119 protein-coding genes, 1 tRNA gene and 8 pseudogenes (2 of these 128 only partly in view) are annotated in these 115343 nt (G+C 37.5%); 36 read left to right on the forward strand and 92 right to left on the reverse strand.

Annotated elements, in window-relative coordinates:
• The 3 genes from sspA to rplM all read right to left on the reverse strand — a co-directional run.
• A protein-coding gene (sspA, locus tag AT683_RS07360) for a stringent starvation protein SspA (protein ID WP_005656607.1) crosses the window boundary here: on the reverse strand, nt 1-462 show its 5' portion. 177 nt of this gene lie to the left of the window's left edge; the window shows 462 of its 639 coding nt (coding positions 1-462); the start codon lies at nt 460-462; the stop codon falls past the left edge of the window.
• Nucleotides 463-642: 180 nt separating this feature from the next.
• Nucleotides 643-1035: a 30S ribosomal protein S9 gene (rpsI, locus tag AT683_RS07365; protein ID WP_005631594.1), complete on the reverse strand. Its 393-nt coding sequence runs from the start codon at nt 1033-1035 to the stop codon at nt 643-645.
• Between the two features lie 16 nt (nt 1036-1051).
• Nucleotides 1052-1480, reverse strand: coding sequence for a 50S ribosomal protein L13 (gene rplM / locus AT683_RS07370; protein ID WP_005628896.1), 429 nt, complete (start codon nt 1478-1480; stop codon nt 1052-1054).
• Between the two features lie 462 nt (nt 1481-1942).
• On the opposite strand from rplM, the gene metF reads away from it, so the two are divergent.
• Complete coding sequence (gene metF / locus AT683_RS07375) at nt 1943-2821, forward strand: methylenetetrahydrofolate reductase (protein ID WP_005650448.1); 879 nt, start codon at nt 1943-1945, stop codon at nt 2819-2821.
• A gap of 87 nt (nt 2822-2908) precedes the next feature.
• Here metF and bioD (AT683_RS07380) read toward each other — a convergent pair whose 3' ends face one another.
• The 3 genes from bioD (AT683_RS07380) to folE all read right to left on the reverse strand — a co-directional run bounded on the left by bioD (AT683_RS07380) (nt 2909) and on the right by folE (nt 4722).
• Entirely contained in the window at nt 2909-3637 is a 729-nt protein-coding gene (gene bioD / locus AT683_RS07380) for a dethiobiotin synthase (protein ID WP_038441242.1), read from the reverse strand.
• 101 nt (nt 3638-3738) lie between these two features.
• Nucleotides 3739-4005 (reverse strand): YcgL domain-containing protein, encoded by a 267-nt coding sequence (locus AT683_RS07385; RefSeq protein WP_038441463.1) that lies wholly within the window; start codon nt 4003-4005, stop codon nt 3739-3741.
• A 60-nt stretch (nt 4006-4065) separates the two neighbouring features.
• Nucleotides 4066-4722 carry a GTP cyclohydrolase I FolE gene (gene folE, locus AT683_RS07390; protein ID WP_038441464.1) on the reverse strand — a complete coding sequence of 219 codons (657 nt, stop codon included), beginning with the start codon at nt 4720-4722 and terminating at the stop codon, nt 4066-4068.
• A 136-nt stretch (nt 4723-4858) separates the two neighbouring features.
• On the opposite strand from folE, the gene moeA reads away from it, so the two are divergent.
• The 3 genes from moeA to AT683_RS07405 all read left to right on the forward strand — a co-directional run bounded on the left by moeA (nt 4859) and on the right by AT683_RS07405 (nt 7197).
• A complete protein-coding gene (gene moeA / locus AT683_RS07395; protein ID WP_038441244.1) occupies nt 4859-6073 on the forward strand; it encodes a molybdopterin molybdotransferase MoeA in 1215 nt (404 codons plus the stop codon).
• 3 nt (nt 6074-6076) lie between these two features.
• Nucleotides 6077-6808 (forward strand): molybdopterin-synthase adenylyltransferase MoeB, encoded by a 732-nt coding sequence (moeB, locus tag AT683_RS07400; RefSeq protein ID WP_038441246.1) that lies wholly within the window; start codon nt 6077-6079, stop codon nt 6806-6808.
• Nucleotides 6809-6873: 65 nt separating this feature from the next.
• Nucleotides 6874-7197, forward strand: a complete 324-nt coding sequence (locus tag AT683_RS07405) for an HI1450 family dsDNA-mimic protein (protein WP_005628170.1) — start codon at nt 6874-6876, stop codon at nt 7195-7197.
• Between the two features lie 66 nt (nt 7198-7263).
• On the opposite strand, the gene AT683_RS09715 is transcribed toward AT683_RS07405, so the two are convergent.
• The 4 genes from AT683_RS09715 to msrAB all read right to left on the reverse strand — a co-directional run bounded on the left by AT683_RS09715 (nt 7264) and on the right by msrAB (nt 10649).
• Nucleotides 7264-8181: a LysO family transporter gene (locus AT683_RS09715; protein ID WP_038441250.1), complete on the reverse strand. Its 918-nt coding sequence runs from the start codon at nt 8179-8181 to the stop codon at nt 7264-7266.
• Between the two features lie 240 nt (nt 8182-8421).
• Nucleotides 8422-8892 (reverse strand): redoxin family protein, encoded by a 471-nt coding sequence (locus AT683_RS07415; protein WP_038441252.1) that lies wholly within the window; start codon nt 8890-8892, stop codon nt 8422-8424.
• 42 nt (nt 8893-8934) lie between these two features.
• Nucleotides 8935-9576 (reverse strand): cytochrome c biogenesis protein CcdA, encoded by a 642-nt coding sequence (locus AT683_RS07420; protein WP_005656594.1) that lies wholly within the window; start codon nt 9574-9576, stop codon nt 8935-8937.
• Nucleotides 9577-9587: 11 nt separating this feature from the next.
• Nucleotides 9588-10649: a bifunctional peptide-methionine (S)-S-oxide reductase MsrA/peptide-methionine (R)-S-oxide reductase MsrB gene (msrAB, locus tag AT683_RS07425; protein ID WP_005656593.1), complete on the reverse strand. Its 1062-nt coding sequence runs from the start codon at nt 10647-10649 to the stop codon at nt 9588-9590.
• 174 nt (nt 10650-10823) lie between these two features.
• On the opposite strand from msrAB, the gene AT683_RS07430 reads away from it, so the two are divergent.
• A complete protein-coding gene (locus AT683_RS07430) occupies nt 10824-11687 on the forward strand; it encodes a DMT family transporter (RefSeq protein WP_005656592.1) in 864 nt (287 codons plus the stop codon).
• Between the two features lie 94 nt (nt 11688-11781).
• Here AT683_RS07430 and AT683_RS07435 read toward each other — a convergent pair whose 3' ends face one another.
• The 4 genes from AT683_RS07435 to AT683_RS09620 form a co-directional block, all read right to left on the reverse strand.
• The gene (locus tag AT683_RS07435) at nt 11782-11955 is read right to left on the reverse strand and encodes a zf-HC2 domain-containing protein (RefSeq protein WP_005650423.1); all 174 of its coding nucleotides are present in this window, start codon (nt 11953-11955) and stop codon (nt 11782-11784) included.
• 8 nt (nt 11956-11963) lie between these two features.
• Nucleotides 11964-12509: a sigma-70 family RNA polymerase sigma factor gene (locus AT683_RS07440; RefSeq protein WP_005650421.1), complete on the reverse strand. Its 546-nt coding sequence runs from the start codon at nt 12507-12509 to the stop codon at nt 11964-11966.
• A 257-nt stretch (nt 12510-12766) separates the two neighbouring features.
• Nucleotides 12767-13138 carry a YadA C-terminal domain-containing protein gene (locus tag AT683_RS09935; protein ID WP_038441254.1) on the reverse strand — a complete coding sequence of 124 codons (372 nt, stop codon included), beginning with the start codon at nt 13136-13138 and terminating at the stop codon, nt 12767-12769.
• Nucleotides 13139-13366, reverse strand: a complete 228-nt coding sequence (locus AT683_RS09620) for a hypothetical protein (protein WP_080316036.1) — start codon at nt 13364-13366, stop codon at nt 13139-13141.
• A 529-nt stretch (nt 13367-13895) separates the two neighbouring features.
• Between AT683_RS09620 and tdeA the strand changes: the two genes are divergently transcribed.
• On the forward strand, nt 13896-15260 hold the full coding sequence (gene tdeA, locus AT683_RS07450; protein ID WP_005656589.1) for a toxin/drug exporter TdeA: 1365 nt from the start codon (nt 13896-13898) through the stop codon (nt 15258-15260).
• 77 nt (nt 15261-15337) lie between these two features.
• On the opposite strand, the gene AT683_RS07455 is transcribed toward tdeA, so the two are convergent.
• The 6 genes from AT683_RS07455 to rlmE form a co-directional block, all read right to left on the reverse strand.
• Nucleotides 15338-15868: a histone gene (locus AT683_RS07455; protein ID WP_038441256.1), complete on the reverse strand. Its 531-nt coding sequence runs from the start codon at nt 15866-15868 to the stop codon at nt 15338-15340.
• A gap of 213 nt (nt 15869-16081) precedes the next feature.
• Nucleotides 16082-16576 (reverse strand): phosphohistidine phosphatase SixA, encoded by a 495-nt coding sequence (sixA, locus tag AT683_RS07460; protein WP_005652786.1) that lies wholly within the window; start codon nt 16574-16576, stop codon nt 16082-16084.
• 58 nt (nt 16577-16634) lie between these two features.
• Complete coding sequence (glmM, locus tag AT683_RS07465; protein ID WP_005656587.1) at nt 16635-17972, reverse strand: phosphoglucosamine mutase; 1338 nt, start codon at nt 17970-17972, stop codon at nt 16635-16637.
• 37 nt (nt 17973-18009) lie between these two features.
• Nucleotides 18010-18837 carry a dihydropteroate synthase gene (folP, locus tag AT683_RS07470; protein ID WP_042594530.1) on the reverse strand — a complete coding sequence of 276 codons (828 nt, stop codon included), beginning with the start codon at nt 18835-18837 and terminating at the stop codon, nt 18010-18012.
• A 111-nt stretch (nt 18838-18948) separates the two neighbouring features.
• Entirely contained in the window at nt 18949-20856 is a 1908-nt protein-coding gene (gene ftsH, locus AT683_RS07475; protein ID WP_011962130.1) for an ATP-dependent zinc metalloprotease FtsH, read from the reverse strand.
• Nucleotides 20857-20946: 90 nt separating this feature from the next.
• On the reverse strand, nt 20947-21576 hold the full coding sequence (gene rlmE, locus AT683_RS07480; protein ID WP_013525847.1) for a 23S rRNA (uridine(2552)-2'-O)-methyltransferase RlmE: 630 nt from the start codon (nt 21574-21576) through the stop codon (nt 20947-20949).
• A gap of 126 nt (nt 21577-21702) precedes the next feature.
• Between rlmE and yhbY the strand changes: the two genes are divergently transcribed.
• The gene (gene yhbY, locus AT683_RS07485) at nt 21703-22002 is read left to right on the forward strand and encodes a ribosome assembly RNA-binding protein YhbY (protein WP_005650404.1); all 300 of its coding nucleotides are present in this window, start codon (nt 21703-21705) and stop codon (nt 22000-22002) included.
• A gap of 38 nt (nt 22003-22040) precedes the next feature.
• Here the strand turns inward: yhbY and greA are convergent, their stop codons facing one another.
• The gene (gene greA / locus AT683_RS07490) at nt 22041-22517 is read right to left on the reverse strand and encodes a transcription elongation factor GreA (RefSeq protein ID WP_005650402.1); all 477 of its coding nucleotides are present in this window, start codon (nt 22515-22517) and stop codon (nt 22041-22043) included.
• Between the two features lie 163 nt (nt 22518-22680).
• On the opposite strand from greA, the gene dacB reads away from it, so the two are divergent.
• Together dacB and AT683_RS09505 are read left to right on the forward strand one after the other, a co-directional pair.
• The gene (dacB, locus tag AT683_RS07495) at nt 22681-24120 is read left to right on the forward strand and encodes a serine-type D-Ala-D-Ala carboxypeptidase (protein ID WP_005662415.1); all 1440 of its coding nucleotides are present in this window, start codon (nt 22681-22683) and stop codon (nt 24118-24120) included.
• 93 nt (nt 24121-24213) lie between these two features.
• Nucleotides 24214-24822 (forward strand): annotated as a pseudogene (locus tag AT683_RS09505) (IS1595 family transposase).
• A gap of 70 nt (nt 24823-24892) precedes the next feature.
• Here AT683_RS09505 and rpsO read toward each other — a convergent pair.
• The 5 genes from rpsO to AT683_RS07530 all read right to left on the reverse strand — a co-directional run bounded on the left by rpsO (nt 24893) and on the right by AT683_RS07530 (nt 28871).
• A complete protein-coding gene (gene rpsO, locus AT683_RS07510) occupies nt 24893-25162 on the reverse strand; it encodes a 30S ribosomal protein S15 (protein WP_005652821.1) in 270 nt (89 codons plus the stop codon).
• 135 nt (nt 25163-25297) lie between these two features.
• Nucleotides 25298-25432 (reverse strand): hypothetical protein, encoded by a 135-nt coding sequence (locus AT683_RS09985; RefSeq protein ID WP_005657378.1) that lies wholly within the window; start codon nt 25430-25432, stop codon nt 25298-25300.
• A complete protein-coding gene (locus tag AT683_RS07520) occupies nt 25432-26160 on the reverse strand; it encodes a BUD32 family EKC/KEOPS complex subunit (RefSeq protein WP_005662421.1) in 729 nt (242 codons plus the stop codon). The genes AT683_RS09985 and AT683_RS07520 overlap by 1 nt, the downstream gene beginning before the upstream one ends.
• A 233-nt stretch (nt 26161-26393) precedes the next feature.
• Nucleotides 26394-26927 (reverse strand): bifunctional 3-hydroxydecanoyl-ACP dehydratase/trans-2-decenoyl-ACP isomerase, encoded by a 534-nt coding sequence (gene fabA, locus AT683_RS07525; RefSeq protein ID WP_005650386.1) that lies wholly within the window; start codon nt 26925-26927, stop codon nt 26394-26396.
• A 168-nt stretch (nt 26928-27095) separates the two neighbouring features.
• Nucleotides 27096-28871 (reverse strand): AAA family ATPase, encoded by a 1776-nt coding sequence (locus tag AT683_RS07530; protein ID WP_005662423.1) that lies wholly within the window; start codon nt 28869-28871, stop codon nt 27096-27098.
• Nucleotides 28872-28997: 126 nt separating this feature from the next.
• Here AT683_RS07530 and matP point away from each other — a divergent pair, with 126 nt between their 5' ends.
• Entirely contained in the window at nt 28998-29444 is a 447-nt protein-coding gene (matP, locus tag AT683_RS07535) for a macrodomain Ter protein MatP (protein WP_005662425.1), read from the forward strand.
• 68 nt (nt 29445-29512) lie between these two features.
• On the opposite strand, the gene recD is transcribed toward matP, so the two are convergent.
• From recD to AT683_RS07595, 12 genes and pseudogenes are all read right to left on the reverse strand, one after another.
• Nucleotides 29513-31435, reverse strand: coding sequence for an exodeoxyribonuclease V subunit alpha (gene recD, locus AT683_RS07540; RefSeq protein ID WP_005688199.1), 1923 nt, complete (start codon nt 31433-31435; stop codon nt 29513-29515).
• Nucleotides 31435-35070, reverse strand: coding sequence for an exodeoxyribonuclease V subunit beta (gene recB, locus AT683_RS07545; RefSeq protein ID WP_038441267.1), 3636 nt, complete (start codon nt 35068-35070; stop codon nt 31435-31437). Before recB ends, recD begins: the two co-directional genes overlap by 1 nt.
• 112 nt (nt 35071-35182) lie before the next feature.
• On the reverse strand, nt 35183-35536 hold the full coding sequence (rplT, locus tag AT683_RS07550) for a 50S ribosomal protein L20 (RefSeq protein ID WP_005596075.1): 354 nt from the start codon (nt 35534-35536) through the stop codon (nt 35183-35185).
• Between the two features lie 65 nt (nt 35537-35601).
• Nucleotides 35602-35799, reverse strand: a complete 198-nt coding sequence (rpmI, locus tag AT683_RS07555; protein ID WP_005596065.1) for a 50S ribosomal protein L35 — start codon at nt 35797-35799, stop codon at nt 35602-35604.
• Between the two features lie 210 nt (nt 35800-36009).
• Entirely contained in the window at nt 36010-36555 is a 546-nt protein-coding gene (gene infC, locus AT683_RS07560; RefSeq protein ID WP_425287131.1) for a translation initiation factor IF-3, read from the reverse strand.
• Nucleotides 36556-36684: 129 nt separating this feature from the next.
• Complete coding sequence (locus AT683_RS07565; protein WP_058222222.1) at nt 36685-37500, reverse strand: D-hexose-6-phosphate mutarotase; 816 nt, start codon at nt 37498-37500, stop codon at nt 36685-36687.
• 81 nt (nt 37501-37581) lie between these two features.
• Nucleotides 37582-38031 (reverse strand): annotated as a pseudogene (locus AT683_RS07570) (sulfatase/phosphatase domain-containing protein); the annotation flags it as partial.
• Nucleotides 38032-38038: 7 nt separating this feature from the next.
• Entirely contained in the window at nt 38039-40090 is a 2052-nt protein-coding gene (locus AT683_RS07575; protein WP_050845825.1) for an AAA family ATPase, read from the reverse strand.
• Between the two features lie 76 nt (nt 40091-40166).
• Nucleotides 40167-41141, reverse strand: coding sequence for a restriction endonuclease (locus AT683_RS07580; RefSeq protein ID WP_011272575.1), 975 nt, complete (start codon nt 41139-41141; stop codon nt 40167-40169).
• 77 nt (nt 41142-41218) lie between these two features.
• Nucleotides 41219-41980, reverse strand: a complete 762-nt coding sequence (locus tag AT683_RS07585) for a PP2C family protein-serine/threonine phosphatase (protein ID WP_011961976.1) — start codon at nt 41978-41980, stop codon at nt 41219-41221.
• Complete coding sequence (locus AT683_RS07590) at nt 41980-42825, reverse strand: SIR2 family NAD-dependent protein deacylase (protein ID WP_011272573.1); 846 nt, start codon at nt 42823-42825, stop codon at nt 41980-41982. Before AT683_RS07590 ends, AT683_RS07585 begins: the two co-directional genes overlap by 1 nt.
• Entirely contained in the window at nt 42822-43022 is a 201-nt protein-coding gene (locus tag AT683_RS07595; RefSeq protein ID WP_005657409.1) for a DNA translocase FtsK, read from the reverse strand. The genes AT683_RS07590 and AT683_RS07595 overlap by 4 nt, the downstream gene beginning before the upstream one ends.
• A gap of 218 nt (nt 43023-43240) precedes the next feature.
• Between AT683_RS07595 and AT683_RS07600 the strand changes: the two genes are divergently transcribed.
• Nucleotides 43241-44239: a virulence RhuM family protein/type II toxin-antitoxin system death-on-curing family toxin gene (locus AT683_RS07600; RefSeq protein ID WP_038441270.1), complete on the forward strand. Its 999-nt coding sequence runs from the start codon at nt 43241-43243 to the stop codon at nt 44237-44239.
• 48 nt (nt 44240-44287) lie between these two features.
• Here AT683_RS07600 and AT683_RS07605 read toward each other — a convergent pair whose 3' ends face one another.
• The 8 genes and pseudogenes from AT683_RS07605 to AT683_RS07640 all read right to left on the reverse strand — a co-directional run bounded on the left by AT683_RS07605 (nt 44288) and on the right by AT683_RS07640 (nt 51644).
• Nucleotides 44288-44998 (reverse strand): SIR2 family NAD-dependent protein deacylase, encoded by a 711-nt coding sequence (locus AT683_RS07605; RefSeq protein ID WP_011272571.1) that lies wholly within the window; start codon nt 44996-44998, stop codon nt 44288-44290.
• A 16-nt stretch (nt 44999-45014) separates the two neighbouring features.
• Nucleotides 45015-45437, reverse strand: a pseudogene (locus AT683_RS07610) (5' nucleotidase, NT5C type); the annotation flags it as partial.
• 58 nt (nt 45438-45495) lie between these two features.
• On the reverse strand, nt 45496-46449 hold the full coding sequence (locus AT683_RS07615; protein WP_005650362.1) for a helix-turn-helix transcriptional regulator: 954 nt from the start codon (nt 46447-46449) through the stop codon (nt 45496-45498).
• 65 nt (nt 46450-46514) lie between these two features.
• The gene (locus tag AT683_RS07620) at nt 46515-47000 is read right to left on the reverse strand and encodes an NlpC/P60 family protein (protein WP_011272569.1); all 486 of its coding nucleotides are present in this window, start codon (nt 46998-47000) and stop codon (nt 46515-46517) included.
• 52 nt (nt 47001-47052) lie between these two features.
• Nucleotides 47053-47343: an integration host factor subunit alpha gene (locus AT683_RS07625; RefSeq protein WP_005652847.1), complete on the reverse strand. Its 291-nt coding sequence runs from the start codon at nt 47341-47343 to the stop codon at nt 47053-47055.
• Between the two features lies 1 nt (nt 47344).
• The gene (pheT, locus tag AT683_RS07630) at nt 47345-49732 is read right to left on the reverse strand and encodes a phenylalanine--tRNA ligase subunit beta (RefSeq protein WP_011272568.1); all 2388 of its coding nucleotides are present in this window, start codon (nt 49730-49732) and stop codon (nt 47345-47347) included.
• Between the two features lie 33 nt (nt 49733-49765).
• A complete protein-coding gene (pheS, locus tag AT683_RS07635; protein WP_011272567.1) occupies nt 49766-50755 on the reverse strand; it encodes a phenylalanine--tRNA ligase subunit alpha in 990 nt (329 codons plus the stop codon).
• A 148-nt stretch (nt 50756-50903) separates the two neighbouring features.
• Complete coding sequence (locus tag AT683_RS07640; protein ID WP_011272566.1) at nt 50904-51644, reverse strand: hypothetical protein; 741 nt, start codon at nt 51642-51644, stop codon at nt 50904-50906.
• 45 nt (nt 51645-51689) lie between these two features.
• Here AT683_RS07640 and yfaE point away from each other — a divergent pair, with 45 nt between their 5' ends.
• Nucleotides 51690-51938 (forward strand): class I ribonucleotide reductase maintenance protein YfaE, encoded by a 249-nt coding sequence (yfaE, locus tag AT683_RS07645; RefSeq protein WP_005662492.1) that lies wholly within the window; start codon nt 51690-51692, stop codon nt 51936-51938.
• Here yfaE and dapB read toward each other — a convergent pair.
• The 6 genes from dapB to ribH form a co-directional block, all read right to left on the reverse strand.
• The gene (dapB, locus tag AT683_RS07650) at nt 51933-52745 is read right to left on the reverse strand and encodes a 4-hydroxy-tetrahydrodipicolinate reductase (protein WP_011272565.1); all 813 of its coding nucleotides are present in this window, start codon (nt 52743-52745) and stop codon (nt 51933-51935) included. The genes yfaE and dapB overlap by 6 nt on opposite strands.
• Before the next feature lie 16 nt (nt 52746-52761).
• Nucleotides 52762-53391, reverse strand: coding sequence for a LysE family transporter (locus AT683_RS07655; protein WP_011272564.1), 630 nt, complete (start codon nt 53389-53391; stop codon nt 52762-52764).
• The gene (locus tag AT683_RS07660) at nt 53391-53882 is read right to left on the reverse strand and encodes a phosphatidylglycerophosphatase A family protein (protein WP_005650347.1); all 492 of its coding nucleotides are present in this window, start codon (nt 53880-53882) and stop codon (nt 53391-53393) included. Before AT683_RS07660 ends, AT683_RS07655 begins: the two co-directional genes overlap by 1 nt.
• A complete protein-coding gene (gene thiL / locus AT683_RS07665) occupies nt 53879-54865 on the reverse strand; it encodes a thiamine-phosphate kinase (RefSeq protein WP_011272563.1) in 987 nt (328 codons plus the stop codon). Before thiL ends, AT683_RS07660 begins: the two co-directional genes overlap by 4 nt.
• Before the next feature lie 66 nt (nt 54866-54931).
• Nucleotides 54932-55366: a transcription antitermination factor NusB gene (gene nusB / locus AT683_RS07670; protein ID WP_011272562.1), complete on the reverse strand. Its 435-nt coding sequence runs from the start codon at nt 55364-55366 to the stop codon at nt 54932-54934.
• 3 nt (nt 55367-55369) lie between these two features.
• Complete coding sequence (gene ribH / locus AT683_RS07675) at nt 55370-55843, reverse strand: 6,7-dimethyl-8-ribityllumazine synthase (protein WP_011272561.1); 474 nt, start codon at nt 55841-55843, stop codon at nt 55370-55372.
• A 226-nt stretch (nt 55844-56069) separates the two neighbouring features.
• Here ribH and asnS point away from each other — a divergent pair, with 226 nt between their 5' ends.
• A complete protein-coding gene (asnS, locus tag AT683_RS07680; RefSeq protein WP_011272560.1) occupies nt 56070-57473 on the forward strand; it encodes an asparagine--tRNA ligase in 1404 nt (467 codons plus the stop codon).
• A 75-nt stretch (nt 57474-57548) separates the two neighbouring features.
• A complete protein-coding gene (gene can / locus AT683_RS07685; protein ID WP_005631770.1) occupies nt 57549-58238 on the forward strand; it encodes a carbonate dehydratase in 690 nt (229 codons plus the stop codon).
• Nucleotides 58239-58265: 27 nt separating this feature from the next.
• On the opposite strand, the pseudogene AT683_RS09940 reads toward can, so the two are convergent.
• Nucleotides 58266-59337: pseudogene (locus AT683_RS09940) on the reverse strand (ATP-binding cassette domain-containing protein); the annotation flags it as partial.
• Here AT683_RS09940 and AT683_RS07700 point away from each other — a divergent pair.
• The gene (locus AT683_RS07700) at nt 59338-59694 is read left to right on the forward strand and encodes an abortive infection family protein (protein ID WP_005667009.1); all 357 of its coding nucleotides are present in this window, start codon (nt 59338-59340) and stop codon (nt 59692-59694) included.
• A 211-nt stretch (nt 59695-59905) separates the two neighbouring features.
• Nucleotides 59906-59998 (forward strand): annotated as a pseudogene (locus AT683_RS10060) (type I restriction endonuclease); the annotation flags it as partial.
• A 12-nt stretch (nt 59999-60010) separates the two neighbouring features.
• Here the strand turns inward: AT683_RS10060 and AT683_RS09515 are convergent.
• Together AT683_RS09515 and hldE are read right to left on the reverse strand one after the other, a co-directional pair.
• Nucleotides 60011-60172: a DNA cytosine methyltransferase gene (locus AT683_RS09515; RefSeq protein ID WP_223877544.1), complete on the reverse strand. Its 162-nt coding sequence runs from the start codon at nt 60170-60172 to the stop codon at nt 60011-60013.
• A 192-nt stretch (nt 60173-60364) separates the two neighbouring features.
• A complete protein-coding gene (gene hldE, locus AT683_RS07710) occupies nt 60365-61795 on the reverse strand; it encodes a bifunctional D-glycero-beta-D-manno-heptose-7-phosphate kinase/D-glycero-beta-D-manno-heptose 1-phosphate adenylyltransferase HldE (protein WP_005656815.1) in 1431 nt (476 codons plus the stop codon).
• Between the two features lie 96 nt (nt 61796-61891).
• Between hldE and htrB the strand changes: the two genes are divergently transcribed.
• The 4 genes from htrB (at nt 61892) to gltS (ending at nt 68365) form a co-directional block, all read left to right on the forward strand.
• Nucleotides 61892-62827 carry a lipid A biosynthesis lauroyl acyltransferase HtrB gene (gene htrB / locus AT683_RS07715; protein ID WP_005656817.1) on the forward strand — a complete coding sequence of 312 codons (936 nt, stop codon included), beginning with the start codon at nt 61892-61894 and terminating at the stop codon, nt 62825-62827.
• Nucleotides 62828-62900: 73 nt separating this feature from the next.
• Nucleotides 62901-64799 (forward strand): DNA topoisomerase IV subunit B, encoded by a 1899-nt coding sequence (parE, locus tag AT683_RS07720; protein ID WP_005656818.1) that lies wholly within the window; start codon nt 62901-62903, stop codon nt 64797-64799.
• A 66-nt stretch (nt 64800-64865) separates the two neighbouring features.
• A complete protein-coding gene (parC, locus tag AT683_RS07725) occupies nt 64866-67109 on the forward strand; it encodes a DNA topoisomerase IV subunit A (RefSeq protein WP_005656820.1) in 2244 nt (747 codons plus the stop codon).
• Between the two features lie 41 nt (nt 67110-67150).
• The gene (gene gltS / locus AT683_RS07730; RefSeq protein ID WP_005656822.1) at nt 67151-68365 is read left to right on the forward strand and encodes a sodium/glutamate symporter; all 1215 of its coding nucleotides are present in this window, start codon (nt 67151-67153) and stop codon (nt 68363-68365) included.
• A gap of 38 nt (nt 68366-68403) precedes the next feature.
• On the opposite strand, the gene AT683_RS07735 is transcribed toward gltS, so the two are convergent.
• On the reverse strand, nt 68404-69312 hold the full coding sequence (locus AT683_RS07735; protein ID WP_032821915.1) for a RimK family alpha-L-glutamate ligase: 909 nt from the start codon (nt 69310-69312) through the stop codon (nt 68404-68406).
• A gap of 114 nt (nt 69313-69426) precedes the next feature.
• Here AT683_RS07735 and AT683_RS07740 point away from each other — a divergent pair, with 114 nt between their 5' ends.
• Entirely contained in the window at nt 69427-69690 is a 264-nt protein-coding gene (locus tag AT683_RS07740) for a GrxA family glutaredoxin (protein ID WP_005628952.1), read from the forward strand.
• Between the two features lie 66 nt (nt 69691-69756).
• Here AT683_RS07740 and fabB read toward each other — a convergent pair whose 3' ends face one another.
• Nucleotides 69757-70977 carry a beta-ketoacyl-ACP synthase I gene (gene fabB, locus AT683_RS07745; RefSeq protein ID WP_005655138.1) on the reverse strand — a complete coding sequence of 407 codons (1221 nt, stop codon included), beginning with the start codon at nt 70975-70977 and terminating at the stop codon, nt 69757-69759.
• 148 nt (nt 70978-71125) lie between these two features.
• Here fabB and mnmC point away from each other — a divergent pair, with 148 nt between their 5' ends.
• The 5 genes from mnmC to licD all read left to right on the forward strand — a co-directional run bounded on the left by mnmC (nt 71126) and on the right by licD (nt 76610).
• On the forward strand, nt 71126-73138 hold the full coding sequence (gene mnmC / locus AT683_RS07750) for a bifunctional tRNA (5-methylaminomethyl-2-thiouridine)(34)-methyltransferase MnmC2/FAD-dependent 5-carboxymethylaminomethyl-2-thiouridine(34) oxidoreductase MnmC1 (RefSeq protein ID WP_038441283.1): 2013 nt from the start codon (nt 71126-71128) through the stop codon (nt 73136-73138).
• 82 nt (nt 73139-73220) lie between these two features.
• Nucleotides 73221-74237, forward strand: a complete 1017-nt coding sequence (licA, locus tag AT683_RS07755; RefSeq protein ID WP_058222223.1) for a phosphorylcholine kinase LicA — start codon at nt 73221-73223, stop codon at nt 74235-74237.
• Nucleotides 74237-75115 carry a choline transport protein LicB gene (gene licB / locus AT683_RS07760; RefSeq protein ID WP_011272552.1) on the forward strand — a complete coding sequence of 293 codons (879 nt, stop codon included), beginning with the start codon at nt 74237-74239 and terminating at the stop codon, nt 75113-75115. Before licA ends, licB begins: the two co-directional genes overlap by 1 nt.
• Complete coding sequence (locus AT683_RS07765) at nt 75112-75813, forward strand: NTP transferase domain-containing protein (protein WP_011272551.1); 702 nt, start codon at nt 75112-75114, stop codon at nt 75811-75813. The genes licB and AT683_RS07765 overlap by 4 nt, the downstream gene beginning before the upstream one ends.
• A complete protein-coding gene (licD, locus tag AT683_RS07770; protein WP_011272550.1) occupies nt 75813-76610 on the forward strand; it encodes a lipopolysaccharide cholinephosphotransferase LicD in 798 nt (265 codons plus the stop codon). Before AT683_RS07765 ends, licD begins: the two co-directional genes overlap by 1 nt.
• A gap of 37 nt (nt 76611-76647) precedes the next feature.
• On the opposite strand, the gene sppA is transcribed toward licD, so the two are convergent.
• Entirely contained in the window at nt 76648-78495 is a 1848-nt protein-coding gene (gene sppA / locus AT683_RS07775) for a signal peptide peptidase SppA (protein WP_011272549.1), read from the reverse strand.
• 97 nt (nt 78496-78592) lie between these two features.
• Between sppA and AT683_RS07780 the strand changes: the two genes are divergently transcribed.
• On the forward strand, nt 78593-79147 hold the full coding sequence (locus AT683_RS07780; protein WP_011272548.1) for an NAD(P)H nitroreductase: 555 nt from the start codon (nt 78593-78595) through the stop codon (nt 79145-79147).
• 46 nt (nt 79148-79193) lie between these two features.
• On the opposite strand, the gene AT683_RS07785 is transcribed toward AT683_RS07780, so the two are convergent.
• From AT683_RS07785 to sstT, 3 genes are all read right to left on the reverse strand, one after another.
• A complete protein-coding gene (locus AT683_RS07785; protein WP_011272547.1) occupies nt 79194-79748 on the reverse strand; it encodes a TorD/DmsD family molecular chaperone in 555 nt (184 codons plus the stop codon).
• Nucleotides 79748-80356, reverse strand: coding sequence for an NAD(P)H-dependent oxidoreductase (locus tag AT683_RS07790; RefSeq protein WP_005687782.1), 609 nt, complete (start codon nt 80354-80356; stop codon nt 79748-79750). Before AT683_RS07790 ends, AT683_RS07785 begins: the two co-directional genes overlap by 1 nt.
• A gap of 121 nt (nt 80357-80477) precedes the next feature.
• Nucleotides 80478-81722, reverse strand: a complete 1245-nt coding sequence (sstT, locus tag AT683_RS07795; RefSeq protein WP_011272546.1) for a serine/threonine transporter SstT — start codon at nt 81720-81722, stop codon at nt 80478-80480.
• A gap of 284 nt (nt 81723-82006) precedes the next feature.
• Between sstT and AT683_RS07800 the strand changes: the two genes are divergently transcribed.
• Nucleotides 82007-82447: a LexA family protein gene (locus AT683_RS07800; protein ID WP_005667050.1), complete on the forward strand. Its 441-nt coding sequence runs from the start codon at nt 82007-82009 to the stop codon at nt 82445-82447.
• A 69-nt stretch (nt 82448-82516) separates the two neighbouring features.
• Here the strand turns inward: AT683_RS07800 and aroG are convergent, their stop codons facing one another.
• The 23 genes and pseudogenes from aroG to AT683_RS07905 all read right to left on the reverse strand — a co-directional run.
• Entirely contained in the window at nt 82517-83605 is a 1089-nt protein-coding gene (gene aroG / locus AT683_RS07805; protein ID WP_005687779.1) for a 3-deoxy-7-phosphoheptulonate synthase AroG, read from the reverse strand.
• A 218-nt stretch (nt 83606-83823) separates the two neighbouring features.
• Nucleotides 83824-85074, reverse strand: coding sequence for a lipoprotein-releasing ABC transporter permease subunit LolE (lolE, locus tag AT683_RS07810; RefSeq protein WP_011272545.1), 1251 nt, complete (start codon nt 85072-85074; stop codon nt 83824-83826).
• Nucleotides 85074-85757, reverse strand: a complete 684-nt coding sequence (gene lolD / locus AT683_RS07815) for a lipoprotein-releasing ABC transporter ATP-binding protein LolD (RefSeq protein ID WP_005693575.1) — start codon at nt 85755-85757, stop codon at nt 85074-85076. Before lolD ends, lolE begins: the two co-directional genes overlap by 1 nt.
• Nucleotides 85758-85838: 81 nt before the next feature.
• Entirely contained in the window at nt 85839-86480 is a 642-nt protein-coding gene (gene bioD, locus AT683_RS07820) for a dethiobiotin synthase (RefSeq protein WP_038441295.1), read from the reverse strand.
• Between the two features lie 9 nt (nt 86481-86489).
• Nucleotides 86490-87272 (reverse strand): malonyl-ACP O-methyltransferase BioC, encoded by a 783-nt coding sequence (gene bioC, locus AT683_RS07825; protein WP_058222224.1) that lies wholly within the window; start codon nt 87270-87272, stop codon nt 86490-86492.
• Nucleotides 87260-87907 (reverse strand): DUF452 family protein, encoded by a 648-nt coding sequence (locus AT683_RS07830; RefSeq protein ID WP_011272542.1) that lies wholly within the window; start codon nt 87905-87907, stop codon nt 87260-87262. Before AT683_RS07830 ends, bioC begins: the two co-directional genes overlap by 13 nt.
• Before the next feature lie 9 nt (nt 87908-87916).
• Nucleotides 87917-89056 (reverse strand): 8-amino-7-oxononanoate synthase, encoded by a 1140-nt coding sequence (bioF, locus tag AT683_RS07835; protein WP_011272541.1) that lies wholly within the window; start codon nt 89054-89056, stop codon nt 87917-87919.
• Nucleotides 89057-89064: 8 nt separating this feature from the next.
• On the reverse strand, nt 89065-90354 hold the full coding sequence (gene bioA / locus AT683_RS07840; RefSeq protein WP_038441465.1) for an adenosylmethionine--8-amino-7-oxononanoate transaminase: 1290 nt from the start codon (nt 90352-90354) through the stop codon (nt 89065-89067).
• Between the two features lie 14 nt (nt 90355-90368).
• Nucleotides 90369-91550, reverse strand: a complete 1182-nt coding sequence (locus tag AT683_RS07845) for a lipoprotein-releasing ABC transporter permease subunit (RefSeq protein ID WP_005654778.1) — start codon at nt 91548-91550, stop codon at nt 90369-90371.
• Nucleotides 91550-92497: a 2-hydroxyacid dehydrogenase gene (locus AT683_RS07850; protein WP_005654781.1), complete on the reverse strand. Its 948-nt coding sequence runs from the start codon at nt 92495-92497 to the stop codon at nt 91550-91552. The genes AT683_RS07845 and AT683_RS07850 overlap by 1 nt, the downstream gene beginning before the upstream one ends.
• A gap of 59 nt (nt 92498-92556) precedes the next feature.
• On the reverse strand, nt 92557-93411 hold the full coding sequence (gene kdsA, locus AT683_RS07855) for a 3-deoxy-8-phosphooctulonate synthase (protein ID WP_005654784.1): 855 nt from the start codon (nt 93409-93411) through the stop codon (nt 92557-92559).
• Between the two features lie 14 nt (nt 93412-93425).
• The gene (locus AT683_RS07860) at nt 93426-94229 is read right to left on the reverse strand and encodes a SirB1 family protein (RefSeq protein ID WP_005654786.1); all 804 of its coding nucleotides are present in this window, start codon (nt 94227-94229) and stop codon (nt 93426-93428) included.
• On the reverse strand, nt 94229-95107 hold the full coding sequence (gene prmC / locus AT683_RS07865; protein WP_005654788.1) for a peptide chain release factor N(5)-glutamine methyltransferase: 879 nt from the start codon (nt 95105-95107) through the stop codon (nt 94229-94231). Before prmC ends, AT683_RS07860 begins: the two co-directional genes overlap by 1 nt.
• A complete protein-coding gene (locus AT683_RS07870) occupies nt 95107-95547 on the reverse strand; it encodes an RDD family protein (protein ID WP_005654790.1) in 441 nt (146 codons plus the stop codon). Before AT683_RS07870 ends, prmC begins: the two co-directional genes overlap by 1 nt.
• A 52-nt stretch (nt 95548-95599) precedes the next feature.
• Nucleotides 95600-96682 carry a peptide chain release factor 1 gene (gene prfA, locus AT683_RS07875; RefSeq protein WP_038441466.1) on the reverse strand — a complete coding sequence of 361 codons (1083 nt, stop codon included), beginning with the start codon at nt 96680-96682 and terminating at the stop codon, nt 95600-95602.
• 278 nt (nt 96683-96960) lie between these two features.
• Nucleotides 96961-97512: a tetratricopeptide repeat protein gene (locus tag AT683_RS07880; RefSeq protein ID WP_011272537.1), complete on the reverse strand. Its 552-nt coding sequence runs from the start codon at nt 97510-97512 to the stop codon at nt 96961-96963.
• A 12-nt stretch (nt 97513-97524) separates the two neighbouring features.
• Nucleotides 97525-97701 (reverse strand): hypothetical protein, encoded by a 177-nt coding sequence (locus AT683_RS09720; RefSeq protein WP_011272536.1) that lies wholly within the window; start codon nt 97699-97701, stop codon nt 97525-97527.
• Complete coding sequence (locus AT683_RS07885; RefSeq protein WP_011272535.1) at nt 97701-98255, reverse strand: tetratricopeptide repeat protein; 555 nt, start codon at nt 98253-98255, stop codon at nt 97701-97703. The genes AT683_RS09720 and AT683_RS07885 overlap by 1 nt, the downstream gene beginning before the upstream one ends.
• A gap of 12 nt (nt 98256-98267) precedes the next feature.
• The gene (locus AT683_RS09725; protein WP_005668661.1) at nt 98268-98444 is read right to left on the reverse strand and encodes a hypothetical protein; all 177 of its coding nucleotides are present in this window, start codon (nt 98442-98444) and stop codon (nt 98268-98270) included.
• The gene (locus AT683_RS07890) at nt 98444-98890 is read right to left on the reverse strand and encodes a tetratricopeptide repeat protein (RefSeq protein ID WP_011272533.1); all 447 of its coding nucleotides are present in this window, start codon (nt 98888-98890) and stop codon (nt 98444-98446) included. The genes AT683_RS09725 and AT683_RS07890 overlap by 1 nt, the downstream gene beginning before the upstream one ends.
• Nucleotides 98891-99090: 200 nt before the next feature.
• Complete coding sequence (locus AT683_RS07895; RefSeq protein ID WP_005651005.1) at nt 99091-99627, reverse strand: elongation factor P hydroxylase; 537 nt, start codon at nt 99625-99627, stop codon at nt 99091-99093.
• A 280-nt stretch (nt 99628-99907) separates the two neighbouring features.
• On the reverse strand, nt 99908-100624 hold the full coding sequence (locus AT683_RS07900; RefSeq protein ID WP_041174764.1) for a PBECR3 domain-containing polyvalent protein: 717 nt from the start codon (nt 100622-100624) through the stop codon (nt 99908-99910).
• A 14-nt stretch (nt 100625-100638) separates the two neighbouring features.
• Nucleotides 100639-100860 (reverse strand): annotated as a pseudogene (locus tag AT683_RS07905) (phage portal protein family protein); the annotation flags it as partial.
• Between AT683_RS07905 and AT683_RS10000 the strand changes: the two are divergent.
• Nucleotides 100857-101311: pseudogene (locus AT683_RS10000) on the forward strand (replication endonuclease); the annotation flags it as partial. The pseudogenes AT683_RS07905 and AT683_RS10000 overlap by 4 nt on opposite strands.
• Here the strand turns inward: AT683_RS10000 and AT683_RS10065 are convergent.
• The 3 genes from AT683_RS10065 to AT683_RS07925 all read right to left on the reverse strand — a co-directional run bounded on the left by AT683_RS10065 (nt 101213) and on the right by AT683_RS07925 (nt 102615).
• The gene (locus tag AT683_RS10065) at nt 101213-101929 is read right to left on the reverse strand and encodes a site-specific integrase (protein WP_042593971.1); all 717 of its coding nucleotides are present in this window, start codon (nt 101927-101929) and stop codon (nt 101213-101215) included. The pseudogene AT683_RS10000 and the gene AT683_RS10065 overlap by 99 nt on opposite strands.
• Before the next feature lie 66 nt (nt 101930-101995).
• Nucleotides 101996-102313, reverse strand: a complete 318-nt coding sequence (locus tag AT683_RS10070; RefSeq protein ID WP_038441298.1) for a hypothetical protein — start codon at nt 102311-102313, stop codon at nt 101996-101998.
• A gap of 225 nt (nt 102314-102538) precedes the next feature.
• Nucleotides 102539-102615: transfer RNA gene (locus AT683_RS07925), tRNA-Val, on the reverse strand.
• Between the two features lie 230 nt (nt 102616-102845).
• Between AT683_RS07925 and pyk the strand changes: the two genes are divergently transcribed.
• The 6 genes and pseudogenes from pyk (at nt 102846) to AT683_RS07955 (ending at nt 110290) form a co-directional block, all read left to right on the forward strand.
• Nucleotides 102846-104282: a pyruvate kinase gene (gene pyk / locus AT683_RS07930; RefSeq protein WP_005653307.1), complete on the forward strand. Its 1437-nt coding sequence runs from the start codon at nt 102846-102848 to the stop codon at nt 104280-104282.
• A gap of 132 nt (nt 104283-104414) precedes the next feature.
• Nucleotides 104415-105830, forward strand: coding sequence for a replicative DNA helicase (locus AT683_RS07935; protein ID WP_257003674.1), 1416 nt, complete (start codon nt 104415-104417; stop codon nt 105828-105830).
• Nucleotides 105831-105839: 9 nt separating this feature from the next.
• A complete protein-coding gene (alr, locus tag AT683_RS07940; RefSeq protein WP_005653301.1) occupies nt 105840-106922 on the forward strand; it encodes an alanine racemase in 1083 nt (360 codons plus the stop codon).
• Between the two features lie 96 nt (nt 106923-107018).
• A complete protein-coding gene (pgi, locus tag AT683_RS07945; RefSeq protein WP_038441300.1) occupies nt 107019-108668 on the forward strand; it encodes a glucose-6-phosphate isomerase in 1650 nt (549 codons plus the stop codon).
• Between the two features lie 73 nt (nt 108669-108741).
• A pseudogene (locus AT683_RS09535) lies at nt 108742-109228 on the forward strand (transposase).
• Nucleotides 109229-109318: 90 nt separating this feature from the next.
• Nucleotides 109319-110290, forward strand: a complete 972-nt coding sequence (locus AT683_RS07955) for a glycosyltransferase family 2 protein (protein WP_005661490.1) — start codon at nt 109319-109321, stop codon at nt 110288-110290.
• 186 nt (nt 110291-110476) lie between these two features.
• On the opposite strand, the gene AT683_RS07960 is transcribed toward AT683_RS07955, so the two are convergent.
• The 3 genes from AT683_RS07960 to AT683_RS07970 are packed head-to-tail and all read right to left on the reverse strand — an operon-like array spanning nt 110477 to nt 111837.
• Nucleotides 110477-110941, reverse strand: a complete 465-nt coding sequence (locus AT683_RS07960; protein ID WP_005647222.1) for an outer membrane lipoprotein — start codon at nt 110939-110941, stop codon at nt 110477-110479.
• Between the two features lie 25 nt (nt 110942-110966).
• The gene (locus tag AT683_RS07965) at nt 110967-111218 is read right to left on the reverse strand and encodes a hypothetical protein (protein ID WP_005653291.1); all 252 of its coding nucleotides are present in this window, start codon (nt 111216-111218) and stop codon (nt 110967-110969) included.
• A 49-nt stretch (nt 111219-111267) separates the two neighbouring features.
• On the reverse strand, nt 111268-111837 hold the full coding sequence (locus AT683_RS07970; RefSeq protein ID WP_005647225.1) for a VOC family protein: 570 nt from the start codon (nt 111835-111837) through the stop codon (nt 111268-111270).
• A gap of 79 nt (nt 111838-111916) precedes the next feature.
• Here AT683_RS07970 and argS point away from each other — a divergent pair, with 79 nt between their 5' ends.
• Entirely contained in the window at nt 111917-113650 is a 1734-nt protein-coding gene (argS, locus tag AT683_RS07975; protein ID WP_044365043.1) for an arginine--tRNA ligase, read from the forward strand.
• Nucleotides 113651-113936: 286 nt separating this feature from the next.
• On the opposite strand, the gene ilvN is transcribed toward argS, so the two are convergent.
• Both ilvN and AT683_RS07985 read right to left on the reverse strand, forming a co-directional pair.
• Nucleotides 113937-114428: an acetolactate synthase small subunit gene (ilvN, locus tag AT683_RS07980; protein ID WP_005647229.1), complete on the reverse strand. Its 492-nt coding sequence runs from the start codon at nt 114426-114428 to the stop codon at nt 113937-113939.
• A protein-coding gene (locus AT683_RS07985) for an acetolactate synthase 3 large subunit (protein WP_005656914.1) crosses the window boundary here: on the reverse strand, nt 114428-115343 show its 3' portion. The gene runs 806 nt beyond the window's last position; only the last 916 of its 1722 coding nucleotides appear in the window; its start codon lies off the right edge, out of view — the gene reads right to left on this strand; it ends in the stop codon at nt 114428-114430. The genes ilvN and AT683_RS07985 overlap by 1 nt, the downstream gene beginning before the upstream one ends.

Here is a 115343-nt window from a genome sequence, read left to right on the forward strand (position 1 = left end):
AAATTCTTCATTCATAAAATAAGGCATCTGTTGAAAAATTGGTGCAATCCCTAATAGTTCTTCTTTTAACTGTTTTAATGCTGAAGTTTTTTCTTTTTCTGTGCCATTTTCTGCTTTTGCAAGGGTTGGATACCAATCTTGTTCAATACGTAACATTAAAAGTCGATCTTTAGCACGAGAAACAGGATACACTTGCATTAATGGAGGATGTGGAAAACGCTCATCAAGATATTCCATTATGATGCGTGAATTAAATAATACGAGATCACGATCAACCAACGTAGGCACAGTGCCGTATGGATTTAATTCCATTAAATCTTCTGGTAGAGCTTGCAAATCAACCTCTGCGTTTTCATAAAGCACACCTTTTTCTGCCAAAACAATTTTTACCTGATGGCAATAAATATCATCTTTATTTGAAAAAAGGGTCATTACTGAACGTTTACTTGATGTGCTGGACATTTATTCCTCCGAAGATCCAAAAATATTCTAGGTTTTTAAGGGGCAACATTTTACCATAAAGCATTACCTATTTGCCAACATAATCTTTTTTATTGTTTTATAATCAATAAGTTAGAGTAACTCAAATAATAAAAAAGCAGAGATTTCTCTCTGCTTTTCTTTTGGAAACGAAAATAAAAATTAACGTTTTGAGTATTGTGGACGACGACGTGCTTTGTGTAAACCCACTTTTTTACGTTCAACGCGACGTGCGTCACGAGTAACGAAACCAGCTGCACGAAGTGCTGGGCGTAATGTTTCATCGTATTCCATCAATGCACGAGTGATACCGTGACGGATTGCACCCGCTTGACCAGAAATACCACCACCTTTAACAGTGATGTATAGGTCTAATTTATCAGTTAATTCAACCAACTCTAATGGCTGACGTACTACCATACGTGCTGTTTCGCGACCAAAGTAAACATCTAATTCACGTTGATTGATAGTGATTTTACCACTGCCCGGTTTGATAAATACACGAGCTGAAGAGCTTTTGCGGCGGCCTGTGCCGTAGTTTTGATTCTCTGCCATTTTCTAAACCTCGTGATTAAATATCTAATACTTGTGGTTGTTGTGCAGCGTGTTGGTGTTCAGCACCTGCATACACTTTTAATTTACGGAACATTGCACGGCCTAATGGACCTTTTGGCAACATACCTTTAACCGCAATTTCAATCACTGCTTCAGGACGGCGAGCGATCATTTCTTTGAAAGTCGCTTGTTTAATACCACCTACATAGCCAGTGTGCCAGTAGTAAAGTTTATCTGTTTCTTTACGACCAGTTACTGCCACTTTGTCTGCGTTGATAACGATGATGTAATCACCAGTATCTACGTGTGGAGTGTACTCAGCCTTGTGTTTACCACGAAGACGACGTGCTAATTCAGTCGCTAAACGACCTAAAGTTTTACCTGTCGCATCTACTACGTACCAGTCGCGTTTAACCGTTTCTGGTTTTGCTACAAAAGTTTTCATTAATTAATTACCAAAAATTAGTTTGATACCCAGTGTTCTTATGAACACAACCATTAATCTTAATCATCACCCCTTCGAGTGTGATCTCGATAAAATAATGTACGATGGGAATTCGCACATTTACAGGGTCGGCGTATTATACTCGTTTTTTCATAAAATGCTAATTTTTTGCACTAAAAAATAAATCTATTGTATTTATTTAACACGCATTTATCTTTCTATAAAAATATACAAAAAAATTACCGCACTTTTTTTCATTGTAAAATAGGATAAATCATTGCTAACAAAAGTGCGGTAGTTTTGGGTACGTTTTGATCTAAAAATTAATTATTATTGAACAATCATTATCCATTTATTGAATTATTAATAATAATCATACTTTTAATGAATAAATTGAAATTGACTCATATTAAAACCTATTTTATTGTACAAATACTATTTTAGAATCCTAAAGGAAGCCTTATGAGCTACGCGAAAGAAATTGATACATTAAATCAACATATTGCAGATTTTAATAAAAAAATTAATGTCTCTTTTGAATTTTTTCCTCCTAAAAACGAAAAAATGGAAACCCTTCTATGGGATTCCATTCATCGTTTAAAAGTCTTAAAGCCTAAATTTGTGTCAGTCACTTACGGCGCAAATTCGGGAGAACGTGACCGCACTCACGGCATTGTGAAAGCCATTAAACAAGAAACGGGCTTAGAAGCCGCACCACATTTAACTGGAATTGATGCCACACCTGAAGAATTAAAACAAATTGCGAGAGATTATTGGGATAGTGGTATTCGCCGTATTGTTGCGTTACGCGGTGACGAACCTAAAGGTTACGCGAAAAAACCATTTTATGCGTCAGATCTTGTTGAATTACTCCGTTCTGTCGCTGATTTTGATATTTCTGTAGCCGCTTATCCTGAAGTTCATCCAGAAGCAAAATCCGCACAAGCAGACTTGATTAATTTAAAACGTAAAATTGATGCAGGTGCAAATCACGTGATTACGCAATTTTTCTTTGATATTGAAAACTACCTGCGTTTTCGTGATCGTTGTGCATCAATTGGTATTGATACTGAAATCGTACCCGGTATTTTACCTGTTACTAATTTTAAACAACTCCAAAAAATGGCATCATTCACTAATGTGAAAATTCCAGCGTGGTTAGTTAAAGCCTATGATGGTTTGGATGATGATCCAACTACACGTAATCTTGTAGCAGCAAGTGTTGCAATGGATATGGTAAAAATTTTATCTCGCGAAGGCGTGAATGACTTCCACTTTTATACGTTAAATCGTAGTGAATTAACTTATGCTATCTGTCATATGTTAGGTGTAAGACCTTAATTATCACAATAATATATTTCTTTTCAACACAAAATAAGGGCGATATTTCGCCCTTATACAAAACTAAAAAAATTCAACCGCACTTCGTTATTTTACTAATTCAGTTTGCATATACATTAATCGATCTATATTCGTTAAATAATGCCCTAATTCTTGTTCTTCGGGTTTATGTAAATAAGGAATTTTACCTAAAAGCGGCGCATCAATATGTTCAACAAGTAAATCAACAATTTCTGCATAATGGCTTAATAATGGATTAATTCGATTTGCTATCCAACCTAATAATGGCACACCCAACTGTTGGATAACCTTTACCGTTAATAAAGCGTGATTTACACAACCATCTTTAATTCCAACTACAAGTACTACTGGCATTTTTCGTTGAGTAATCCAATCTGCAAAACTTTTTCCTTCTGCCATTGGTGTCATTAAACCAAAAGATCCTTCCACCACAACAGATTGATAAGTTTGATTCAAACGCGTTAAATCACAATTAATTTTATCTAATTTAATTCGCATTTTATCTTGCGTGAGCATTGGTGCACAGTGACTAAAAGTATAGCTATTAATATCCTGATAAGACACATTTTCCTTTGTTGAATGCATCAGCGTTAATACATCAGCATTTACGAAATTATCATAATCAGATGTATTTTCAGACTGCGCAACAGGATAAATACTCTCTTCTCCACAACAAGCAATGGGTTTATAGCCGACAACTTGCACTCCCTGCCCTTGCAAGGCTTGAATCATTGCGCGTGCTGCTGTTGTTTTCCCCACATTCGTATCTGTCCCAGCGACAAAAAAGCTACTCATTTTTTTCTCCTTTAAAAAGTGCGGTGGATTTTAAAGGAATTTTTTATTTAATAATTTGAGATAACGCAAATTTTCACTTTTTTATCTTAGAAATAGACAAATTATTTGATCTCACTCAAGCTATTAAATAAACCATCATCTTGTTTTGCTATTTGTAAATAAAATCCTTGGTGTTTAATTGTTTCCAATACTTCATTACAATCTACATTGTGTAATGCTTTACGCCCAAGCAGATTAAACATCATTACTAATTCTGGTTTACCAAAATGTTCGAGTAAAACGCTGGGAACTGAAGAAAAATCCTCTCTATCGGCAACATAAAGGTAGCTTCCTAACTTCTTTTTACTTTTATAAATGGCACATAACATATTTAATTTCCCGAAATAAAAATCCGCACATTTTACGTGCGGATTACAATTTATCATTTCCTATTTTTGAACTGTGGCTAAAAATTCTTTACGAGTATCTCTATCTTCTAAAAATACGCCACCATAAGCAGATGTGACAGTATAACTATTTGTATCTCTAATACCACGCGCTTTCACACAGAAATGGGTCGCTTTCACATATACCGCGACATCATCGGTTTCAAGAATGGTTTGAAATGCCGTCAAAAGTTGCTCGGTTAAGCGTTCTTGAACCTGTGGACGTTGAGCAAAAAACGAGACAATTCGATTAATTTTAGAAAGACCAATTACCCAATCTTTTGGATAGTACGCCACACAAACTTTACCATCAATCGTCACAAAATGATGTTCACAAGTGCTTGTTAGCGTGATGTCATTCACTTGCACCATTTCACTGACTTTCATTTGATTTTTTATTTTCGTCATTTTAGGAAAATTGGCATAATCCATTCCACTGAAAATCTCATCAATAAACATTTTAGCTAAACGATTTGGCGTTTCTTCCAAACTATCATCTCGCAAATCTAATCCAATCAGTTTCATTACTTCATTCATATGTTTTGCAATGCTTTCTCGGCGTTCATTTTTAGCCTGCGTTGGATCAATCATGGGTGTTTCAATGCCTTTCTCAATCAAGGCATTTCTTACATTCTGCGCATCCAGTGAAATTTTATTCATCATCGTCTTTCCTGAAAAAATAATCGGCTATTCTAACAAAGGATAATAGGATGGTAAAATGATAAAAATTGCAAATTTGAATGAATAAGTCTTTAGAGATAAAATACCGACTTATTTTATTAAATAAGGATTTTCTATGCTTACATTGGATCAAGCTCGCTCGAAAATGCTCGAACAGATTCCCTTCCCAACTCAAACTGAAAGCTTAAATTTACAAGAAGCCGCCAATCGAATTTGTGCAGAAGATATTATTTCGCCTATCAATGTTCCCTCTTTCGATAATTCAGCAATGGATGGCTATGCTGTACGTTTATCGGATTTACAACAATCTTTAACGCTTTCGATAGCAGGAAAATCTTTTGCAGGTAATCCATTCCAAGAGGAATGGCAATCACTAAGTGCGGTCAGAATTATGACTGGCGCGATGATTCCTGAAGGCGCAGATGCAGTGATAATGCAAGAGCTAGTGACACTCAATGAAGACGGCACCATCACTTTTAGTGAATTACCTAAACCAAATCAAAACATCCGTCGTATTGGCGAAGATGTAAAAAAAGGCGATGTGGTATTAGAACAAGGCGCACCGCTTACTCCTGTTTCCTTGCCATTATTAGCCTCTCTAGGCATTGCAGAAGTAAAATGCTATCGCCAATTAAAAGTCGGCGTACTCTCAACTGGCGATGAACTTGTGGAAGTCGGCAAGCCATTACAAAGTGGACAAATCTATGATACCAACCGTTTCACTGTAAAATTATTACTTGAAAAACTTAACTGTGAAGTCATTGATTTAGGGCTATTACCTGATAACGAAGCTGAATTTGAAAAAGCATTTATTGCCGCACAAAGCCAAGCCGATTTAGTGATTACCAGTGGCGGTGTTTCCGTTGGAGAAGCGGATTTCACTAAAGCGGTATTGGAAAAAGTCGGCAAAGTAAATTTTTGGAAAATCGCAATCAAACCGGGCAAACCATTCGCTTTTGGTAAATTAGAAAACGCTTGGTTCTGTGGTTTACCCGGTAATCCTGTTTCTGCATTAGTGACATTTTATCAACTTGTACAGCCATTAATCGCTAAACTGCAAGGGCAAAAACAATGGAAAAATCCACCGCACTTTTCAGCCATTGCCACAATGAATTTGAAAAAAGCAGTGGGACGTTTAGACTTCCAACGAGGTTTTTATCACATCAATGAACAAGGTCAAATTGAAGTACAATCAGTGGGATTTCAAGGCTCTCATCTCTTTAGTGCTTTTGTAAAAAGCAATTGTTTTATCGTGTTAGAACAAGAACGTGGCAATGTTTCTGCGGGCGAAACAGTGATAATTGAGCCTTTCAATCATTTATTAGGATAACAAATGATCGAACTTAGTCACGAAGAAGAATTGCGTTATAACCGTCAAATTATTCTTAAAAGCGTAGATTTTGACGGGCAAGAAAAACTTAAAGCAAGCAAAATGCTGATCGTTGGGCTTGGCGGTTTAGGTTGTGCAGCCAGCCAATATCTCGCAGCAGCAGGCGTTGGGAATTTAACACTGTTGGATTTCGACACAGTTTCTCTTTCGAATCTTCAACGACAAGTCTTGCACTGCGATGCTCGCTTGAATATGCCCAAAGTAGAATCAGCTAAAATTGCACTGGAACAAATCAATCCACATATAAACATTGAGACGATTAATGCTAAGTTAGACGAAAAAAAACTCGCAGAAATCATTCCGCACTTTGATATTGTTTTAGATTGTACAGACAATGTGGAAATCCGTAATCAATTGGATCGCCAATGTAATCATGCAAAAATTCCATTGATTTCAGGTGCGGCGATTCGAATGGAAGGTCAGGTTTCCGTTTTCACTTATGAACCGAATACGCCTACTTATCGTGATCTCAGTAAATTATTTGGACAAAATGTATTAAGCTGTGTAGAAGCTGGCGTGCTTGCACCAATCGTCGGCATTGTGGGCACCATTCAAGCCTTAGAAGCAATTAAAGTGCGGTTAAAAATCGGTAAGAATTTATGTGGCCGCTTATTGATGATTGATGGTTTTTCGATGAATATCCGAGAAATTAAACTTCCAACCAATGTGGAATAAAACCCTTAAAAAGAGAAAAATTTTAACCGCACTTTTTATTAATCATAACCTTTACGACAAACATTATGACAACAGAAATTAAAAAACTTGATCCCGATACAGCCATTGATATTGCTTACGATATTTTCTTAGAAATGGCTGGAGAAAATTTAGATCCTGCCGACATTCTTTTATTCAACCTACAATTTGAAGAACGCGGTGGTGTGGAATTTGTTGAAACTGCCGATGATTGGGAAGAAGAAATTGGTGTACTGATTGATCCTGAAGAATACGCTGAAGTGTGGGTGGGATTAGTCAATGAGCAAGATGAAATGGATGATGTATTTGCTAAATTCTTAATTTCTCACCGAGAAGAAGATCGTGAATTTCACGTTATTTGGAAAAAGTAACGATAATGTAAAAATAAGGGAAATCATCTGATTTCCCTTATTCTTTTCGCTTAAAATTAACGCACATTAAATTGGAAAACTCGAGAAAAAGACTAATAACAGCGGTGGTAATAAATTTGTGACCATACCAAAAGAAATGGCGATAGGCGTTACTTCAATTCCGCCTGATTTTTGAATAATCGGCAATGTACAATCTAATGCTGTTGCGCCTGTAATCCCAATAGCTGTAGAGCGATAATGTTGCATAAACAGTGGAATTAAAAATAAACTCAAAATTTCACGCGATAAATCATTAAAAAAGGCAATACTCCCCTGCATCGGCCCCCAAGCATTTGTCAGCACGACGCTTGATAAAGAATACCAACCAAATCCCGATGAAAAGGCTAAACCTTGAGTAATCGGAATACTTAGAAAAAATGCCGAAATAACACCACCAACTAAAGAACTTAGGGTAAAAATCGCTCCCATCATTAAACCTTGCTTATTTAGCAAGACTTCTTTCAAGGAAATGCCATTGTTACGAAGTTGAATTCCCACAAAAAAGATCAAAGCAATAAGCACGTAAAGATTGGAACCATGTGGGAAATGCAACCAATCATTACACAGCCAACCTAAAACGATGCCAATAATCACCGCACTTAATAATTTAATTGAGTCTATTAACGAATGCCAACGAGATGGCAATTCTCCCTGTAAATAATTAACAGGCTTAGGCAAAGTGCTGTCATAAATAGCCAAACCTAGGATATTACAAGTCAGAATGATAGCCGATAGCCCTAAAGCGGTCATACCAATAATTGGCAATTTTTGTTCTAAATGCTCTAGCTGACCAAGCATAAACCCCATCATAAATAAAATAATGTACAGTAATAACATCACTATTTTATTTATGAATGCCAAGGTATTTTGATTCTGTATTTTGACTAAATACCCCAACATCATCGGCACAAGTACGATAAGCAATCCGTTAATAATTTCTTCCATTATTTTCCTTTTTGTAGATCACTGCACTTTATTTAATTTTCAAAGATAATTTGAATAAATATTGCAGTAAAAATAAAAATTACTTATACAAGCAATAAAATCATACCGCTTATAATATATATTTTTTATCAATCTACCAAACGCTCAATGAACAAACTTTCTATGTAGGATATTTTATCTCTTTATTATGTAAAAACGAGGATATAAAAAAGCGGCTAAAAAATAAGCCGCTTTTCATCATTATTTCCCTGCAAAAACTTTAATTTGCTCTGCACCTAAATGCCCTGGTACGGTTTTTTTCAGGTTTAGATCGCTATCTAAAAAGAGATTGAACGGATAGCCACGCACTCTTGCTTTGTCAATGATTTCGCCTTTTTCATCTAAAAGCACCGTGATATTTTTATATTCTAATCCTTTGTACCATTCAATAAAATCAGCGGTGTCTTTTTCGCCTTTGTGATCGGGCGAAACAATGGTTATGACTTCAAATCCACGATCTTTTTCTGCACTTAAATCATCAATTTCAGCTAAGCCAGCCAAGCAAATTGGACACCAAGATGCCCACATTTTTACATACACAGGTTTGCCTTTATATTGGCTTAAAGTAACTGGCTGATTGTTTAAGTCTTTGAGTTGCACATCCGCCAAATTAGTTTGTGCAAAAGTGTTTAGGCTGAATGCCATTAGAAATATTGATAATAGTTTTTTCATTGCTTTTTTCCTTTTATAAATTTCTTTTGTTGAGGTTATGTTTTACGAAAAATTATTCGTAATTAATAAAATACCCATCACGATAATTAAAATTCCGCCACCGATTTTAAATTTGTCTAAGTGTTTATTTAACCCTTTGGCACGTTTGAGCAAGCTGTCAGATAAGAACGAAAACAGTACAAACGGGGTCGCAAGCCCTAAGACATAAACAAACATCATTGATGCACCGTAAAGTGCAGAGCCTTCATCGCCTGATAAAGCTAACACGGAAGCCAGAATCGGGCCAATACAAGGTGTCCAACCAAGACTAAACGTTAAACCAAGAACAAATGCCTCAAGTGCGGTTGATTTTCCTGATGTTTTTATTTCCACCAATTTCGTGCGTTCCAACAAACCAATTTTGAAAATGCCAAGTTGATGAATACCCAAAATAATCACGATAACGCCAGCGATAATGCGGGTAGTGTTACTAAATAAAATATTCCCTAAAAAACCAAAACTAAAGCCTAAACTGACAAATGTAAGGGAAAGCCCTAAAATAAATAAAAAAGTATTTAAGACTTTTTTACCGCCTTTACTCAAAATACCAAAATAAATTGGAATAATCGGGAAAATACAAGGCGAAAGAAAAGAAGCAAGCCCAGCTAAAAATACAGTTCCAATAAGGAGTTGCTGATCTAACATCCTACATCTCCTTATTTTTTAATGGATTGAATCAAATATCCGTATCCTGCCTTTTCCATTTCAGCTAACGGAATAAATTTAATTGATGCACTGTTAATGCAATAACGTAAACCACCTTTATCTTTCGGGCCGTCGTCAAAAACGTGTCCTAAATGGGCATTGCCCGCACGACTTAACACTTCGGTACGTTGCATATTGAAGCTATTGTCGGTTTCATAATGCACTACATCTTTAATGATCGGTTTCGTAAAGCTTGGCCAGCCACAACCTGATTCAAATTTATCATTTGAAGAGAAAACAGGCTCGCCTGTAGTGACATCAACATAAATACCGGGTTGGAAGTTATCCCAATATTCGTTACTAAAAGAGCGTTCAGTATGTTTATTTTGAGTAACGGAATATTGCAACGGTGTCAATTTCGCTTTGAGTTCTGCATCACTCGGTTTCGGATAATCTTTTTCGTCAATCACAGGTTCATCTGCTTTGGTAATATCAATATGGCAATAACCATTTGGATTTTTCTTCAAATAATCCTGATGATATTCTTCTGCTACGATGTAATTTTTAATCGGCTGCACCTCAATTTGTACTGGTTTTTTATATTTGGTTTGAAGCTGGGCGAGAGCTTGTTCGATCACTGCTTTATCTGCCCCATCTTGATAATAAATCCCTGTGCGATATTGTCTACCACGGTCGTTACCTTGTTTGTTTACACTCGTTGGATCAATCACTTTAAAATAATATTTAAGCAATTTATCTAACGAAATTTGGTTTGCATCGTAAGTGACTTTTACCGTTTCTGCGTGATCGGTTAGCCCAATCATATGATAACTGGTTTTCCCCGTATTACCATTGGCATAGCCAGAAATCGCATCTTTCACACCGTGAATACGCTCCATATATGCTTCCATACCCCAGAAACAACCACCAGCAAGATAAATTTCTCGGATGTTTTGCGTATTTTCCATTACCATTTTTTGTTCTCCAGATGATGATGTTGAATTTTGTATTGCTAAAGTTGGTGCTGCACAGCAAAGTGCGGTAATAAATAGAAATGTTTTTGATAGTTTCATTGCTTTTCCTTATGAAGTAAAAATTAACGTTACATAAGGTTAGACGGCGGATAATTCGATTTCTTACAGATTTTTGCAAAATTTTTAAAGAAATTGATTAAAATCCATTGTTATAACCAATAATAAAGCGTTAAGATGCCCAATCTCCCCCTCTTTTCTAAGGTAAAAATCTATATGCAATCACATTCCATTCCTTCACTTTATCACAAAGCGATTAGTTTTATGGTATCAGCGTACTTTTCCATTACCTTGATGAATGTATTTGTCAAAACCGCTTCTCAAACAATCCCTGCAAGTGAAACCTTATTTTCACGCTTTTTAATCGGCTTGCTTTTCTTACTTCCTTTTGTGATTAAAGATCGCGATTTTAAAGTGGATACTCGTCAATGGAAATTTTTAATCCTGCGTAATGCCGCGGGTGTATCGAATATGTTGATTAACTTTTATGTCGTGAAGTTCTTACCGCTTTCCATCGCTGTCTTATTGATGAATACCTCTGCCCTATTTATCCCGATTTTATTGCTTTTTTTCCATCAAAAAACACCGCTTAATGTGCTTTTATGTAGCTTAATCGGTTTTCTTGGCGTTTCCATTATTTTACTCACCAATCACAATGGCAATGTTGATCCTATTTATGTGCTGATTGGATTATCTGGTGCTGTATTAGCGGGAATGGCATTTATTGGCTTACAAGAATTAAACAAATACAACACACCAAAAAATATCGTATTTTATTTTCATCTGATTGGTACGTTCATGTTACCAGTCTTCTTTATTAACCAATGGAAAATCCCTAATTTATACGAGCTTGGCTTATTACTATTGGTGGGCGGTTTCGGATTGATTTTCCAATTATTACTCACGCGCGCTTTTAAATACGCACCCGCCAATATCATTACTCCTTTTGCTTTCACTGGCGTGGTTTTCTCTAGCGTTTTCGACTGGCTCTTTTGGCATCATACGCCTAACCTCTATTTTTGGCTCGGTGCAGTTATAATTGTGGGCGCAGTGAGTTTATTGGCGAAGCTGAAGAAATAAAACCTTTGAGATTACAAAATGCCGTATGGATAAGTTAGAAATACCGCTATAAAGTGCGGTCAAAATAGCGGATTTTTTAATACTTTCATCACTCTTAATGTGAATCTTTAAATTTCTTCATCATCATACTTAAGGTTTTGCAATTTCTTTGAAAACGACGACAACGCGAGCACATAGCTAAATGCACTTTTAGCCCTACTTTTTCTTGTATATCTAATGAACGTTCGTGCGATTCGGAAATCATTCGAGTGGCTTGGCGACAACGCATAATCTCTCCTAAAGTTTTTTTGAAAGACAGTTTTGCAACTGTAAACGAGCCCGATAAAGGGTGGTATGTAAATTAGACGAAGTTAAATGCGTTTCTTGACAAATTTCTTCAGATGAAAGATCTAAAAACTCTCGCATCATAAAAATTTTTGCCTGTTTGGCGGGTAAACAAGTCAAACAAGTTTCAAAAATCAGCCAAAATTCATCGGAATAAACCGTTTCTTCTTCGCCTTGTAATTCACTCGGGTAATGTTCTGGTTTCCAATACCCCTTTTCATCAAAAAATGAATTATTGGTATCTTCATCTTCAAGTTCACTTTCTAAAACAAACCGCCCTTTCTGACGTAAATAATCAATAATCTTATTTTTAAGAATCGCAAAAATCCAAGTTTTAAATGCAGATTGATGCTTAAAATTATCAAGATTTTTGAATGCACTTAAAAAAGCTTCTTGTACTAAATCTTCAGCAAGATCGGCTTGATTTACTTGCAATTGTGCAAATGTCAGCATTTGAGTGCGAATTTGCTGAAGCTCAAGATCAGAAATAACATTCATTTTAACTCCTTTAAAACTTATGTAAGAAATGAAACCCACTTCCTTTAATAAACTAAGGTAGCTATTTTTACACTCAAAAAAGGAAATTTAAAATGAAAAATTTTACATTAAATCTGTTTCGCAAAGTTAAGAAAAATCTGGTGTTTAAGAAAAAAATAATTAAGACAAAAAACGAGCATTTTCGATTTAGATTAATACTAAACAAAAAATGCTCTTTTTAGATGCTAATTTATCCAATTAGATTAGTTGTGTTAGCCTTACCAAACCCAACCAGCTCCCATTTGATAGGAAATTTTACTGTTTTTGCCTGCATTTACGGCGATACCGCTTTTTAATGTAATATTCGCTTTTGGTGTGTAGCCTACACCAATCGCCACCGCATTACGGCTGCCATAACCGCCCACCGCAGCAGAAAAACTCGCTTTTCCGACCACTTGTGGCAAGACTAAACCAGAAAGTGCGTTAGCCGCCGCTAAACCACGTTCTAATTTGCTGTCTAATTTTCCTAATTTGCCATTTAGCTCGTTAAAATCTGATTGGAAATTATGCACTTGCGTTTGCAACGTGCCTAATTTGAGATCGGTATATTGATTTGCAGTTTGTAAAGTTTGTGTATCGCCATCATCCATTTATTTTTTATTTACTGCGTCAGTGTCTTTTTCGGCTGCTTTTACATTAGCAATGTATCTTTCTGTACCTTCTCTACCAAAAGAAACTTCATTTTCTCTTGTAGTTTCTGAACTATATCCTACAGCAATAGAGTTGTTATATTTAGCTTTTGCTTTGTTACCTAGAGCAATAGCATTTTCTACTTTATTAGTACCAGTTTCATTTTTAGCTTCACTTTCATAACCTATAGCATGTTATATGAACCTTCAACCTTATTTGACACCCCCAATACTGTATTATATATACCATCTTTGTAAGTCCTAAAGTCTTCGGCTTTTTTACTATTAATTGTATTATTCTTTAAATTACCAATGATCAGGCTATACGCCCCAAACTCTTTAATGCCGTAATTCGTACTAATTGAATTGTCACTCGCCGCAAAGGCTTGAGAAGAGATTAGCAAACTGCTGATAAGTTAAGCTGTCGTGGTTAGCTTGACAGATGAAAAGAAAAGATTAGCATTGCTTGCTTTCAGAATTGTAATAAAACATATTATATCCTCCTAGGATAAAACAAAAAAGAAGCGCGACTTTACGTTAAATAAATTGATATGTAAAGGAAATACAAATTTTTTCGTGCAAATTCCAATATTTAACTTTAAAATACTTGCCTCTGAACAAATATTCATTATAAATAAAAGTCACAATATTTATTTTATAAATAAAAAAGTGCGGTTAAAATCATCCGCACTTTTTAGTTCGTAGAAAGGAAAATTCAATGTTTAAAATGAAAAATATCACGCTTGCTTTGTTGATGTCTAGTGCATTAGTGGGATGTGCCAATATTGGCGATTCTTATCAAGCTAGCCTTGAAGATTACAAGCAATATGAAGAAATTACCAAGCAATATAATGTAAAAGAAAATTGGTGGTCGTTATATGATGATGCACAATTAAATCGCGTAGTAGAACAAGCATTAATAAACAACAAAGATTTAGCTAAAGCAGCCGTGGCGGTAAACCGTGCGCTTTACAGTGCAAATTTAGTGGGCGCAAATTTAGTGCCTGCATTTAATGGTTCAACTTCATCAGCAGCACAACGCCGAGTTGATATCAGTACAAACTCTGCCATTTCACACAAAGGTTCTTTAAATGTGAGCTATACATTAGATCTGTGGCAACGTTTGGCCAATACTGTTGATGCGGCGGAATGGTCGCACAAAGCAACTGCAGAAGATATGGAATCGGCTCGTTTATCATTAATCAATTCTGTAGTAACAACTTATTATCAAATTGCTTATTTAAATGATGCAATTAGCACAACCAACGAAACGATCAAATATTACACGGATATTGGCAATATTATGCAAACGCGTTTAGCGCAAGGCGTGGCTGATGCAGCCAGCGTTGATCAAGCACAACAAGCCATATTAACGGCACGTAATAACAAATTAAATTTTGAAACCCAACGCAAAACAGCAGAACAAACACTGCGTAATCTTCTCAACCTAAAACCAAATGAAGCATTAAATATCACGTTCCCACATATTATGAATGTGAAAACGGCAGGCGTAAACTTAAACGTGCCTGTGTCTGTAATTGCAAATCGTCCTGATGTAAAAGCAGCACAATTCCGTTTAAGCAGTGCATTCAAAAATGCCAAAGCAACTCAAAAAAGTTGGTTCCCAGAGGTTAATTTAGGTGCAAGCCTTTCTTCAACAGCAAGCACGGTTGGTACGGCGTTACATAACCCTGTGGCTGCTGGTACAGTAGGAATTAGCCTACCGTTCTTAAATTGGAACACCGTAAAATGGAACGTTAAAATTTCTGAAGCTGACTATGAAACAGCACGTTTAAATTACGAACAACGTATTACCACCGCTCTCAATAATGTGGATACCAACTATTTTGCCTTTACCCAAGCGCAAAGTACATTAAGTAATTTACAGCAAACCCATAGTTACAATCAGCGTATCACACAATATTATCGAAACCGCTATAATGCGGGCGTATCCGAATTGCGCGAATGGTTAGTTGCAGCCAATACGGAAAAATCATCACAACTTGCGATTTTGAATGCAAAATATCAAGTGCTACAAAGTGAAAATGCGGTATATAGCTCAATGGCGGGATATTATTTGTAAAAATCAAATTGGATTAATCTATAAAAAATCCCTGTTAAATTTCTTTAACAGGGATTTTGTTATTTAAATTAAACCTATTATTTTGTCGCTTCTTTCACTGCATCTACTGCTTGAGTTGCTTTTTCTGAAACCGCCTCTTTCATTTCAGTTGCTTTTTCTTTCATTTCGCCTACTTTTTCTGATGCAGCTTCTTTCATCTCACTTGCTTTTTCTGATGCTGCTTCTTTCATTTCGCCTACTTTTTCTGATGCAGCTTCTTTCATTTCACTTGCTTTTTCTGATGCTGCTTCTTTCATCTCACTTGCTTTTTCTGAAACCGCCTCTTTTATTTCAGTTGCTTTTTCTGATGCTGTTTCTGTTGCTGATTTAATTACTTCTTTCGCATCTTCCACTTTCTCTGCTACTTTATTTTTCACGTCTGTAGAAAGCTGCTGTGCTTTTTCCTTTACTTCAGTCATTGTATTAGCTGCAGCATCTTTTGTTTCTGATGCGACTGATGCTACAGTTTGTTTCGTATCCTCAACTTTTTGTTTTGCTTCTTGCTTATCAAAACAACCTGTCACGGCTAAAGCTGAACCTAAAACCAATGCTAATGTTAATTTTTTCATTATTTTCTCCATAGAATAATTTGATTATTACAAAGCCCTATTACTTTGATGCAGTTTAGTTTACGGGAATTTTCATAAAAAGAAAAACAGTAATAGTAAAATTTTACCTTTCTTTAAAAAGATTACTTTATAAAACAACATCTAAGATATTGATTTTTAATAGATTATATAAAAAACCAATAAAAATTTTATTTTTTGTAAAAAAAGAATAGTTTATTTTAAATAAATTACAGGAGATGCTTGATGCATCAATATTTCTGATTTATTACCATCCCATAATAATTGAGCAATAGTTGCAGGATAAAATGATATTGGATTTCGTTTTCCATACAGTTCAGCAACAATTTCTCCCACTAAGGGCAAATGGGAAACAATCAATACAGATTTAACGCCCTCGTCTTTTAGCACTTCTAAATAATCAATTACGGAATGCGCATGGCCATAAGGCGTAATCCCCTCCCAAATTTCAAATTTATTTTCTAATTCCAAATCAAACGCTTGATTAACTTGATGAAAGGTTTCTTGAGCTCTGACATAAGGGCTCACTAAAATACGGTCTAGTGAATTAATTACTAGCGTGCTTAAATGCTGTTTTAACCACTGCCCTTGTAAAAAAGCCTGTTTAGAACCATAAACAGTTAAATGGCGAGCTTTATCACTATTAGCCATTACTTCCGCTTCGCCGTGACGCATAATAAAAATGTTCATTTTGCTTTCCTAAAAACTTTATAAAAATAAACCGCACTTTACTAAGTGCGGTCAAAAATTAATTAATTTTTTTCACGGCTTCTGCAATTTCTTCTGCACATTGTTGTGCAAGTTCAGCATCTTGGCATTCCACCATAACGCGAATAAGTGGTTCCGTACCCGATTTACGCAATAAAATACGACCTTTACCTTCTAAGCGTTTTTCAACCTCTGCGGCAACAGATTTTACAGCGTCACTTTCAAGTGGATTATCCCCACCCGTAAAACGTACATTGATTAACACTTGTGGGAATAATTTAACCGCACTTGCTAATTCATTTAATGATAATTTATGCTGCGCCATCGCTGCCAATACAGCCAATGACGCAACAATGCCATCGCCAGTTGTATTCTTATCCGCAATGATAATATGTCCTGAATTCTCCCCCCCAAGCGTCCAATCATTTTCAAGCATTTTTTCCAATACATAACGGTCTCCCACGTTTGCACGTAAGAAAGGAACGCCAAGCATTTTCAACGCAATCTCTAAGCTCATATTACTCATTAAGGTGCCAACGACACCGCCTTTTAATTGACCTGATCGCAATGCTTCACGCGCAATAATAAAGAGAATTTGGTCGCCATCGACTTTATTTCCTAAATGATCGACCATCATAATGCGGTCGCCATCGCCATCATAAGCTAAGCCAACATCAGCTTTCATTTCAACTACTTTAGCTTGCAATGCAGTTACATCAGTTGCACCACATTTTTCATTAATATTCAAACCATTTGGATCCGTACCAATTTCAATGACTTCCGCACCTAGCTCTCTAAACACGTTAGGCGCAATATGGTAGGTTGCACCATTTGCACAATCTACCACGATTTTATAACCCTCCAAGCCTAAGTGTGCTGGGAATGTCCCTTTACAAAACTCAATATAGCGTCCTGCTGCATCATTAATACGGCTTGCTTTACCTAATTCGGCAGATTCCACACAATCTATCGGTTGCTCTAACATTGCTTCAATGGCTTCTTCAATTTCATCAGGTAATTTTGTTCCTTTTGCTGAAAAGAATTTAATGCCATTATCATAATAAGGATTATGAGAGGCTGAGATCACAATACCTGCTTCAGCACGGAAAGTTCTGGTTAAATAAGCAATAGCAGGTGTCGGCATAGGGCCGGTAAATGCAGCGGATAACCCCGCAGCGGCTAAACCTGCTTCAAGGGCTGATTCCAACATATATCCAGAAATTCGGGTATCTTTACCGATTAAAACCATTTTCGAACCTTGAGAAGCCAACACTTTTCCCGCAGCCCAACCTAATTTTAATGCGAAATCTGGTGTAATTGGGTAAGCACCTACTTTTCCACGTACACCATCTGTTCCAAAATATTTACGATTTGCCATAATAAAATTCCTTTAATTTTTTATCGTTATAAAACCATCAGGCATTTTCTGTTGCCTGCCAAACTTTGAGCATATCTGATGTTGCAGCAACATCATGTACGCGTAAAATTTTTGCGCCTTTTTGCACTGCAATAAGCGCGCCTGCCGCACTGCCAATTATTCTTTGATCAACAGGTTTATCAAGCACTGCGCCAATCATTGATTTGCGAGATAATCCCGCTAATACTGGATAGCCATTCTTACAAAATTCATTCAGATTTTGTAATAATTGATAATTATGCTGTACAGATTTACCAAAGCCAAAGCCCATATCCCAAATTAAATTTTCTTTTTTAATGCCAGCAGAAAGGCATTCATTAGTACGTTTTTGTAAAAAAGCCAATACATCTTGCACGACATTTTCATAATAAGGATTTGCTTGCATCGTGCGAGGTTGCCCTTGCATATGCATAATACAAACAGGTAAAGCCAGTTTTACCGCCGTTTCTAACGCATTCGGCTCTTGCAAAGCACGAATATCATTAATCAAATCCATTCCAACATTTGCCGCTTCACGCATCACAACAGCTTTTGAGGAATCAACAGAAATCCAGCAATCAAAACGGTTTCGCACCGCCTCCACTACTGGCACAACACGATGCAATTCCTCTTGTTCAGAGACTTCATCCGCATTCGGACGAGTGGATTCTCCACCAATATCAATAATTGTCGCCCCCTCTTCTAGCATTTTTTCAACTTGAAAAAGTGCTTTATCTAGACTAAAAAACTGTCCGCTATCAGAAAAAGAATCAGGCGTAAAATTAAGAATCCCCATAATTTGAGGCACGCTTAAATCAAGACATTTATTATTTGCGTAAAGTTTCATAAAGTGCGGTTAATTTTTAGAGTGATTTTGGTGGGCGATTATAGCGAAATACATCCAAGAACAAAATCATTAGGAAAAAATAAAGCCTTTCCGAAGAAAGGCTTTGATGAGTTAAACATTAAAATTGTCGGTATTTTCTACCGCACTTTCGGGCTTTGTATCATTCGTTGTTGAATTTGCATAAGCAGCCTGCTGAGTTTTCGGCTCTCCCCAACCTGATGGCGGTGTGACAGGTTCGCGATTCATCAATTGTTTAATTTGCTCTTCTTCAATGGTTTCATATTTGACTAACGCATCTTTCATCGCATGAAGAATATCCATATTGTCGATCAAAATCTCTCTTGCTCTCGCATAGTTACGATTTACAATTGCACGCACTTCTTCATCAATCGAATGTGCAGTTTCATCTGACATATGTTTCGCTTTCGCCATTGAACGACCTAAGAAAACCTCGCCCTCATCTTCTGTATAAAGAATCGGACCTAACTTTTCAGAGAATCCCCATTGCGTCACCATATTACGCGCAATATTAGTTGCGACTTTAATATCATTTGATGCACCTGTTGAGATATTTTCTTCGCCGTAAATCAAATCTTCTGCTAAACGCCCTGCATACAAGGTAGAAAGCTTACTTTCTAATTGTTTTTGGCTAATACTAATTTGATCGCCCTCAGGTAAGAAGAATGTCACACCCAAGGCACGTCCTCGAGGAATAATGGTCACTTTGTGAACAGGATCGTGTTCAGGCACTAAATAACCCACAATGGCGTGACCAGCTTCATGATAAGCAGTGGATTCTTTTTGCTTATCCGTCATAATCATAGTGCGACGCTCTGGCCCCATATTGATTTTATCTTTCGCTTTTTCAAACTCAAGCATGGTTACCGTACGTTTATTCACTCGAGCAGCAAACAAAGCCGCCTCATTGACTAAATTTGCTAAATCTGCACCAGAATAGCCCGGCGTACCACGCGCTAACGTCATTGCATCAACATCTTGCGCAACAGACACTTTACGCATATGCACTTTTAAGATTTGCTCACGACCTTTCACATCAGGTAAGCCAACAACTACTTGCCGGTCAAAACGGCCTGGACGAGTTAAAGCTGGATCAAGCACATCTGGACGGTTAGTTGCGGCAATAACAATTACACCGTCATTACCGCTAAAGCCATCCATTTCAACTAGCATTTGGTTTAAGGTTTGTTCACGCTCATCGTGTCCGCCGCCTAAGCCCGCACCACGTTGGCGACCCACTGCATCGATTTCATCAATGAAGATTAAGCAAGGTGCATTTTTCTTAGCCTGTTCAAACATATCACGTACACGTGATGCGCCAACACCTACAAACATTTCTACGAAATCAGAGCCAGAAATAGTGAAGAATGGAACTTTTGCCTCTCCCGCAATCGCACGAGCAAGTAAAGTTTTACCAGTACCTGGAGGCCCTACCATCAAAATACCTTTTGGAATTTTACCGCCCAAATTTTGGAATTTATTCGGATCACGCAAGAAATCAACGATTTCGCCCACTTCTTCTTTTGCTTCATCGCAACCAGCCACATCCGCAAAAGTCACCTTAATCTGATCTTGATTCAACATTTTGGCTCGGCTTTTACCAAAGCTCATCGCTTTGCCGCCACCGCCTTGCATCTGACGCATAAAGAATACCCATACACCAACAAGGAATAACATTGGGAACCAAGAAATTAAAATTTGGGATAAGAAACCACGTCTTTCAAATGGCGTGCCTTCCACTTTCACTTTTTTGCTTAATAAATCATCAAGCAATTTTTTATCTTCAAGTGGTGGCATTACGGTTGAATATTTAGAACCATCGGTTTTCGTTACCGTAATTTCATTGGCATCAAAACGTGCCGCTGTCACTTGTCCGTTGCTTACATCGTAAACAAAGGTTGTATAATCAGTAGAATTTTCTACCGAAGATGAATTGAAACTTTGGTATGCTGTCATCATAATGACTGCCACTACCACCCAAAGCACTAGATTTTTGACCATATCGTTCAAAGTCTAACCTACCTTTCCTAAGTTAAAAAATTTCGTCACAAGATACTACACATCATTAGCAATGAAAAGCTATCAAAGCAATTAACCTTTATAGCCTGTTGCCACAATATATACTTCACGAGATCGTCCACGTGATGCTTCAGGCTTACGCACTTTCACCACATTAAATAAAGAACGAATTTCTCTTAAATATTCATCAAAGCCTTCCCCTTGGAAAACTTTAACAACAAAACTTCCTTTGCTTGCCAAGACTTGTTTACACATATCTAAAGCAAGCTCGACCAAATACATTGCACGTGGAATATCCACTGATGGCATTCCACTAAAATTTGGTGCCATATCAGACATCACAACATCAACTTTATCTTCACCTACGCATGCTAATAAAGCATTCAAAACATTTTCATCACGGAAATCACCTTGTAGAAAATCAACGCCTACAATGGGATCCATTTCCAAAATATCACAAGCAATCACACGACCTTTGCCACCAATTTGGCTTACTACGTATTGTGACCAACCGCCTGGTGCTGCGCCGAGATCGACCACGGTCATTCCCTGTTTAAATAATTTATCCGTTTGCTGAATTTCATCAATCTTAAAATAAGCGCGTGATCGCAACTTTTGCTTATGTGCTTTTTGCACAAATTGATCACTAAAATGTTCATTCAGCCAACGAGAAGAACTCGCTGAACGTTTTTTCTTTCCCATAATCTTCTATTTTTTGTAGTCGTTTCGCCTATATTTGGGTACAATCTGTCAAATTCAAGTCGAGGCTGATTGAAATCAATGAAAAACATTGAGAAAATCAACCGCTCTTTTTTATTAGGAATCCTTATGACAACCTTATCAACCAAACAAAAACAATTTTTAAAAGGTCTTGCACACCATCTTAACCCAGTCGTTATGCTTGGTGGAAATGGCTTAACCGAAGGCGTACTTGCTGAAATTGAAAATGCACTTAATCATCACGAACTCATTAAAGTAAAAGTTGCTGGTGCAGATCGTGAAACAAAACAACTTATTATCAATGCGATTGTGCGTGAAACTAAAGCAGCACAAGTACAAACTATCGGGCATATTTTGGTGCTTTATCGCCCAAGCGAAGAAGCAAAAATTCAGCTTCCACGCAAATAACAACAAAAGTGCGGTCATTTTTAACCGCACTTTTTTATTTAAATATAATTCACTTCAATAATATCAAACTCAACGACACCACCAGGCGTTGTAATATTAACGGTATCATCTAATTCTTTACCAATTAAACCTCGTGCAATGGGCGAGTTTACCGAAATTAAACCAGATTTAATGTCCGCTTCATCATCGCCTACAATGCGATAAGTGACTTCTTCATCAGTATTTGTATTTACAAGCACAACTGTTGCACCAAAAATCACTTTACCATTATTTGGCATTTTTGTGACATCAATAATTTGAGCATTACCAAGTTTACCTTCAATCTCTTGAATACGCCCCTCACAAAAACCTTGTTGCTCACGCGCTGCGTGATATTCTGCATTTTCTTTTAAATCTCCGTGCTCGCGGGCTTCTGCTATGGCTTTAATAATTTCTGGACGACGTACATTTTTTAAGAAATCCAATTCTTCTCGTAATTGTTCTGCGCCACGCACAGTCATTGGAATTTGTTGCATTGTTTTTCCTTTTACTAAATAAAACAAAAACCACAGTAAAATTCTAAAATCTTACTGCAGTATTATCAAAAATAAACTTGAAATGAGAAAATGATTTACTCAATTTCATTCGGGGCTTATTATTGTTCGTCTAAAAAAAAATAGCAACCATAACAAACCTAATATGAAAAAATTATCTTCAATTTCTACCGCACTTGGTTCCTTTTTACTTTCAGTGAGTTTTAGCCTTCCAACCTTCGCCAATATTAATGTTTCAGATTTAACACAAAAACTGCCTGAAGGCTCTAACGTAGGTTTCATCGCCAAAAATATAAATCAAAACCAAATTATTGCTGATTATAATGGCTCAACCTTTATGCTTTCTGCAAGCACACAAAAAGTTTTTACAGCCGTTGCCGCTAAACTTGCATTAGGCGATCAATTCCAATTTGAGACCGCACTTTTGAGTAATGGGAAAATTCAAAGTGGGAATTTAGATGGTCACTTAATCGTGCGTTTCACAGGCGATCCTGATCTCACAAGAGGTCAGCTTTATAGCTTACTTGCCGAATTAAAAAAACAAGGCATCAAAAAAATTAATGGCGATTTAGTATTAGATACCTCTGTTTTTTCTAGTCACGACCGAGGATTAGGTTGGATTTGGAACGATCTCACAATGTGTTTCAACTCTCCACCAGCAGCTGCAAATATTGATAACAACTGTTTTTATGCGGAACTAGATGCGAATAAAAATCCAGGTGAAATAGTAAAAATTAATGTGCCTGCACAATTTCCAATTCAAGTGTTCGGACAAGTTTATGTAGCGGATAGCAATGAAGCACCTTATTGTCAGCTCGATGTTGTTGTACACGACAATAATCGCTATCAAGTAAAAGGATGTTTAGCCCGTCAATATAAACCTTTTGGCTTAAGTTTTGCCGTGCAAAATACGGATGCTTATGCTGCCGCGATTATTCAACGTCAATTAAGACAATTAGGTATTGAGTTCAATGGCAAAGTCTTGTTACCCCAAAAACCACAACAAGGTCAGCTATTAGCGAAACATTTATCAAAACCATTACCAGATTTATTGAAAAAAATGATGAAAAAATCCGATAACCAAATTGCCGATTCATTATTCCGAGCGGTGGCATTCAATTACTATAAACGCCCCGCCTCCTTTCAATTAGGCACATTAGCGGTTAAATCCATATTGCAAAAACAAGGAATTCGTTTTGGTAATAGCATTTTAGCCGATGGTTCGGGTCTATCTCGCCATAATCTTGTGGCACCTAAAACGATGCTATCCGTTTTAGAATACATCGCCAAAAACGAAGATAAACTACATTTAATGGAAACTTTCCCCATCGCAGGTGTAGATGGCACGATCAGTGGGCGAGGTGGATTAATTAGCCCGCCATTAGTGAAAAACGTGATTGCTAAAACTGGTTCTTTGAAAGGCGTTTATAACCTAGCTGGCTTTATGACAAATGCGCGAGGGGAAAAAGTGGCATTTGTACAATTTATTAATGGCTACTCAACTGGCGATTTGGAAAGCAAAACAAAACGTGCCCCATTAGTACAATTCGAGCGTAATTTATATAACGAACTCTATAAATATTAAGGTGCTGTAGTAGATAACAACTAAAAATCCTATTTAAGTTAGAATAAACCAATGAGAAAAAGTCACTTAAGCCAGCATAAATAAAATAAACTCATTGAACTGTTTGCCGTAGGTGTCACAGCAAGAACAGCCAGTAAATTGGTTAATGTAAACAAAAATACAGCCACTTATTACTTTCATCGATTACGCTTACTCATTTATCAAACAAGCCCACATTTGGAAATGTTTGAAGGCGAAATTGAAGCCGATGAAAGCTATTTCGGTAGTACTCGAAAAGGCAAACGTGGGCGCAGTGTTGCAGGGAAAGTCGCGGTATTCGGGCTTCTCAAATGAAATGGCAAGGTTTATACCGTCGTTGTCCCTAATGCGCAATCAGAGACATTATTGCCAATTATCCGAGAGAAAGTTAAGCCTGATAGCATTGTGTATACGGATACCTTTCGTGGTTATGATGTGCTTGATGTCAGTGAATTTAGCCATTTTCGCATCAATCACAGCACGCATTTTGCTGAAAATCACAACTACATAAACGGAATTGGGAATTTTTGGAATCACGCAAAACGCCATTTACAGAAGTTTAATGGCATTCCCAAAGAGCATTTTGAGCTGTATTTAAAAGAATGTGAATGGCGTTTTAACAACAGTGAAATAAAATCTCAAATTTCCATTTTAAAACAATTAGTTAAGGGGAGTTTGGTCTAGTGATCTAGTACAGCCCCATAAAAAAGCCCTCGATATTCGAGGGCTTGATTTTTTACTATCGTAATAAAAATTAGCGACGTAAACCTAAACGAGCGATAGTGCTTTGGTATAAAGCAAGATCAGTACGTTTTAAGTAGTCTAAAAGTTTACGACGACGAGAAACCATACGTAATAAACCACGACGACCATGGTGGTCTTTTTTGTGCTCTGCAAAGTGAGTTTGTAAGTGGTTGATTTGTGCAGTTAATAATGCGATTTGAACTTCAGAAGAACCGGTATCTTTCGCATCACGACCAAATTCAGCAACGATTGCTGCTTTTTTTTCAGTACTTAGAGACATTTTTTACTCCTAAAAGGTAGTGTTGTTAATACATCATTCGCCGATCTCTAACTCAGCGATGACAAGGAAATCGCATTCTAACGATGAATAAGTTCAAATGCAAGATAAAGATTAAAGTTACCACACTTTTCATTATTAGAAGCGAATACCAGATCCAATCCCCACACCTAATCCTACACCATTACTTCCACCACCAGCACTAACACCACCACCCACAGTACAAGCAGCTAATATGCCTGATAATGCAAAAATAAAAAATATTTTCTTCATCATTTTTTCTTTATCAAGAAAATTTCAAATAAGCGATAAATCGAAATTAAATCTGTCTTTGCAATAGGTTTAAAAGGCAATAAAAGATAATAAACCCAGCTAAAACGTTGCAAAAATACGATCATATTTTGCCAATTTTTCGCTTCACAATGTGTTTGATAATACAACGCTACTTTTTGAATAAAAGTGTCCGAAATATCTTCTTCTCGACATAAACTATCAAAGAAAAATAACATATCCCGAATAACTACCCAATTTTGATTTCGGCTATTTGAACGAGATTCAAAATCAAGAAAAGTAACTTTCCCTTTATCCCAAGTAATATCTCGAATAGCAGGACGACCATGCACCAAATTTTTAGCATGCAAATCAATCAAAGCGAGACAAGCATCATAAATAATTAAAAATTTCTGTTGTTCATCTATATTTTTATTACATAGCCATTGTGATACGGTAAGTCCCACATTCTCTAAAACAAAAAAATGATCACTATAATAAGAGACTTTTGGCACTGGCGCATTTTGTTCAGCAAGCTTCAATAAAGTATATAATTCATTTTTAAAAGATTTTTTAGGATGGGGTTTTAATAATAGCCAAATACCTTTCAATTTTTCAGGTTGCTTCAACCAATATTTTTTTCCTTCATATTGAAAAGGATAAATTCGTTCATCTCGATGTTTTGTTACCAGTTGCTTCACATATTCTTGAAAATCATCATTTACCATCATATTCCCACTACTTTAGTATATTATTTATAATTTAAATAGAAATTAATTTAATATTTTCTATAATAACGTTTATTAAAAACTTTAAAATAAACTTTATTTACCACTAATAAAATTAAAAAATAACAAGAATATTATAGATATTTTAAAAATTTATTACAATTTAATAAGTAAAAGTGCGGTGAAAATCTAAGAAAAACTTTCACCGCACTTTTGTATGAATTAATAAAGAAAAATTAAAATGTTGAGGTATCTTGGAATAGTCCCACTTTTAAATCTGTCGCGGTATAAATAACACGACCATCTACTTCAACTTCACCATCAGCCATTCCCATAACTAGTTTACGATTAATAACTCGTTTCATATGGATTCGGTACACCACTTTTTTAGCTGTTGGCAAAATTTGTCCTGTGAATTTAACTTCTCCAACGCCTAATGCTCGCCCTTTTCCTTTGCCACCAATCCAGCCTAAATAAAACCCAACAAGCTGCCACATCGCATCCAATCCTAAACAACCTGGCATTACTGGATCGCCAATGAAATGGCAACCAAAGAACGGCAATTCAGGTTTAATATCAAGTTCGGCTTCAATGTATCCTTTACCGAAAGCACCTGTTTCTTCATTCATTTCAATAATACGATCCATCATCAACATTGTTGGCGCGGGTAATTGCGGGCCTTCTTTACCAAATAATTCGCCGCGACCTGACGCGAGCAAATCATCATAAGAATAGCTACTTTTTTTATTAAGTGTACAAGCGTTTTGCATTTCAGATTCCTTTATATATGATAAATCCAGTTTATAACTGATATATCTATTTTAAAATGAACGCAGTAAACTGTAAATAGCTAACACTTGTTCGCAAAACTTGTCGGAGCAGTCACTCTTAGAAATTATAGAAAAAAAGAAAAGCGAAAAAATGCTCGCTTTTCTCTATTAGGAGCGGAAAAAATGCCAAAAACTTTTTCGTTCAGAATCGGCACGTCCCTCAATACGACGTTGAATAAGACGAGATAAAGGCTCAGTTTTTTCTGTATAATCTTTGTTTTCATCTAACAAATCACGCCCAAATAACAATTCACAAGCCTGATAAATATCTTCCACAGGATAAATAAAAAACTCGCCATTTTTTACCGCACTTTTCACTTCATTAGACAAACTCAGTTGCTGAATAGTCGTCATTGGAATGATTACACCTTGTTTTCCAGTCAAACCGCGACGTTGGCAAATAGTAAAAAAGCCTTCAATTTTATCATTTACACCACCAACAGAATGAACAAGTCCAAATTGATCAATCGATCCTGTAATTGCGATATGTTGAGGCAAAGGCAAATCAGCTAAAGCGCTTGCTAGCACACAGAAAATCGCCAAAGATGCACTATCACCATCAATTTCACCATAAGACTGTTCAAACACTAATGAGGCAGAAAATGGCAATTGCGAGGGCAAATCTAAGATATTGGAAAGGCAAGCTTGCGCAATCATCATGCCTTTACCGTGAATATTTCCCGCTAGTTCATTTTTTCTTTCAACATCAATCACTTCCCCATCGCCAAATTGCACAATACAACTAATACGCGAAGGTTCGCCGAAACATACTGGCGTACCAGGATATTCAATTACCGAAAGCCCATTAATTTGTCCAACAATTTCGCCTTGCGTTTCGACATAAACTTGCTCGTTTAAAATATCGGCATAAGTTTGTTCTTTTAAGAAACCATATTGTGCTAATTTTTGTTGAAAAATACCCTCAAAATCCACCGCACTTAATGCAGTTTTTTCAGCAAAAGTTGAAGCATCCTGTAATATTTCTTTTAATTTGAGAGGAGATGCATTAATTAAAAAGCGATTTTCACTTTCACGAACTAATAATTGATAGAGTTTATTTAAAGCAAGAAAATCTAGCTCAATATTTTGCTCTTGAGCCATTTGTTGTACATAACTCGCCCAAGTTTTTTGTTCCTCCACTTCAGCTACAGAAATATAACTTTCAATTTCAGCATAATCGGCGAAAGAATAAAGATTTTCTTCTAACTCAGCCAAAGTGGCTAATTCAGTACGATTACCAAGTACAATCACTTTTAAGTTCAGCGCATAGCTTGGTATATCACAAGGTAAATTTTTAAATGGATGGGCTGAATACCAGTCAAAAGTCTGGGTTTGCAGAATTTGTTTTAATCGCCCCCATAAATCAAATTGAGATAACAATGTTGCCGCACTTAAAATCAAAACGCCACCATTAGCCTTATGCACCAATCCCGGCACTAATTGAATATCTTGTGAACTTGGATGAATCCGAAAACTACCGAAAAGCTGGAATTGATCGCAATACAATGCACTTAACGCCTCTCCTTGACTAGCAAAATTATCATCTAAAGATTTTGCTGGCTCAGTATAAACATGAGGAAAAGAAAAAGAGTCGCCCTGCTCTATCACATAATTTACACCAAAAATTGACCGCACTTTATGATGATTTTGCGATATAAAATTTTGTAATAACTCCGCATATTCAACAGGTTCGCCCACTTTCATCATTAGTAAGGAACGTGTCGGATGACGTAAAAATAAATCGATACCCTGTGTAGCATTCGGTTGTAACGCCCAGAAATCCACTGGTTCTAAAGGAAAATCTTGAATTACCAAATCAGGTTGTAATGCCTGCCAATTTAAAGATTGCTCAATAGCTTGTTGTTGAGAAAATAATGAACTCACGGCTGGTCTCTTTCTAGAAAAATTGACCACATTATCGCATATTTAATAGCCTTGTGAAAATCCACTAGAAAATCGGCATAAAAACACGTATATTAATGCAGTTACCACGTCACTCAATGATAAAAAATGAAATACCAAAAACTCGAAAATCAAGAATCAAATTGGAAATGGATTTACCTAATTCGTAAACATCGCGAAGGGGAAAATATTACTCGCTACGAAGAACGTAGTTTGCAAGAAGCTAAAGCCCAAGAATTATTAGAATCCCAAAATTATCCTTCACAAATTGAAGAATGGATTAAAAATCATCTTTCTCCAGCCTTACCAATTAAGCTTGATCAAGCCATTCGTGCCCGCCGTAAACGCTTTTTTAATGGAGAAAAACAACATACCAAGAAAAAATCCATTGATTTGGAATATGCTGTTTGGCTACGTCTTTCTAAATATTCTCGAAAAATGAAGATGACACTTTCGGAAACAATTACCTATATGATTGACGAAAGAGAAAGCAAGGCACAATTTGAAAATCAAATGGCAGCAATGAAAACCAGTTTGAAGAATTTATTAAAATAATCTTCCCCAAAAGTTATTTTAAATGGAGATTATCTGATTGATTTATCTTCCAAATTTACCGCCTTTTACTAATTTAAATCTTCCAATAATTTTCCCAATCCGCTCTGGCGTTTGACGGTCTGACGAATCGCTGTTTTCCATATTTTTTCATCGGCAAATACAGTGAGTTCTTTTTTCGCACGAGTGACGCCCGTGAAAACTAATTCTCGCGACAGTACTGGATTTACTTCTGTTGGAAGCACCATGACAGTGTGTTCAAATTCGGAACCTTGAGATTTATGAATCGTCATCATAAAAGCGGGTTCGTGCGCTGGAATTCGGTTTGTCAGCACTTCTCGATTGCCAAACCATACTTTGCCATTTGCCAAGCATAGTCCAATATCGCCGTTATAAAGGCGAACGTTATGATCATTTTCAGTAATCATAATTGGCTTGCCGATATACCAATCTTGTTCATTACGGAACCAAAGCAATTTTTGCTCTCGCAACGCTAACGCAATTTCTTTATTGAGATTTTCGACACCTAAATTGTTATTACGAAGTGCGGTTAAAAATCTCACAGAATTAAATTGCGCTTGAATGGCTTCGGCATAGGAAATGCCTTGTTCATTTTTAGCGTTAGGATCAATTTTTTGTTTACGTAAATCGTCCAACATTTTTAAGAAAGTGCGGTAATTTTCCACCGCACTTTTCACCACTTGATTGACCGCATCGCTTTCATCATTTAGGGCATTAAAGTGCAATTCTTGCGGATAATGGTCAAATAACTCAAGGCTATCGTCTGCTTTGCCTTTTTGAATGAATTCAGCCAATTTTCCAATGCCTGAATCTTTATCAAAACGGCGACTTTCTGTTAGATGGCATAAGCAATCACGTATTGGATTTGAACAATCGGAACCTTCTACTTTGTAGCCTGTTGTTGCTAGTAAGTATGCGACTTGTTCATGACTATAAGGTTGAGTAACAAATTGAGCTAATTCCCCCAATACAGCCCCAGCCTCAACAGAGGCTAATTGTGCCTGATCGCCTAATAAAATTAATCGGGTTTCGGGCTTTAACGCATTGATAAGTTTTACCATCATCGGCAAATCAATCATTGATGTTTCATCGACAACTAACACATCTAATTGCAAAGGGTTATGGCTGTTATAGCGCGTGTAATCATTAAAGGCGTTCACGCCCAGTAAACTATGCAAGGTGCTGGCTTTTTGTGGAATCGCATTGAAAAGTGAATGGGATACATTCATTTTTTCTTGCATAAAACCTAACGCATTTTTAATCGACTCTTCCAAACGGGAGGCGGCTTTGCCAGTCGGTGCAACCAATTTGATGTGTAATTTACAATCAAATAATTCTTGTAGAACGAGCAATAAACGCGTAACTGTCGTGGTTTTTCCTGTTCCTGGGCCACCCGTAATAATCGAAAATGGACTTTTAATCGCTGTCGCCACTGCCACTTTTTGCCAATCTGTTTTTTCCTGTTTTTCAGGGAAATATTTCTCTAATTTTTGATGAATTTCATCATAAGAAAAGGCTAAAGTGCGGTGTTTTTTTAAAGTGTTTTTTATATATTGCGCGATACGATATTCATCTTGCCAAGTACGATAGAAATACAACGCGCCAAATTGAAATACCATTGGTGCAATTTGATTGACGGGATCTTGCGTAAATGCCATATGCCCGCACAACGCATTTTGCCAATCTTCCACAGCTAAATAACCAATCTTTTCACGAATTTCAGCTAAATAGTCTTCTTCTGTAGTGCGATAAGCCAAGCCAAATAAATTATGTTCTAAATAGCGATCTAATTGGCTGCAAGTATTTCCCTGCGTATAACGCCAACTACAAAGTGCGGCTAATAATATAGCTAAATTTTTGATTGGTTCCGCATAATCCGTATGACATTGTTTATCAGCTATCAACTTAGCAAAATAATAATCACCTTGAGAAAGAATGCGCTGCTCTTTAAGTTTGTGTAATACAGATAACATTAAAACACCCCGTCTAATTCTGTGATTAATTCAACGCTTGGACGATCGTAAAATACGCCAGATTGTGGTTCACCGTTCATTCCACGTAAGAAAAGATAAAATACCCCGCCGAAATCTCGTGCATAATCGTAATGAGGCACAACGCTTTGTAAATAACGATGTAATGCCAGCGTATAAATTAAATATTGCCAATCATAGTGACTGTGTAACATTTCTTTTTTCAATGCCTCTTGATTGTAGTCAGCAAGGGTTGAACCTAAGAAATTAGATTTATAATCAATAAGATAATATTTTCCATTATGGCGGAAAACTAAGTCAATTGAACCTCTCACCATTCCTTGAATTTGCTCAAATTGAAGTGGCTCGCTTGGTAAATGATGATGGGCTTTCAATGTGCGATTAAACTCTTCAACATCAAAATGTTCCCAAATAGCCAGATAAAATGGCATTTCTTTAATGCAATCTTTATTTGCCAAATCAGCTAATGCTATTCCTATTTCATGAGAAAGTGGCGTATGTGAAATCTGTTGTAGCCAATTTTGTAGCGGCTCTGTAAAAGTTTCATCTAACTGTAAGGATTGTCTTAATTTGTCAATTTCTTCTATATTTGCTAAATCAGAAAAATAGCAATTTTCAAAATGGCGATGCAATGCAGTCCCGACTTGTTTACCTCGTGGTAAATCTAAAATATTTGATTCATTTTCGTTTAAAAGTGCGGTGGATATTTCAATAGCATTTTGACTATCGTAATCTTTTGCGTCATCAAAAACAGCGTGTTTTTTCTCCGCACTTTCAGCGAAATAATTTTGTCGGCGATGACCTTGTTCAATTGAAGTAAAACTGGTTATTCGCCAATCTTGCTCAATATTGCCCGTAAATTCTGCGGCTTTAAGCTCATCATTTTTTGTATTGATAGATAAAGCCGGAAAAGCCTCTAGATTTGGCTTAGTACAGATTTCCACATTATCTCGCATTTTTTCTTTAAAGGCTTGCAACAACGTCTCGGTATCTTTAGAATTCGACAAATTTATTTCCTTGCCTATTTCACCTTGGCTTAATACATAATGTAAGGCATTCCATTTTTTATCAAATTGTGCAGGCAACGCGAATGCCATTTGATATTTGGCACGTGTTAAAGCCACATAAAGTAAACGTAATTCTTCAGCAAAAGTTTCTTCACAAAGAGCGTTTAAATTGCGATTTTCTATATCCCATAAGGTTTCATCTCGTTCTTTAGAATAATAAATATTGATGTCTTTTTTACTTGGATCTTTGCTCGGCACAGCTAAAAATGGTAGCCAAACTAAATCATATTCTAAGCCTTTAGATTTATGGATTGTCACTATTTTTACCAACTGGCGTTCACTTTCTAAACGAATTTGAGCCTCTTGACGACCTTCGCCTTGAATTTGTTTTTCAAACCAACTGAGCAATGCCGATTCACTTTCGTGTAGCGTGGCAGCTTGTTGTAAAATTTCTGCCAAATGTAGGAAATCCGTTAAATCTCGCTCGCCCGTGGCTTGGCTTAATAAGCGTTCTGAAATGCCTTGCTCCAATAAAATTTGATGTAACATTGCCAATATTCCTTGGCGTTGCCAAGTTTGTTGGTATTGAGCAAAACTATCTGCCCAACGTTGCCAATCTGCTTCATTTTGCTGAATTTGATGAATATCCGCTGCATTTAAGCCAAAAAGTGCGGTCGCAATCGCGTTCAAAATTGGACGTTCTGCCACATTCAAACAGGCTTTAAGCACCCAAGCTAATTCTTTCGCAACATTGCTATCAAATACGCTATTTTGATCAGAAAGATAAACTGACGCGATCCCTAATTTTTGCAATTCATTTTTTACTAAAGCCGCTTCATTTTTATCACGCACTAATACGGCAATATTTGCCGCTTGCAATGTTTTACGAGTATCTTCATTTTGAAAAACTGCCTGATTTTCAGCCGCACTTTTTAGCCAATGTTGAATAGAAATAGCACATATTTTTGCCATTTCAGTTTTATTCACTTTGTCACTTTCAGTTAGATAAAAACGATAAGCTGGTTCGGCTTTGCCATTTAAATAAAATCGCAGATGATCATCACGAGAATCAACAGCAGTAAATTTAATATTTTGATAAATAAATGGCGATTGAGGAAAATCGAATAAAGCATTTACACCATCAACCAAATGCTTCTCTGAACGATAATTTTTAGTGAGTTCAAAGCGAGATTGGGCTTCGTCTGAGGCTTTTAGATAAGTAAAAATATCTGCGCCACGGAAACGATAAATCGCCTGCTTCGGATCACCAATCATAATAAAACCAGTATTTTTTTCGGGATTATCACGATAAATTTTTGAAAAAATAGCGTATTGTTGTGAATCCGTATCCTGAAATTCATCAATCATCGCAAAAGGATATTGGAAACGAATCATTTCCGCTAATTCATCCCCTTGCGCATCTTGCAGGGCTTCACAAAGCAAACGCAATAAATCATCAAAGGATTTTTCTTGATGATTTAGTTTATAGTCTAAAAGTTTTTGTTGTAAGCCTTGTCGATAATGATAAAGAGTGAGTTTGCTTAGTAAATCTGGTGTCATTAAGGCATTAACGCGCTTTTCAAGCTCTGCAAAAATCGGGGAATAAAAAGGCGTTGCGGTTTTTTTATCTTTATTTTTATCCGTTGATTCTTCGCAATTTTTCTCAATAGATGATTGTAGGAAATAGTCTTTCAATGTGGTATTAATTTGATAATCTCTAGGATTATTTGACCATTGATTGATTTTATTAATCCAATCCCCTAAACGCTTTACTTGGTACTTTTTACGATTTAACGATTTCAACTGATCTTTTGGATAATCTTTCTCCAGTTCATTGGTAATAATCGCTAAAATTTCATCCGCACTTTCTAACCAAAATGCCTTTAATTCATTCAACGCCTTTTGATAACCACCAAGATATTGCGGTAAAAAGATTTGTATTGGTACAGATAACGCCTGTTTATTTTCAATCTCCACCTGCAAATCTTTACCTAAATCCGCTTTCAACAAAGACAACACCTTTGCTGGTGATACTAATTCTGTCGCGATAAAATTCGCAGATTCAAAATCCAACGGATAAAAATGCTCTCGCCAAAATTCATTAGCAAAACGAACTAATAAATCAGATTGATCTTTTATTAATTCTAAATTGAAATGAATGCCAGAATGGAAAGCATATTGCATCAACATACGGCGACAAAAACCGTGAATGGTATAAATCGCCGCCAGATCCATATTTTGTTCAGCTAACTTTAAGCGATGAATTGCCTCAAAAATATCTAAATTATCACAAAGTGCGGTAAGAAATTCATCATTTTTAAATGCGGATTTATCTTGGGTTTTAGCAAAGGCAGTGAGTTTATTAATCGCATCTGTTATACGCTCACGAATTTTTTTCTTGAGTTCTTCTGTTGCCATTTCCGTAAAGGTTACCACCAGAATTTCTTCCACATTTAATGGACGTGAAAAATTATTTTCTCCCGCCTTTAATAAAAGTCGGAGATATAAAGAACCAATAGTGTAGGTTTTTCCCGTACCAGCAGATGCTTCGATTAAGCTAATTTGATTTAAAGGTAGCGTGATGGGATTCAGTGGGATTGTTTCGGCCATAGATTTTAACAGATGAGAACTAATGGCATCATTTTACAAAATTTGAAGTCACAAATGCAAAAAAAGGACGCTTTTCAGCGTCCTAATTCTTCTTTATCTAAACTTTAAAAAATTAAAGTGCAGATTTTGCTTTTTCAACTAATGCAGCAAACGCTACTTTGTCGAATACAGCGATATCAGCAAGAATCTTACGGTCGATTTCAACAGATGCTTTTTTCAAGCCGTTGATGAATTTGCTGTAAGATAAACCGTTTTGACGCGCTGCAGCGTTGATACGTGCAATCCATAATTGACGGAATTGACGTTTACGTTGACGACGGTCACGATATGCGTATTGACCAGCTTTGATCACCGCTTGGAAAGCAACGCGATACACGCGTGAACGTGCACCATAATAACCTTTAGCAGCCTTAAGAACTTTCTTATGGCGTGCTCTTGCAATAACACCACGTTTTACACGAGCCATTATTTAATCTCCTATGTAATATTTTTCTAAAATGAACTAATCGTACGTTTTGCTTAAATAACGGCTTATGCGTATGGTAAGCAAGCTACTACTAAAACTTGGTCTGCTTTCGCAACCATTGATTTATGACGTAAATGACGTTTACGTTTAGTTGTTTTTTTAGTCAAAATATGACGTAAGTGAGATTGTTTACGCTTGAAACCACCAGAAGCAGTTTTTTTGAAGCGCTTCGCTGCGCCGCGTACTGTTTTGATTTTAGGCATTGTTAAAATAACTCCGCATTTTTCGTTTAAAACAACATAATCAGGCGAACTTATAAAGTTACTTGGAAGCACTGATCATTTCCATCATAAGGCAAATTAAATTGCCTTTTCAAAAGCAGTTAGGCTGCGTAGTGTGCCTAACATGCAGTTGTCTTTTCATTTAAGTCAAACTTAAACAAAAAGATTTGCTGAAGAATCTCAGCAAAATTCTTATTTTTTCTTCGGTGCTAACACCATTACAGCCTGACGGCCTTCTAATTTACCTGGTGCAGATTCAACCACTGAAATTTCAGCTAAATCATTTTTTACGCGCTCTAATACATCTAAACCGATGTCTTGATGAGCCATTTCACGACCGCGGAAACGCACGGTAATTTTCGCTTTGTCACCGTCTTCTAAGAAACGGATTAAGCTGCGTAATTTAACTTGATAGTCACCTTCGTCTGTGCCAGGGCGGAATTTAATTTCCTTAACTTGCACAACTTTTTGTTTTTTCTTTTGTTCTTTAGCGGTTTTACTTTTTTCGTAAAGGAATTTACCGTAGTTCATAATGCGACAAACCGGCGGCTCTGCATTTGGGCTAATTTCAACAAGATCAAGCTCTGCTTGTTCTGCCATTTCTAGGGCTTGTTGAATAGAAACAATCCCTGCCTGTTCACCATTTTGGTCAATTAAACGAACTTCTTTTACACGAATCTCTTCATTGATACGGTTTGGGCGATTTACTGCCGGTGCTTTTTTTACGGTTTTAATAATCGTATTCCTTCTATTGGTTAATAGTAAAAATCTTTTCGCTAAAAATAAAAGATTTCAAATTTGTTGCCCGCGAGAAACGAGCAAAATCCCACGAATTCTATAGTATTCACACCACTTATGCAACAAAATTTAGCCTTTAATAAGCGAAATTTCCACGCTTAAACTTTCGCCAAATTCAAGTAAGTGATGAATGCGTGCAGTTTCTAAGCACAACATCGTTTGATAGCCAGTTTCACTCATTCCACTCGTCTTTTTGTGCCAAGGATTCCAAAGGACAAATTGACTTGCATTATGATGATGCAGTGCAATTGTACGATTGAAACTTTTATCTAGGATTTGATTCTGCATGTTTTCTGCGGAATAAACGCAATCAACATTTTCAGAAATGTGACGCGGTGACGGAACATTTTCTTGTTGTTGGTTTAAGCTATTAAAACAAGTTTCAGGTAAACCTTGTACTTCCACTTGATTAATATCCCCAATATTAAAATAGGTATGTAATGCTGCTTGGGCTGATTCTTCGCCATAATGGGTAAAAGTTAAATGACATTTGTCTGTAAATACCATAGCAATTTTCGCTTCGATAATATTTAAATCAGAAAACAACTCAAATTCTAACCGCACTTTATGGGCTGAAATATCATAATGGCTTAACTGCCATAAACGAATACGAGCTGTGCCGTGCGCAGGTTGTTTTACGCCACCAAACCAAGGATAGCAAATCGGTACACCACCACGAATAGCATTGCCATTTTTGAATGGCTCTACTTCACTTAGCCATAATACATCTTGCTTCGCATTTTGCGGTTTCCAACTGATAAGCTGTGCCCCTTGCAGGGAAATTTTTGCTGTTCCAACAGCGTGTTTTAGATAAAGAATGGGAATATCATTATGTTGAACAAGATGAAGTTCTGGTGTCAGTGTTTTTAGTAATGTTGTTTTCATGTTTATTCCTATTTTAAAAGATAAATAAGGTGCAGAGATAACAAAGGGCGTATCAGATACGCCCTTAATCTACGACTTTGATTAAATTTCGTCAATAATTCGATAAACCCAATTTTCCAGTGGGTCATTCAGACGTTTCATCTCTGCACGAATTTCTTCCAACATCTCTTTTTTGATTCTGTTATATTGAGGATCATAAAACAAATTGTGCATTTCTTCTGGATCGTTACGGATGTTGTAAAGTTCGCAAACATCAGTCGCATTAAATACGAGTTTGTAATCTTTACGACGCCACATACGCTGTTCAAAATACACAAAATGCCCCGCAAGCTGACCAAGTACACCTTTTCGTTGGTTATCTTGGTGTTGGCGCATAATCGGAAGAATGCTCTGCCCTTCAAAACTTTCTGGCACTTTTTGATTGGCTAAATCAAAGACTGTTGAAGTTAAGTCGTGAAGATAAACAAGGTTATCATCTTCTTGATTTACACGATCAGAGTTTGGATCTTTGATAATCATCGGAATGTTGTATGGCTGTTTAGAACCCTATCCGCCTTGTCGTTGCAGAAAACGCTGGTTTCACTTCACATTCCCCTTGTAGTGCCATCAGCCAATCTTGCACCTTGTGAAAAGGGGAAAATTGGTGACGACGAGCCACTGCAGCAAAATCCCCTGGTGTCAGCAGATTAAGCGATTCAATCTGACTTAAATCCTCTTCCGATAACAACGGCAATCCTAAAATTTCTGCTTGTTGTTTAGCAAAATCTAAGCGTTGTTTGAGCGTTAAATAATCAAACTTCAATTTTAAATCAAAACGGCGTAAAGCTGCGTGATCAAGAACCTCAATTAAATTTGTTGATACCACCATCAGGCCCTCAAAGCGTTCAATTTGTGTTAGCATTTCATTCACTTGCGAACGCTCCCAGCTTCGATTTGCGCCTTCTCTAGAAAATAAGAACGTATCTACTTCATCTAGCACCAATATTGCATTATCGGCTTTCGCTTGTTCAAAGGCTTGAGCAATATTTTGTTCTGTCCCGCCCACATAAGGATTAAGTAAATCTGAGCCTTGTCTTAGCAATAGCGGCATGTCCAACTGTTCCGCAAGCCACGCTGCCCAAGCAGTTTTTCCTGTTCCCGGCGGGCCATAGCAACAAATTCGCCCTTTTTTCGACCGTTTTAACCCTTCACTAATACGATGAATATTGTCGTTACAAGCCACATAATCCAAGTTGTAGTCGGCTTTGCCTAAAACAAGCGGTTCAATTTTCGGTTTATTTTGCGATTTTAACGTTTGATTAAACATCATGAGCAAAGTCTCAGCAAAATTTGATGTATTGAGTTCCTTTGCCACCCGAATTGTGCGGCTTAAAATCGCCGGCGTTAATGACCGCACTTTAGCAAAATGCTGCACATAGGCCGGACTTAATTTTCCCTCAGTCAGTTGCGTAATCAGTGCTGACTTATTTTTCAACGGCAAATCTGGCATTTCTAAAATAAAATCAAAGCGGCGTAAAAAAGCAGGATCTATGCCCGAAACAGAGTTAGATAACCAAATCATCGGCACGTTATTGTTTTCCAATAACTGATTTGTCCACGCTTTATTTTTTTGTGCAACAGAACGCTCCATAAACGAGCCGTTAAACACATCTTCAATTTCATCAAAAATTAAAAGCGCCTGCTTGCCGTTCAATAGCGTTTGAGCAAGACGACTGTAGTTCAGGCGTTGCTCTGCCTTCACAACATCTCCGTCAGAATCCATGTAAGTAATGTTATACGCCGAAATCCCCAACGCCTGTGCAAGCAACCCGGCGAATTCTGTTTTACCAGTGCCAGGCACGCCATAAATTAAAAGATTCACGCCTTTTCGATGATGTTTTAGTGCTTGTTGCAAATAAGTCAACATCATCTCTTTCATGCCGGCAATATGGTCAAAATCATCCAGTTGCAGACTTGGCACTTGAGCGACTTCCGTACAAGATTTTAATAGGACGTTTTCGTTTAATGGTTGTGTCACAAATTCATCAAAATCTAAGGTTTCGCCCCAATCTAAATAATCATGCACACTATCGGGGCGATAATCGCGATCAATCAGGCCATAAGCATCGAGTTTACTGCCTTTCTTTAAGGCAGATAGAATCTGATTTTTCGGCTGTTTAAGTAAATCCGCCATGATCGCAGCCGTTCTTTGTAAATCCGATTTCGGCAAGTAGCCAAACAAATCTCGCATAGCTCCTTCACTACGTAAATGCATGGCAAAGCGGAGAAGTTCCTGTTCAACGGGATTCAGTTGCAAAAATTCTGCCAACGTTGCCAAATTTTCATACGCCTGTTTCCATAACTCAGGTAAAAGTGCGGTGGATTTTTGGAGTTTTTTATACCGCTCTTTTAAAAGCCGACGAGCAACCGTGCGTAAATTTTTATCATTCTCTAATTCTTCAGGCAGCCCAAATGCACTGGCAATTTCATCACTTCGCCAGCTAGTCTCCCGAAACACTTCGGAAAAACCTTTATGCTCAAATAAAACTTTAAGCATCATATTTTCAGTATAAGAAGACACTGTCGGTGGGTTTAATTTATATTCAGACATAAAAAAATACTCCTTACTGGGTTGGTAAGGAGTATTTTAGTGAGTAGTGCGACAAAAGGTGTCGTTAAGGATAGTTTTAAGAACGTTTGTTAATCAACCATTCAACTAAACCAGCACTAATTACAAGCTCTGCCATTTTTCGGCCATTTACAAGCTTAATTCCTTTAGCTTGATATTGTTTTTCATCTATGTTTTCTAAACCAGAATGATATACGTAATACATTTCTGAATAACCATAGTTTTTATATTCACTTTCAAAGTTCGAAACATATTCGTCTAATTGTTTAATATCCGTATCTGACTTAATTTGCACAAATACTCTCTTCTGCGTTGAAGACGAATACAAATCAAGATCTATTCCTTTCTCCGTTTTACCTAAAACAGAGTATCGTTGCCATCCTAATTTAGAAAAAACAAGATCCGTTAAAAGTTCAAAGTCACTCCACCATAAACCTTTAATTAATTTTTCAACTGATTTAATTAATGTTTCATACGCCTCTTTCGCTTCTGTAATTTCCTCAATAACTTCACCATTTATACGACGTATTAAATAGTCCTCCATCTCAACACCACAAATCGTCCCTCTATAGGCTTGGACCTTTGTTACTCTACCATCAAGATTATCGACTAAAAGCTCTTTACCGTTAGCATCAACGCAAGACCAATTCCCATTGTTACTAATAACTTTTCTTGTTCTAGAACCATCGCTTTCCTCAACAACCTCTTTACTGCAAAAAGCCCAATATAATTTACGTCCAAAGAAGGTGATCCAAAGTGTATCTTCCCCAAGTTGATAAAAATCTTGAATTTGTCTCAAGTGATTTGAAACAGTTCCTGTATGGTCACTCCAATAAGTTTTACAATATTCAATACAACTATCCCATTGATTATTCAAACATTCTTTGTGAATCTCTGATGTAGATTCATAGCCAAGACGAATCGTATTTTTTGTACTTGCTGTACTATTTTTATCAATACAATCTTTTTCCCAACATCCTTTTATGCCTAATTTAATAAAACGAATATTAGTAGGTTCAATTTTTTCAAACATAGTTTTTCCTTATTTCTAGTTAAAATTCACCGAATTATAGATAATTGAGCAAAAAAAAAACAATTTAAACATATTTTTTACTCAATAATAGAATGACAACAAACTACCGACAAATCATCCGAAAACGATTGCTTCTCAATCATCTTGCGGCAAACCGTAAGGCGATATTTATCATCGGGATATTTCTGCCAAATTTTTTCGCGCATTTCATCTGAAAGCCCGTCGGTCAAGCCGTCAGAACAAAGTAATAAACTTTCCCCTTGCTGAATTTCAATTTCTTGATAAAAAATTTTATCTTGAAATTCGGAATAATCGGCGACTAAACAAGAAGAAACGCCGCCATAAATCGTGGCAAAATCTTCTTCTTTTTTATCGGGGAAATCAGTCAATAATTCAGAAAGAATAGAATGATCTTGGGTGATTTGTTGCCATTTTCCTTGGGCATCAATTAAATAAGCACGACTATCGCCTACGCTGAGAATTTTCGCTTTACGGGTTATTTGATCAATTTCGGCAGCCACAAATGTGGTCGCCGAACCAAAATAATCCTCAGCTAATTCTGCTGATAAACTGGATTGTAAATCGTAGATCGTTTGACGGTTTATACTTTCCATTTGGCTTAATAATTGCATAGCCAATTTGCTCGCTTTTTCAGGTCGGTTGCTATTAGAAATACCATCTGCCACGCCCACAATAAAGTGCGGTCGGTTTTCAAGGCGTTTTTCAGCCGTTTTGAGTTTATATTGAAACACCGCCTCGCCATTAAAAAGGGCATCTTGGTTGCGTCGCTTGTTGCTGCCAATTTGTTGGCAAAAGGTAATTTCGCAAAAATTTTCCATTATTCAACCGCTTGTTGAGAAGGATTTAGAAGGCGATCAATCGCTTTTAGTGCATCTAACGCTTTCATTTCTAGACTTAAAAAGTGCATTTTCGGCACGCCTGCATCTTGTGGGTTAATACGGATAACCCCCCCTTTTTTTGCTTTCGCCGTACGTTCAGAAAATCGACGCACAGTTGGAATGGCTTTTCCTGCTCCCAGTTCGATAACGACGAGATTTTGCACTTCTTTTAACCACGATTCTAACCGCACTTTTTTAAAATCCTGATATTGACTTGCATAACTCCAATCATTAAACATTAGTACATTTTGACGAGCAAAGCCCCCACAATAAGGACAATGTGGTTTTTCACTGGTTAAACATAAGTTTTCATTATCCACGACAGGTTGAAAACTTGATGCAGACCAACTTAATCCTCGACAATTATTGACACATTGAAGACGCTCCAAAGTACCATGTACTTCATAAACATGGCTATCATTAAAACCAGCCTTTTGAAAATGCCCATCAACATTACTGGTAAAAACAAAATATCCATGAGGTTTATCTCCCGCCCAGCATTTTAAAATCTGATACCCTTCGTGAGGAAGAGTATTTCGGTATTGAACTAATCGATGCCCATAAAACCAATAGGCTAGTTCCTGATTATGCTTATAAGCTAGTGGCGTTGCGATCTCTTCAAAAGATATATTATGTTCTTTAAACATAGGATAAGCATTCCAAAATCCGCCAACGCTGCGGAAATCGGGAAGCCCAGAATCCACGCTCATACCCGCACCAGCTGTAATTAAAATGCCATCCGCTTTGCGGATAAGTTCCACTGCATAATTCAAATCATTTTTCATAATACTTTTCTCTGCCCATTTTTCATTGATGAAATAATACCCGCTTGTTCCAACTGTTCTAAAATTTGCCCAGCTCGATTAAAACCCAACATAAATCTGCGTTGAATCATTGAGCAAGATGCAAATTTTTGTTGTTGCACATATTTTTTTACATCCTCAAAAAGTGGATCTCTTGCCATAATTACTTTCATTGCCATTATTTGCTCCTTTTTCTTAATTAAAGGCTTTATAAATATGTAAGAAGTAAAGAATTTCTCTTTATGGAGAAATTATATGAAAGGAAGCGACAACTTGTGTCGTTTGTGAATATTGAAAGCGGTTATTTTTAGAAGATTTTTTGCAAATAAGATGCTCTGTATTGCAATATGCATATTTATCTGGTTATATATACATGTTAGTTATTAAGGAAAATAATATGAATAACCAAAACCCGATTGAAATTTACCAAACTCAAGATGGCACAACGCAAGTGGAAGTGAGATTTGAAAATGACACCGTTTGGCTTTCCCAAGCGCAGATGGCTATGTTATTTGGTAAAGATATTCGCACCATCAATGAGCACATTACCAATATATTTGATGACGAAGAACTTGAGAAAGAATCAACTATCCGGAAATTCCGGATAGTTCGCCAAGAAGGTAAACGCCAAGTCAATCGTGAAATTGAGCATTATGATTTAGATATGATTATCTCTGTTGGCTATAGAGTAAAATCTAAACAAGGCATTAGTTTCCGCCGTTGGGCAACTGCACGTTTAAAAGAATATCTGACTCAAGGCTATACCATTAACCAAAAACGTTTACAGCAAAATGCTCACGAATTAGAACAAGCACTTGCGCTTATTCAAAAAACGGCAAATTCATCGGAATTAACGCTAGAAAGCGGTCGCGGATTAGTGGATATTGTCAGCCGTTATACGCATACGTTTTTATGGCTACAACAATATGATGAAGGTTTACTTGCCGAACCACAAACACAGCAAGGCGGTACATTACCGACTTATGCTGAGGCTTTTTCTGCACTAGCAGAGTTAAAATCACAGCTGATGACAAAAGGTGAAGCAAGTGATCTCTTTGGACGTGAACGAGATAACGGCTTATCTGCGATTCTAGGTAATTTAGATCAAAGTGTATTTGGTGAACCTGCTTATCCAAGCATTGAAGCAAAAGCGGCGCATTTACTTTATTTTGTCGTCAAGAATCATCCTTTTTCAGATGGTAATAAACGTAGCGGCGCATTTTTATTTGTAGATTTCTTACATAGAAATGGGCGTTTGTTTGATCATAATGGATACCCAGTTATCAATGATACTGGGCTTGCCGCGCTCACTTTATTAGTTGCTGAATCTGATCCGAAACAAAAAGAAACGCTTATTAGGCTTATTATGCATATGCTTAAGCAAGAGAAAAAATGATAAATAGCGACCGAAGTCGCTATTTGTTTAAAAAGTGCGGTCATTTTTCTATGAGTTTTTGGTGTTCTCTAATAACTCTGCCACCACTTTTGGCACACCCTCGCCTGCTTTTTCTTTGATTGCAATAACTTGCTTACGAACAAATCCTGTATTTGGGTTAGGATCAATCAGATAAATTGGCGCTTTTCTTGGGGCTTCATTGACTAAGCCATTGGCTGGATACACTTGTAAAGAAGTGCCAATCACTAACACAACATCTGCTTGTTCCACAATATCAACCGCTCGTTCTAGCATCGGCACCATTTCACCAAAAAAGACGATGTAAGGGCGCATTGGGTGTCCATTTGGATCTTTATCTTCTAATTTCTGATCACCAAAACAATCCACAATATAACTTTCATCAAAGCTACTGCGAGCTTTATTTAATTCACCGTGTAAATGCAACACCTTCGAGCTGCCGGCACGTTCATGTAAATCATCCACATTTTGCGTGATGATTCTCACATCATAGGCTTTTTCTAGTTCAACTAAGGCGAGATGCGCAGCGTTTGGCTTAGCTGCTGCCGCATTTTTACGGCGTTGGTTATAGAAATCAAGCACTTTCGCACGGTTCTTTTGCAAGGCTTCGGGCGTACAAACTTCTTCTACTTTATGCCCTGCCCACAAACCATCTTCCGATCTAAAAGTTGGAATTCCACTTTCGGCACTAATGCCAGCTCCCGTTAATACCACGCAAATTGGTTTATTTTTCTCTGTCATTTTTCAGGCTCCTTTTATTAGCAAACTGTTCTGTACCAAAATGAACATGCTCGCCTTGAAATTTGCCAGCACCATTTTTAGTACGATCATCAATTAAATAATCACCTTGGTTGAGATTTTTATGATGGGATAAAATCAATCGTTTATATAAGGCTGAACCTTTTTCTTCACCGAAATAATGTTGAATCCATTTTACTTTATCACTCCAAGCAGAAGGATTATGCCAAGGCGCAGTAGAAAGCACATAAATATGATATTTTTTCATCAATTTATGCACCGCAGAAATCGCATTCGGCATAGGTTCCATTAAGCTAAAAATGCCCTCGACTTCATCATATCGACCTTCATATTCTCGCTTGGTTTTATCATCTAGTTTTGCAATACCTGATGGAAAATCTACCATCACATTATCCATATCAATATAAACAATTTTCTTCATTTTAATGCCCTCTCTGTTGATGGCTTAATGATAAAAGATGAAGCGACAATTTATGTCGTTAGGCATTTTCGTCTAAATAAGTGCGGTCAATTTCTTGGTAATCTTCACCAAAATGGGCTATCCACCATTCCAGCATAGCGCTCTTAATCACGGTAGCGGAAATTTCATATTCAGTGCCACAATCTTTTACTGTTTGATCCATTGATAATGGTGTTTCTGTTAAAAATCCACCAATATCTTTATTAATGCGGAAAGTTAATCGAATTTTTCGACCATAGGTAAAACCAAACTTTTGGCTTTCTACATAAGATTTCAAATTAAAATCAGGGCGTTCAAATATCATTGTACTCACTGTTACCTTAAGCAAGCGATGCAAAGCAAGGTGTAAAATATCGCCATTCTCATATTGTGCGACTAAATAGCTACTTGGTCCTTGTTGAACCAAAGCCAATGGCTTGACCTGTGCCTTATGTTCTTTACCGTGAATACTCCGATAATGCACCTGTAAAAATCGATTTTGATAAAGTGCGGTACTAATTTGAGAAAAAATTTCTGGATTGATTTTGGCAGGTAATAACGGCTGACTAGTTGGTGCAATAGCAACTTTATTAAGCCATTCTGCCCCTGATTTTTTATGGCTGTCATAAACCAAATTATATTCGGCCTGTTGAAAGAACGCCTCCATTGAGTTCATAATGCTAGAAGGCAAAATGCCATTGAGATATTGTTTAGCAAGCATAAGCACAAGTGATTGCTGTTCATTTAAAATCGGTAAATCCAAGCCTTTAGCATTTGATTTCCATCGATATCCATAAGGTTTATCACGCATATCTCGCTCAATTTCAAACTGTTGAGACAAACTTTCTAGCAGGCGTTGGATTGAACGAATATCACGTTGAACACCAATATCAGCAAGTTTTTGTAAGATTTCTTCTGCGGTAATAAAACGAGTTTTTGGAATAAGGCGTAAAATTTCAAGTTGAATTTGAAGTGCGGTTAAGTTTGAGGGCATTTTTATCTCCCTAATTTGAAAAAAATCATTATAAAAAATGCTGGAAAATTCCAGCATTATACTTTTTAAATCCGTCTGACTTGCCAGAAGGCTTTCGACCAATAAGGGTTATTCATTGAAGAATAGACGACTCCCCCTCTGGTGGAAGCATGAAGGAATTTATCTTCTTTTACATAAATCCCCACATGATAACCATTAGGACCTCGGCCAGTTTTAAAGAAAATTAAATCGCCAGTTTGAATATGTTCTTTGCGTACATGTTTACCATAATTAGCTTGTTCAACAGTGCTTCTAGGCAAACGAAGATTAAAACGATCGAAGAAAGTTTTCTGCACAAAACCAGAACAATCTACCCCACGACGAGAAACGCCGCCGAGCACATAAGGTGTACCAGCCCATTCATGTTGTTGTTCGCTCAACATGGCTATGGCCATAATAGGATCGCCGATTTGACCTTTATAGTTCATCGCATAATCATCGTTTTGAAAACTGGAACAAGCGAATAAAAACAGCGAGGCAGTAGCGATTAAAAATGATTTATATACTTTCATACCTTTTCATATAAAAAGTGCGGTAGAAATTCACCGCACTTTTTGTTGCTTACTATTTAGTTTTTTCTACACGGGCACGTAACTTTTGCCCAGGTTTAAATGTCACTACTCGGCGAGCAGAAACTGGCACAACATCACCTGTTTTTGGGTTACGCCCTGGGCGAGATGACTTATCGCGTAATTCAAAATTACCAAATCCTGATAATTTCACATCTTGACCAGATTCTAGCGATAAGCGGATCTCTTCCAAAAAGTTCTCCACCACATTTTTCGTATCTTGTTTAGATAAGTGATATTTATCGCTTAAATATTCAATAATATCAAGTTTAGTTATCGTAGCCATATTAATCCCTTAATTCAGCATTAAAGCGTTGTTTTACCTCCGCTAATACTGCTGAAATCACTGCATTAATTTCTTCATCTTCAAGTGTTTTTTCATTATCTTGGACAGTCAAGCTAATCGCTAAACTCTTATAGCCTTCAGCGACGCCCACACCTTGATATACATCGAACAAGTTCACTTGCACCAATTTTTCGCCACCTGCTTGTTTACATGCTGCGATTAATTCCCCTGCTGGTACGCTATCCGCGACGACTAAAGCTAAATCACGACGGTTTGCTGGGAATTTAGAAATTTCTTTTGCTTGCACCACATTACGTGCCGCAATTGCATTCCAAAGAATTTCAAATACAAACGTTTTGCCATTTAAGCCAAGTTTTTGACTAATAGATGGATGAATTGCACCAATAAAACCAATTTCTTGACCATCTAATTCAATAGCAGCAGATTGGCCAGGGTGTAATGCATCAAATTGTTTTGCAACAAAACGAACTCTATTACCACCTTCTGTTAAAGAAAGTACTGATTCTAAATCGCCTTTAAGATCAAAGAAATCTACAGACTCTGCTTTACCTGCCCAATGTTCAGATTTTGCCGTTCCAGTAATCACCGCACTTAAAACAAATTCTTGACGCACGCCAAATTCAGCATTGGCATCTGGCACAAAACGTAATCCTGTTTCAAATAAACGAACACGGGATTGTTGGCGATTTTGGTTATAAAGCACTGCACCTAATAAACCGCTGATTAAAGACACGCGCATTGCGGACATTTCCACAGAAATTGGGTTTGGCAATACAAGTGCTTCTTTATGTGGATGTAATAAACTTTGAATTTTTGGATCCACAAAGCTATAAGTAATAGCTTCTTGATAATCTGCATCCACAAGTGCGGTCTTAATTCGAGCTAAATCTAAATCAGATTCTTTGTGCTCACGCATGCGGAGATGCGCTAATGGCGCATTGTTTGGAATGCTGTTATAACCATAAATACGCGCCACTTCTTCAATTAAATCTTCTTCGATTTCAATATCAAAACGCCAGCTTGCAGAAGTTACCGTCCAAATATCATTTGCATAAGTAACATCGAAACCAAGACGGTGGAAAATTTCCGTTACGCTTCCTGTTTCAATATGATGACCTAAAAGTGCATCTAATTTACTACGGCGAAGTTGAACTGTATTGACTTTAGGAAGATGAGTTTCACTGCTTGCTTCACAAATCTCACCCGCTTCACCACCACAGATTTCAAGTAATAATGTGGTTGCTCGTTCCATTGCTTTACGGGCTAATTCAAAATCCACACCACGTTCAAAACGGTGCGATGCATCAGTATGTAAACCATATTGTCTTGCACGGCCTGCAATCGCTAATGGAGCGAAAAATGCGGATTCTAAAATCACATCTTTCGTTTCACTATTCACGCCACTGGTTGCACCACCAAAGATCCCTGCCATTGCTAAAGGCCCATTTTGGTCAGCAATTAATAACGTATTTGATTGAAGTTTTGCGGTTGAGCCATCTAATAATACTAATTCTTCCCCCTCTTTCGCGAAACGAACTTGAACAGGTTGTGTAACTTTAGCTGCATCAAACGCGTGCATTGGCTGACCGAACTCAAGCAAAATATAGTTAGTAATATCGACAATAGGATCGATAGAACGAATACCACAGCGACGCAATTTTTCTTGCATCCACATTGGCGATGGTGCTTTTACATTGACGTTCTTTATCACACGTAATAAATAACGCGGGCAAGCTTCTGGTGCTTGTAAATCAATTTGAACTTTATCAGAAATTGTTGCTGGCACTGCTTCAAAGTGCGGTTGATTTACGAGTTGTTTATTTACCACACCAATTTCACGCGCAATACCTGCGATGCTCAAACAATCTGCACGGTTTGGCGTTAAGCTAATTTCGATGGCATTATCATCTAAAGCTAAATATTCACGTAAATCAGTACCAATTGGTGCATCAAGTGGCAATTCAATAATACCATCCGCTTCAACATCAATACCTAATTCAGAAAATGAACAAAGCATCCCTTCTGATGGCTGACCACGTAATTTCGTTTTCTTAATTTTGAAATCGCCAGGTAATACCGCACCTTCTGTTGCACAAGCCACTTTTAAGCCTTGACGACAATTTGCTGCGCCACACACGATATCCAATAAACGATCACCGCCTACGTTCACTTTAGTTACACGTAATTTATCTGCATCTGGATGTTGTGCACATTCCACTACTTCACCAACAACGACACCATTAAATGTACCCGCAACGCTTTCCACGCCATCTACTTCTAAGCCAAGCATGGTAATTTGCTCGCATAATTGCTCGGTGGACACCGCAGGGTTCACCCATTCTCTTACCCACTGTTCACTAAATTTCATTTGTTGTTATCCTTTTAATTCAAATCCGAGAAATTACTTAAATTGTTTTAAGAAACGTAAGTCGTTTTCAAAGAACGAACGTAAATCTGTTACGTTATAACGTAACATTGTTAAACGCTCAACACCCATTCCCACGGCAAAACCAGAATATTCATTCGGATCAATACCAACGTTACGCAACACATTTGGATGCACCATACCGCAGCCCAACACTTCTAACCATTTACCATTTTTACCCATCACATCCACTTCCGCTGAAGGCTCTGTGAATGGGAAATAAGATGGACGGAAACGCACTTGTAAATCTTCTTCAAAGAAAGCGCGTAAGAAATCGTGCAATAAACCTTTCAATTCGGTGAAATTTGCTTTTTTATCCACATAAAGTAGTTCAATTTGATGGAACATTGGCGTATGCGTTTGATCGTAGTCATTACGATATACACGTCCTGGAGCCATAATGCGAATTGGTGGCTGCATTTTTTCCATAGTACGAATTTGCACGCCAGAAGTTTGAGTACGAAGTAATAATTCTGGATTAAACCAGAAAGTATCGTGATCGGCACGTGCTGGGTGATGTTTAGGAATATTTAACGCATCAAAGTTGTAATAATCACTTTCAATTTCAGGGCCATTTTCAACTGAAAAGCCAAGTTCTGAGAAAAATTTTGTTACACGATTAATCGTCATGGTAACTGGGTGTAAGCCACCAGTTTCAACTTTGCGACCTGGTAAACTGACATCTACACGTTCTTTTTCTAATTTTGCGTTAAGTTCAGCCTGTTCCCACTCCGTTTTTTTTGCATTTAAAAATTCTAACGCAGCTTGTTTTGCTTCGTTAATTTTTGCGCCCATCGCAGGACGTTCTTCTGCTGACACGTTACGCAATTCTTGCATTAATTGCGTAAAATACCCTTTCTTACCAAAATATTCGACACGGATTTCATCCAAAGCCGTTAAACTTTTATCCTGAATGGATTCAATCGCTAATTTCGCTTTCTCAACAAGCTCGTTCAGATGTTGCATAGTTTCCCCTGCTTCTCTTTTCTCTATAAAATAAAAAACCGAGTAATGATAATACCAAGTCCTTAAAAAGTAAAAGAATAATGCGAAAAATCATTGGCTTATCAAAAATAAAAATGGAATAACGTATTCGCTATTCCATTTTTTCTTGTTACCAACAAAATCGTTCATTCACAAAATTTTCTGACCGCTTTTTTTGCCATTTTTCTTTATTTTTTGGATTAGCAAAAAAACGGGCTTGTTCCTGTAAACGTTGAACTAATTTTTCTTCCGATTCTTTTAACGCTTTTTGACGATCTGCAAATTTTGCGGGTAATGCTGGTAAGAAAACCACTTCATAAGGATGCGCAATTGTCCATTTCACCGCATTTTCGGCAGCACGACTTTGTTTATCAAAATCACAAAACGCATAAGCATTAACAAACTGCCCTACAACATGGCTGAACCCTGTATTATCCTGCACCGTTTGTTTTGGTAAATCCAACACATAAAGTGCGGTGATCAAACGATTTTGACCACGATAAAACCAAGTAACCGCTTCATCTCTTAAGCCAAAATCGTAAGCCCGAGCGGCTAAGGTAAACATTGTCATTGGTGAAATGCGAGCTGGATTTTCTTCTAAAAATTTTACCGTACTTTTATAACCTTTTAGCGTATTTTCACGTAACATAGGATCAATTTCTTTATGTACAAATACATTTTCTGCTTTTCCATTTTCAGCAGAATAATAAGGTTTAATATAAATATCCACAGTCTTCACTGGTTCTTTGCTAATAGAACTACAAGCCGTAATAAAAAGTGCGGTTATAAAACCTAGCATTTTAAAAATAGGAATTTTGGCAAAATTCAAGCAAATCCACTGACTAAGTGAAGTTTTTATCAATAATTTCATCTTTTCCTTATATAATAGTACGACAAATTACAACATATCGTTATTATGAAAATCCACCTTATCCGCCATAACACCACATTAGAATTCAATAATGAAACAAGTTTACTTGATCATCTCGAGAAAAATAATATTCATCACGAATATCAATGCCGTAGTGGCTATTGTGGTTCTTGTCGCGTTAAGATCAAAAAAGGCAAGGTGTCTTATAAAGAAATGCCTCTTGCCTTTATTCAACCTGATGAGATTTTATTATGTTGCTGTCACGTAGAAAGTGACCTTGAAATTGATTTATAAATTATTTAAATCTAATACATCGGTCATATCAAATAAGCCATTCGCCTTATTTTCTAACCATTTACCAGCACGCACTGCACCATTAGCGAAAGTCATTCGGCTTGATGCTTTATGGGAAATTTCTACACGTTCGCCAATATCTGCGAACCAAACCGTGTGTTCCCCCACCACATCCGAAGCGCGAATAGTTGAAAAACCAATTTCATCCCGTTTACGTTCGCCTGTAATTCCTTCACGGCAGAAGACTCCGTGCGTTTTTAAATCGCGACCTAAGGTTTTTGCGATATGTTCGCCCATAGAAAGTGCAGTGCCAGATGGCGCATCAACTTTATGACGGTGATGAGCTTCGATCACTTCAATATCGCAATAATCCCCCATCACTTTTGCTGCTTTTTCTAAAAGCTTGAAGACTAAATTCACGCCAACACTGAAATTTGATGCAAACACAATAGCAATTTTATCTGAAGCTGCTTTAATCGCTGCTTTACCATTTTGATCAAAACCCGTTGTACCGATCACCATTTTTTTATTATTCGCTACGCAAAATGCAATATGTTCAAGGGAGCCTTCTGGTCGGGTAAAATCGATTAATAAATCGAATTTATCTTTTTGGCTTTCAAGATCGTCTGAAACTGCAACGCCAAGATGACCAATTCCTGCCAATTCTCCCGCATCCGTCCCAACTAAAGATGATCCTTTGCGTTCAAAAGCCGCACCTAGTTCTACGCCTTCCGCAGAATGAACCGCTTGAATTAATTGACGCCCCATTCTTCCGCCAGCACCAGCGATTGCAATTTTTAATGTCATGTTACTTCCTTTTCTATTAATGAATTATTTCGTTGATGCCGTTATAAACAAGCGCACAACCAAAAAATAAAAATACAATACCTGCCATATTATCAATATAACGGCTGTATTGACTGTATAAACGCTTGGCAATATTACGTGAAAAAATCAATGAAATCACATAAAAATAACAAAATGTTTCTACCACAATCACCATAAAAGCCAAGATAATTTGCCACATTTCAGTGATATTTACTAAGACAAGCGACATCACGCTACTAAAATACACCACGACTTTTGCATTGGATAAATTCACTAAAAGCCCTTTCAAAATTTCTTTTTTGATTGTGGTTTGCTGATTAAATTCAGTATCAGAGTGCGGTTCAAATTGAGCGTATTTTTTGCTGCGAGCCATTAAAAAACCGAGATATGCTAAGTAACTACCGCCTAGCAACATAATAACGCCATGTAATGCTGGAATGGTAACGAACAACACCGCCAATCCCAACATAGAAAGCATTCCCCAAAAAGCGATACCAAGCGTTATGCCTAAAATGCCACAAACTGTATTACGACGAGAGTTACTTGCCGCCATTCGACTTACATAAAAGAAATCAGGCCCTGGCGTCATTAATCCAAATAAATGCACAATGATTAAATTTAGCATCACAACATCCAATATTGAATAGCAAATACAACAATCACAGCATAAATTGCCGCTAAAACGTCATCGATCATAATGCCAAAACCATTTTCGAGTTTTTCGTCAAAATAACGAATTGGAAACGGTTTTAAAATATCAAAAAAGCGGAATAACGCAAAAGCAGCCAAAATCCATTGCCAAGATAATGACGGTATCGCTGCTAATACAATAAATACGCCGACAAATTCATCCCAGACGATAGAACCATGATCGTGTACGCCCATATCTGCAGTAGTTTTTTGGCAAAGGTAGCAACCGAGTAGAAAACAAAGTGCGGTGAAAATTAAAAAGATTTTTACGCCTAATAAGGAAAGTAAAATCACACCTAAAATTGTTCCAGCTAAGCTCCCCCAAGTGCCGGGTGCTGGATAAATTAAACCCGAGCCAAAACCAACGGCAAGCAAATGAATAGGATTTAAAAGAGAGATTTTTTTAAGAGGATTATTTTCTGTCATTTTGATTCCTTAAAATGATCGAAACCGCTTGAAAAAATTATATTCACAGGTTTTCCATCCCGTAAAAAACGGGGAGAAAAGTCACCGCACTTTTCATTAATTTTACCAATACAAGTGCAAGGCACGTTCAGTTTTTTCAAGCGTAATTCTAATTCATCTTTATATTCGGGCGGTATGGTAAAACAAAGTTCATAGTCTTCGCCACCACTTAAGGCAAATTGTTCCGCTTGAGTGCGATCATATTTATTTAAAATCGATGATGAAAGAGGTAATGCAGTCAGTTCAACTTCAGCACTACATTGACTTCGTTCAAGAATATGCCCTAAATCAGATATTAGCCCATCGGAAAGATCAATGGCAGCATGAGCAATATCAATTAACGCCCGCCCAAGTTCAATTCTAGGTGTGGGTCTAAGATGTCGTTGTTGCAAAAAAACATCATCAGAATCAACCGCACTTTTGCCCAATAAAATTTGTGTTAAACCTGCCGCGCTATCGCCTAAAGTGCCTGAAACATAAATTAAATCACCGATTTGTGCTTTATGCCGACAAATTCCTTTGTTTTTTTCGACAAAACCTTGTGCCGTAATCGTAATAGACAAATTACCTTTTGTAGTATCGCCACCAATTAATGTGACGTTGTATTGTTTTAACGTGTGTAATAAACTTTGGCTAAATGTTGAAATCCAATTTTCGTCTACATTTGGCAAAGTTAATGCCAGTGAAACCCATTTTGGCTGTGCCCCCATTGCAGCAAGATCACTTAAATTTGTTGCAACCGCCTTATAAGCCAAGTCCTCAGGTGAAATGGTTGGTAAAAAATGCGTATTTTCCACCATTGTATCGGTCGTAATGGCAAGCTGATAATTCTCTGGCACGGAAACCAGCGCACAATCGTCGCCAATAGATAATTGAACGGAATCATCAACTAATATTTGTTGCTGAAAATATCGTTTAATTAAATCAAATTCACCCATTGCCATTTTTCACCTATCTTATAAAAGAAAAGGCACGCATTAAAAACGCGCGCCATTCTCAGTTTAAAAGGATTATTTACGCCCTAATGCTGGTGCGATTTTATCAAGTACGCCATTGATATATTTATGGCTTTCATCTGCACCGAATACTTTTGCCACTTCAATCGCTTCATTGATAACCACTTTATATGGCACATCTAACTCGAAGCACAATTCATAAACGGCCAAACGTAAAATTGCCGTTTCAATAGGATCAAGCTCATCAAAAGCGCGGTCAATATAAGGCGAAATTGAAAAATCAACGGTTTCAATATTTTCTACTGTTTGACGAAATAATTTACGGAAGTAAGGTTTATCTACCCCATCCATATCTTGATCTAACACAAAGGCTAATTCCACTTGTTCTGCAGTATTGCCGGATACTGCCCAAGAATACAAGGCTTGAACAGTACACTCACGCGCACGACGACGAGCAGAAGGCTTTTTCACTTGTTTTTGTTCTGTCATGATTTATGCCGCATCAATTTGTTGAATAAGATTAACCATTTCAAGTGCGGTTAAGGCTGCTTCTGCACCTTTATTTCCTGCTTTAGTACCAGCACGTTCAATCGCCTGTTCAATATTTTCTGTAGTTAATACACCAAAAGCGACAGGGATTTCAGCATCCATTGCAACTTTTCCTAAACCGCTGCTTGCTTCCCCTGCTACATATTCAAAATGTGCTGTACCACCACGGATAACTGTACCTAATGCCACAATCGCATCAAATTTTTTACTTTCAGCTAAACGACGAGCAACTAATGGCAACTCATACGCGCCTGGGGTACGCACGATAGTGATATTTTCATCTTTCACTTGGCCGATACGTTTTAATGCATCAATTGCGCCTTCTAATAAACTTTCATTAATAAAACTGTTAAAACGAGCAATTGCTACTGCAACTTTTGCATTAGGTGCTGCAACTGAGCCTTCTAAAACTTTCATATTTTTTCCTATTATTAGCCATAATGATTTTGGCCCGAGATTTTAACATAAAATCGCGTATATTCAATATTAATGAGGCTTTACCCTATTTTATTTAGGGCTCATTTTTAAGGCGATTTTATTGTTCATAGCCCGCACCAACACTATATTTTTATGGAAAATTTCCTTTATTAAGGTAAACTGTCGGCAATTTTATGTGAATTACATTCAGTTACAGAGGTTTAATATGTCTAAAGTGGCATCAATTGTTGATGTATTACAAGGGAAAGTGGCGATTGGTGAAACCGTCACTGTGCGTGGTTGGGTTCGTACCCGTCGCGATTCTAAAGCAGGCTTATCTTTCTTAGCGGTTTATGACGGTTCTTGCTTTGATCCAATTCAAGCAATTATTAATAACGATATTAAAAATTACGAAAGCGAAATTTTACGTTTAACAACAGGCTGTTCTGTGATTGTAACTGGTAAAGTCGTTGAATCACCTTCTGAAGGACAAGCGGTTGAATTACAAGCAGAAAAAGTGGAAGTGACAGGGTTTGTTGAAGATCCAGATACTTACCCAATGGCAGCAAAACGCCACTCTATCGAATATTTACGCGAAGTAGCTCACTTACGCCCTCGTACCAATATTATTGGCGCGGTCGCGCGTGTTCGTCATTGCTTGTCTCAAGCAATTCACCGTTTCTTCCATGAGCAAGGTTTCTACTGGGTGGCAACCCCATTAATTACTGCATCAGACACTGAAGGTGCGGGTGAAATGTTCCGTGTTTCTACACTTGATTTAGAAAATCTTCCACGTAGTGAAAATGGAAAAGTGGATTTCAGCCAAGATTTCTTCGGTAAAGAATCATTTTTAACGGTTTCAGGTCAGTTAAACGGCGAAACCTATGCTTGTGCATTAAGCAAAATTTATACTTTTGGCCCAACATTCCGTGCAGAAAACTCGAATACTACCCGTCACTTAGCTGAATTCTGGATGGTTGAACCTGAAGTTGCATTTGCAACCTTAGCGGATAACGCAAAACTTGCAGAAGATATGTTGAAATACGTATTTCGTGCAGTATTAGCAGAGCGTAAAGACGACTTACAATTCTTTGAAAAACATGTAGATAAAGATGTTATTACTCGTTTAGAAAACTTTGTAAACTCAGATTTTGCGCAAATTGACTATACCGATGCCATTGATGTGTTATTAAAATCTGGTAAGAAATTTGAATTCCCTGTTTCTTGGGGCATTGATCTTTCTTCTGAACACGAACGTTTCTTAGCGGAAGAATATTTCAAATCACCAGTTGTGGTGAAAAACTATCCAAAAGACATTAAAGCATTCTATATGCGTTTAAATGATGATGGAAAAACTGTGGCGGCAATGGACGTGTTAGCTCCAGGAATTGGTGAAATCATCGGTGGTTCACAACGTGAAGAACGTTTAGAGGTGCTTGATAAACGCATGGAAGAAATGGGATTAAATCCAGATGATTATTGGTGGTATCGCGATCTTCGTAAATACGGCAGTGTTCCACATTCTGGTTTTGGTCTTGGTTTTGAACGTTTAATCGTCTATGTAACTGGCGTTCAAAATATTCGTGATGTAATTCCATTCCCACGCGCGCCAAGAAATGCGAATTTCTAATTCAATTTAACTTTAATATTGACCGCACTTACGCCAAAGTGCGGTTAATTTTTTCAGAATTTTAAGGAAAGTAAAATGGATAAAATTAAACAACTCTTTGCCAACAATTACAGTTGGGCACAAAGAATGAAAGAAGAAAATTCTACTTACTTCAAAGAACTTGCGGATCATCAAACGCCACATTACCTTTGGATTGGTTGCTCTGATAGCCGTGTACCCGCTGAGAAATTGACGAATCTTGAACCAGGTGAGCTTTTTGTACATCGTAATGTTGCTAACCAAGTAATTCACACAGATTTTAATTGCCTTTCTGTTGTGCAATATGCCGTCGATGTGCTTAAAATTGAACATATTATTATCTGTGGTCACACCAACTGCGGGGGAATTCACGCTGCTATGGCAGATAAAGATTTAGGGCTTATCAACAACTGGCTTCTTCATATTCGTGATATTTGGTTTAAACACGGTCATCTTCTCGGTAAACTTTCTCCAGAAAAACGTGCCGATATGCTAACTAAAATTAACGTAGCGGAACAGGTTTACAATCTAGGGCGCACATCAATTGTAAAAAGTGCTTGGGAACGCGGACAAAAACTCTCATTACACGGCTGGGTATATGATGTAAATGATGGATTTTTAGTGGATCAAGGCGTAATGGCAACCAGCAGAGAAACCCTTGAAATTTCTTATCGAAACGCTATCGCTCGTTTATCAATACTTGATGAAGAAAATATTTTGAAAAAAGATCATCTTGAAAATACATAAAAAAACGCCCTTTTGGGCGTTATTTTTTTAAGCTTTACCGTCAGCCAAATTTTTCTTTTCTTCTAATTCTTCCCAGCGTAAAAATGCTGTTTCTAATTCGGCTTCAGTATCCGCCAATGCTTTTAATTTAGCGTCGGTAATATCGTGAGCCTGTTGGAAAAATGCTGGATCGGCTATTTCAGCTTGAAGTACGGTGATTTTAGTTTCCAACTCTTCCAATAGTTGTGGCAGCTGTTCTAACTCACGTTGTTCTTTATAAGAAAGTTTCACGGATTTCGGCTTAGAAGTGCGGTCATTTTTCACCGCACTTTCTTCTTTTAGCGGTTCAGTTTTCTTCGCTTTAGCCTGCTCTTCCACTGCTTTACTTGCCCAGAAATTGGCTTGTTGCTGTTTCGCATCAAAGAATCCTCCCACATACTTATTCAAATGCCCTTCACCTTCGAATAAATAACATTCTGTGGCAGTATTATCGATAAATTGACGGTCGTGGCTCACAATTAACAATGTGCCTTGATAATCAGTCAAAATTTCTTCTAAAAGCTCCAATGTTTCTACATCAAGGTCATTGGTCGGTTCGTCAAGAATCAATAAATTATTTGGTTTGAGCAACAATTTTGCGAGTAATAAACGATTTCGTTCTCCCCCCGATAAGGCTTTAACTGACGTTCCTCACGCATCGCTTTTAATGCTCGCACTCGCCCTTCATTTCTTGTACGGCGAGCCTTGATACCTTGGCGAATCCACACTTCTTCCTGTGCAAGACGTTTATCAAATAATTCATTTTGCAAGGCTTCAACGCGTAGATTTTCTTCTTTCGTGGTTAAATATAAATCGTAATTGCCTAGATAAGACTGCAATTGACCGCGATCTAAATCCACAATGCGTGTTGCCATTTTGCGAATAAAAGAACGGTCATGGGAAATAAATACAATGCTACCTTGGAAATCCAGTAAGAAATTTTCCAGCCATTCAATAACTTCCACATCCAAGTGGTTGGTTCATCAAGTAATAACACATCAGGATCGCATACCAATGCACGTGCTAGTGCCGCTTTGCGTAACCAACCGCCCGAAAGTGCGGATAATTTTGTGGTTCGATTTTGCATTATATTGCAGAAATTAGAAACGAATGTGGTAGTTATGCTTCTCACGGTCAAGATATAGAACACAAACAAATAAGTAGTGATCTTGCTTTATTTGTACTTCATTCAACCAATGCAATTTTAGGATTTATTCTACACTTTTACATTGCTACAAATGATTACCGTAGAAGTGAAAGGATACAATATGAAGATAATCAAAGAATCAACGAATTAATTGATGAGGCGTATGAAATGGAAACAATATATAAAATTTCATATTCACAAGCATTATTTGCTCAAGATCCTGATACCTATAGAGAAATGGTATTGGAGTTTGAGCAAATAGAATATGAACGGTTGATGGACACGCTCTAATTTCTTACAAGGTTCATTTCACCTATGCCAAATTTCCCCTAACCCCTCTTTGCTAAAGAGGGGGACTATTTGGAATGTTTAGCTGCAAGCGGTCGAATTAACAGAAAAATTATTCATGAAAACACCTAAACTAAAACTACGCTCAAGACCATTCCCCTCTTTTGTAAAGAGGGGTTAGGGGAGATTTAAACCACACACTAAGGAACTCATCATGCTCAACGAAAACGATATCGAACAACTCACTCTTCAACGCCTGCAATCCCTCGGTTGGGAATATCGCTACGGTAAAGATTTGCCTGTTCATTAGATAACTGAGTTAGATCCTGTTGCAAGATCGATGATGCGGAAAATTAACGCGGTAGGTTTCACAATATACTGGCTCTAACTCAATGGAAAGTAACTGGCGAAATCCAGCATAATCAAATCCTAGAGAAAGACCGCCAGCACCAGAAAATAAATCGAGATAAGTTAATGACATATAAAATTAAAATAATAAAAAACGAGAGATATTGTATTTCAGATAGAGCCTTTAACACAAGCAACCAAGCTTACTTAAAAAACACTAAACTAATTTTAATCCACGAAACTGTGGATAACCATCTGGTTATATTCCACTTCCCATTATATTTCGTTGTTTTTTATGATAAACAAGTAGCCCCTAACCTTTCACTTAATCTTTCAATAATTTAATTTTTTCAATCACATTTGTTGTTGAACAACCATTTTCAAAGTTTAGCACTTTAACATCGCCACCGTTTGCCCAAACTTCTTTACTGCCTGCAATCTCTTCGGGTTTGTAATCGCCACCTTTGACTAAAAGATCTGGTAGAATTTCGCCGATTAAACGTTGTGGTGTATCTTCAGTGAAAGGCACCAACCAGTCCACGGATGCCAAACCAGCCAATACCGCCATACGGTTTTCAAGATTATTAATTGGACGACTTTCGCCTTTTAAGCGTTTAACAGAATCGTCGCTGTTTACCGCAACAATTAGACGATCGCCCAATTTGCGTGCATTTTCTAAATAAGAAATATGCCCTGGATGCAAAATATCAAAACAGCCATTAGTCATCACAATTTTTTCACCGCGCGCTTTAGCTTGTGCGACAGCATCTTTTAATTCTGCTTCACTCATAATGCCAAATCCAGTTTCAGGACGAGCATGAATCGCATTTTCAAGTTCCACGGTCGAAACCGTTGAAGTCCCCAATTTACCCACCACAATTCCAGCGGCTACATTGGCTAGGTAACAAGATTCCTCAAAAGAACGTCCATCTGCTAATGCGGTTGCTAATACGCTAATGACAGTGTCACCGGCTCCCGTCACATCAAACACTTCTTTTGCAACGGTTGGCAAATGATAAGGCTCTTGATTTGGGCGTAATAATGTCATGCCTTTTTCAGAACGCGTTACCAAAAGTGCGGTTAATTCAATATCAGAAATTAATTTTAAACCCTTCTTAATAATTTCTTCTTCTGTATTACATTTACCCACAACGGCTTCAAATTCAGACATATTGGGTGTCAATAATGTCGCACCACGATAGCGTTCAAAATCAGTTCCCTTTGGATCGATCAACACAGGCACATTCGCTTTGCGTGCAATTTGAATCATTTTCTGAACATCTTTAAGCGTGCCTTTGCCGTAATCAGAAAGAATCAAAGCACCGTAATTTTTCACCGCACTTTCTAACTTCGCTAATAAATCCTTGCAATCTACATTATTGAAATCTTCTTCAAAATCAAGGCGGAGTAACTGTTGGTGACGAGATAAAATACGTAATTTAGTAATAGTTGGATGGGTTTCTAATGCAACAAAATTACAATCAATTTTTTGTTTTTCTAATAAGAGGGAAAGTGCAGAACCAGTTTCATCTTGTCCAATCAATCCCATTAACTGAACGGATACATTGAGTGAAGCAATATTCATCGCCACATTTGCTGCACCACCCGCGCGTTCTTCATTTTCTTGTACACGAACTACTGGCACTGGTGCTTCTGGTGAAATACGGTTGGTTGCGCCGAACCAATAACGATCAAGCATCACGTCGCCTAATACAAGTACTTTTGCTTGCTTAAATTCTGCTGAATATTGAGCCATTTTAAAATCTCTCTATTTGAATAACCAAAATTGTGGCAATTTTACCACAACTCAAATTTACGATAAACTACGCCCCTAACTTACGTGGAAAGAACAATGAAAAACGAAAAACTCCCTCAATTTCAACCGCACTTTTTAGCCCCAAAATACTGGCTTTTTTGGTTAGGCGTGGCAATTTGGCGAAGTATTTTATGTCTTCCCTATCCTATTTTGCGCCATATTGGTCATGGTCTCGGTTGGCTGTTTTCACATTTAAAAGTGGGTAAACGTCGAGCAGCCATTGCACGTCGTAATCTTGAACTTTGTTTTCCTGATATGTCTGAAAACGACCGTGAGGCGATTTTGCAAGAAAATCTCCGCTCTGTAGGCATGGCAATTATCGAAACTGGCATGGCTTGGTTTTGGTCGGATTCACGTATCAAAAAATGGTCAAAAGTTGAAGGCTTACATTATCTAAAAGAAAATCAAAAAGATGGAATTGTTCTCGTTGGTGTTCATTTCTTAACGCTAGAACTTGGCGCGCGCATTCTTGGTTTGCATCATCCCGGCATTGGCGTTTATCGTCCAAATGATAATCCTTTGCTTGATTGGCTACAAACGCAAGGTCGTTTACGCTCTAATAAAGATATGCTTGATCGTAAAGATTTACGCGGAATGATCAAAGCTTTACGCCACGAAGAAACCATTTGGTATGCGCCTGATCACGATTACGGCAGAAAAAATGCCGTTTTTGTTCCCTTTTTTGCGGTACCCGATGCTTGCACAACCACTGGTAGTTATTATTTATTGAAATCTTCACAAAACAGCAAAGTGATTCCATTTGCGCCATTACGCAATAAAGATGGTTCAGGCTATACCGTGAGTATTTCAGCGCCTGTTGATTTTACGGATTTACAAGATGAAACGGCGATTGCTGCGCGAATGAATCAAATCGTAGAAAAGGAAATCATGAAGGGGATATCACAATATATGTGGCTACATCGCCGTTTTAAAACGCGCCCCGATGAAAAGACGCCTAGTTTATACGATTAAAAGTGCGGTCGAATATCACCGCACTTTTTGATAGAATTTTCTCAAATTTAAAAAATTAACGAATAACCTCACCATGACAACCAATTATTCAGCTCAAGAAATTACCGTTCTTAAAGATCTCGAACCAGTGCAAATTCGCCCGGGAATGTACACTGACACTACTCGCCCTAATCATTTAGCACAAGAAGTTATTGATAACAGCGTAGATGAAGCCCTTGCCGGTTTTGCCTCAAAAATTGAAGTAATTTTACACCCTGATCAATCCATTGAAGTAACGGACAATGGTCGCGGTATGCCTGTGGATACTCATCCTACGGAAGGCGTTTCTGGCGTAGAAGTAATCCTGACTAAACTGCATGCTGGTGGTAAATTCTCCAATAAAAATTATGAATTTGCGGGAGGTTTACACGGTGTGGGGATTTCTGTGGTGAATGCGCTTTCTGAACGCGTGGATATTCAAGTTAAACGCAATGGTGAAGTGTATAAAATTGCCTTTGAAAACGGCAGTAAAGTAGAAGAATTAGAAGTTATCGGGACTTGTGGCAGACGCACAACTGGAACAACTGTTCACTTCAAACCGAATCCAAAATATTTTGACAGCGCAAAATTTTCCGTTAGCCGCCTACGCCATTTATTAAGAGCGAAAGCGGTACTCTGCTCAGGGCTTGAAATCAAATTCATTGATAAAGTAAACAATACTCAAGATATTTGGTTATATGAAGATGGGCTTTCCGATTACCTTATCGAAGCAGTAAATGGCTTTGAAACCCTTCCGGAAAAACCATTTGTTGGCGAATTTAAAGGAACAAATGAAGCGGTTAGCTGGGCATTACTTTGGTTGCCAGAAGGTGGCGAACTAATCGGCGAAAGCTACGTAAACTTAATTCCGACTATTCAAGGCGGAACGCATGTTAATGGCCTACGCCAAGGTTTATTAGATGCTATTCGTGAATTTTGCGAATTTAGAAATCTATTACCACGTGGGGTAAAACTTACCGCCGATGATATTTGGGATCGTTGTTCTTACATTCTTTCCCTTAAAATGCAGGATGCACAATTCGCAGGGCAAACAAAGGAACGCTTATCATCACGCCAAAGTGCGGTGTTTGTCAGCGGTGTTTTAAAAGATGCGTTCAGCCTATGGCTCAACCAAAACGTACAAGACGCTGAAAAATTAGCAGAAATTGCCATTAGTTCTGCACAACGCCGATTACGCGCCGCCAAAAAAGTCGTGCGAAAAAAACTCGTTAGTGGCCCTGCATTACCAGGAAAATTAGCTGATTGTGGCTCGCAGGATTTAGAAAAAACGGAATTATTTTTAGTGGAGGGCGACTCTGCGGGCGGTTCAGCAAAACAAGCGCGTGATCGCGAATATCAAGCGATTTTGCCGTTACGTGGGAAAATTTTAAACACATGGGAAGTTTCCCCTGATCAAGTATTAGGTTCAACAGAAATTCACGATATCGCCGTGGCTCTAGGGATCGATCCTGACAGCAATGATTTATCACAACTTCGCTATGGCAAAGTCTGTATTCTCGCGGATGCTGACTCCGATGGTCTGCATATTGCCACCCTACTCTGCGCCCTGTTCTTACGTCATTTTCCGAAATTGGTACAAGACGGTCACGTTTACGTAGCAATGCCACCACTTTATCGCATTGACTTAAATAAAGAAGTCTTCTACGCATTAGACGAAAGTGAAAAAGAGGCGATTTTAGATCGCTTGAAAAATAAAAAAGGCAAACCGAATGTTCAACGTTTTAAAGGTTTAGGTGAAATGAACCCATCGCAATTGCGTGAAACAACAATGGATCCTAATACGCGCCGTCTCGTTCAATTAACTTATGATTTAGGGGAAGATCAAGGCTCAGATACATTAGAACTGATGGATATGTTATTAGCGAAAAAACGTTCCGAAGACCGTAAAAATTGGTTACAAGCGAAAGGCGATCAGGTTGATTTATCTGTTTAGACTAAATTAATCTCAGCAAATCTGAATTTTAATAAATTAAGAATATATCAATTAACAGAAACAAAAATGACAAATATCAACTATGAAGGCATTGAGCAAATGCCTCTACGCACCTTCACTGAAAAGGCTTATCTCAACTATTCTATGTATGTCATCATGGATCGTGCGTTGCCTTTTATCGGTGATGGTTTAAAACCCGTTCAACGTCGTATTGTATATGCGATGTCTGAACTTGGCTTAAATGCCACGGCAAAATACAAAAAATCTGCTCGTACCGTCGGTGATGTACTTGGTAAATTCCATCCACATGGTGACAGCGCTTGTTATGAAGCTATGGTGTTAATGGCACAACCCTTCTCTTATCGTTATCCACTTGTAGATGGTCAAGGTAACTGGGGGGCACCAGATGATCCAAAATCCTTCGCTGCCATGCGTTATACGGAATCTCGCCTATCTAAAATCTCTGAAATCTTGTTGAATGAACTCGGACAAGGAACAGTAGATTATCAACCAAACTTTGATGGAACCTTAGCTGAACCACAATATTTACCTGCTCGTTTACCTCATATTTTATTGAACGGCACAACAGGTATTGCGGTGGGGATGGCTACAGATATTCCACCACACAATATTAACGAAATTGCTGATGCGGCAGTAATGTTGCTAGATAATCCTAAAGCGAGATTAGATGATGTACTTGAAATTGTTCAAGGCCCAGATTTTCCAACAGAAGCGGAAATTATTTCGCCAAAATCAGAAATTCGTAAAATTTATGAGCAAGGCCGTGGCTCAATAAAAATGCGTGCAATTTGGAAAAAAGAAGACGGCGAGATCATTATTTCTGCGCTTCCACATCAATCTTCTCCCTCAAAAGTTATTGCACAAATAGCCGAACAAATGACGGCAAAAAAACTGCCAATGCTAGAAGATATTCGAGATGAAGCCGATCACGAAAATCCAATTCGCATTGTGCTAGTTCCTCGCTCAAATCGCGTCGATACTGATGCCTTAATGGCACATTTATTTGCGACCACAGATCTTGAAAAAAGCTACCGTGTAAATATGAATATGATCGGGCTTGATCATAAACCAGCGGTAAAAGGCTTATTAGAAATCTTAAATGAATGGCTTGACTTCCGTCGCACAACGGTCACTCGTCGCCTTCAATATCGCTTAGATAAAGTACTCTCTCGCTTGCATATTTTAGAAGGCTTGATGATAGCCTTTTTAAATATTGATGAAGTTATCGAAATTATACGCCACGAAGATGATCCAAAAGCAGAGCTTATGGCACGCTTTAATTTAAGCGATGAACAAGCCGATGCCATTTTAAATTTACGCTTACGTCATTTAGCGAAATTAGAAGAAAACCAACTCAAAGCAGAACAAGATGAACTTGAAAAAGAGCGGTTAAATTTAGAAGCAATTTTAGGATCAGAACGCCGTTTGAATACGCTTATCAAAAAAGAAATTCAAGAAGATGCGAAAAAATATGCCAGTCCACGTATGTCTCAACTGGTCGAACGTGAAGAAGCCAAAATGATCTCTGAAAATGATATGACGCCAGCAGAGCCAGTTACTGTCATCTTATCAGAAATGGGCTGGGTACGTTGTGCAAAAGGACACGATATTGATCCTAAATCATTAAGCTACAAAGCTGGCGATAGCTATCTAGCTCACGCTTGTGGCAAAAGTAATCAAGCCGTTGTATTCATTGATAGCACGGGGCGGAGTTATGCACTCGATCCGCTTTCCTTGCCTTCCGCTCGCTCCCAAGGCGAACCACTTACAGGTAAACTCAATTTACCCACTGGTGCGACCATTGAATATGTTGTAATGGCCAGCGAACAGCAAGAATTATTGATGGCTTCTGATGCGGGATATGGTTTTATTTGTAAATTTGAAGATTTAATTGCACGTAACAAGACTGGAAAAGCCTTGATTTCTTTACCAGAAAATGCCAAAGTGTTGAAGCCTAAAACATTGATAAATTCTACCGCACTTGTTGTCGCAATCACATCAGCAGGCAGAATGTTGATTTTTCCAGCACAAGATTTACCGGTATTATCAAAAGGTAAAGGCAATAAAATGATCACTATTCCCGCAGCGAATGCAAAAGATCGTAGCGAACTATTGACAAAATTATTGCTTATTTCAGATCAAGCAAGTCTTGAATTTCATTCTGGAAAACGAAAAATTGTATTAAAACCAGAAGATCTGCAAAAGTTCCGCGCAGAACGAGGCAGAAAAGGTTCGACATTACCACGTGGATTACATACCAATCTTGAAATTATGGTAGTCGAGCCGTAACACAACACATCACTTAAACATAACTTAGGGAGATCCAATTTATGAGCTATACTTTTAGCACGTATGAAACCCTTGCATTAGCAAGCTTAGTTTTGCTATTGGGCTATTTTTTGGTTAAACGCATTAATGTATTAAAAACATTTAACATTCCAGAGCCAGTTGTTGGCGGCTTTATTGTTGCCATTGGTCTTTTAATTTGGCACAAAATTGATGGAACATCCTTTAACTTTGATAAAAATCTACAAACCACAATGATGTTAGTGTTTTTTACTTCTATCGGTTTAAGTGCCAACTTTTCCCGTCTAATTAAAGGCGGAAAGCCACTCGTTGTATTTTTATTCATTGCTGCATTATTAATCTTCGGACAAAACGTTATTGGCATTGCAAGTTCAATGGCATTAGGAATCCATCCCGCTTATGGTTTACTTGCAGGTTCAGTAACCTTAACAGGTGGTCACGGCACTGGAGCTGCTTGGGCGGATACATTTGCACATCAATTTAATCTACAAGGTGCAACTGAAATTGCCATTGCCTGTGCAACTTTCGGTTTAGTATTCGGTGGTATCATCGGTGGTCCTGTCGCTCGTTTCTTATTAAATCGCCAAAAACAAGGCGAAAATCCTGAAAATGATGAAGTTGATGACATTCAAGAAGCATTTGAACACCCAACTTATAAACGTAAAATTACTGCACGTTCATTAATTGAAACAATTGCAATGATTTCAGTATGTTTATTAATTGGTCAATATTTAGATGTACAAACAAAAGGTACTGCACTCCAATTACCAACTTTCGTATGGTGTTTATTCACTGGTGTTATTGTCCGCAATATTTTAACCAACATTTTCCGTTTCCAAGTAGCAGAATCCGCTATTGACGTATTAGGTAGCGTAGGCTTATCCATCTTTTTAGCAATTGCTTTAATGTCATTAAGACTTTGGGAACTTGCAGGTTTAGCAATTGACGTATTAATTGTTCTGGCTATTCAAGTAGCATTTATGGCTGCCTTTGCAATTTTCATTACTTATCGAGCAATGGGTAAAGATTACGATGCCGTCGTATTAAGTGCTGGACACTGTGGTTTTGGTTTAGGTGCAACCCCAACAGCAATCGCAAATATGCAAGCTGTCACCAGCCGTTTTGGGCCATCGCACAAAGCATTTTTAATCGTTCCAATGGTCGGAGCATTCTTTATCGACTTAATCAACGCTGCGCTATTAAAAGTTTCATTTGCAGTTGTAAATATGCTCGCGTAAAGTGCGGTTGAAATTGACAATGTTTTAGAGAAATGCCTTTATCTTGAATTGATAAAGGCATTTATTTCAATATAATCAATTATTTCAGCTGCAATATCAATCCCACTTGTTTTTTCAATCATTTCTAAGCCTGGGCTTGCATTCACTTCTAAAACCAATAATCCATTTTTTGAACGAATTAAATCCACGCCAGCTACATCTAAACCGATAGCTTTTGTAGCTCGAATAGCTATCTGTTTCTCGTCATCGCTTAGGGTAATTTTTTCGGTTTTTCCGCCACGATGACAATTCGCTCGAAACTCACCATTTTGCCCAATTCTCTGCATCGTTGCTACCACTTGATCACCCATCACAAAACAACGAATATCCGCATTGCCCGCTTCTTCGATGAAATCTTGCTGTAGCATAGATATATTGGTTTGCTTAAAAGCTTCCATAATGCTCACCGCACTTTGTGGCTTTTCAGCTAAAATTACCCCAATTCCTTGTGAACCATTTAGCGTTTTTAAAATTGTCGGCGAACTGATATGAGGTATCGTCGCCTGAGCTTGTACTTCACCACCACTTAAAAGTGAATTGGGAACAGGAACACCAGCCTTCAGCAAAAGTTGCAAACTTTTCCACTTATCACGTGCATTTAAAAATGCCTGAGATGAATTTAAACAAAAAGTCCCTTTGCCTTCAAAATGCTGTAAGACTGAACATCCCATTTGCGTACTCGTTGTGCCAAATCGAGGCAAAACTGCATCATAATCAAACAATAAATAAGGTTTCGACTCAGAATTTTCTTGATAAAAAATCTGAAAGTGCGGTGGATTTTGCGAGAGTTTTAAGAAACAGTGATTCGGATCTAAAATATCCATCTCATGCCCTTGATGTTTAGCCGCTTCTTTTAAGCGTTGGCAACTATAAAGACGAGGTTCTCGGCAAAGCATTAATAATTTCATAACATTTAATTTATTATCTACGATGTTCCGTATATTACACGAATAAAAACGCTTTATGTAGATGATAAAAATCAGTAGAATTACCTAGAATTTTAACTCAAAAAAGGAAATCTTATGTTCGTTGTTATTTTTGGTCGTCCTGGCTGCCCTTACTGCGTACGAGCAAAAAACCTTGCTGAAAAATTAAAAGGCGAAGTTGCTGATTTTGACTATCGTTATGTGGATATTCACGCAGAAGGCATTACTAAGGAAGATTTATCAAAATCTGTTGGTAAACCAGTAGAAACCGTACCACAAATTTTTATTGATGAAAAACCAATTGGTGGTTGCACTGATTTTGAAGCATTAATGAAAGAACAATTTGGTATCGTTGCTTAATTTTTCTTTTTAATTTATACAAAAAAGCCACTTTCAATCGAAAGTGGCTTTTTTCATAGAAGAGTTTTAACCGTTATAACGTTTAAAAATTAATGTCGCATTTGTACCACCAAAACCAAAGCTGTTTGACATGACAGTTTGTAATCCTGCATTTTCTTTCGTCTCAGTAACGATGTTACAGCCTTCAGCGGCTTCATCTAAGGTTTCGATATTAATACTTGGTGCAATAAAATCATTATCCAACATTAATAACGTGTAAATTGCTTCGTGTGCACCCGCCGCACCTAAAGAGTGACCAGTCATTGATTTAGTTGAAGAAATCGCTGGAATTTTGTCACCAAATACATTTTTGATTGCACCTAATTCTTTCACGTCACCTACTGGTGTAGATGTGCCATGTACGTTGATGTAATCAATTGGGGTATCGACAGTTGCCATTGCTTGTTTCATACAACGCTCTGCACCTTCACCACTTGGTGCAACCATATCGTAACCATCAGAAGTTGCGCCATAACCTACAATTTCAGCGTAGATTTTTGCACCACGAGCAAGTGCATGTTCTAATTCTTCCACAACCACAACAGCACCACCACCTGCAATAACGAAACCGTCACGATTTGCGTCATAAGCACGAGATGCTTTTTCTGGCGTTTCATTGTATTTAGTTGAAACTGCACCCATTGCATCAAACTCAGTAGCACATTCCCAAGATAATTCTTCTGCACCACCAGCAAAAACGATATCTTGTTTGCCTAATTGAATTAATTCAACCGCATGACCAATACAATGTGCAGAGGTTGCACAAGCAGAACTCATAGAATAATTCACACCACGAATTTTATAAGGTGTTGCTAAACAAGCTGAAACACTTGATGCCATGGTTTTCGTTACAGCGTAAGGACCAATCGCTTTTACACCGCGAGGGCCACGAACCGCATCACAAGCCACTAATTGATTATGTGCAGAGCCCGTACCTGCACCAATCACTAAACCAGTACGATCATTAGAAACTTGATCTTCTGTTAAGCCTGCATCTTCAATCGCTTCACGCATAGAAAGATAAGCATAAGCCGCTGCATCACCCATAAAACGGAACACTTTACGATCAATGTGCTCGCTTGGGTTTAATTTGATTGTTCCGGCAACATGGCTACGCATATTCATTTCTACAAACTCAGGCACAACTTCAATACCTGATTTCCCTGCTTTTAATGAAGCCAATACTTCTTCTTTGTTGTTACCGATACTTGAAATAATCCCAAAGCCTGTAATTACAGTTCTTCTCATTGCTTCTTCCTTATTGTTTTATATGTAAAAATAACGACTCAAAATTACTATGAAATAAAAATATTTCAAGCAATAATTCATTTGTTCGACCAGTTCAGAAAATCGCGTTATTATACGCAAATTTCATTAGGCAAGAAAGGAATAAAAAATGACCTTTAGCGTCCAACATGCAGAGATTCACTTCAACCAAAACCATATTCCCGTCTCAGATCAATTCGATGATGTCTATTTTTCTAACGAAAATGGATTGGCAGAAACCGATTATGTTTTTCTACAAGGTAATCAACTTTGGGAACGTTGGATAACACACAAAGAAGCTAATTTTGTCATCGCTGAAACAGGATTTGGTACAGGATTAAATTTCTTTGCGGTAACCAAATTGTTCCGTGAATTTCGCCAGCAACACGAGAATCATCCTTTAAAACGCCTAAATTTTATTTCCTTTGAAAAATATCCGCTAAAAATCACCGCACTTTTGCAAGCGCATCTTGCCTATCCGCAGTTTGAAGATTTAAGTGCTCATTTGCAACGTTATTGGCCTTCATTGATTCTAGGTTGTCATCGTATTCATTTTGAAGAGACAACCTTAGATTTATGGTTTGGTGATGTATCAGAAAACTTGCCACAACTTGGCGATTATATGAATGAACGTATTAATGCTTGGTTTTTAGATGGCTTTGCGCCGAGTAAAAATCCTGAAATGTGGAATGATGATCTCTATAACTTAATGTTTCGTTTCACGAAACCCAATGGTTCTTTTGCTACCTTCACCGCAGCAAGTGCGGTCAGAAAAGGACTTGAATCCGCAGGCTTTAATGTGACAAAACGTAAAGGCTTCGGCAAAAAACGGGAATGTTTAAGTGGGCTAAAAATACAATCAAAATCTACCGCACTTTCCACACCTTGGTATCTTGCTCAGCCTGCGAAAATGGAAAAACAAGATGTCGCTATTATCGGCGGTGGTATTGCTTCTCTTTGTGCAGCCATTTCCTTAGTAAAACGCGGGGCAAAAGTCACTATTTATTGTGAAGATGATGCGCTCGCTCTCAATGCCTCAGGCAATAAACAAGGCGCATTTTATCCGCAACTTAGCGATGATAATGCGCTCACCGTTGATTTTTACCTACACGCTTTCAGTTACGGTCGCCAATTACTTGATTGGGCAATCGCACAAAACATAGCGTTTGAACACGAATTTTGTGGCGTGGCACTATGTGCTTACAACGAAAAAAGTGCGGTCAAATTAGCAAAGATTTCTCAGCTTGGTTTGCCGAACGAAATCTTCCAAATGCTGAATGCTGAACAACTCAGTGAAAAAGTGGGATTACCGCTTAATTGCGAAGGCGGTTGGATTGAACAAGGGGCTTGGCTTGCACCAAGACAATTTGTTCAAAATGCCTTTTCATTTCTTGAAAAGCAGGGTGTCATCATTAAAACCTCACAAAAAATTACCGCACTTTCTCAGCTAGAAAAAGGTTGGGAACTAAAAAATATGCAAGGTCAAAAATACTGTCATGAAGTCGTCATTCTGGCGAACGGATATAAAATTACTGATTTTGTTCAAACAGAAAAGCTACCGCTCTACCCTATCCGCGGGCAAGTCAGCCAAATTCCAACATCAGAAAACTTACTCAAACTGAAATCTGTGCTTTGTTATGATGGCTATCTTACTCCAGCCAATCAATTAAAAACCTCACATTGCATCGGCGCAAGCCATGTTCGTGATAATGTTGATCGCCACTTTAGTGAACAAGAACAACAAGAAAACCAACAAAAACTCCAACAAAATATCGCCCAACCTTGGACTCAAGATGTGAATACATCAGATAATCTCGCTCGTGTAGGCATCCGCTGCTCTGTAAGAGATCTTGCCCCAATGGTGGGAAACGTGCCTCATTTTGAACAGCAACAAGCGGATTATTACAATCTATTTAACCTCCGCCGCCGTAAACAACCTATCCAAAGTGCGGCCAATTTTCAGAATATTTTCTTAATCGCAGCCTTAGGTTCTCGCGGGCTTACCTCTGCTCCACTATTAGGCGAAACCTTAGCTTCAATCATTTATGGCGAGCCATTACCAATAAGCGAAGGCATATTACATAATCTTTCAGCTAACCGAGCTTGGGTAAAAAAGTGGTTGAAAGGTTCAAAAGTTGAATAAATTCATAAGATTCAGAGCCTTACAAAAATAACTTTAACGTGTTAAAATCAAACAAAATTTAAATATAAAAATGAATACAAAAATGCTATGCAATCAATCAATCAATCAATCAATCAATCAATCAATCAATCAATCAATCAATCAATCAATCAATCAATCAATCAATCAATCAATCAATCAATCAATCAATCAATCAATCAATCAAATTGTAGGATTTGTTAAAACTTGCTACAAGCCTGAAGAAGTATTTCATTTTCTTCATCAGCATTCCATTCCTTTTTCCTCCATTGGAGGAATGACCAATCAAAATGTTCTACTTAATATTTCTGGAGTTAAGTTTGTATTACGGATCCCTAATGCCGTAAATTTATCACTTATAAATCGAGAATATGAGGCATTCAATAATGCTCAGGCATATCGTGCTGGCTTGAATGTAGAAACTCCCGTATTAGATGCCAAAAGTGGCGTAAAACTGACTCGTTATTTAGAAAATAGTAATACTTTAAGCCAGATACAATTAAACGAACAAAGTTGTTTGTCTCAAGTTGTGAATAATTTATATCGTTTACACAATAGTGAATTTGTTTTCCGTAATGTATTTAGCGTATTCGATGAGTTTCGCCAATATTTTTCATTGCTAGAAAACAAATCCGCTTTTTATCAAGCTGATTCTAGAATGGATAAACTTTCAGCTGTATTTTGGCAATTTGAAGAAATCAATAAAGAGATAATTTTACGTCCGTGCCACAATGATTTAGTCCCTGAAAATATGTTATTACAAGATGATCGGCTATTTTTTATCGATTGGGAATATTCGGGCTTAAATGATCCGCTATTTGATATAGCTACTATCATTGAGGAAGCTCATTTATCGAAAGAAGCTGCTGATTTTCTATTAGAAACCTATTGCAATCAGACAAATAAATATCACAAGACAGAATTTCAAATCGCTCACAAACGGTTAAAAATCCATCGCTTTTGCCAAAATGTATTGTGGTTTTTATGGACAAAAGTAAAAGAAGAACACGGCGAGAATTTTGGCGATTATGCATTAAAACGCTTAGACGCAGCATTTAAACTGTTAGAGGAATTGCCATAATGCGTGGCTATCTCTTTGGCATACTGTCCGCTGTATTTTGGGCATTATCTGGATTGTTATATAATGAATTGCCATTAAGTGAATATGATGCATTAGGGAAAATAATTTCATTGCTTTTTTTAATTGATTTTTGCTCGTTATTAGTTATCGGCATAACATTATGGCGAAAAAGTGCGGTAGATTTTCAAGGCGTTTTTTGGCAACCTGCGTTATCTGGCGTATTAGGTGGGCCAATAGGAATGTCTGCCTATTTATTAAGCATTCATTATTTAACGATCTATTATGCGGCACCGCTTTCATCTCTCTTTCCTGTTTTCGCTGCGTTAATGTCTTATTGGATTCTAAAAGAAAAAATCTCTAGAACAGCGCAGTTTGGATTTGGATTGGCGGTTATTGCTTCTGCATTGTTGGCTATTGAAGTCGGGCAAAAAGCAAACTTCAATACAAGCGGTCTCATTTTTTTAGCCATTTGCATATTAGGGTGGTCATCTGAAATAGTGATATCCTCCTATACAATGCGTTCTCTCTCTGGACTTCAGGTGTATTTTTTAAGACTATGTGGTTCAACTATTGGTTATTTATTGATTCTATTTATTCTTTCCTTGAAAAATTTCTCACTAGATATACTTAGTTTTAATTATGTACAAATTGCTGGTGTAATAATCTTTGGTGCATTATCTTACTGCTGCTATTACCAAGCGATTTATCTGTTAAAACCAATCAAAGCAATGGCATTAAATATCACATATTCTGTATGGGCAATTGGACTTGGTTATCTGCTCTATAAACAGCCAATTAAGCCCATTACCTTACTACTCACCTTATTATTAAGTGCAGGAGTGATCGTTACACTTTATTACAAAGGGGAACAAAAATGAATGCGATTATTTTAGCTGCAGGATTAGGCAGTCGTTTTAAAGACATCACACAAAGCACACATAAATCATTGTTAGATATTCACGGCACACCTAACTTAGAACGGACACTCACTTTTCTACGTCAAGCAAATATCGACAATATTGTCATTGTTACAGGGTATTTACACGAACAATTCGAGTATCTAAAGAAAAAATATGACTGCACCTTGATTTACAACGAAAAATATCGCGAATATAACAGCATTTATTCCTTTTCTCTGGCACAAGACTTCTTTAGTGATTGTTATGTTATTGATGCGGATGTAGTGCTTAATCGTAATATTTTTCTAACGAAACCATCACACAGCAAATATTTCACGGTTATCCGTTCTAAAACGCACAATGAATGGCTACCGATTTTAAATAGTAATGGGCAAGTAATACGTATTGAGATTGGATCATTAAACCAGTCTAGCTTGTCAGGGGTATCTTATTGGACAACTCGGGATTGCGATATCATTCTAACTTTGCTCAAAGAATACACAAGTGAAGTGCGGTTAAAAAATCCAAAACTTTATTGGGATACCATTCCGATGGAATATATAGAGAAATTAAATATCTATACGGAACAACTTAACAGTGATGATATATTTGAAATGGATAACCTTGATGACTATCACCACATTTTACAAAAATTGACACCAAACAAGGAAAAATAATGAAAAAATTAACGCTCAGAGAACAACAACTCGTTTGTCTCAATATATTAGATTATTTCCACGCATTATGTGAGCGACACCAAATTCACTATTCTCTTGGTGGTGGAACATTAATCGGTGCAATACGCCACAAAGGCTTTATCCCTTGGGATGATGATATTGATGTTTATATGCACCGTGATGAATATCAAAGGTTCGTTGATGTTTGGTTTCAAGAAACTCACGAATACTACAATATGGAAACGGCAGAAGATATACTTGCTCAATATACCGGTGAAATGGCAAAAATTTTCGATTGTCGCACTCAAATAACAGATGCTAAGGGAAGAAAAAGCCCGATGTTTATGGATATATTTATCTACGATGGTGTACCGAATGAACCAAAGATCATTTACCCACTGATGAAAAAGCACCGAAGAATTAAACTTCGATTTTCTTCTTGTAAGAAAAGATGGTTAAGATCAAAAGAAAATACTTTGCAAAGAACGATACTTGGTAAATTAAGCCACTTTTTATTTTCCAAAATGCAAAAAAATTTAGCACAATTCCAAATAAAATATCCGATAAAACAATGCGATTATATTGGTCTTGTATTATCTGACTACGGTGGTTGGCAAAAATCTTATATGCCGAAAGAATATTTTAATCACATTGTTTATAAAGAATTTGAAGGACGACAATTTCAAGTAATGAATGGATATCACGAACACTTAACGCAATATTATGGAGATTATATGAAGCTTCCACCAGAAGAAGACCAAAAGCCACATCATATTCAAGAAGCGTATATTTTGTAAGCGAAAGGGCAGATTTAATTCTGCCCTTTTTCAATTATTACTGAACCTTTCCACAATTCAAGCAATACAAATATTGACCTTTAGGATCATTAAATTTAGTTAATACATTCAATTCTTTTTGTAATTTTTGAATTGGAGCCGGCAGACCAAGCCATTTAACTAACTGCTCTTGCGTACCTTTTTTAGTATCGCGTAATAAGGTGCTAATTAAACTAACATTATCATCTGTAAACCATTCCACACTAAAATCCTGCACGGCAGTATCTTGGCGTTGATTCACTAATTGCTCTGCTTTATTAACTGCTTCATTAAAAGAACCGATCTCATCCACTAAACCATTTTGGAATGCATCACTGCCCAACCAAACCTGACCTTGAGCCAGTTTATCTACTTGTGTTTTAGAAAGCTGACGACCTTTGCTGACAATTTCTAAAAATCTGTCATAACCGTGCTCAATTTCTGTTTGATAAATATCTTGCACGGGTTTTGCTAATGGAGAAAACGCAGATGTATTAGCTAATTCAGTGGTTGAAACACCATCTGCATGCACGCCTATTTTCTTAATACTATTTTCGAAAGTCGGGAACATCGTGAAAATACCGATAGAACCCGTAATTGTATTTGCATCGGCAATAATATAATCTGCAGTGGATGAAATCCAATAACCACCTGATGCTGCCATTGCACCCATAGATACGATGACAGGCTTTCCAATTTTCTGTAAGTTTTCAGTTTCTTGTCGGATAATTTCAGAAGCAAAAGCACTTCCGCCAGGTGAATTAACGCGTAGAATCACGGCTTTCACAGAATTGTCATCGTGGGCTTTACGAAGAATTCGCGCAATGGTGTCGCCACCAGCATTTTCTTCATCACTTTCTCCATCAATAATCGTTCCTTCAACATTCACAACCGCAATTTTATTCGGTACGTTGTAATGTTCTAAACGATCAGGCAGTTGAGTCAAATAATCATCAAATTCGATAAGGTTCGCTTTTCCATCACTTCCTTTGCCAAAAAGTGCGGTAAATTTTTTATCTAAATCTAAACGAGTTACAACATCAGTTACTAATCCACGTTGTTGTGCATATGCCGTACTATTGCCTTTTAACGCTTTAAGTTCTGCAAGATACTGTTTCGCATTCGGCAAAATGCGATCTTTCTTAATATTACGATTTTCACTGACGGATAAAACATAATTATTCCACATTTCGCCTAACCAACGTTGCATATTTGCTTTTGCCTCAGCCGACATATCGTTGCGTAAAAATGGTTCAACTGCTGATTTATAAGTCCCCACGCGGAAAATATGTGGTGTAACGGCTAATTTGTCTAGCATCTCTTTAAAATACAAATTCTCTTGCGATAAACCGTGAATATCCACGCTTCCAATTGAATTTAAATAAATTTCATCAGCAAAGCTCGCTAAATAATATTGTCCTTGTGAATAATTATCTGCATAGGCGATCACTGGTTTCCCTGCATCTTTAAAGTGACTGATAGCCCCACCAATAAAATCTAATGCGGGTAAATCTGCCCCTTCAAAATAATTAAGATCTAGCACTAATCCTTTAATTTTAGGATCATCTTCCGCTTGTTGAATGGCAAATACCACATCAAACGTCGAAATTTTTCTAGGGACATGCTCGCCATTCAATTCGCTTAACGCATCTTGCCAACGAAGTGTTTCATCTCGGTTGTCCGCTAAATAACCATCTAAATTGAGCAATAATGCGCCTTCGCTCGTTAATGCAGTAGATTTTTTCCCGCCACTTGAAAAGCTAATAATCGCCACTAGCAATAGTACAAAGCCTAAAAACACAACATTCATCACAAGATCACGAATGAAACACAGCACTTTCCAACAAAATTTTAATACTCGAAACATACAAATTACCTTTAAAAAATTTGTACTAGCGTATCACAAAGCCTTGTCAAAAACTATGCTATAATCCACCGCACTTTTACTTATAAGGGATAATAAAATGGATGCACTTACACTTTTAACCACAAGAAAATCAAACAAAAAATTGACCGTACCTGCACCTAATGCAGAACAGCTTGAGCGTATTTTCGAAGCAGCAATGCGTGTGCCAGATCACGGAAAATTACATCCTTATCATTTTATTGTAATGGAAAATGAGAGCTTAAATAAATTAGAAACGCTACTTAAAGCTGCCGTTGTAGAATTTGATCTTGGGGAAGAAAAATTGATGAAAGCCGAAAACCTAGCACATCGCGCACCTATGGTTATTGGCGTGGTAGCAAAAATCGATCCAACTATCGCTAAAGTGCCAGATTGGGAACAAATGTTGAGTGCAGGTTGTGCAACTTATGGATTACAACTGGCTGCACAAGCACAAGGATTTGATAATGTGTGGATTTCAGGGAAATGGGTTAATGGCACTGCATTACGAGAAGCGTTCGGATGTCGTGAACAAGATCGTGTGATTGCGTTAGTCATGATTGGCACAAGTATGGAGAAAGCCGAACGTGAATGCCGTATTATTGATACAAAAGATTTTGTAACCTATCTATAAAATATTGCTTGCTTTCCTCAAGACTTAGAGGAAAGCAAAATATTGCCTACTCTTCTTCCAATTCATCCGCCATCGCTGCCAATATTTCTCGTGTAAGAAGGGCCAATGCACGATAAAAAGGCAAAGTTGCTTGCGTTTCAACTTGAGTTAAAAACTTCGCTGCACAAGGCAGTAAAAAAGTTTCAAAGAATTCTTGTTGAGCCACTAAAGAATCCGAATTATCTTCAAGCCAAGAAGCAGTGAGCAATAATAAAGCAAAATGATCCGCACTTTCCACCTCTGGCATATTGCGTACAAGGCGAAAATTCACAAATTCTTCAACATCAATGCCATAAGCTGAAATAGCCGTCATCACTTTCCCATTCGCACCAAATAATTTTTGATACTCTTCGTTCAATAAATTGAGATCGATTTTAACTTGCAAGCTATTCAGTGCTAATTCACTTTCTTTATCAGTATCTAACGCCCAAACTTGACTCAAACCTTTTTGTTGTAACCAAACAAATGCGTCAGCGAGTACTTTATCTGTTGGAGAACGATAAAAAAGATTACCGAATAATCGACTAATTAATGAAAAATTATTAATTTGTTTTTCAGACATTACTCTTTTTCCTTTAAAAGTGCGGTCAATTTTGCTTGAGTTTTTTGAGCAGCAAGTTCAATCATCGCCTTACGAGCCTCATCATCAATTAAATGAATATCTCCAAATAATTCAAACTCGACATTTTCAATTCCACAATAATTGAATAATCCATTAATCAAACAATGATTAAGCGATTTATCCACACCAAATTCTTTATATTGATCAACATTACTGCCAATCGTAATAAATTGCTGCATTTGCTTATTTTTTAGCAACCCCACTGATTCGCCGTTTTCCGTTTTATAGGCAAAACCGTGACTTAATACGCGATCTAAATATCCTTTCAAAATTGCTGGGAACCCCATCCACCAAAGGGGATAAACCAACGTAATTAAATCTGCTTGAAGAATAAAATCATGCTCTTGCTGAATATCTTCTGGAATAATACCTTTGTTAGCATTCTGCAATTCTTCATGAGATAAAATTGGATTGAAATTCATTTCATAAAGATCACGAAAAAATACATTTACACCATTTTCTTGACTAATTTGCTCAATACGATTGGCAATCGCTCGCCCAAAACTACGCACTGAATTAGGGTGAGCAAAAATAATTAAGTGATTCATTTTTCTTACCTATTTGTAGGGAAATAAAACGTGACAGAAGTCTATCAAAATAGAGCGCACTTTGCATATAAAATCACATAAAAAAAAGCGGGCATAGCCCGCTCTCTTATTTGCATCATCATTATGCTGCGTTTTTACGTTCTTCTTCCATACATACTGCCGCAGTAAATAATACGTCAGTTGATGAGTTTAATGCTGTTTCGGTTGAGTCTTGTAAAATACCGATAATAAAACCAACACCGATCATTTGTGCTGCTACATCATCAGAAATACCAAATAAGCTACATGCTAATGGGATTAATAATAATGAACCGCCCGCTACGCCAGATGCACCACAAGCACAAAGTGCTGCAACAATACTTAATAAAAGCGCACTAACGAAGGAAACTTCTAAGCCTAGTGTATGAACTGCGGCTAAAGTTAAGATAGTAATAGTAATCGCCGCACCCGCCATATTAATGTTCGCACCCAATGGAATAGAAACAGAATAAGTTTCTTCATCAAGATTTAAGCGTTTTGCTAATTCAATGTTCACTGGAATATTTGCTGCAGAACTACGAGTGAAGAATGCAGTTACCCCACTTTCGCGTACACAAGTCCACACTAATGGGTAAGGATTACGACGGATTTTCCAATAAACTAAAATAGGATTTACAACAAAAGCAGTAAATAACATCGTACCAATTAATACAGCAAGTAATTGCACATAACCGCCTAATGCGACTAAACCTTTATCAGATAAGGTTTCAGCCACTAAACCGAATACACCAAATGGTGCAAAAGAAATAATCACGTGAACAATTTTTGATACGCCTTCTGCAAAATCAGATAATACGTTCTTAGTTGCATCAGATGCATGACGTAAAGCCAAACCTAAACCGATAGACCATGCTAATACACCAATAAAGTTTGCTTTGAAAATTGCATTTAATGGATTATCTACCACGTTTAAGATAAGGGTAAATAAAACTTGGCCAACAGCTTGCGGTGCTGAGCTTGCATCTTCTTTGGTTGCAAGTACAACTTCCGTTGGGAATACGAAACCAGCAATAACAGCAACAAATGCAGCTAAGAATGTGCCTAAAAGGTAAAGCACAATTATTTCTTTCATATTGCTTTTCGTACCAATTTTACGGTTTGCAAGGGCAGCCATAACAAGAAAGAAAATTAAAATTGGTGCAACGGCACGCAGAGCTTTTACAAAAATCGTACCTAATACGCCAACTTTTTCAGCAAGATTAAAACCAATGGTTTCTTGTAATGGTGCTGAAATCAATGCAACAACAATACCAAGAACCAAGCCAGCGGCAATTCGTTTTACCAAACTACCCTGAAATAACAGACTAAATAGACGTGATGTGTTCATATTTTTATCTTTCTTTTAGTAAATTTAACTTCAGATTGTTACCAATCCACCTAGGGGGGATTAAAGATAGCGTAAAATTTTAATGAAAGAAAATATTTTTATTATTTTTCACTCTAAAAGTGAACTTTTTTCTAAAGTTATTAGATATTCTCTAAAAACATACTTATAAAAAAATTTTTTATTTAACCTATTGACACCCTGTATGAAATATCAGTAAAATTTAACTGTACAAAAAAACAAGGTAAAAGGTTATTTATCCATATTATTTAACAGGAGATAAGAGAATGAACAACCAAACTTTGGCTACACAATATGAAATGGATTTTTCTTATAATCCACTGCCTTTTTTCAGTGATATAGAAGATAACCTTAAATTCAACAAAAAATTAGATTTAAATCTTTACTGTATCAAACGTCCAAAACAAACTTGTTTTATTCATATAACTAACCCAAATATGTTGGCTTGGGGAATTGAAAGCGGCGATATGTTAGTCGTCGAAAAAAATGACGATCTTTATTCTGGTGATCTTGTTGTGCTAGAAGAAAATAACGAATTTCATGTCTATGAATTTATGACGCATAGCGGCAATTACCTTTTTATGGCATTGGATTCCACAACACAAAATATAAATACAAAAGATTGGTCAAATTTACCTATTGTCGGCACCGTAACCAATACGATTCATCAAATGAAACGTCGCAATAAAATGAAATGGGCAGCGTAGTTAAAAGCAAATAAAAAAGTGCGGTGAAAATCAACCGCACTTCTATCTAGTATCTAGATTATATTTCAATTAATTACTCGTCGCTTTACGTCTAGCAATAACTGCATCAGAAAGTTGTTGCAATAATCTTTCAGAATCTTCCCATCCAATGCACGCATCCGTAATACTTTGTCCATAAGTCTGCGCTTTGCCATCAACTAAATCTTGACGACCTTCCACTAAATGGCTTTCCACCATTACGCCAAAGATTTGTTTAGAACCAAATGCAATCTGATTACATACGTCTTGGCAAACATCCATTTGCTTTTTATATTGTTTACTGCTGTTTGCATGGCTAAAATCAACCATAACGTGTGGAATACGCCCTGTTTTTTCAATATCAGCACAAACTTTTTCTACATCTTCAGCACTATAGTTAGGACCTTTATCTCCACCTCGTAAAATAATATGGCAATCTTCATTCCCTTTTGTAGAAACAATTGCAGAATGACCAAATTTAGTGACAGATAAGAAATAGTGGGGAGCTTCCGCCGCACCAATTGCATCTAAAGCGACTTTCACACCACCATTAGTGGCATTTTTAAACCCAACAGCACAAGATAAACCTGAAGCCAACTCACGATGAACTTGTGATTCTGTTGTTCTAGCCCCAATCGCCCCCCAGCTCATAAAATCTGCCAAATACTGAGGTGTAATCATATCTAAAAACTCGCCCGCTGCAGGCACACCAAGATCATTAATATCTGAAAGTAATTTCCGTGCAATGCGTAACCCATCATTTAAACGATAAGTATCATTCAAATATGGATCATTAATTAAACCTTTCCAACCCACCGTTGTACGCGGTTTCTCAAAATACACACGCATAATAATTTCAAGGCTATCTTTGTATTTTTCACGTAATGGTTTTAAACGAGTCGCATATTCAATGGCAACTTTCGGATCATGAATAGAGCAAGGCCCAATCACGACTAATAAACGATCATCTTTACCATGAATAATATTATGTGCCTCATGACGAGTTTGCTTCACTAACGCCGCAGCCTGTTCACTTGCTGGGTATTTTTCTAATAAGGCAATGGGTGGTAACACCTGATCGACTTTTTCAATTCGCGTATCGTCGTTTGCCACGACAATTTCAATTTTCTCTTTAGCCATATATCACTCTCAAACTTTCAAATGTTGTGTTTTCATTATGTAGCTAATCTACACTTATTTTTGTACTAGTAAACTAGTTCGATATGTTTTTTTTAGAATAAAACCTACGAATTCCCTATTAAACTATCTTTACAACTCTCTTGCAAGCTGAATAAAACGAAATAATTAAGTAAATAAAAGATAAAAAAATACCGCACTTTTGTGCTGTACTCTCGAAATTAATGGCTACTTAATACTTGTGCAGGTTGTAATTTAGCAGCTCGGCTTGCTGGATAAAGGCTTGCCATTAAACTCAATGCAAGTGCTGCAACTAAAACCATCAAAACATCCAACCAATGTAACTCGCTTGGCAAGAAATCCACAAAATACACATCGCCCGATAATAATTTCTTACCGATAACCCACTCAATACCTTGAATAAAGGTTGTAAGATTTAATGCAAGTATAATGCCTAACACAATTCCAATTAAACAACCTTTCATTCCTGCCTGTAAGCCATACCAAATAAAAATACGTTTGATAAACGCATTATTCGCCCCAAGCGTGCGCATAATGGCAATATCGCCCTGCTTATCTTTTACCGCCATAATCAGCGTAGAAACAATATTAAAACACGCAACACCGATCACAAGCACCATTGCGATATACATTACGGTTCTAATAAGCTGAATATCGCGATACATATAACCAAATTTACTAATCCAATTTTGCATATATAGCATCTGCGGATAATCATTAAGCATTGATAAATCCAGATTTCTCGCAGAAAAAGGATCATCTAATTTCAATTCAACACCTGTAATTTGATCAGGTTGATAAGTCAAAAAGGTTTGTGCTTGAGCAAGCGGCAATAAGGCATAACTATAATCAAGCTGACCATCTAAGCGTAAAATAGCGGTAACTTGCACTGGCTCACGAGTTGGTTGAGCAAATTGTTCATCGCCGTTTTGCTGAGAAATAAGCAAGGTAATCCAATCCCCTACTTTTACATCAAGTTCTTTAGCGATACCCGCTCCCAAGACCAATCCGCCTTCTTTCTCAAATTTGTTCCAACCTTGCTCTTGTACAAAATTGCCAATTGAACTTACCTTATCTTCTGCTTGTTTTTCAACACCTTTGACCTGAACAACTTTCAATTTTGAGCCATTTTCTACCAATGCCGTAAAGCTAACAAAAGGAGAGATTCCTTTAATTTGTGGATTTTGTTGTAGGCGTTTTTCTAAATTTTGCCAATGATGAATTGTGGGATCTTTCGCTTGATGCGCAGAAAAAATCTCAATATGCGGCACGACTGCCAAAATCCGTTGATTAAGCTCACGCTCAAAACCATTCATCGCACTTAAGCCAACAATTAAAACTGCAACACCCAATGCAATACCAATTGCAGAGAATTTTGCAATTAACGCGACTAAAGGATTTTTTTGTTTGCCACGTTGATAACGCCAGCTAATAAAAAACGGCGTATTCATCACGCCCCCTCCTTCAAAAGACCATCTTGCATAACTAAACGGCGTGATAATTTTTCCGCAAGCCCCATATCGTGAGTGACTAATAAAAAGGCGATATTTTGTTCTTGATTAAGTTGTTGAATCAGCTCAAAAATACTTTCAGTGGTCTTGTGATCGAGATTTCCTGTGGGTTCATCCGCTAAAACTAACGATGGATTATTCACTAAAGCACGCGCAATCGCCACACGCTGACGTTCCCCACCAGAAAGCGCAGAAGGACGATGGGTAATTCTATGGCTTAATCCCACCGCACTTAGCATTTTTTCAGCGCGATCTTTCGCTTCAGTTTTATTTTGATGACCAATCAACATCGGCATCATCACATTTTCAAGTGCGGTAAAATCCGCCATTAAATGATGGAATTGGTACACAAATCCTAAATAACGATTACGCAAAGCAGCTAATTCATTAGCCGATGCTTTTTGCAAGGATTGTCCATTAATAAACACTTCCCCACTACTTGGCTGATCAAGTCCCCCTAAAGTATGTAATAAAGTACTTTTCCCTGAACCTGAACTCCCCACAATCGCAACCAACTCTGCAGGTTCCATAGAAAAAGAAACGCCTTTTAACACTTGCGTTTGATTTTCGCCCTCTTGATAAAATTTATTGATATTTTCGCATTTTAATAAATAGTTGTTCATTTTTTACTCGTTTTAACCGCACTTTAGCGGCAGATAATCCCATCAAAAACTTGCGCGAGTCTATCACACTTTTCCTTGAGCTTAAATTTCAATACACCCAAAGTATTCAAATCCTGTTTCAGGAAAATGTTTTTCAAGATAACGTTTTAAATAGCGTTGGGTTTCTTGACTAATAATAGGATCATATTCTGGGTAACCGTTATACATTACACTTAATACTGAAATACCTCGAGTACGACAAGCCTCTAAACTTAATAATGTATGGTTTATACTGCCTAGTTTTCCCGATGTCACTAAAATTAAAGGGTAATTATTTAACTGGATATAATCCAACGTCGTCTCTTCTTCACAATAAGGTACCATTAAGCCACCAGCACCCTCCAATAGTACATAATCATATTTTTCTGCCAAAAGTGCGGTAGATTTTTCAATGATTTTTGCTTCAATTTTTCTACTTTCTCGCTTTGCAGCTAAATGTGGCGAACAAGGATATTCAAAAACATAAGGGCAGGTTTTGCCTTGTAAATCTTCTTCCGTTAAATCAATGTCTTGAATCTTTCGATGCACAAGTAAATCATCAGCGATATTTTTACAGCCTGTTTGAATCATTTTTTGTGTAATCACGGAACAGCCTTGTTCCATCAATTTTTTAGCATAAATGCCTGTGGCAATCGTTTTTCCCACATCAGTATCAATGCCAGATATAAAAATAACCTTGCCCATAAATATTCCTTACTGATTTTCTATGTGAGAATAGCGTGCGATAAAAAATAACGGATGATAAGTCAGGCGCACTTTGTCCGACGGCATACTGAACGCCGACAAGTAATCGCCAATAAATCCATTGAGATTTTTTCTTGTCCAATTTTTTTGGTTAGTCGCTGTTACACCGGTATATTTCAGATGTTTGAGTACATCCAATGGTGTATCAAAGTCTAGTATTACATTAAAATCCTCACACCATAAAAGCTCAAAATCATTGGCTAACCAATTTTGCCATTGGGATAAAGTCGGGTAATTTAATCCTATATTTGTGATCTGGCGGACTTCTTTCAAATTGTCTTCGCCAAAGGTTGCAACCGCCAATAATCCGTTTGTTTTCAAGCCTGTTTTGCAATGGGCGATAAAAGCGTCGGGTTGGTGAAACCATTGCACGGCGGATGCACTTGCAATCAAGTCAAATCGTCGTTGAAAAGGAAAGTTCTCTGCATCACCACAATAAAAATCAAAGGGTTGAATCAGCTTTTCAGTGAGTAGAGTGTGCACATCGCACAAATCATTAAATAACCAATAGTTGGCTGAAATCTGTTTCTGCAACAACGTACTCAACATACCAGACCCGCAACCTAGTTCCAAAACGCTATCTAATGACCCATTTGGTAAATAGTCTTGCAAATGCATCATTAACTTAATATTCATTTTTTGTTGAATTAACGCATGTTCATCATAGCTATTTAAGGCTTTTTGGAAGGCTTGTTGAATACGCGATTTATTTACGGAAGTTAATGATTCCATAATGCCGACCAGTGGGTAAATCTTGAAAACACATAATGCTCACCCTCTATTTTCTGAACGGCACAACGGGATGCCCAATATTGGTTCTGATTGGCTGGCGTAAAAATTTTATCGCGAGAACTAACCCATGCATTTGTCCAGTGAATAAGATTTGTGCGTTTATCCTGCTGAATCATCGCAAAAAGTGCGGTGAGTTCTTGATGAATTTTGTTAAATGGTCGTGCAGAAAATTGTTGATAACGTTCAAAAGATACTTTGTCACCACAAATTCTACGTTCAAACTTTGAACGAGTATTTTCTGTGAGATTATCTAACGTACCTTTAAAAATAGCATAGGGAATACCGAAGCTATCATCACAAGGTAAACCTGTTCCATTCACTGCTGTTGCTGATTGTAAGGTGATTCCTTGTAATACTCGCTCTGCCGCCCAAACGCCCATAGACCACGCCACCAAACGGATGTGCCGATAGGCGGAAAAATCAAAATCCAAATTTAAATCTTGATAATCATAGCAAATTAATAAATCATGATCTGTTGGCAAAATCAAATGAACTACAGCATCAAGAGGTGTCCCCCAGCCAGCAAAATAAACTATTAAATGCTCACCTTGATGATCATAAAATTTCGTTTTCACATTATTTCCTTATAAGCATGCCACAAACTGTTTCACTTCATCCATTGTCATATCTGCCGTCAAAGACAATCGTATTCTGGATGTACCTTTTGGTACTGTCGGCGGTCTGATTGGCAAACAATAATAACCTTGCTCTTGCAGATCTTTCGCCTTAGCAAGGGTTGCTTCGTTTTCGCCTAAAATATAGGGAACGATGCAAGTTTGGCTTGGCATTATTTGCGTTCTGTGTTCCACTTCTTGGCGTAAAAATGCACTTAACCGCTCAAGATGGCTTCTTTCTTTTGAGAATTGCGGCAATCGTTCAAAAATAAAATAAGTCCAAGCCACATTAAACGGCGGCAATGCGGTTGAAAAAATCAATGGGCGCATTTGATTAATCAAACATTCTTTTAATATTTGATCACAGACGACATAAGCCCCCATTGAAGCTAAGGCCTTGCCAAAAGTGCCAACCAACAAATCTATATCAGCTATCACATTAGCTCGTTCGGCAATACCTAATCCGTTTTTACCGTAAACGCCTATTGCATGGGCTTCATCCACATAAAGATAAGTATTGGGAAATTGTTTTTTTAATTGAACAAGCTGTTTCAAATCCGCCACGTCGCCGTCCATACTGAAAACAGATTCGGTAACGATAAAAGTGCGGTCAAATTTTCCGACGTTTTTTTCAAGCAGATTTTTCAAATGTTCATAATCATTATGACGATAACGAAAGAACTCACATTGGCTTAAACGAATGCCATCAATCATGCTGGCATGCACTAATTTATCTGCCAAAATCAAACTTTTCGTCGTCAAAGCAGGCAAAATGCCGATATTGGCGTGATAGCCGCTGTTAAATAATAACGCACTTTCCCGTTGGAAACGTTGTGCGACAAGCTCTTCCAAATCGGTATAAATAGGAAAGTTGCCCGTTAATAAACGCGATGAAGAACTGGTAAAAGAGGGGAAATTACCGCCGTATTGCTGTAAAAAAGACTGGCGCAAGTTTTCATTTGATGCCAAACCTAAATAATCATTAGATGACATATTCAGCATTTTGCGATTTTCTCGCATAATATATCGTCCTTGATGAACTAAATCTGGAATTGAACGATATTGATTTTGTGCGCTAAGCTGTTCCAGTTGCTGTTTGAAAGCATCCATTTTTTATCCTAATGTTCATATTCCTGAATTAAAGCCAAAATCATGCCTTCCGTTAATTTCTGAAGTTCATCATCTTTAATCACAAATGGTGGCATAACATAAACCAATTTTCCGAAAGGTCGAATCCAAACACCTTGTTCCACAAAACGTGGAACTAAAGTTTTCATATTTACCGCACTTTTCATTTCAACCACCCCAATCGCCCCTAATGCACGAACTTCTTTGACGTAATCTTTTTCAGCTAAAGGCGAAAGCTGTTGTTTTAAGGAATGCTCAATTCGCTGAATATTTTGCTGCCAAGGACTTTCCAACAATAAACGGATAGATTCCGCTGCAATTGCACAAGCCAACGGGTTTGCCATAAAAGTGGGCCCGTGCATAAAGCATTTAGCCTCACCGCTACAAATAATTTGCGCAATTTCAGTGGTCGTAATACTTGCCGATAAAGTTAAATAACCACCCGTTAATGCTTTACCGATACACATAATATCTGGCGAAATGCCTGCGTGTTCAGCTGCAAATAATTTCCCTGTTCGACCAAATCCCGTGGCGATTTCATCAAAGATCAGCAATACACCATATTGTTTACAAAGCGCTTGCGCTTTCACTAAATAAGTTGGCGAATAAAAATACATACCACCCGCACCTTGCACAACAGGTTCTAAAATCAGTGCGGCGATTTCGCTACCTTTTTTCTTAAGTAAATCAGCTAAAGGTTCAATGACACAATCATTCCAAGATTCATTAAATGGAATGTTGGGTTGAGGAAGAAAATATTGTACAGGCAGGCTATGATGAAATAAATGATGCATCCCTGTGGTTGGATCGCACACTGACATCGCATTCCACGTATCGCCGTGATAACCTGAACGAATAGTGGCAAATTTTTGTCGTTGCACTTCTCCTTTAGCGTGCTGATATTGAATAGCCATTTTCATCGCTACTTCCACTGCAACAGAACCACTATCAGCAAAAAAGATCTTATCTAATCCATTGGGCAAAATTTGTACCAATAATTGAGCTAATTCCACCGCAGGGTCATGGGTAAATCCGCCAAACATAATATGGCTCATTTTTGCTAATTGATTCTGTGCCGCCGCATTTAAACGAGGATGATTATAACCATGCAACGCCGCCCACCAAGAGGACATACCATCAATCAAACGACGACCATCTTTTAAAGTTATCATCACACCATCAGCACGTTCCACCGCATAAAGCGGCATATCAGAAGAAACTGAAGAATAAGGATGCCAAATATGTTGTGTATCAAAAGCTAAAAGTGATTGTTCATCCATCATTTATTTACCATTTACTCGTATCTCAAAGCTGCTGCAGGTTCTACTTTCGCAGCTCGATAAGCAGGATAAAGGGTTGAAAGCAAGGAAAGTAACAGCGAAAATCCAATGACAAAAATCATTTGAACAAAGGATAATTCTGTCGGTAAAAAAACACCTTGTGGATTTACCGCACTTACAATGTCCGTTAAATTCAACGTAGCTAAAACACCTAAAATAGCACCGAGTAATGTGCCAACAAATCCCACCAGTAATCCTTGATAAATGAACACTGAACGCACTTGGGATTTTGTTAAGCCTTGAGTTTGCAAAATCGCAATTTCCCCTTGTTTATCCACCACCATCAAACTTAAAGAGGTGACAATATTGGAAATCGCCACGACAATAATCAAACTAATCAGCAAACCCATCATATTTTTTTCCATTCTCACTGCTTGGAAAAATTCGCCTTTTTGCACACGCCAATCTGTGATTTTTTGTGTCGGGAAATGTTGTGGGAGTTCTGTAATTTGGAACGGATCATTCAGAAATAAACGATAGCCCTGCGCTTGCTGAGGTTGAATACGCATTAAGCGACCAATATCTGTAATATTAGCAAAGGCTTCGTAACCAGATGCTTCGCCATAACCATAATAAATATCGCTAACAGTAAATAAACGCTGCATTGGCACCCGACCGAATGGTGTATATTGGCTATTTTCCGTAATCATCAAACGGATTTTATCCCCAATATTCACGCCCAGTTTTTGCGCCAGTTGATCACCAATGACCAGTTTAAACTCCCCTCTAGGCAAAATTTCATTAAATTTAGTCTGATCAAAAGATTCAACCAAAGGATCATCAGAAAATGATTGAATACCTATAATTTGTCCTGCACTTACGCCTTTTGCCGTTTGATAAATCACATTTGTTGTATTGATCGGCACGGCTTTTTGGACAAAGTGCGGTAAATTTTCTAGCGTTTTTTCTGTAGAAATAGGCTGTTCTTCGCTCACAATCGCATGAGGAATGGAAGATAGCACCTGTTGTTTTTGGTAACCTTCTAATCCATTCATCACCGAAAGCACGATGATCAATGCCATCACACCTAGCACAATCCCCAGGCTTGCAAGATTAGTTACTAATCGCCCAAAACGATCCGCACTTTTCGCACGCCAATAACGTAGTGCAATATAAAGAGAAATAGGAAAATTCATTATTTTTGATGTAATTGTTGTACAAATTCTTCGATGTTTTGCATTACTTTGCCAACTAATGTTGTCACTGCACTATCACTCGCCCAAGCAATATGTGGTGTGATAATTAAATTAGGCATCGTTTTTGCAGCTAAAATTAACGGATTATCTTTTTCTGGTGGCTCTTTTACCATTACATCCAAAGCCGCTCCGCCTAAATGCCCCGTTTTTAACGCATCAACTAAGGCAAGTTCATCAATCAAAGGCCCACGCCCTGTATTAATCAAAAATGCACCTTTTTTCATTTTGGATAAGGTTTCTGTATTAATTAAATCCTTTGTTGTTTCCGTTAATGGGCAATGCAACGTCACAATATCCGCTTGTTTTAATACTTCATCAAAAGGCGTATAACCTTCACGGCAAACAGTAGCATCTTTATGTTCTGCATAAAGCACTTTCATTCCCACGGCATTAGCCAAACGCCCCACTTCTGTTCCTAGGCAACCTTTACCAAATACGCCCAACGTTGAACCGCGCACATCTGTAATTGGATAATCAAAATAACAAAATTGTTTGCTTTCCGCCCATTTTGCTTCCGTTTGATCGCGTAACCAACCTGCCAAACTGTGTTTTAAAGAAAAAATCAGACCGATTACGTGTTCTGGCACGGTTGTACTGGAATAACCTGTCACATTACGCACGGCGATGCCCATTTCTTCTGCAGCCACAAGATCAACATTATTTGTACCTGTCGCAGTAATCGCAATCAGCTTTAATTTTGGCAGTTGTTGCAAAGTTTCACGATCAAAAATCACTTTGCTGGTAATAACAATGTCCGCATCCTTCGCTCGCTCAATGGTTTCGGCAGAAGACGTATGATCATATTCAGTCCAAGTATGTTCAAAACTTGGGCGAGGAATTGAAATATGTTTAGGAATAGCCGTGCTATCTAAAAATACGATTTTCATTAATTGCTCCTTTTTTATATACAAAGTGCGGTCAAAATTAACCGCACTTTTGATGAAATTTAAATTGAGGTATCCAATTCTGGAAAAGATTTTACTAAATCATCGATGGCTTTCATTTGGGAAACAAAGCCTTCAAGCGCAGAAAGTGGCAATGCAGAAGGGCCATCACATTTTGCTTGATTTGGATTTGGATGTGCTTCTAAGAATAAACCTGCAATGCCTACTGCTAAACCTGAACGCGCTAATTCGGTTACTTGCGCACGACGACCACTCGATGCTGCCCCAAATGGATCACGGCATTGAAGTGAATGGGTTACATCAAAAATAACAGGGCTACCCTTAGAGGCTTTTTTCATTACACTAAAGCCAAGCATATCCACAATTAAATTATCGTAACCAAAATTTGTTCCACGATCACAAAGAATGATTTTATCATTACCACATTCTTCGATTTTTTCCACGATATTGCCCATTTGACCTGGGCTTAAAAATTGTGGTTTTTTCACATTAATCACTGCGCCTGTTTTTGCCATCGCTTCAACGAGATCTGTTTGACGCGCCAAAAAGGCGGGAAGTTGAATAATATCGACAACATCAGCAACGGGCTGACATTGATAGATTTCGTGTACATCGGTAATAATTTTTACCCCGAATGTATCTTTTAATTCTTGGAAAATTTTTAATCCTTCTTCCATGCCAGGTCCACGGTAAGAATGAATAGATGAACGATTCGCTTTGTCAAAAGACGCTTTAAATACATAAGGCACGCCAAGTTTCTCTGTCACTTTCACATAAGCTTCGCACACTTGCATTGCCATATCACGGCTTTCCAGCACGTTCATTCCGCCAAAAAGCACAAAAGGTTTGTCGTTTGCAACATCAATATTGCCAATTTTTACAATTTTATTTTGCATAAATTTTCCTTAAATCAATGGAGGGGAAAAGTATCTTTATTAATCTCGCCTTTAAGTTCTAAAAGTTGCGTGCGGATAAACGCCGCCGTTGGATCTTTTGGACAATGTTCCACAAAAAATTCTAAATCTTTCAATGCTGAAGGATAAGCCCCCATTTGAGCTAAAACTAAGCCACGGTCACGGATATGATAAGGATTTTCAGCATCAGTAATCATTAAATTCTTAATATAGTGATATGCCATATCGTTATGCTCTTCACGAATAAGCGCATTTTTCGCCAGTTGCTCAAAGCGAGAATAAAGTAAAGAAAGATCGGCTCTATCAAGTTCTTCGGGTTGAATTTTCGCCCCAAACCCAAATGCACCTTCATAAAGTTGCTGCAATTTTTCTTGTGAAATATAAGTGCCATCCCAAGGATCAATAAAAGCCACTTCATCTCTGACTTCAGCACGTAAAATTAACTGTGTTGGGAAATTTACTGGGTAAATTGGCAAATCCAATGCCTCAGCTAAATAAAACACCATTGCCCCAAGAGTCACTGGCATTCCTTGACGATGTTCAAACACATAAGGCAAATATAAATTGCGAGCATAAAAATAATCTTCTGGATCGCAATGAAAGCCCCAATCACCATAAAATAGCTGTAGTAACTGATGAATCTGCTCTTCTTTCGGCCAATCTGGCGAAATTTTTTTACGCGCTTTACGCACAAGCCCACCCATTTTTCCCCGAAGTTGTGCTTCTGAGCTGCCATCATCAGAGATAACAAGATAAAAATGCACAAATTTATCGTATAACGCACGTCGATAATATTTCATTACTTCTTCCAAAAACCTAAAGTGACACGCTCATTGTCGCTATAATCACGCACAGTTTCAACCATTTCCCAATGATTTTCTTGGAAAATTGACCGCACTTTTTCTCCTTGTTGCCATCCGTGTTCAAGCAATAATACGCCATTAGAATTCAAATAACTCGATGCTAATTCAATAATATGACGTAAATCAGCATACCCTGCATCATTGGCAACTAATGCAGAAAGGGGTTCAAAACGTACATCGCCTTGATGCAAATGTTCATCTTGCGCATCAATATAAGGCGGATTGCTGACGATAAGATCAAACTTCCCTGTTATATTATCAAACCAACGGCTCTGCAAAAATTCTACATTTAGCTGATTTCTTTCTGCATTAGATTGAGCTAATGCCACAACATCGGGCATAAGATCAACACCAATTATTTCCAGCGGAATATGCCGCTTTTGGCAAATGGGCTCAAGCTCGGAAGCCAAAGCGAGGGCGATTGCGCCTGTGCCAGTGCCGAGATCAAGAATACGAAAGTGCGGTGGATTTTCTTCCAGTTTTTCTAACGCAATTTGTAATGCTTTTTCCACTAAACTTTCCGTGTCTGGTCTTGGAATCAATGTGCTTTTTGAAACATTTAATGGTAACGACCAAAATTCTTTTTCACCAAGAATATAAGCGATAGGTTCGCCTTTTAGACGACGATCTAAAAGTGCGGTCAATTTTAACCGCACTTTTTCATCAATCTCAGTATCATCAAAAGCAAGGATTTGCGTACGCGATTTGCCAGTAGCGTGTTGAAGAAGCACAAGTGCATCAATTTTACTATTTTCAGTGGGATTTTTTTGTGCTAAATCTACAATCGCTTGTGCCAGCCATTCTTTATAATTCATTATTTTTCGTCTTTTAACACCATCGTGCCAGCCACTAAATCCGTTAAAGAACGGCGATCATCACGCACAAGTGCAACAATACCGCTAATAATCAATAAGAAACTTGTCCATGCCAATAAAATATCAATAATCTCACGACCGATGTATTTACCAAATTCAACAGGATGATTGGTATGATAATTAAATACGCGCAAGCCTAACCAGCGTTTTGCCATTGTTTGACCATAAGTTTTCATGAAATATAACTGAAAACCAGCATATACAATCATCCCCACTACACCGGCAAAATCCCCCAATGCAAAACCGAGACCAGCCATCACCCAAAGCACAAGCCCATTAATCATACTCGCAAGCCAACGTTTAAAACGGCTTGCTTGAGCAGGTTGAGAAGATTTGAAAGCAGAAGAAAATTCAGCATCTTTTTGATTTTCAATGATCATTTTATTTCCTTTTAAAGTTAAAAAGGACATCTGAAATCAGATGCCCCTATCATTAATTCTGTTCAGACAATGCCGCCAACTGATCCGCTTGATATTCCGTAATAATCGGCTGAATCAGTTCATCAATTTTACCATTCATTACTTCATCCAAACGGTAAATAGTGAGATTGATACGGTGATCGGTTACTCGACCTTGCGGATAATTATATGTACGAATTTTATCAGAACGATCGCCCGAACCTAATAAGTTACGGCGCATATCTGTTTGTTCTGCGGCTTGGCGTTCTTGCTCTGCTTGAACAATACGTGACGCTAATACTGACATTGCTTTCGCTTTATTTTTGTGCTGTGAACGCTCATCCTGACATTCCACAACAATGCCTGTTGGAATATGTGTAATACGCACCGCAGAATCCGTTGTATTTACGTGCTGACCACCTGCACCTGATGAGCGATAAGTATCAATACGTAAATCTGCTGGATTAATTTCTGGCATTTCAGATTCAGGCAATTCTGGCATTACCGCAACGGTACAAGCAGACGTGTGGATACGCCCTTGGCTTTCTGTTTTTGGTACACGTTGCACACGATGACCGCCCGATTCAAATTTAAGCTGGCCATACACGCCTTCGCCACTTACTTTTACGATCACTTCTTTATAACCGCCCTGCTCGCTTTCGTTGGCACTGAGCATTTCTACACACCAGCGTTTACTTTCCGCATAACGGCTGTACATACGGAATAAATCACCCGCAAAAATACCTGCTTCATCACCGCCTGTTCCCGCACGGATTTCTAAATAGCAGTTATATTCATCATTAGGATCTTTCGGCAGTAAAAGAATTTGAAGTTGTTGTTCCACTTCTTCAATTTCCGCTTTGGATTCTTCGATTTCCATTTGCGCCATTTCTTTCATTTCAGGATCGTCGAGCAATATTTCAGCTTCTTCAATATTTTGATTTAATTGCGTCCAACGATTAAAACATTTCACTACTTCTTCAAGTTGCGAATATTCTTTAGAATACGCACGGAATTTATCCTGATCACTAATTACAGAAACATCGCCCAATAAGGCTTCTAGCTCTTCATAACGTTCTTTTAAACTTTCTAATTTTGCAATAATGGAATCTTTCATCATTTATAAGTCACCGAAAATAAAATCGGTGCATTCTAGCCGATTTTAGGGAAAATTGACAGCGAAAAGGAAATTAAGAATCTCAGACGCTTTATTTGTGATTTTATTTTTATATTTTTGTATGGCATTTTGAATAAGTTGCTGACTTGAATTCATGCCATAATCATAAACCCAATGGGAAACTGGGGCGTATCCCATTTGAATACGCCCACTCGAAAATAATCCCTTCCCCACATTCCAAAATTCGCATTATTATTGCGGTAAGCGGAATAAAGGCATTAGCGTTCCCCTCTATTTAGCTTGCCATAATATTTGCAACCACCTTGATCACCATTATCACAAGCCTTACCAAACCATTCTTTAGCTAAAGATTTATTTACTTGAACACCTTTTCCTAAAAGATATGAGAATCCCAATATAGCTTGAGCATTTGCATGTCCCTGCTCCGCCGCTTTGCGAAACCACTTCACCGCTTCGGTATAATCTTGTCTTACACCACGCCCTTCAGTATAAGCCAAACCTAAATAAGCCTGAGCATTTGCATCTCCCTGCTCCGCCGCTTTGCGATACCATTTCACCGCTTCAAAATCATCTTGTTTGACGCCTTGCCCCTCAGCATACATCACGCCCAAATTAAATTGAACATTTGCATCTCCCTGCTCCGCCAGAGGTAACCAAAGTTTAAAGGCGGTTTGATAGTTGCTTTGCTCATAAGCGGTTAAACCTTGTTGGAATTGCTGTTCCAGCGTATCCGCCCAAGCGGTGGATTGAAAAGAAAATACAGAAGCACCTAAAAGTGCGGTGGTAAGAAGTGTTTTTGTGAGTTTCATTTTGTTTTCCTATTAAATTGAATGAATGGATAATCTTTTATTTTTATTCACTAAAATTGGCTTTGAACCATGATGAGGAACTTGCAAACCATAAACCCAATGAAAGGCTTGGGCGTCTCCCACTTGAATACGCCCACTTGAAAATAACCCTTGCCCTACATTCCAAAATTCGCATTGTAAAGTTGGCATTAGAGCTCCCCTCTATTTAGCTTGCCATAATATTCGCAGCCATTTTGATTACCATTATCACAAGCCTTACCAAACCATTCTTTGGCTAAAGATTTATTTACTTGAACACCTCTTTCTCCTAAAAGATATAAGAATCCCAATATAGCTTGAGCATCTGCATCTCCCTGCTCCGCCGCTTTGCGATACCAGTTCACTGCTTCAAAATCATCTTGTTTGACGCCTCGTCCCTTAGAATACATATGGCCCAAATTAAATTTAGCCTCTGCATATCCCTGCTCCGCCGCTTTGCGAAACCACTTCACCGCTTCAAAATCATCTTGTTTGACGCCTTGCCCCTTAGCATACATCACGCCCAAATTAAATTGAGCCTTTGCATATCCCTGCTCTGCCATAGGTAACCAAAGTTTAAAGGCGGTTTGATAGTTGCTTTGCTCATAAGCGGTTAAACCTTGTTGGAATTGCTGTTCCAGCGTATCCGCCCAAGCGGTGGATTGAAAAGAAAATACAGAAGCACCGAAAAGTGCGGTGGTAAGAAGTGTTTTTGTGAGTTTCATTTTGTTTTCCTATTAAATTGAATGAATGGATAATCTTTTATTTTTATTCACTAAAATTGGCTTTGAACCATGATGAGGAACTTGCAAACCATAAACCCAATGAAAGGCTGGGGCGTCTCCCATTTGAATACGCCCACTTGAAAATAACCCTTGCCCTACATTCCAAAATTCGCATTGTAAAGTTGGCATTAGAGCTCCCCTCTATTTAACTTGCCATAATATTCGCAACCATTTTGATCACCATTATCACAAGCCTTACCAAACCATTCTTTGGCTAAAGATTTATTTACTTGAACACCGCTTTGTCCTAAAAGATATGAGAATCCCAATATAGCTTGAGCATTTGCATATCCCTGCTCCGCCGCTTGGCGATACCACTTCACCGCTTCAAAATCATCTTGTTTGACGCCTATTCCTCTTGCATACATCACGCCCAACATCAATTGAGCCTCTGCATTTCCCTGCTCCGCCAGAGGTAACAAAAATTTAAAGGTGGTTTGATAATCGCCTCTCGTAGTGGCTTCAGAACCTTGTTGGAATTGCTGTTCCAGCGTATCCGCCCAAGCGGTGGATTGAAAAGAAAAGATAGAAGCACCTAAAAGTGCGGTGGTAAAAAGTGTTTTTGTGAATCGCATAGAAATCGTCCATTTATTAATCAACAATTGAAACAACCAAACATTTTTTGTTTAGCATTATGTTTTGTTGTACTCTCTGTAAAGAGAGTACAACACCCAGTATACTGGGTGTGAAATGATTAAAAATTGAACTATTTAATTAGGAGGGAATTGGGGGCTTAAGACTGAAAAAAGTGAGCAATTTTGCTCACTTTCTGCTATTAAATACGCACGACATCAAACTTCGCCAGATCAATTTCATCTTCTGTGCCATAAAATGCCACTAACGCCTTGCGTAACATTTCCGCTCGTTTTGGTAAACCTTTTTCCGCATAGATTTTCACTTGTTCATACACGGCTTGTTTAAAAGGCTGTGTATCGCCCGGATTGCCATTCAAATTATCCGCACTGGCAAAATAACGGAAACCTGCCGCCGTTGCCAAAATCCACTCTAATGCTTGCGGTTTAACTTCAACTTTTTCAAAATCACGCTGACGTTCTTCTGAACGTCCATCTGGCTCATACCAATAACCAAAATCTTCTAGTTTACGGCGTTCTTTGCCTGCCACTAACCAATGGGCAATTTCGTGCAATGCACTGCTGTAAAAGCCTCGCGCAAAATAAATCGCGTTATAAGGCACTTCATCATTTGCGGGTAAATAAATGGGCTCATCACCGCCTTTGACTAAGCGAGTGTTGTATTCCTCTTCAAAACATTGATTAAAAATTGCAATAATATCTTCTAATTTATGTTCCATGGTATCGACTCCTAAAAAACCGCGAGATTATATCACCAGAGGCTCATTTGTTCTTGTTTATTTTCTTCGGGTAAATTGACATGTAACCCAATCAAACGAATCGATCGCCCTTTTGCTCGCATAAAAATTTGAGGAAGTAATTGTTGATTTTTAAAATTTAAGGGGGTATATTCATGCAAGGCAGTTATTAAAAAAGCGGTGATAATCTCCCTGCCGCAGCCTACTTGAGGTGGCTCGTCCTGCTCAGGTGTCCGAGAGCGTGTGTAAGTGATCGGGAGCCTTACTTGATAACTGCCAATTTACCTTTCATTTTTTCTACTTCCTTGATATTAATCTCCCTTGCCGAAAGCACAAAAATTTCATTAAATTTAGATAAGTGCTTTATTACACCTAAAATACGCTGTTTCTCAAAGTTTTTGATAAAATAAAAACGATCATTATCTTGTAGAACAATATCAGGCTGATTAAATAAATCAGGGAAAAGTGCATAGCTTTCCAGTCCAAAATCTTGCCCATCACGGCTATTAAACTGTTTAATTAAAGTATCATCAGAAAGCCACACTGTGCCAGTTTTGCTTTTCAATAAATCCTTACTTTCCGCACTCAAGACACCTGCCGCAAATTTAAAATTTTTGGTAAGACTATCTCGCACCTGTAACATTTGATCAACAGTGAGTTTTTTTCCATCTAGGCTGAGCGTTTGTTTCATCTCCGCCATATGCTTTGCCAACAACTCAAAATCGTGCTTAAACTCCCCACCTTTCATCTCAACCTTCGCAAACGCATGCGCCAGTTTTTCAGGATAAAGATCCAAATTAGGCTTGTAGTTTAATCGCCCTACATTGTAATCAAAGCCTTTATCCGTCACACGTATCGTGCCATCAGGCAATTTAAACCCTACCGTCTTTTCACGATTACCTTGCTTATCTGCTGGGCGTTCTACTTCCACCAAAAATTCAGAACTGTCGTCAGGCTTATCAATCCCACGGCGTTTCAAATCTCTTTCGCCTAACCTTCCTGCGGTTCAGGAATCCCTAATTTATCCCACACCCAACTTTCCGAAATCTGCACGCCAATGCCCGTAAGTTTAGGGATGGCATCTGCAAATACCGATAAGTCTTCATATTCTTTTGTGTCAAACTCAAAATAAGGGATACGATGTGGCGCAATATTCGGATCAACATTAATTTGCAAATACGGCAAAATGATTTGTTGAGTGATAGTTTGCGCAAGGTGGCGCAATGACAAAACGTTGTGATCAGCCTATTTGTATTGAGTATGAAGAATGCGAACCGAATAAATACGGTGAGATTCGTAAGAAAATTGTGGGGGTAAAAAACAGATTCACAGAAAAGAAAATCATCACCAAATTAAAAAACTGGGTGATTAAATCAGCGAAAAGTGCGTTGGGTTCCACCGCACTTAATTCGGAGACCACCGAACAAACAAGGCGCATCGAGCCGCTTGGACTTGTGTCAATAACTGTAACCGTTCAAAAATTGAACATCAAGCTAATCTATTGATGTTGCCTATCGGTTCGCCATTAAAACCGTCACAAATTGACCTTTTAATGCTCCATGGACGGTTACAGCTTAATGACTATCGGTGGATTTGTTGTGAAAACGATGAAGTTTTCATTAAAGAAGAAAAAATTCCGTTGGCTCAAGCCTTTGGTTGGGGTCAGATCATAACCCGCCTTTGTTTTATAGCCTTCTGCCATATCAGGTGCGTAATAAGTATTTTGCAGAATACTGAGATCTCTATGGCCCGATATTTTGGCTAATACCATTACATCCACTTTTTCTGCCAATCGTTCACGGCGGGTGTCGTGAAAATGTAAATTGGCATTTTCAAGCCCTTCCATCTTTTTGAGCTTGCGGAAGTTGTGATCCAGTTGGCGTGCTTCCATTTGGAATACTCGCAGATCACTTTCTGTTTTTACCGAAGTAAGATGTTGTAAAATCGCTATTGCTTTTACCGAAAGAGGCACCGTGCTTGAATGTCCATTTTTAGTAATTGGCAAAAAGGCGGTGCGCTTTTCAAAATTGATATTATTCCAAGTTAAACTTGCTATTTCCCCTGCTCTCATTGCTGTCTCTATAGCAAAAAGAAATGCCGCCCCCGTGCAATTTTGTAAGGTTTTTGGCGGTTCAATATGTTCGACATCATAACCTGACACAAAAATCAGACGCTCAATTTCATGTTCATTATATCGACGAGTTCTTGGCGCTGGTGCTTTTGGTTTCTCAAGATATTTTAGGGGGGGGGCTGTTATAAAATCCCATTCAATCGTTTTGGCCATTAGAGCAGAAAGCGAACTACGTTCACGCAAAACTGTTGCTGGAGAGACTTCTTTTAATCGTTGATTTTACCACTCACGAAAGTGTGCTTTTCCTATTTCTTGTAAAGATATTGCGGCAAGCGGAGTTCGAGAAAGACGCAGTAGTCTTATGCGCTCTTCACGTTTCCCGTGCTTGGTTACAGTGACTTCTTTTAGATACTTATCAATCAGTTCATCCAATGTAATATCAGGGATTTCATTATACTTTCCTGATTCGAGCTGTTTTTCGAGCATTTCTGCCCATTTTTTGCGTCTGCTTGAGTCAAAAAAAGTAGCTGATTTGCTCACGCCAAACTTGCGCACTTGTGCGTGCCAACGCTTGCCATTCTTGATAATTGTCGCCATTGTTTATTCCATAAAAATGTGTGCAATACACGTGTGCAAAAATATGTGCAATGGAGTATAGAACAGATCGAAATCGATCCCAATCGGTATAAAAATACTACCTTTTAGGCGATTTTGATATAAAAAAGAAGGTATGTTTTAGTGTGTGAAATTATATAAGCTATTGTTTTTACTTATATTTTATCTATTTCTATCTGAAAATTGGGGAATAGAGAAAAATAGAGATGGTGCGACTAGCTGGACTCGAACCAGTGACCCCCACCATGTCAAGGTGGTGCTCTAACCAACTGAGCTATAGTCGCACTGTGTGAAGTAGTCGTGATTATAGATATTTTTAACTTGAACACAAGTATTTTTCTTAAAACCCGATATAACTGGCAAAAAAGTAAACAAAACCAGCTTAAATAACTGAGCCGTTTTTGATTTCCAAAAGTTTTAAGCGTATAATGTGCACCGATTTTTTATCTGGCTAATATATGTAGCGAAGTAAAATAACACCTTTAAAATTTTGTAATTATTGACGGAGTAAATAATGTCTAGAAGACTAAGAAGAACGAAGATTGTATGTACTATGGGCCCATCAACTGACCGTGATAACAATCTTGAAAAAATTATCGCAGCGGGCGCAAACGTAGTTCGTATGAACTTCTCTCACGGTACACCTGATGACCATATCGGACGTGCTGAACGTGTACGTTCTATTGCGAAAAAATTAGGTAAAACCGTGGCAATCTTAGGTGATTTACAAGGTCCTAAAATTCGTGTTTCTACTTTTAAAGACGGTAAAATTTTCTTAAACGTTGGCGATAAATTCATTCTTGATGCAGAATTACCAAAAGGCGAAGGCACTCAAGAATCCGTTGGTTTAGACTATAAAACGCTTCCTCAAGATGTTGTGCCGGGCGATATTCTTTTATTAGATGATGGCCGTGTTCAATTAAAAGTATTATCAACTGATGGTGCAAAAGTTTTCACTGAAGTTACTGTTGGTGGTCCATTATCAAATAATAAAGGTATCAATAAATTAGGTGGCGGTTTATCTGCGGATGCCCTAACAGAAAAAGATAAAGCCGACATTATTACCGCTGCACGCATTGGTGTTGATTTCTTAGCCGTTTCTTTCCCTCGTTCAAGTGCAGATTTAAATTATGCACGTGAACTTGCTCAACAAGCAGGTTTAAATGCAAAAATCGTTGCTAAAGTTGAACGTGCAGAAACCGTTGCTAATGACGAAGCCATGGACGATATTATTTTAGCATCCGATGTAATTATGGTTGCTCGTGGTGACTTAGGTGTAGAAATCGGCGATCCTGAATTAGTCGGTGTACAGAAAAAATTAATTCGTCGTTCACGTCAATTAAATCGTGCTGTAATTACAGCGACTCAAATGATGGAATCAATGATTAGTAACCCAATGCCAACGCGTGCTGAAGTAATGGACGTTGCAAACGCAGTATTAGATGGAACTGATGCAGTTATGCTTTCTGCAGAAACAGCAGCCGGTCAATATCCTTCTGAAACAGTGGCAGCAATGGCTAGCGTATGTTTAGGTGCAGAAAAAATGCCAAGCATTAACGTTTCTCGTCACCGTATGGATAAAGAATTTGAAACCATTGAAGAGTCTGTTGCGATGTCTGCAATGTATGCAGCAAACCACATGAAAGGTGTAGCGGCAATCGTCACTTTAAGTAGCACAGGCCGTACTCCATTATTAATGTCACGCATTAGCTCTGGCTTACCAATCTTTGCTTTATCTCGTAATCAAGAAACCCTAAACCTTTGTGCACTATACCGCGGTGTAACACCAATTTATCACGGCGAAGAAAGTCGTACAGAAGCCGGTGCAAAAGCAGCACTTCAATCATTAAAAGAAAAAGGTTATTTATCTACTGGCGATTTAGTGCTGGTAACCCAAGGTGGTCAAGGTGCGACACAAACTAACGTATGTCGTACATTAATTGTTGAATAATCAACAATCTAAATATGTTAAAATAAAAGAGCGGTGGATTTTTCCACCGTTTTTTATTTCCTTTTTTCACCGCACTTTTCACTTAAATCCAATAGATATTTGCGGTATCATAGGCGACATTCTAGTATCGAAATAAGTCCTATGGCATCACAACCTCAAATTAAATCTTCAGACAAAAAAACAGCACAAGTTAGCATTCCTCCGCACTCAATTGAGGCTGAACAAGCCGTGTTGGGTGGCATCATGCTGAGCAATCAACATTGGGATGGCATTGCTGAACGTGTGATTGCTGACGATTTTTATACTTTTCAGCATCGTCTAATTTTTACAGAAATGGAACATCTAATGCGTAATCAATCACCTATTGATTTAATTACGCTAGATCAAGCCTTAAGAAGCCGTGGTGTAAGCGATGAAGTAGGTGGATTTGCCTATCTAGCAGAACTTTCCAATAATACTCCGAACGCCATTAATATTTTGGCTTATGCAGATATCGTGCGCGAGAAAGCCATATTACGAGAACTTATTTCGGTAGGAAATCGCATTGCTGAAAATAGCTATTCTCCTAAAGGGCAAGACATTAAGTTAATTCTTGATGAGGCTGAGCGTGAAGTATTTGCGATTGCAGAAAAACGTACGACTTCTAGCGAAGGCCCACAAAATGTGATCAATGTGCTAGAAAGTACCATTGAAAAAATCGATATTTTAAGCAAACTTGAAAATCATTCAGGTGTAACAGGTGTTACGACGGGCTTTACCGATCTTGATAAAAAAACGGCTGGTTTACAACCTTCTGACTTAATTATCGTTGCAGCACGTCCGTCAATGGGTAAAACCACTTTCGCCATGAACCTTTGCGAAAATGCCGCAATGGCAAGTGAAAAACCCGTTTTAGTATTTAGTTTAGAAATGCCAGCAGAACAAATTATGATGCGTATGATCGCTTCCCTTGCTCGCGTTGATCAAACTAAAATCCGTACAGGGCAAAATTTAGATGAAATCGAGTGGAACAAAATTGCCAGCGTAGTGGGAATGTTCAAGCAAAAAAATAATCTTTTTATCGATGATTCTTCAGGTCTAACACCTACCGATGTTCGTTCCCGGGCACGCCGAGTTTATCGTGAAAATGGTGGATTAAGTATGATTATGGTGGATTATTTGCAATTAATGCGCGCACCAGCATTTTCAGATAACCGAACACTAGAAATCGCAGAAATTTCTCGCTCCCTCAAAGCACTCGCCAAAGAATTACAAGTGCCAGTAGTCGCCCTTTCTCAGTTAAATCGTACTTTAGAGCAACGTGCAGACAAACGCCCTGTAAACTCAGATTTACGTGAATCAGGCTCTATTGAACAAGATGCAGACTTGATTATGTTTATTTACCGAGACGAAGTCTATAACGATAACTCGGAAGATAAAGGTGTTGCAGAAATTATTATCGGTAAACAGCGTAACGGCCCAATTGGTCGAGTGCGGTTAAAATTTAATGGACAATTTTCACGCTTCGACAATCTCGCCGAACAACGTGAATATCGAGATGATTATTAAGGAAAAATAATGAACGTAAAACCGGCGACAGCGAAAATTAGTTCGCACGCCTTAAAACAGAATTTAGAAATAATTAAACAAAAAGCACCAAATAGCAAAATTATTGCTGTGGTTAAAGCAAACGCCTATGGTCACGGCGTTGTATTCGTTGCTTCAACCTTAGAACAAAATGTTGATTGCTTTGGCGTGGCGCGTTTAGAAGAGGCTTTAGCATTACGCTCCAACGGCATTACTAAACCGATTTTATTGCTTGAAGGTTTTTTCAATGAACAAGATTTGCCTATTCTAGCCGTTAATAATATTGAAACCGTGGTACACAATCACGAACAGCTTGATGCTTTAAAACGTGCGAATTTACCAAGTCCAATTAAAGTTTGGTTAAAAATAGATACGGGAATGCATCGCTTGGGCGTTGCTCTTGATGAAGTGGATTATTTTTATCAAGAACTGAAAAAACTCCCTCAAATTCAACCGCACTTAGGCTTTGTCAGCCATTTCAGCCGAGCCGATGAACTAGAATCAGATTACACTCAGCTCCAAATCAATCGTTTTTTATCCGCCACAAAAGATAAACAAGGTGAACGCACTATCGCAGCTTCTGGCGGCATTCTTTTCTGGCCTGAATCTCATCTGGAATGTATCCGCCCAGGCATTATTATGTACGGCATTTCTCCAACTGATACTATCGGTAAAGAGTTTGGCTTAACGCCAGTGATGAATTTAACCTCGTCATTAATTGCCGTTCGCCATCATAAACAAGGCGATCCTGTAGGTTACGGCGGTATTTGGACAAGTCCACGAGATACTAAAATTGGCGTGGTCGCAATGGGTTATGGCGATGGTTATCCGCGCGATGTGCCAGAAGGTACACCTGTTTATTTAAATGGCCGTCTTGTACCAATTGTTGGACGTGTGTCAATGGATATGCTTACTGTTGATTTAGGCGCAGATAGCCAAGATTTGGTAGGCGATGAAGTAATTTTATGGGGCAAGGAATTACCTATTGAAACCGTAGCTAAATTCACAGGCATTTTAAGCTACGAGCTAATTACAAAATTAACACCTCGTGTTATAACTGAATACGTTGATTAATCACTGCATTTTTTGAACAGAGGGAGTCATTCTCCCTAATAAAAATTCCAGAAAGTGCGGTTAAAATTTTGATTATTTTTAATGAAAGGAAATACCATGAAAAATATTAACCCAACTCACACCCAAGCGTGGAAATCTCTCGAAGCACATAAAGCTGAATTGTCAAACACCACCATCCAAGATTTATTTAAACAAGAAAAAAATCGTTTTGACGATTATTCTTTAACATTCAATAACCAAATTCTTGTCGATTTTTCCAAAAACAACATCAATCAAACAACCCTTTCACATCTTCGCCAACTTGCTCAAGAATGCGCACTTGATAGCGCAAAAGAAGCGATGTTTACTGGCGAAAAAATCAATCGTACAGAAAATCGTGCCGTGCTACATACTGCACTTCGCAATCGCACTAATACGCCAGTGCTTGTTGATGGCAAAGATGTCATGCCTGAAGTCAATACTGTGCTAGCTAAAATGAAAGATTTCTGTCAGCGTATTATTTCTGGCGAATGGAAAGGCTATACAGGCAAAGCCATTACGGATGTAGTGAATATTGGTATTGGTGGCTCTGACTTAGGGCCTTATATGGTAACCGAAGCACTTCGCCCGTATAAAAATCATCTAAATATGCACTTTGTTTCAAATGTCGATGGTACACACATTGCAGAAACCTTAAAAAAAGTCAATCCAGAAACGACGCTTTTCTTAGTAGCATCGAAAACTTTTACAACTCAAGAAACCATGACAAATGCGCAAAGTGCGCGTGATTGGTTACTGAAAGCGGCGAAAGATGAAAGTGCGGTTGCAAAACATTTTGCAGCATTATCAACCAATGCTAAAGATGTAGAAAAATTTGGCATTGATACCAATAACATGTTTGAATTTTGGGATTGGGTTGGCGGTCGTTATTCTTTATGGTCAGCCATTGGTCTTTCAATTGCGCTATCAATTGGCTTTGAAAACTTTGAAGCGTTATTAAATGGCGCGCATGAAATGGATGAACATTTCCGCTCTACTCCAATCGAACAAAATATCCCAACCACTTTAGCATTAGTTGGTTTATGGAATACCAATTTTCTTGGTGCGCAAACAGAAGCGATCTTACCTTATGATCAATATTTACATCGCTTCGCAGCTTATTTTCAACAAGGTAATATGGAATCAAATGGTAAATATGTGGATCGTGATGGCAATGTCATTAACAATTATCAAACTGGCCCTATCATTTGGGGAGAACCTGGTACAAACGGACAACACGCGTTCTATCAATTAATTCATCAAGGCACTACTTTAATTCCTTGTGATTTTATCGCACCCGCTCAAAGCCATAACCCATTGGCAGATCATCACAATAAATTGCTTTCAAACTTCTTTGCACAAACAGAAGCATTAGCATTCGGAAAAACAAAAGAGGAAGTCGAGGCTGAATTTGTAAAAGCGGGGAAATCTTTGGATGATGTAAAAAATATTGTTCCATTTAAAGTATTTACGGGTAATAAGCCAACTAATTCGATTCTCGTTCAAAAAATCACGCCATTTACTTTAGGGGCATTAATTGCGATGTATGAACACAAAATATTCGTACAAGGTGTGATTTTTAATATCTTTAGCTTCGATCAATGGGGTGTCGAACTAGGCAAACAACTTGCAAACAGAATTCTTCCTGAATTAACAGATTCTGAAAAAGTAGCAAGTCATGACAGCTCAACAAATGGATTAATTAATCAATTTAAAGCATGGCGTTAATTATTTGGATTTGAATAATTCTAGAGCTATCACAAATAACGACTAAAAACTCTATTTAGGTTAAGATAATCAAATGAGAGAAAGTCGCTTAAGTCAATATAAACAAAATAAACTTATTGAGATATTTCTGGCAAGTGTGACAGCTCTAGCCGCAGCTAAGTTGGTAAATATAAATAAACTTCAGCTTATTACTTTCATCGTCTACCATTGTTTATCACTCAAAGCAACCTACATATGGGAATGTTTGAAAGTGAAATTCAAGCGAATGAAAGCTATTTTGGTGGTGCTCTGAAAGGTAAACTTGGTCAAGGAGAAGCTGGAAAAACTTCGTAATTTGTTTTTTGAAACGAAATGGCAAAGTAACACTGTGGTGGTTATGAATATGCAATCTGCAACACTGTTACCGATTATTCGAGAAAAGGTAAACAAGGTAGTATTATTTATATGAATTTCTACAGAGGTTATGATATTCTTAAGCTATATTTAAAGGAATATGAATGGCGTTTTAATCACAGTGATTTAAAAAAACTCAAATTTCTATTTCAAAACAATTAATTTAGGAGAGTTTTAATTGGTTATCTATGCATCTCCTTTTGTTATTTAAATAACGTATAAAATAGTTTAAATAAGAGTGTAAAATTAGAGCTTATATGGAAAATTTCCCATTAGTATCGGTTATTGTTTGTGCTTATAACGCTGAGCAATATATAGATGAAAGCATTTCATCCATTATTAATCAGACTTATGAAAATCTAGAAATTATAGTTATCAATGATGGTTCAACAGATTTGACTTTGCCTCATTTAGAAAAAATATCTAAATTAGATAAAAGGATAAAAATTATCAGTAATAAATATAATTTAGGGTTCATAAATTCTTTGAATATAGGCCTTGGTTGTTTTTCAGGTAAATATTTTGCAAGAATGGATGCTGATGATATAGCTAAACCATCGTGGATTGAGAAAATAGTTACCTATCTAGAGAAAAATGATCATATTACAGCAATGGGATCATACTTAGAGATTATTGTAGAAAAAGAATGTGGAATTATCGGTTCTCAATATAAAACTGGAGATATATGGAAAAATCCATTGCTACATAATGATATTTGTGAAGCTATGCTTTTCTATAATCCGATACATAACAACACTATGATTATGAGAGCAAATGTATATAGAGAGCATAAATTAATCTTTAATAAAGATTATCCGTATGCAGAAGATTATAAGTTTTGGTCAGAGGTTAGTAGGCTTGGTTGTTTAGCTAATTATCCTGAAGCATTGGTAAAATATAGACTACATGGAAACCAAACATCATCAGTTTATAATCATAAGCAAAATGAGGTAGCTAAAAAGATAAAGAGGGAAAATATTACATATTACCTTAATAAGATAGGTATAGATATAAAAGTAATTAATAGTGTGTCGTTGCTAGAAATATATCATGTGGATAAAAGTAATAAAGTGTTGAAAAGTATACTTTATGAGATGTATATGAGCTTAGATAAATATACTATAACTTCACTCTTACATTTTATTAAATATCATCTTGAATTATTTGATTTAAAGCAAAATTTAAAGATTATAAAAAAGTTCATAAGAAAAATAAATGTTATATTTTAGATAGAGTGTTCAGAAAGGGGAGGAACAAATTCCAAGTTTGTCTAAAAGGACTAAATTCTAATTTAGTCCTTTAAATTTATCTTAGATAGACGATAAATATATATTTTAAATGAATTTAATTATAAAAAATCAGTGTCTTACTAAGTTAAGACACTGATTAATCATATTAGACTTTAATGCTATTGGTTATAGCACAGAAACATTTAAGCTTGAGCCACCACCAACAATACGAACTCGGCGACCAGCTACAAAACTGCTGTCAGCCTTTTGAACAACAACGATCTCTTGACCATCATCTTTCTTAATTACAAGTTCAGCACCGTTTACTTGACTCATTTTTTCTTCGATTTTACTTCCAGCTATTGCACCGCCAATTGCACCAACTACTGCTGCAATAGCTTGACCACGACCACCGCCAATTGTACTACCAGCAATACCACCTAAAGCTCCACCACCAAGCGTACCTACTACACCTTGATTATCAGCTTGAATTTTAACAGGGCGTACAGAAACAATCGTACCATAAGTAATTGAACGCGCTTCCTTTGCTTGAGATGCGCTATAAACATCACCGCTGAAAATATCAGTATTTGCACAACCAGTTACACTAAAAGCAACTAACAGTGCTAATGCCATATTTGTTTTTTTCATATAATATTCTCTATATTAGAAGGAATTAAAGTGGGTTTCTTGGAGAAAAAGTTGAAATGTTTTTAGTATTACCATTGTCAGATACTAAAACACAAGCACCAACAACTAAAGTTGAATCATACTTATGCACAATAACAACTTCCTCTCCTTTCTGCTGGTTACCAGAACAATCATTTTTACGAACAGTTAATTTTAGATTTTTGCCTTCCATTTGACTAAAAATAATTTGACCTTTATAAGTACCCTCCTCCTTTTGAAAAGCAGAAAAAGCACTCAAGTCTACTGTTGCTAAACAACGAATGCAAGTGATAATTTATTCATTTTTACTAAACCTCAAGTATTTTTTTTATAGAATAAGGATGAACCTTAATGCAAGTATGATTTACTGTTTTATCCGTAAAACTTACTGCAATAGATGGATTTGGTAATCTTTCCCCATCCACTTTAGGCTCGCTCACTTTAATGGTTAATTGAGTTAATTTGTCCCATAAAAAATACATATTAACACGGTTAATCCATTCATTTATCGATTCTTTCGGTAAAAATGGCATTACAATCTCAATATGTTCCCAGCCCTCAATTGGATATTTTTTATTTTTAGGAAGTGGAAGTTCAATAATATCCACAAATTGATTGGCAAATTTAACTGGTTTTTCTAATTCAATAAGATAAATCTTACGACCATTAACAATATTATCAGATAAAATTCTACCGCACTTTAATAAAAGTATCAGCCAATTTTTAGCACTTTGCTCACTATTTACCCGTAATGCAAGATGATCAATTTCATAGTGAGACAGATCTATTGTCATTTCTTTGGCTAAATGCTGAATTTTTCTTTCAAATATTGCTAAATCTGCTGAAAGTGCGGTTAAATTTTCCTGTAAATTTGTCATTTTGTCCCTTTGAGAAATATACAAAGAACGGTATCATAACCGATTATTTTTATTATTCAATTTGAACATAGGAAAAAACGTGAATATTCAATCTATTCTATCCGATAAAATTAAACAAGCGATGATTCTTGCAGGTGCTGATCAATCTTGCGATGCGCTTATTCGTCAATCAGGAAAACCACAATTTGGCGATTATCAAGCCAATGGTATTATGGCTGCGGCAAAAAAATTAGGTTTAAATCCACGAGAATTTGCTCAAAAAGTTTTAGATAATCTTCAACTATCTGATATTGCAGAAAAATTAGAAATCGCAGGTCCAGGTTTTATCAATATTTTCTTAAATCCAACTTGGCTAACAACTGAAATTTCAGCTGCACTTTCCCACAAAAATTTAGGTATTCAAGCTACCAATAAACAAACAGTTGTGATTGATTATTCATCTCCAAACGTAGCAAAAGAAATGCACGTAGGTCATTTACGCTCTACGATAATCGGCGATGCTGTAGCCAGAACCCTTGAGTTTTTAGGTCACAATGTCATCCGCGCTAACCACGTAGGCGACTGGGGAACGCAATTCGGAATGCTTATTGCTTATCTTGAAAAAATGCAAAATGAACACGCCAGTGAAATGGAATTACAAGATCTTGAAGCCTTTTATCGCGAAGCCAAAAAACATTACGATGAAGATGAAGTATTCGCAGAAAAAGCACGTAATTATGTTGTAAAATTACAAAGTGGGGATGAATATTGTCGAACGATGTGGAAACGTTTAGTCGATATCACTATGCAACAAAATCAGCACAACTATAATCGCTTAAACGTGACTTTAACCGAAAAAGATGTAATGGGCGAAAGTCTTTATAATCCTATGTTACCAAGCATCGTAGAAGATCTTAAAAAACAAGGTTTAGCTGTGGAAAATGATGGTGCATTGGTTGTTTATTTAGATGAATTTAAAAATAAAGAAGGCGACCCAATGGGCGTAATCGTTCAAAAAAAAGACGGCGGTTTCCTTTACACTACAACAGATATTGCTGCAGCAAAATATCGTTATGAAACATTAAAAGCTAATCGCGCCCTTGTTTTTTCAGATACTCGCCAAAGCCAACATATGCAACAAGCTTGGTTAATTACTCGTAAAGCAGGTTATGTACCAGACAGTTTCTCTTTAGAACATAAAAACTTTGGGATGATGCTTGGTAAAGATGGCAAACCATTTAAAACCCGTACTGGCGGCACGATAAAATTAGCCGATCTATTAGATGAAGCCATTGAACGCGCCACTGTATTAATTAATGAAAAAAATACCAATTTATCTAATGATGAAAAAGAAGCTGTGATTGAGGCTGTTGGTATTGGTGCGGTGAAATATGCCGATCTCTCCAAAAACCGTACTACTGATTACGTTTTTGATTGGGATAATATGTTAAGTTTCGAAGGTAACACGGCACCTTATATGCAATATGCCTACACCCGTATTCGTTCGATCTTTAATAAAACAGATATAAATTCAACCGCACTTTTAGCTGCACCTTTAACTATTAAAGATGATAAAGAAAGAACCCTTGCAATCAAGCTTCTACAATTTGAAGAAGCCGTGCAAACTGTCGGAAAAGAAGGCACACCACACGTGCTTTGTGCTTATTTATATGAACTTGCTGGCATCTTCTCGTCATTCTACGAACATTGTCCAATTTTAAATGCTGAAGATGAATCTATAAAATTAAGTCGTTTGAAATTAGCATTATTAACGGAAAAAACCTTAAAACAGGGTTTAACGTTACTCGGTATTAAAACCGTAGAAAAAATGTAATTTAGATAATTAAAATCCCTTTCCTGAGAAAGGGATTTTTTATACTTGTTTACTGAATAAAAAAAGTGCCCCATTGGAGCACTACTCGGAAAGCAAAATAGATGTCGGCTATTTAAGATAGCACTTGTTTTTAGTGGTATCAGAATAAAGAAATCCAATCAGTTATGCAAATACATATTTTTAAATTTGTGAACTTGGTCACGATTTTTTTATAAAAAAACAAATGTATTTATAATAAAGTGCGGTAAAATTCTATTAAAATATTTCCGCACTTTACGCCCCTACTTTAAAGAATATTCTTTTCTCCACGAGACACACTAATCAATCCAGAACGAACAATTTCTAACAATGTAGTTTCTTCTTTCAATGCAGAAATAAACGCATCAACTTTATCATTTGTACCGCTTAATTGAATTGTGTAAGACTTTGGTGTGACATCTACAATTTGACCGCGGAAAATATCTGCTAATCGTTTAATTTCATCGCGAGATGACCCCACTGCTCTTACTTTCGCTAAAACAATTTCTCGTTCTATATGTTCCTGCTCACTTAAATTAACCACTTTAAACACATCCACTAATTTATGAAGTTGTTTTTCGATTTGCTCCAATGCCTGAGCATCGCCCACAGCTTCAATGGTCATTCGAGAAAGCGTTGGATCATCCGTTGGTGCAACCGTCAAACTTTCAATATTAAAGGCACGTTGTGAGAATAAACCAACAACACGCGATAAAGCACCAGACTCATTTTCGAGTAAAACAGATAAAATTCTACGCATTAGTTTGTCTCCTCTTGAGGTTTACTTAAAATCATTTCATTCATTGCTCCACCACGAATTTGCATTGGATAAACGTGTTCAGATTCATCTACATTAATATCTACAAAGACTAATTTATTTTTAATACTGAATGCTTCTTGCAATTTGCTTTCAAGTTCATCGGGGGTAGCAATTTTTATTCCTACGTGACCGTAAGATTCTGCCAATTTCGCAAAATCAGGCAAGGAATTCATATAGGTTTGCGAATGGCGACCAGAATAAATCAAATCTTGCCATTGTTTTACCATTCCCAAGAAATGATTATTCAAACAAATAATGACAACAGGAATACCATACTGCGTTGCGGTAGAAAGCTCTTGAATATTCATTTGAATACTACCATCGCCAGTAACGCAAACAACAGTTCCTTCAGGATGAGCTAATTTCACACCAAGTGCCGCAGGAAAACCAAAACCCATTGTGCCTGCACCACCAGAATTAATCCAATGACGCGGTTCATCGAATGGATAATGTAACGCAGCAAACATTTGGTGCTGACCTACATCAGAAGCCACATAAGCTTGTCCTTTCGTGAGGCGATATACCGCTTCCACGACTTGTTGCGGTTTAATCACGCCAGAAGTGCGGTCAAATTCCAAACATTTTTTTGCTTTCCATTGGTTGATTTCTTGCCACCAACTTTCAAGATCCGTTTGAGATTTTAATCCCTCTTCATTCAATAAACCCAAAAATTCTTCCAATACATTTTTCGCATTTCCGACAATTGGAATCGCTACTGGCACATTTTTAGAAATTGAGGTTGGATCAATATCAATATGAATCACTTTTGCATTTGGGCAATATTTTTCTAAATTATTTGTCGTACGATCATCAAAACGAACGCCAATCCCCAAAATAAGATCACTTTCGTGCATT

This window comes from Haemophilus influenzae, assembly GCF_001457655.1.
Taxonomy (GTDB): Bacteria; Pseudomonadota; Gammaproteobacteria; order Enterobacterales; family Pasteurellaceae; genus Haemophilus; species Haemophilus influenzae.

Excerpts from the sequence above, each read along its gene's own strand:
- rpsI (WP_005631594.1), bottom strand. The coding sequence starts at position 1,035 with ATGGCAGAGAATCAAAACTACGGCACAGGCCGCCGCAAAAGCTCTTCA.
- rplM (WP_005628896.1), bottom strand. The coding sequence starts at position 1,480 with ATGAAAACTTTTGTAGCAAAACCAGAAACGGTTAAACGCGACTGGTAC.
- metF (WP_005650448.1), top strand. The coding sequence starts at position 1,943 with ATGAGCTACGCGAAAGAAATTGATACATTAAATCAACATATTGCAGAT.
- bioD (WP_038441242.1), bottom strand. The coding sequence starts at position 3,637 with ATGAGTAGCTTTTTTGTCGCTGGGACAGATACGAATGTGGGGAAAACA.
- AT683_RS07385 (WP_038441463.1), bottom strand. The coding sequence starts at position 4,005 with ATGTTATGTGCCATTTATAAAAGTAAAAAGAAGTTAGGAAGCTACCTT.
- folE (WP_038441464.1), bottom strand. The coding sequence starts at position 4,722 with ATGAATAAAATTTCACTGGATGCGCAGAATGTAAGAAATGCCTTGATT.
- moeA (WP_038441244.1), top strand. The coding sequence starts at position 4,859 with ATGCTTACATTGGATCAAGCTCGCTCGAAAATGCTCGAACAGATTCCC.
- moeB (WP_038441246.1), top strand. The coding sequence starts at position 6,077 with ATGATCGAACTTAGTCACGAAGAAGAATTGCGTTATAACCGTCAAATT.
- AT683_RS07405 (WP_005628170.1), top strand. The coding sequence starts at position 6,874 with ATGACAACAGAAATTAAAAAACTTGATCCCGATACAGCCATTGATATT.
- AT683_RS09715 (WP_038441250.1), bottom strand. The coding sequence starts at position 8,181 with ATGGAAGAAATTATTAACGGATTGCTTATCGTACTTGTGCCGATGATG.
- AT683_RS07415 (WP_038441252.1), bottom strand. The coding sequence starts at position 8,892 with ATGAAAAAACTATTATCAATATTTCTAATGGCATTCAGCCTAAACACT.
- AT683_RS07420 (WP_005656594.1), bottom strand. The coding sequence starts at position 9,576 with ATGTTAGATCAGCAACTCCTTATTGGAACTGTATTTTTAGCTGGGCTT.
- msrAB (WP_005656593.1), bottom strand. The coding sequence starts at position 10,649 with ATGAAACTATCAAAAACATTTCTATTTATTACCGCACTTTGCTGTGCA.
- AT683_RS07430 (WP_005656592.1), top strand. The coding sequence starts at position 10,824 with ATGCAATCACATTCCATTCCTTCACTTTATCACAAAGCGATTAGTTTT.
- AT683_RS07435 (WP_005650423.1), bottom strand. The coding sequence starts at position 11,955 with ATGCGTTGTCGCCAAGCCACTCGAATGATTTCCGAATCGCACGAACGT.
- AT683_RS07440 (WP_005650421.1), bottom strand. The coding sequence starts at position 12,509 with ATGAATGTTATTTCTGATCTTGAGCTTCAGCAAATTCGCACTCAAATG.
- AT683_RS09935 (WP_038441254.1), bottom strand. The coding sequence starts at position 13,138 with ATGGATGATGGCGATACACAAACTTTACAAACTGCAAATCAATATACC.
- tdeA (WP_005656589.1), top strand. The coding sequence starts at position 13,896 with ATGTTTAAAATGAAAAATATCACGCTTGCTTTGTTGATGTCTAGTGCA.
- AT683_RS07455 (WP_038441256.1), bottom strand. The coding sequence starts at position 15,868 with ATGAAAAAATTAACATTAGCATTGGTTTTAGGTTCAGCTTTAGCCGTG.
- sixA (WP_005652786.1), bottom strand. The coding sequence starts at position 16,576 with ATGAACATTTTTATTATGCGTCACGGCGAAGCGGAAGTAATGGCTAAT.
- glmM (WP_005656587.1), bottom strand. The coding sequence starts at position 17,972 with ATGGCAAATCGTAAATATTTTGGAACAGATGGTGTACGTGGAAAAGTA.
- folP (WP_042594530.1), bottom strand. The coding sequence starts at position 18,837 with ATGAAACTTTACGCAAATAATAAATGTCTTGATTTAAGCGTGCCTCAA.
- ftsH (WP_011962130.1), bottom strand. The coding sequence starts at position 20,856 with ATGGTCAAAAATCTAGTGCTTTGGGTGGTAGTGGCAGTCATTATGATG.
- rlmE (WP_013525847.1), bottom strand. The coding sequence starts at position 21,576 with ATGGGAAAGAAAAAACGTTCAGCGAGTTCTTCTCGTTGGCTGAATGAA.
- yhbY (WP_005650404.1), top strand. The coding sequence starts at position 21,703 with ATGACAACCTTATCAACCAAACAAAAACAATTTTTAAAAGGTCTTGCA.
- greA (WP_005650402.1), bottom strand. The coding sequence starts at position 22,517 with ATGCAACAAATTCCAATGACTGTGCGTGGCGCAGAACAATTACGAGAA.
- dacB (WP_005662415.1), top strand. The coding sequence starts at position 22,681 with ATGAAAAAATTATCTTCAATTTCTACCGCACTTGGTTCCTTTTTACTT.
- rpsO (WP_005652821.1), bottom strand. The coding sequence starts at position 25,162 with ATGTCTCTAAGTACTGAAAAAAAAGCAGCAATCGTTGCTGAATTTGGT.
- AT683_RS09985 (WP_005657378.1), bottom strand. The coding sequence starts at position 25,432 with ATGAAGAAAATATTTTTTATTTTTGCATTATCAGGCATATTAGCTGCT.
- AT683_RS07520 (WP_005662421.1), bottom strand. The coding sequence starts at position 26,160 with ATGATGGTAAATGATGATTTTCAAGAATATGTGAAGCAACTGGTAACA.
- fabA (WP_005650386.1), bottom strand. The coding sequence starts at position 26,927 with ATGCAAAACGCTTGTACACTTAATAAAAAAAGTAGCTATTCTTATGAT.
- matP (WP_005662425.1), top strand. The coding sequence starts at position 28,998 with ATGAAATACCAAAAACTCGAAAATCAAGAATCAAATTGGAAATGGATT.
- recD (WP_005688199.1), bottom strand. The coding sequence starts at position 31,435 with ATGTTATCTGTATTACACAAACTTAAAGAGCAGCGCATTCTTTCTCAA.
- recB (WP_038441267.1), bottom strand. The coding sequence starts at position 35,070 with ATGGCCGAAACAATCCCACTGAATCCCATCACGCTACCTTTAAATCAA.
- rplT (WP_005596075.1), bottom strand. The coding sequence starts at position 35,536 with ATGGCTCGTGTAAAACGTGGTGTTATTGCAAGAGCACGCCATAAGAAA.
- rpmI (WP_005596065.1), bottom strand. The coding sequence starts at position 35,799 with ATGCCTAAAATCAAAACAGTACGCGGCGCAGCGAAGCGCTTCAAAAAA.
- AT683_RS07565 (WP_058222222.1), bottom strand. The coding sequence starts at position 37,500 with ATGAAAACAACATTACTAAAAACACTGACACCAGAACTTCATCTTGTT.
- AT683_RS07575 (WP_050845825.1), bottom strand. The coding sequence starts at position 40,090 with ATGTCTGAATATAAATTAAACCCACCGACAGTGTCTTCTTATACTGAA.
- AT683_RS07580 (WP_011272575.1), bottom strand. The coding sequence starts at position 41,141 with ATGTTTGAAAAAATTGAACCTACTAATATTCGTTTTATTAAATTAGGC.
- AT683_RS07585 (WP_011961976.1), bottom strand. The coding sequence starts at position 41,980 with ATGGAAAATTTTTGCGAAATTACCTTTTGCCAACAAATTGGCAGCAAC.
- AT683_RS07590 (WP_011272573.1), bottom strand. The coding sequence starts at position 42,825 with ATGAAAAATGATTTGAATTATGCAGTGGAACTTATCCGCAAAGCGGAT.
- AT683_RS07595 (WP_005657409.1), bottom strand. The coding sequence starts at position 43,022 with ATGGCAATGAAAGTAATTATGGCAAGAGATCCACTTTTTGAGGATGTA.
- AT683_RS07600 (WP_038441270.1), top strand. The coding sequence starts at position 43,241 with ATGAATAACCAAAACCCGATTGAAATTTACCAAACTCAAGATGGCACA.
- AT683_RS07605 (WP_011272571.1), bottom strand. The coding sequence starts at position 44,998 with ATGACAGAGAAAAATAAACCAATTTGCGTGGTATTAACGGGAGCTGGC.
- AT683_RS07615 (WP_005650362.1), bottom strand. The coding sequence starts at position 46,449 with ATGCCCTCAAACTTAACCGCACTTCAAATTCAACTTGAAATTTTACGC.
- AT683_RS07620 (WP_011272569.1), bottom strand. The coding sequence starts at position 47,000 with ATGAAAGTATATAAATCATTTTTAATCGCTACTGCCTCGCTGTTTTTA.
- AT683_RS07625 (WP_005652847.1), bottom strand. The coding sequence starts at position 47,343 with ATGGCTACGATAACTAAACTTGATATTATTGAATATTTAAGCGATAAA.
- pheT (WP_011272568.1), bottom strand. The coding sequence starts at position 49,732 with ATGAAATTTAGTGAACAGTGGGTAAGAGAATGGGTGAACCCTGCGGTG.
- pheS (WP_011272567.1), bottom strand. The coding sequence starts at position 50,755 with ATGCAACATCTGAACGAGCTTGTTGAGAAAGCGAAATTAGCGATTGAA.
- AT683_RS07640 (WP_011272566.1), bottom strand. The coding sequence starts at position 51,644 with ATGAAATTATTGATAAAAACTTCACTTAGTCAGTGGATTTGCTTGAAT.
- yfaE (WP_005662492.1), top strand. The coding sequence starts at position 51,690 with ATGAAAATCCACCTTATCCGCCATAACACCACATTAGAATTCAATAAT.
- dapB (WP_011272565.1), bottom strand. The coding sequence starts at position 52,745 with ATGACATTAAAAATTGCAATCGCTGGTGCTGGCGGAAGAATGGGGCGT.
- AT683_RS07655 (WP_011272564.1), bottom strand. The coding sequence starts at position 53,391 with ATGCTAAATTTAATCATTGTGCATTTATTTGGATTAATGACGCCAGGG.
- AT683_RS07660 (WP_005650347.1), bottom strand. The coding sequence starts at position 53,882 with ATGACAGAAAATAATCCTCTTAAAAAAATCTCTCTTTTAAATCCTATT.
- thiL (WP_011272563.1), bottom strand. The coding sequence starts at position 54,865 with ATGGCAATGGGTGAATTTGATTTAATTAAACGATATTTTCAGCAACAA.
- nusB (WP_011272562.1), bottom strand. The coding sequence starts at position 55,366 with ATGACAGAACAAAAACAAGTGAAAAAGCCTTCTGCTCGTCGTCGTGCG.
- ribH (WP_011272561.1), bottom strand. The coding sequence starts at position 55,843 with ATGAAAGTTTTAGAAGGCTCAGTTGCAGCACCTAATGCAAAAGTTGCA.
- asnS (WP_011272560.1), top strand. The coding sequence starts at position 56,070 with ATGTCTAAAGTGGCATCAATTGTTGATGTATTACAAGGGAAAGTGGCG.
- can (WP_005631770.1), top strand. The coding sequence starts at position 57,549 with ATGGATAAAATTAAACAACTCTTTGCCAACAATTACAGTTGGGCACAA.
- AT683_RS09515 (WP_223877544.1), bottom strand. The coding sequence starts at position 60,172 with ATGTCATTAACTTATCTCGATTTATTTTCTGGTGCTGGCGGTCTTTCT.
- hldE (WP_005656815.1), bottom strand. The coding sequence starts at position 61,795 with ATGGCTCAATATTCAGCAGAATTTAAGCAAGCAAAAGTACTTGTATTA.
- htrB (WP_005656817.1), top strand. The coding sequence starts at position 61,892 with ATGAAAAACGAAAAACTCCCTCAATTTCAACCGCACTTTTTAGCCCCA.
- parE (WP_005656818.1), top strand. The coding sequence starts at position 62,901 with ATGACAACCAATTATTCAGCTCAAGAAATTACCGTTCTTAAAGATCTC.
- parC (WP_005656820.1), top strand. The coding sequence starts at position 64,866 with ATGACAAATATCAACTATGAAGGCATTGAGCAAATGCCTCTACGCACC.
- gltS (WP_005656822.1), top strand. The coding sequence starts at position 67,151 with ATGAGCTATACTTTTAGCACGTATGAAACCCTTGCATTAGCAAGCTTA.
- AT683_RS07735 (WP_032821915.1), bottom strand. The coding sequence starts at position 69,312 with ATGAAATTATTAATGCTTTGCCGAGAACCTCGTCTTTATAGTTGCCAA.
- AT683_RS07740 (WP_005628952.1), top strand. The coding sequence starts at position 69,427 with ATGTTCGTTGTTATTTTTGGTCGTCCTGGCTGCCCTTACTGCGTACGA.
- fabB (WP_005655138.1), bottom strand. The coding sequence starts at position 70,977 with ATGAGAAGAACTGTAATTACAGGCTTTGGGATTATTTCAAGTATCGGT.
- mnmC (WP_038441283.1), top strand. The coding sequence starts at position 71,126 with ATGACCTTTAGCGTCCAACATGCAGAGATTCACTTCAACCAAAACCAT.
- licA (WP_058222223.1), top strand. The coding sequence starts at position 73,221 with ATGCTATGCAATCAATCAATCAATCAATCAATCAATCAATCAATCAAT.
- licB (WP_011272552.1), top strand. The coding sequence starts at position 74,237 with ATGCGTGGCTATCTCTTTGGCATACTGTCCGCTGTATTTTGGGCATTA.
- AT683_RS07765 (WP_011272551.1), top strand. The coding sequence starts at position 75,112 with ATGAATGCGATTATTTTAGCTGCAGGATTAGGCAGTCGTTTTAAAGAC.
- licD (WP_011272550.1), top strand. The coding sequence starts at position 75,813 with ATGAAAAAATTAACGCTCAGAGAACAACAACTCGTTTGTCTCAATATA.
- sppA (WP_011272549.1), bottom strand. The coding sequence starts at position 78,495 with ATGTTTCGAGTATTAAAATTTTGTTGGAAAGTGCTGTGTTTCATTCGT.
- AT683_RS07780 (WP_011272548.1), top strand. The coding sequence starts at position 78,593 with ATGGATGCACTTACACTTTTAACCACAAGAAAATCAAACAAAAAATTG.
- AT683_RS07785 (WP_011272547.1), bottom strand. The coding sequence starts at position 79,748 with ATGTCTGAAAAACAAATTAATAATTTTTCATTAATTAGTCGATTATTC.
- AT683_RS07790 (WP_005687782.1), bottom strand. The coding sequence starts at position 80,356 with ATGAATCACTTAATTATTTTTGCTCACCCTAATTCAGTGCGTAGTTTT.
- sstT (WP_011272546.1), bottom strand. The coding sequence starts at position 81,722 with ATGAACACATCACGTCTATTTAGTCTGTTATTTCAGGGTAGTTTGGTA.
- AT683_RS07800 (WP_005667050.1), top strand. The coding sequence starts at position 82,007 with ATGAACAACCAAACTTTGGCTACACAATATGAAATGGATTTTTCTTAT.
- aroG (WP_005687779.1), bottom strand. The coding sequence starts at position 83,605 with ATGGCTAAAGAGAAAATTGAAATTGTCGTGGCAAACGACGATACGCGA.
- lolE (WP_011272545.1), bottom strand. The coding sequence starts at position 85,074 with ATGAATACGCCGTTTTTTATTAGCTGGCGTTATCAACGTGGCAAACAA.
- lolD (WP_005693575.1), bottom strand. The coding sequence starts at position 85,757 with ATGAACAACTATTTATTAAAATGCGAAAATATCAATAAATTTTATCAA.
- bioD (WP_038441295.1), bottom strand. The coding sequence starts at position 86,480 with ATGGGCAAGGTTATTTTTATATCTGGCATTGATACTGATGTGGGAAAA.
- bioC (WP_058222224.1), bottom strand. The coding sequence starts at position 87,272 with ATGGAATCATTAACTTCCGTAAATAAATCGCGTATTCAACAAGCCTTC.
- bioF (WP_011272541.1), bottom strand. The coding sequence starts at position 89,056 with ATGGATGCTTTCAAACAGCAACTGGAACAGCTTAGCGCACAAAATCAA.
- bioA (WP_038441465.1), bottom strand. The coding sequence starts at position 90,354 with ATGGATGAACAATCACTTTTAGCTTTTGATACACAACATATTTGGCAT.
- AT683_RS07845 (WP_005654778.1), bottom strand. The coding sequence starts at position 91,550 with ATGAATTTTCCTATTTCTCTTTATATTGCACTACGTTATTGGCGTGCG.
- AT683_RS07850 (WP_005654781.1), bottom strand. The coding sequence starts at position 92,497 with ATGAAAATCGTATTTTTAGATAGCACGGCTATTCCTAAACATATTTCA.
- kdsA (WP_005654784.1), bottom strand. The coding sequence starts at position 93,411 with ATGCAAAATAAAATTGTAAAAATTGGCAATATTGATGTTGCAAACGAC.
- AT683_RS07860 (WP_005654786.1), bottom strand. The coding sequence starts at position 94,229 with ATGAAATATTATCGACGTGCGTTATACGATAAATTTGTGCATTTTTAT.
- prmC (WP_005654788.1), bottom strand. The coding sequence starts at position 95,107 with ATGAATTATAAAGAATGGCTGGCACAAGCGATTGTAGATTTAGCACAA.
- AT683_RS07870 (WP_005654790.1), bottom strand. The coding sequence starts at position 95,547 with ATGATCATTGAAAATCAAAAAGATGCTGAATTTTCTTCTGCTTTCAAA.
- prfA (WP_038441466.1), bottom strand. The coding sequence starts at position 96,682 with ATGAAAGATTCCATTATTGCAAAATTAGAAAGTTTAAAAGAACGTTAT.
- AT683_RS07880 (WP_011272537.1), bottom strand. The coding sequence starts at position 97,512 with ATGAAACTCACAAAAACACTTCTTACCACCGCACTTTTAGGTGCTTCT.
- AT683_RS09720 (WP_011272536.1), bottom strand. The coding sequence starts at position 97,701 with ATGCCAACTTTACAATGCGAATTTTGGAATGTAGGGCAAGGGTTATTT.
- AT683_RS07885 (WP_011272535.1), bottom strand. The coding sequence starts at position 98,255 with ATGAAACTCACAAAAACACTTCTTACCACCGCACTTTTCGGTGCTTCT.
- AT683_RS09725 (WP_005668661.1), bottom strand. The coding sequence starts at position 98,444 with ATGCCAACTTTACAATGCGAATTTTGGAATGTAGGGCAAGGGTTATTT.
- AT683_RS07890 (WP_011272533.1), bottom strand. The coding sequence starts at position 98,890 with ATGCGATTCACAAAAACACTTTTTACCACCGCACTTTTAGGTGCTTCT.
- AT683_RS07895 (WP_005651005.1), bottom strand. The coding sequence starts at position 99,627 with ATGGAACATAAATTAGAAGATATTATTGCAATTTTTAATCAATGTTTT.
- AT683_RS10065 (WP_042593971.1), bottom strand. The coding sequence starts at position 101,929 with ATGGCCAAAACGATTGAATGGGATTTTATAACAGCCCCCCCCCTAAAA.
- AT683_RS10070 (WP_038441298.1), bottom strand. The coding sequence starts at position 102,313 with ATGGCGACAATTATCAAGAATGGCAAGCGTTGGCACGCACAAGTGCGC.
- pyk (WP_005653307.1), top strand. The coding sequence starts at position 102,846 with ATGTCTAGAAGACTAAGAAGAACGAAGATTGTATGTACTATGGGCCCA.
- alr (WP_005653301.1), top strand. The coding sequence starts at position 105,840 with ATGAACGTAAAACCGGCGACAGCGAAAATTAGTTCGCACGCCTTAAAA.
- pgi (WP_038441300.1), top strand. The coding sequence starts at position 107,019 with ATGAAAAATATTAACCCAACTCACACCCAAGCGTGGAAATCTCTCGAA.
- AT683_RS07955 (WP_005661490.1), top strand. The coding sequence starts at position 109,319 with ATGGAAAATTTCCCATTAGTATCGGTTATTGTTTGTGCTTATAACGCT.
- AT683_RS07960 (WP_005647222.1), bottom strand. The coding sequence starts at position 110,941 with ATGAAAAAAACAAATATGGCATTAGCACTGTTAGTTGCTTTTAGTGTA.
- AT683_RS07970 (WP_005647225.1), bottom strand. The coding sequence starts at position 111,837 with ATGACAAATTTACAGGAAAATTTAACCGCACTTTCAGCAGATTTAGCA.
- ilvN (WP_005647229.1), bottom strand. The coding sequence starts at position 114,428 with ATGCGTAGAATTTTATCTGTTTTACTCGAAAATGAGTCTGGTGCTTTA.